Source organism: Pseudomonas sp. P105 (genome assembly GCF_032614175.1).
GTDB lineage: Bacteria > Pseudomonadota > Gammaproteobacteria > Pseudomonadales > Pseudomonadaceae > Aquipseudomonas > Aquipseudomonas rhizophila.
Map to the genome: position 1 here is coordinate 2,767,112 of NZ_CP126693.1, position 115,343 is coordinate 2,882,454.

Consider the following 115,343-nt stretch of genomic DNA (forward strand, 5'->3'; position numbering starts at 1 on the left):
TTTATCTTGAGTGTCGTCGTTCGACTCGAACAGGAAGTCGGGCCGCTGATCGGGGTAGTAGATCTGCATCCAGAGACGTAAGTCGGAGTGTCTAACGGTCAACAGAGTGAGTTCTACGGGGGTGCCCAGGGGGACCGAAATACCGAAGGAGCCATACGGTAATTCGCCATTGCGGACGGCGTCATAAATTTTGTCGGTATTGGCCTGTAGGCACGGCCATTGAGGAAACAGGATCCTGAGCTTTTCCGGGCAAGACCAAGCCGCTTGCACGATCTGTGCTTCGTAACGAATGAGGTTGCACCAACGCAAAGCTGCGTCGATGGGCCGATAGAAGGTTTTAGCCTGCGGGTTAAAGTTGTTTGAAGACATGTGCGAACGGACCTCCATTCCTTATAGATCGGCCTCTCGCGAAACATCTCTACATCGCCTGCTGCTGGAAAACTGCTGGCAGTGGCTGTTTTATTCGGATTTTTTACTCGATGAGGTCATTCCATTTACCCAGCACCTGAAGAAGTTGCATTTGCTTTGTTGATGGCTTCGTCCCAGGCAGGTGGGGCGGAATCGCATCGCAGTTGTATGCGGATTTCGGTTCTGAACAATAATTGGATCCAATGTGAAGACCATCATTTTCAGTACGGGTTCCAACCGTCAGTCGCGATTCGCACCCACATGTTTTCTGACTACTTTGAGGTCGAAATGTCCATCATTATGCTTCGCCGGGAAGCACCATTGCGTATGCCCTGTCAAATCGCGAAGCTGCTCAAAATACTGAATCGTCAACGCCGCGTGTCGGTGACAAGCAAGTTGTCGTTTCCAGGCATTCTCCTCATGGTCTCTTCATCGAGTGCCTCAATGTACTCACGCACGGCGCGAGTACTCAGCGATGGGTCTCGCCAGTTGACCTCTTCTTCACCCGGTATGCTACGTTGCCAAAAAACATTTTGACTTGGCTCTAGGACAATGGTTTCAGACAGAAAAAATTGAAATTTGCCCCCATCTTTGCCCCCACCCGCACCGGGTGCGCGATCACGAACGGCGAGTTCTGACAGAATACCAAGAGGGTACAGGGGGGCTATCAGTGTAACTCCACATTGGATCTGGAGGGAGGGTGCAGGGTGTTGGCGTCGGTGCCGAATTGACTCAGGTGCCGAGATATCACTGACCCGGTCAGACTCCTCGCGAGCCACTACCTTTGCTGGATTTGTGTTGATTTAAAGGTGGGCTAGCCTCATGTCGGCAAGGGGGGTCAATTCAGCATTGGCATTAACACATGAGCGAATGTCGTTGCTGGTCTCGGTGTGGCCGCTTTTCCACGATATTAAAAGCGCCCATCTGTCTGTCGTACTGGCGGGGCAGCAGAGCTTTTACGTATCGTCAGTTCAAAAGGCAGGATCACATGCTGCTGAGGATTCGTTTTTTTCTCGATCAAGTTGATCAGCATCTCCACGGCCCTGTGCCCAAATACTTCGGCGGGCTGTGCGATGGTGGTCAGCGGCGGATCACAGTAATGCGCCAACGGAATATCATCGAATCCCACCAAAGAGATATCTTCGGGCACGCTCAGGCCTGCTTCTTTGATGCGCTTGAGGGCGCCAATGGCCATCTCATCGTTCTCACAAAATAGCGCCGTGGGGCGATCGGGCATAGCTAGCATGGTCGCGGCGCCGTCATAGCCAGCGCGCAAGCTGAAGTCACCGTGGCAAATAATCGCCGGGTCGCTTGTGATGCCTGCTTGATCCAATGCAGCCAGGTAACCTGCCACCCGATCTTGGGTCAGCGGGCTGATTTGAGGGCCCTTGATCAGGCCAATTCGTCGATGGCCCAGACTGATCAGGTGCTCGGTCATCGCCTTGGCGGCCGCGTGGTTGTCGAGGCTGATGGTGGGGTGGCGTCCGTCCTTGATCACTTCGCAGGCATTGACGATGGGCGGGGTGTCATCGCGATCTGCCGGGAAAGGATCGTAGGCGCGCAACTGGATCACCCCATCAGCCTGATGGGCATAGACCAGCTCGGCAAACTCACGCTCGATGTCTTCGCGCCCTTGGGTATCGCACAACAACAGTCGGTAACCGGCGGCTTGGGCAGCCAGTTGTGCGCCGCTGATCACGCGAGCAAAAAACGTATTGGCAATTTTCGGAACCAGGATCACCAGGTTGGCGGTGCGCCGTAAGCGGAACTGCACCGCCATTAGGTTGGGGCGATAACCTGCCTGCTCGACGGCGGCATTGACCTTGTCCCGAGTGGCCTGGCGCACGCAGTCGGGTGATTTCAGGGTGCGCGATACAGTGGCCACCGAGACCCCAGCAAGCCGGGCGACTTCACGAATATTGGACAAAACCACCTCATCTTTAAACTATGCGTCGGGCGAGCTTACAGCAGGTCCGTCTGCGCCGAAATCCTCGCGACCGCGGGTTATCGATTTGACAGCCCAGTCTCTAGCGCATAAATTCTTGCTGAAATGTAACCGGTTACATTTTCGTTTGAAACAACTTTCAGCCGGGCCGGACAGAGAGGGTCAGCGATGAACACAGCGATACCTAAAATAAGAATGGGCTTTGTCGGTGGGGGCGAGGGCTCTTTTATCGCCCAGGCTCATCGTCAGGCAGCCGGCCTCGATGGGCGCTTTGAGCTGGTCTGCGGTGCGTTCAGTCGCGACGCACAGAATAACCTGCGTACGGGCAGCCACCTGGGCCTGGCGCAATCACGCGGCTACAGCACGTGGCAATTGATGCTGGAGGCCGAGCGCGCGCTGCCGGCCGAGCAGCGAATGGAACTGCTGGTGATTGTCACCCCCAATCATCTTCACGCACCAGTGGCCAGCGAGGCGCTGACCGCCGGTTTTCATGTGTTCAGCGAGAAGCCCGCGGCGTTGAACCTGGCTGAACTGCAGGCCCTGAAAACCCGCTTGCACAGCAGCGTCGGGCTCTATGGCCTGGCCCACACCTACCTCGGCTACCCCATGGTCTGGCAAGCGCGGGAGATGGTGCGCAGCGGGGTGATCGGCGCGGTGCGCAAGGTGCTGGTGGAGTATCCCCAGGGCTGGCTCAGCCAGGATGTGGCCGGGCAGGGCAACAAGCAGGCCGAGTGGCGGGGGCAGCCGGCGTTGTCCGGGTTGGGCGGCTGCATCGGCGATATCGGCACCCATGCCTTTTCCCTGGCGGAGTTCGTGACCGATCAAGCCGTTACTCACCTGTGCGCCAGCCTGGGCGTGCACATCGAGGGCCGTCAGCTGGATGACGACGCCGCCATGTTGTTGAAGATGGAGCAGGGCGCCAGTGGCGTGCTGATCGCCAGCCAGGTCTGCGCGGGGGAAGAGAACCCGCTGAGCATTCGTGTCTACGGCGACAAGGGCGGCCTCGAATGGCGCCAGGAACAACCCGCCAGCCTGATTCATCGGTCATTGGACCAACCGATGCGCGTCTTGCGTTCTGGCACCGGGCAGCCGTGGTTGTGCGAGGCCGCGACCCAGCGTATGCGCTTGCCCGCCGGCCATCCCGAAGGCTACTTGGAAGCCATGGCCAATCTGTATGGCGATTTTGCCCAGGCCATTCGCGGGGAGGTTAAAGGCCATACCGCACCAGGTGTGCCAGGGATCGAGGTGGGTTTGCGTGGCATGGCATTTATCGAAGCGGCCATCGCCAGTCATAACAGCGACGCCAAGTGGACCCCACTGGAGAGCAACCTATGAAACCGCAGACGCCTGCCGTGACCCCGAGCACCCTGGTCCCTCAAGGCCTGCGTGGTCCCGGGATATTCCTGGCGCAGTTCATCGCCGATGAAGCGCCTTTCGACACACTGGCTAATATCGCCCAATGGGCGGCATCCCAGGGCTACAGCGCCATTCAACTCCCCACCCTTGGCACGCGCTATATCGACCTTGAGCGCGCTGCCGAAAGTCAGAGTTATTGCGATGAGTTGAAGGCCGTGTGCGCCAGCGCCGGCGTTGAAATCAGCGAGCTGTCCACCCACCTGCAAGGGCAGTTGGTGGCCGTTCACCCGGCATTCGATGCGCTGTTCGATGATTTCGCCCCGGCTCATTTGCGTGGCCAACCCCAGGCGCGCACCGAGTGGGCGATCGAGCAATTGAAGCTGGCGGCGCGGGCCAGCCAGCGTCTAGGCCTCACGGCGCACGCGACCTTTTCCGGGGCCTTGCTGTGGCCCTATATGTACCCCTGGCCGCAGCGCCCTGCAGGTTTGGTGGAGCAAGGTTTTGCCGAACTGGCCAAGCGCTGGTTGCCGATCCTCGACTGCTTCGATGAGGCCGGTGTCGACCTGTGCTACGAAATTCACCCAGGTGAAGACCTGCACGACGGGGCCTCGTTCGAGCGTTTCCTCGAGGCGGTCAATCGCCATCCGCGCGCGGCAATCCTCTATGACCCCAGCCATCTAATGCTGCAGCAAATGGACTACCTGGGGTTTATCGATCGTTATCACTCGCGTATCCGCATGTTCCACGTCAAGGACGCGGAGTTCCGTCCCGACGCGCGCTCCGGTGTCTATGGCGGTTACCAGGGCTGGGTCGAGCGACCCGGACGCTTCCGTTCGCTGGGTGATGGCCAGATCGATTTCAAGTCGATCTTCAGCAAGCTGACCCAGTACGGCTTCACCGGCTGGGCCGTGCTGGAGTGGGAGTGCTGCCTAAAAGACTCCGCCCAAGGCGCCGCCGAAGGCGCGGGGTTCATCCGCGAACACATGATTACCCGAAGCCAAAAGGCCTTTGACGATTTTGTCAGCGTGGCAAGTGATGCGGCTTCCAACAGGCGTTTGTTGGGCTTGCCTGACGCCTGAGTTTCACCTGTTTCCTTCAATAACAATAAGACGGTGACTGTTATGACGTGGATGACTGCGCGCTTGAGCGCCATGATGTTTCTGCAGTTCTTTATCTGGGGTGGCTGGTTCGTCACCCTCGGCACTTTCCTGTCCAGCCAGTTGGGCGCCAGCGGCGGCCAGATTGGCATGGCGTTCTCGACCCAGTCCTGGGGCGCGATCATCGCCCCGTTCGTGATCGGGCTGATCGCTGACCGTTTCTTCAATGCCGAACGCATTCTTGCGGTGCTGCACCTGGTGGGGGCGGTGTTGCTCTATCAGCTCCACCGCGCGCCGGACTTCGGCGCGTTCTATCCCTACGTGCTGGCCTACATGATGATCTATATGCCGACCCTGGCACTGGTCAACTCCGTGGCCTTTCGGCAGATGCGCGACCCGGCGCTGGAGTTCTCGCGCATTCGGGTGTGGGGCACCGTGGGCTGGATCGTCGCCGGTGTGGTGATCAGTTTTGTCTTCGCCTGGGACTCGAAAGCCGCGATTGCTTCCGGTGGCCTGCGCAACACTTTCCTGATGGCGGCGCTGGCGTCCCTGGTGCTGGGTCTGTACAGCTTTACCCTGCCGAGTACCGCGCCGCTGAAGTCCGAGACCCGCAGCAGCGGCCTCAAGCAGATGCTCGGTCTGGATGCGCTGGGCCTGCTCAAAGACCGCAGCTACTTGGTGTTTTTCATTGCTTCGATCCTGATCTGTATTCCGCTGGCGTTCTATTACCAGAATGCCAATCCGTTTCTCGCGGAAATCGGCATGACCAATCCCACGGCGAAGATGGCTATCGGTCAGGTATCCGAAGTTCTGTTCATGCTCCTGCTCCCCCTGTTCATTCACCGCTTCGGTATCAAGATCGCATTATTGATGGGCATGTTGGCGTGGGCCTTGCGCTACGTACTGTTTGCCTACGGTAATAACGCCGACCTGGCTTTCATGCTGTTTACCGGCATTGCCTTGCACGGTATCTGCTACGACTTTTTCTTTGTGTCCGGGCAGATCTACACCGACGCGAAAACCCCCGAACGCTTCAGAAGCTCGGCCCAAGGCCTGATCACCCTGGCCACCTACGGCTTTGGCATGCTGATCGGTTTCTGGGTCGCGGGCCATGTCTCCGACTACTACGCCACCCCGGCGGGCCATCAATGGCAGAGCATCTGGTTGTTCCCGGCCTGTTTTTCCCTGGGCGTGGTGCTGGTGTTCCTGTTTGCCTTCCGCGATGCGCGACGGGTGGAGCTGGCGTCTGCCAAGGCTTGAGCTGCTACGACTCCATAACAACCAATAAGGAAATTGCGATGCGTCTACTGCAAAAATGGCATTGTCCACCGTTGCCAGCTGTGCACTGAGTGCTACAAACCTGCTGGCGACCCCCGCCGCCGATCGGAAAATCGCCTTGCAGATGTACACCTTGCGCAATGTTGGAAGCCTGGAGGCGCAACTGTTCCTGGCACAAAACTCCGGGTTTTCGGCAGTTGAGTTGGTCGGTGACCAGGGTGTTAGTCGTGATGAACTCAACCGGCTGCTGAAAAAGTACAACCTTACCGTGACCTCTGCCCATGTGCAGATGGATGCATTGCGGCGCCAACTGGCTGAAACCATTGCCTTCAATCGTGCGGTGGGCAACAGGTCCTGGTGGTACCTTATCTGCAGCCACAAGAGCGGCCGACCGATGCGCGGGGCTGGCAAAAACTGGGTGACGAACTGAATGCCCTGGGTGCCCGATTGCGCAAGGACGGCATGCGGTTGGCCTATCACAACCATGATTTCGAGATGAAAAAATACCAGGGCAAGACGGGGTATGAATGGCTGGTGGATGCCACGCGGCCAGACAATTTGGCGCTTGAAATAGACGCGGCCTGGGTATCGCGCGGTGGTCAAGATCCGGTCCGATTGATCAAACGCTATTCGGACCGGCTCTTCGCCCTGCACGCCAAAGACAACGCGGGTATTGGCGTGCGCGACGATGAGCTTAATTTCGCACCTGTCGGCGAGGGCCTGATGGCCTGGGATGAAATTGTCGCGACTGCGCAGGAGGAGGCGAGACCTCTTTACATTGTTGAGCATGACCTGCCCAAGGATCCTGCTTCGATCATTAAGGCATCTAAGCTGAATCTGCAACGTGAGCTGCAGAATGAGAGGCGTGAACGAAAACTGGAGTAGTCCAGAGTCTGCTTGGATCAGCGAGAAGAGTCGCTTGAAGTGCGCCTCGGTCGACGCGGCGCCTTTGGGGGCGCCGCGCGTTAGACATTGCGATGTCACTCGTGAGCGAGTGAAACCGAGAGCTCACGCCACGCCGCCAGCTCGTCATGACGCTTCTTGAGTTCGCCTTCAAAATATCCAACAGCGTCACTGCCTGCGGTGAAGCGCAGTGGAGGCTTTTCAGCATTGGCCAGGACAATCAACGCCTGCGCCAGTTTCTTTGGATCATTGGCTTGCTTGCCATGTACCGCCAGGACCGCTTCACGCGAGCCGGCCGGATTCTTTGCGTAATCTTCAATGACCTGCTTCGCGAATCGTACTGAGTTCGTGCTGAGGAACTCAGTTCTGAAGTACCCCGGCTCAACGACAGTCACGTGTAAACCAAGCGGTGCAACTTCAAGTGCCAGGCATTCAGTGATGCCCTCGACCGCATATTTAGTCGCACAATATGCCGAGGCGCCCGCACCGCCGTGATAGCCAGCTACGGAGGAAATGTTGATCACGTGGCCTCGTCCCTGTGCGCGAAGAACTGGCAATGCCGCTCGGGTCACGTTCAGAAGTCCGAACACGTTCGTGTCGAACTGCTCACGAACCTCGGAGTCCTCGAGTTCCTCGAGGGCACCCAGTACCGCGTAGCCGGCATTATTGACAATAACGTCGACCCGGCCGAACCATTCAACGGCAGTCCTGATCGCTGCCGCAGCCTGTCTTTCATCAGTCACGTCAAGCGCGACGGGAAGCAACTCGTCATGGCGCCCCACAGCCTGAATCACGGCTTGCGCATCTCTGCCAGTAGCGACGACCTTATCGCCTGCAGCGAGCGCCGCTTTAGCGATTTCGGTGCCTAAGCCGCGTGTTGTACCTGTGATAAACCATACTTTGCTCATCAGTGGTGCCTTTTGAAAGTGAGGTAAGGAGCAACGCCCCGTCAATGTTGTGGAGCAAGCTCGTTCATGCTGCTATTGACAGTGTCGAGCAATTCACCGCGACTCATCTGCCAGTAGACGCGCCCGCGACGGATGAACTCTTGATGAATGAGATGACCGCCGCGCGAGTTAATCAGGTGTGAAAATTTATCGATCTCCTCCTGCTTGAACCGACTGTTGCCGGTCATGATCAGCACCACGTCTTTTCCGGACAGGTCGCTTTGCCGGACAAATGTCCACAACGGTGGAGCAGGCCGGAACATCCAGGTGGGCGAAACCAGATACACGCGTTTCGCGGGCCGAAGATCAAGCGATTCGACGTTGATCAATGGAAAAGCCTTCGCCTCTGCATCGGCAATTGCCTTGGTCTGTCCTCCAAAACTGAGCGGGTAATCGGCATCAATCCTGGAGATTGGCGCTTTGAGCCGCTTTGCTACCTCGCGTGCGACCGCCTCCGAGTGGCCTGATCGGGAATAGTACACAACCACATTTTCACTGGATGCCTCAGCATTGGCAGAAAACTCTGGGCTTGCCACGTAAGTTTGATCCTTCACCCCGACGGCGGTGAAGGCGCTCAGACCAGCGACAGCGGCGATTGCGATCAGGGCGATCACGAGATTTCTCCTGCTTGCTTTTTTCGTCGTAGGACGTTGATCTTGCCCAGTCACTACGCGTCGTGCGCCAATGAGCAGGACAATGTGCGATGTGCATCGGCTTGTTCCAGGAGAAGCTTCGCTTTGCTCTCAAAAGCCTGAACCGCGTCAGCGCCCGCTACGAAGCGAGCGGGTGGTGTGTCAATCGCCGCAAGCTGGACAATCGCTGTTGCAAGCTTGGCCGGATCACCGCCTTGCTTACCACTCATGCCGCTCCAGGCTTTGACGGTTTCGCGTGTTTTCTGCGCATAATCCTCAATTGAAGGCTCAGCGAATGTTGTCGAATCTTTAGTCAGCAGGTCTGTGCGGAAAAAGCCAGGCTCAACCAGCATTGTTTTGATCCCAAATTGATCCACCTCAGATGCTAGGGATTCCATCCATCCTTCCACGCCGAATTTACCCGCGGCATATGCGCTGCAGAAGGTGCCGCCGACGATCCCGGCTGTAGACGAAACCGTCACGACCAAGCCAGACCTTTGTTTGCGCAAAACGGGGAGTACCGCCCGTGTAACATTCATTGGCCCAAACAGCAGTGTTTCAATCTGACGGCGAACGTGTTCTTGGGTCAGCTCTTCGAAGAACCCGGCGTAGAAGTCACCTGCGTTGTTAATCAGTACATCGACTTTGCCGAATTGGCTGACAGCCGATGCGACCACTGCTTTTGCGTCCTCGGGTTTGGTGATGTCGAGCGTCAACGTCAGTAAATCTGCGTGGGCGCCAATAGCGACTTCAACCTTCTTCGGATCGCGTCCAGTGGCCACCACGGTATGTCCGGCTGTCAATGCAGCCTGAGCCAAATGGACGCCAAGGCCTCGACTTGCACCGGTGATGATCCAAACCTGTTTCTGACTCATGCGATGTTCCTCGTCTGCAACAAGAATGGACGCTCAGACGTGCGCCTGCTCGCGTCCTTTATGAGCCGTCATTCTCTCGCTATGGCCGTCTGAGGGGTTGCAGACTTCGTTTGAAATACTGCCTAAAACGACGAATCGGAATCGCGGGTCGACAAATTCCAGAGTTGCCGAGGTGGACCTCAGGCGTCCTGTCGTTCAATGATGATCTTGCCAATTGCGCGGCCTGATTCAAGACGTGCATGGGCGGCACTGACTCCGAAAACCGTAAACTCATACTGCTCATCAATCAGCGGTTTGATCAGGCCACGATCAACCAAAGCAGCCAATCGCTCCAGAATCTCACCGTGGTGTTTTCGATCCTGGTTGTGGATGATCGAGATGGCCATGAATACAAAGTCGAGCCTCAGCGCTTTGAAATGCATGTCGGTAAGGTCGTAAGTGTCGTAACCAATGAGCGAGACCACGTGACCTTTACGCTTCGCGGCCTTGAGCGAATTCTGTAAAACCTCACCACCTACGGTATCGAACACGGTATCGAACCCTTTGCCCTCAGTGAGTCGCTGAACATAGTCAGGCGGTGTCTCACTGCGATATAAAATCACTTCATCTGCGCCTAGTCGGCGGGCTGTTTCCGCTTTTTCAGGCGTAGAAACTGTTGTCGAAACACGCGCGCCCAATACCTTTGCCAACTGAATGCCGATGTGGCCGACACCACCGGTACCCCCGTGTACAAGGACATTATCGTTGGGCTTGATGACAGCTCTGTCGACTAACGCTTCCCAAGCCGTTATACCCACGAGCGGCAGACTTGCGGACTCACCGAAGGACAGTGATCGGGGCTTGAGTGCAAGCATATCCGCGTCGGCTTCCATCTGATCTGCCAAAGCCCCCGGGATGCCTACAATGCCGCCGAAACAACCATAGACTTCATCCCCAATTTTAAAGCGCGTCACCCCCTCACCAATCGAGCTGATGACACCGGCTACGTCAATGTGAAGGATCGCGGGGAAACTCAGCCCGGCAGTACCCTCGCTGCCCATCCGAATTTTCACATCAACGGGGTTCACGCTCGTTGCCTTCACACGAACAATGACATGACCAGGCCGAGCGATTGGATCGGCTGTATCAATTTCTGTGAATACGCTGGATGCTCCATGTTGATTGATCGCGATTGCTTTCAAGGCAGACTCCAAAAACTTAAAGATCCGAGGAACTTATCATTAACGGAAAGGATGCAATACGCTAAATTGGTTGAATTATTCGGTCCGGTTGGTTGGTAATCCAATGTTGAATTCTATTGAAGATCTGCGCCTGTTCATTGCCGTTTTTGAGGAGGGATCCATCCGCGCTGCGTCTGAGCGACTCGGGATGACTGCAGCGGGCGGGAGTAAGCGTCTTATGGCGCTGGAAGACAGTGTCGGAAGGCGACTTTTCAACCGTACTACCCGGCAGCTAAGTCCAACGTCAGACGGTGAGGAGTTGTATCACCATGCGTTGGGTATTCTGGAAAACGTGGGCGCCGCCGAGCGCGTTTTTTTTCGCGAAGGCGAAGTCACTGGGCGCCTGCGGATTACAGCCTCAGCGACATTCGCACAGGGTTATTTGTCTGGGGTCGTCAGCAGCTATCTCTCGCTTTACCCCAAGGTGATCGTCGATATTCACCCCACGGACCAACTGGTTGATTTGGCTGCACACGGGACCGACTTGGCCATCCGCCACGGTCTGATGCCAGATTCATCTTTGATTGCACAGAAAATTTGCACCTCTCGGCGCCTTATTTGTGCCGCCCCCAGTTACTGGCAGAAACAGGGTATGCCCACGAACCCAAATGACTTGGCGGACCTGGACGGCATAATAGTCGGGAAGGACACGAGTTGGACGCTCACTAAAGGGAGCGTGCAAAGGACCAGCAAAATACCAGTCCGCTTTTCATCAAGTCTTGGGGAGGTCGTTCGTCAGATGGCACTCGATGGGCATGGCATCGCGCTTCTGATGGATTGGCATGTACGCGATGATTTGAAGTCCGGAAATTTAGTGGAGGCATTTCCTGACTGGACTATCGAACCACCCATTGGCCTCTACGCTGTATTCCCCTCCAGAGTAAACGTCGCTCCGACGGTGCGAAGTTTTGTCTCACACTTGAAAAACTGGGTCGCGACCCACCCTCTGTAATCGAGCACACAGTCGGGGCGGCACGTTCCCAAGCGCCGCGGATAGACACCGGTAGCGCAAATCGATATCGACCAGTTGCACCGCATCGGCGTAGACAGCAAGGAACTCCGGTTGTGGCATAGAGACCGCAGTGTCTGTTTCGCTGACGCTGAGTCGGGGTACGAAAAAGCGTTGAATGTTGCATTGATATGCTCGGAATGGGGCAAGGTGTTGAGTGTGCTTGGCGGTACAGTCAGCGGTTGAAGGGAAGATGCATGCGTGCGGTCATGATGGCCATACAGCGATGCTCCTTGGCGCCGCCCGCTGTTCCGCAGAGCATCGAGATTTCCCTGGTACTCTCCATTTCATTTTCCAACCCGCCGAGGAGAGCCTGGGAGGCGGTCGGGTAATGGTGGCCGAGGGCTTGTTTGAGCTCTTCCCATGCGACTCTGTTTACGGAATGCACAACATGCCGGGTATCCCCGCAGGAGACTTTGCTATTCGCGAGGGGGCTATGATGGCGGCCAATGACACCTGGACTGTAGCGTTCTCGGGTACGGGTGGACATGGATCAATGCCAAGCGTTGCCACCGATCCAACATCCAAGGTGGGCATCTGGACGCGGCTAATGTCATTCCTTCGCACGTTGTTGTGCGAGGGACTGCACGCAGTTTTTTGCCAGCTACCCGTGATTTGCTTGAGCAACGGTTGGCAGAGATCGCACACGCAATCGCCAGCGCACACAATTGCGTAGCTGCACCTGAAGTACGGATGACCGGCCTTTATGGCTTCCTCAGGCAGTCGTGGTGTGTCTAAACCCCAAGCGGACACTACCGCGCCCTCCGTTGACTGCCTGAAGTGCTCAGAAGAATCCTTGGAATAGGCAGTGAAAGCGACAAAACGGGCAACTGGTCTCAGCAAGTGCATCGCATACTCAAACCTGAAGGTTAGTGGACGGCTGGCTGTTTAGCCGTTGGACAGCGCTCCGCTTGTTCGTATCGGGCAGAGGATCGCAACGCGTCTGCCAGCGTGACGTTCGCAACGTGACAGTCGCTCAGTTCGGCTCGGTTGGATAAACCCGGAGTTTCGACGGCGTTAACCAACGTTTATCCCATGGCAGCAATTTACAGATAGGGCGCGATAATGCAGAAGGATAAGAGAGGCACACCAGGATCCAAATTCCAAGATCGCTTAGGCTTCAGCCGCCGAGACGTTTTGATTGGCGGGGCCATCGTTGGGGCCGGTTTGAGTGTTGCACCGCTGTCGTGGGCAGCATCATCAGATAGCGCTAAAGGCGTCGGCGGCTCAGCGAGCAGAGCGCAGGTCACAAACAAGCGCAAGCTAGGTACGCTGGAAGTCTCAGAACTCGGTGTCGGGTGCATGAACATCAGTGCCAATTACGGGGCACCTGCTGGCAAAGAGCAGGGCATTAAGGTCATCCGTACCGCGCATGAACAAGGCGTCACTTTTTTTGATACGGCCGAAGTGTATGGGCCGTATACAAATGAAGAATTGGTCGGTGAAGCGCTTGCCCCCTTTCGCAACAATGTTGTCGTCGCGTCAAAATTCGGTTTCGACATGGATGCCGGCGGTGCACTCAATAGCCGCCCGGCACACATCAGGAAGGTGCTTGAGGGGTCGCTGAAGCGTCTGCGCACCGACCGTATCGATCTCTACTATCAACACCGGGTCGATCCAAGCGTACCTATCGAAGATGTAGCGGGTACGGTCCGGGATCTTATCAATGAAGGCAAGGTGCTGCACTTTGGTCTCTCGGAGGCAAGTGCAAGCACCATCCGGCGGGCGCACGCAGTTCAGCCCGTGACAGCGGTTCAAACCGAATACTCCATCATGGAGAGAAGCGTCGAACACAACGGAGTGCTTGATACCTGTGAACAGTTGGGAATCGGTTTCGTGTGTTGGGGCCCGCTGGGCATGGGGTTTTTACCCGGCACGCTGAATAGCAGCACACGGTTCGATGCCAAGACCGATTTGCGCTCCGGGTTTGAGCGCTTCACGCCTGAGAACCTGGCAGCAAACGAGCCGATCATTGCTTTGCTCAGGAAGTTCGCACTGGAAAAGCGTGCCACTCCCGCGCAGATATCGCTGGCGTGGTTGCTCGCGCAGAAGCCCTGGATCGTCCCGATTCCAGGTACACGCAAGCTCGATCACCTCCAGGAAAACCTGGCGTCAGTCAACGTGAAGTTGACGTCCGCCGAACTGTTGGAGATGGGTACAGCGCTGGCAAAGCTAAAGGTGCACGGTGGTCGAATGAGTCCAATGCATATGCGTGCCGTCGACGACACGAAGTGACCTTCACAATGCAGAAGCGAAGCAGCGATCCCTCGAACACGCTGTCTCGCTTCTCGGACCTTACCTGCTAACACGGCCACACCCGGCGGCACGTACGCATTGGCGTGCTTGAGCCGGGTGCAGTAGATCGTCGAATCAGGCTAAGCCATGGTTGTTTTCAACCTGCACCTGGGCTTTTAAAAGATGGAGCTCGGTTGCTCAAAAACTGCAGTTTGCATCAGTCTTCCATCGGTATGAGCTACTGTCGCTGAAACGAAGCTTTTACTGTCTGAGGCAGCAGTAAGCCGCTGTTATGGGCTTTATCAGCCTTAGCAGGTGTTTTTGAACGCCTTGTAAAAAATGGTGGATTACGGTCTTTTCATCGAATCAGGCAACCAATGCGGTAGTTTCGGCAACCGGTTCCATTGCGGGTCGGTAATACTGAGTGACTGGAGAATATCCTCCTCCACAAGGCGAGTTTTGACTCAGGGTGGAGAGGAACGTCAGTAAAGGTCTTGACCGCAGTGATTCGATATTCAGCAGTCATACGTGGCTACTTCGGACGCTGCGACTGGGCAGTGATCAACTAGTTTGTATTAGGTACTCAAATGAATCAGGTTACTCGTAAGGTGTTCGAACCGTTTGTCTTTGACAACGGAATCGAGCTGCGCAATCGCGTGGCGATGGCACCCATGACAACTTGGGCCGGTAACGCGGATGGTACCGTCTCCGACGAGGAAGTTGCTTATTACCAGCGTCGAGTGAACGGTGTAGGTCTCGTGATCACCGGTTGCACACACGTTCTCGAAAACGGAATTGGGTTCACCGACGAATTTGCAGCGTTCGACGATAAATTCGTTCCGAGTCTACAGCGATTGGCTCAGGCGGCGAAGAGCGGTGGTGCAACGGCAGTGCTGCAATTGTTTCATGCGGGCAACAAGGCCGTTTTGGAGTTGGTACCCGAAGGCGAAGTTGTCAGTGCCAGTGCAGTGAGCATTGAGGCAGGACCTTTCAGCGTTCCCGCTACACCGCGCGCAATGACCAAGGGAGAAATCCACGACGTTATCCAGGCGTTTGGTGATTCAACACGTCGTGCCATCGAGGCAGGATTTGATGGTATAGAGCTGCATGGCGCCCATGGATTTCTTATCCAGAACTTCTTCTCTCCAAAGTTCAACCAGCGCGATGACGAGTGGGGCGGCTCACTCGAGAATCGTCTTCGTTTTCCATTAGCGGTTGTTCAGGAAGTCCATCGGACCATCAAGGCACACGCTGACCGACCGTTCCTGTTTGGCTATCGTATTTCGCCAGATGAATCTGGCGAAAATGGATTGCGGATCGACGATACCTGTGTGCTCGTCGATGGGCTTATCGAAAGCGGTATCGACTATCTCCACGTTTCCCTGGGGAGCGTTCTTGAAACGGTGCCTGTCGGTGAGAAGGGGGATAAGACTACGGCGAAGGTGATCCTGGATCATGTGGACGGACGAACACCGGTGATTGCCGCCGGGCAGATTAAGACGCCCCGCCAAGCAGAGGAAGCGCTTGAACTCGGGCTGTCGCTTGTTGCGGTTGGACAGGGCCTTGTCATAAATCCTGACTGGGTGGAGCTGGCAGAAAAAGGCCACGACGATCAGATTCAAACCGCTTTGAACCCAGCACAAGTCTCGCAGATCGCGATCCCCACGAAACTGTGGGGCGTAATCGAGGCCGCCACGGGTTGGTTTAAACTCCAGAGTGCACCGTAACGACTCTAGCGAGCAAGAAGTGGGAGGAGTGACCGCAGGAGTGACCGCAGGAGTGACCGCAGGAATGTTCGTATGCGGTCGCTCCGCTCAAGCGGGTCTCCAACCTAGGCTTGCTCTTCCGCTGCACTGGCGATGACAAGATTGCGTTCATTAATCCAGCTGATCGCTCCGAAGATCTGTCCCCACTAGCATGATGACCAGCGCAAGTACTTACGCAAAAATTGGTCTATCGATGAAAAACTTCGACATGGCCTACGCCGATTGTGTACTGACGCTCGCCGATGTAGATGCGCCGGTAAAGTCGACTTCTTTCGTTAGTTATCAATAGACAGTGGATCGATACACGATTGGCAGTGAGCAACGTGCATCGTTGATCAGATAAGCGCTGACGAAGTCACTGCAAAATTAAATGGGGTAGCTGCACAACCACAGTATATTTGTCAGGCTGATCAATCCCGCCCCCACTATCCCCTTAGTCGTGTAGGCCGAAGATATAACGTATATGCAAGTTGAGGTGCATATGAAAATCAGCGGCATAATCAAAAGAAAGCTATCGCCAGTCTCTAGAAAAGAATAAGCAGCTATTGAAAGCCACATCAGTAAGGAGACCAATATACTTATGCCGTCTATCCGCTGAAATACCGCCAAGCATTGTCGCGCCTTTGCTTCGCTGTCGTTAGGTGAGTCGGTCATTAGAGCGCCTTAGGTCGCTGTTAGTGTTAGTCATGCCCACTCACTTACTTCATTTATTCAGCGACTCCGTCAATCAGATAGACATCTGCATTGGCCGAGTTGAGGCGGATTTTTCTCAGATTTGTGTATTCGTACGAGTTGTACCAAGCCTTGGCTTTTTCGATATTTTCAAACTTAATAATGACCATTCGACGCACAGGCGCATTTCCTTCCAATGAGAGAGTATTTCCTCCTCGAACAATGAAGTGCCCACCGTAGGGTTTGAGCGTGGACTCGACATTTTCTCTGTAAGGTTTGATTGCAACCGGATCCGTCACTTCGAATTCGGCTACATAGTAGGCGGGAGCAGGGGGGGCGGTGCTCGCTTGCGCAATGCTCAGACCTGCGCTACCCGTGGTAAAAAACGCTACGCTTGCCATTACTCCAGCTAATGTTTTTACTGGTTTCATCATCTGACTCCTTTAGTTAAGTTTCAACTGTTTTATAAGTTCGAGTAGGCTATTAAGATTTGAGACGTTTGATATCTCTCTGCGGAGGCTCTCCGAACAGACGACTATACTCACGACTGAATTGCGAAGAGCTTTCGTAACCTACGAGTCCACCTGCGCTGCTGGCGTCGATGTGTTCGATCAACATCAATTGCCTTGCAGCTTGCAGGCGTAGTTGTTTTTGGTATTGCAGCGGGCTCATACCTGTCACGGCACGAAAGTGCTGACGAAATGTCGAGGGGCTCATATGTGCCGCTTCTGCAAGATCGTCCATGCGCAGTGCTTGGCGGAAATTGAGTTTAAGCGAAGCAACTGCTTCGGTAATGTGCTGTCTGGGTGTTCCGGCACTTATAACGTGGCGTAACTGTGCGCCTGAGGGGCCATTTAGCAAGCGAACGATGATTTCCTGCTTAATCAGCGGAGCGAGTGTGTGCATCAAGTCGGGCTCTTCAAGTAGTCGAACGAGTCGCTCAAAAGCTTGAAGTACACCTACATCCAATGGCTGTACGGTAACGGGGCGAAAGCGTTCAGGTTTCGTGTGTCTTTGCAGCTGCATCCGCTCCATAACCTGCATCACCAGATCGTTCTCAAACGTTAGTGTCATGCCCAGGAAAGGTTCTGCTGTAGTCGCCCTGCTAACATTAGCGATTACCGGCAGGTCTACGCTGGTAACGACGCATTGCCCCGGCCCATGAGTCATCACTTCATCGCCCACCATGACTTGCTTTCGGCCCTGCAATGTCACTCCGATTCCCAAGCCATAGACACAGTGCATCGGCTCGGTGACTTTGTGCCTGCGATGAAGGTTAAAGCCAGGAACGACGGTGAGATCCCCGTCGCTGCGCAGAATTTGGCCCACCGCTTTGGCCAGACCGGAGGTATCACCTCTCTCGAAACTTTCCGTGCTAAAAGCCGGTTGCTCTTCAAAAAACTCATGCTCAGCGTGCATCGCGAATTACTCCCTTTCTGCCGTAGGCAGAATCTTGAAAGCATCCATCGCTGTGTGCTTTCGAGTTTCAAGTCGAGACCAACAGACGCGCCTGTTCGGTCAGGTTGTAGAGGCATTGGTGGGGAGGCGGCAGGAAATGCTCACTTACATCCATCAACCTACGTCATAGGAGTATGTCTATTGGCCAGTCCAATAAAATGCCTAAACGAAGTCTTTATTTGCCTATTGCGAGGGATGGCGTCAGAGGTGGAATTTTTATGCAACAGGCGATTAAGAGAATGGCGAACGGAACGTTAAACACATTTAAATGTGGTTACCTGGCTCAGGCCGCCCGCATCACAAAAAAGGTGAGTGTCTTCCCAGCCTTTTTTGCGGTGATGCGTGGTAGGTGTTGTCCTGATCAGGACGCTGGGAAACCCATGTCGCTTGACAGCGTGCGATGAGCATTGGCTTGTTCAAGTAGTAATTTCGCTTTGGCTTCGAAACCTTGGACCGCGTCGGCACCGCCCGCGAAGCGCATAGGTGGTGTTGCGTTCCCTGCAAGTTGTATGACGGCTGCCGCTAGCTTTGCTGGGTCTCCAGGTTGCTTTCCGTTCAGGTTAGTTAGTGCCTGAACAGTCTCTTTGCTTTGTATGGCGTAGTCTTCAATTCCCGACTCGGCGAATGTTGTCGAATCCGCTCCTAAAAATTCGGTGCGGAAGAATCCCGGCTCGACCAGCATGGTGTTTATTCCGAAAGGAGCGATTTCGGGCGCGAGCGATTCCATCCAGCCTTCGACCCCGAATTTTGCCGCTGCATAGGCTGTGCAGAAAGAGCTGCCCACGATGCCCGCGGTTGAGGACACCGTCACTATAAGCCCGGAACGTTGTTTGCGCATGACCGGGAGCACAGCACGCGTGACGTTCATCGGGCCAAACAACACGGTCTCCAACTGCTGGCGAACTTGCTCAGGTGTCAACTCCTCAAAAAAACCTGAGTACAGGTTGCCCGAGTTGTTAACGAGTACGTCGATGTGTCCGAACTTATCGAGTGCAGCATTAATGGCGTTGCTGGCATCTTCGGGGTAAGTCACATCCAATTTGAGGACCAGCAACTCATTGTTCGTTCCGACGGCAGAAGCCACCTTTTGCGGGTCACGCCCAGTTGCGACGACGGCGTGTCCAGCAGCGAGTGCTGCCTTGGTCAAACTCAAACCTAATCCTCTACCGGCGCCTGTTATGAGCCATACCTTTTTCTTAGTCATTTACTAAACCTCATTGATTGTGTCGTGAGCGCAGCTTTGGGCGGCTATGACCAGTTGGCTATGTAAGCGCCGGAGGGGCTTGCACTAAGAGCTTTATTCTCATCACTTTGCTCTCAAATTGTTTGTCAAATTCGATCAGACAGTTGCCCGAAACGACCGCGGCTTAAATCAAGCCAAAGTTTGCTCTGCGCCATGAGACCCGTTGCATTAGGCAAAAAAGTGCTCCCGTCAGGCAATTCATTCAGGTGATACATTCAACGTGGAGGCTACAGAAGCTGATCACGACGCGCCTGCCTAAGGTTTCAGCCAGATGCTTGCAGCTACAAATGGCGGTGTATCGGCGCACAGCAGGGGCGTGCACTCCGTCGAAGGGAGGGTGGATGAACTTCGGTACGCTCCCGGTTCAAACGCACGGTAGTCGCATTCGACAGCGTAAGGATCTACAACCCAAAGCTTGCTGCAAGCCAGTTGATGGGCGGCATGATTATGGGCATTGGCCAAGCGTCGTTGGAGGAGGGGAGCATTGACTCCTCGGAATCGGCGGATCGTGAATGCTAACTTTGCGGATTATGTAGCCCCCTGTGAATATGGATATACCCCAGCTCATCACACCCGACGTGGGTGTTCCAGACATGCACGCCAATGCTCCGGGAGGTAAAGCGGTCGGCGAGTCGGGGATAGTCCGCGTCGCGACGGCTATCGGCAACGCGGTGTACCATGCAACGGGTAAAACGCATTCGTGACCTGCCCATCACGGTGGATGAGTTGATCTCAGGTGTTTAAACGAGCGATAACTATCAGGCGCAGGGGCCAGGCAGTGCTATACCTGAGAGGGCTTGAGCAGTCCATGGGCGCTCCCTGTGGTGATTGAGAAAGAGGTATTCCAAGCGCTGCTCATGAAACACTAGGCCGGAGAAATTTCGGGCAAATCCGATCTGACCCCTTTTCTCGGTGCGGCGCAACACTTGGTGCCGTGTGCTAGGCAGTACCTCCAGTCATCTGCCAATCAGTGGTGCGTGATCCAGTGGCACGCCCTGTTCGAAAGCTGCCGCCTCTTGTATGCGCAATGCTTTCAAGTACGACGGGTGCGTTTGTAGCATGCGCCAGTAGAGGTTCACGTGTGTTGAGAATTTATCACTCAGACCAATAAAGTCTGCCAGCATCAGAGCGTAACCCACCGAAATGTCCGCAACCGTAAAACGGTTTTGACAGAGATATGTTCGCCCTTGCAATGCAATCTCAATGGCCCGGAGTCTACCTAGGAACCATTTCGAGTAATCGTCCACGGCTTGCGGGAGGCGCCTCGATATATCCTCAAACTGCCCATATCGCAAAATAATTGTTTGCGGGAATGTTAGCGTTGCTTCCCCGTAATGTAGCCAGTTTAGATAGTGCGGATAATCTGGCTCGTTGGGCATTACCGCTAGCTGAGTGGGGCCGTATCTTTGGGTGAGATATTCACAAATTCCCGCTGACTCGGTCATTAAGACATCGTCAACGATAATGGCCGGAACAGTGCCGATCGGATTGATATCAAGAAAGTGGCGTGCATGAACGCGTGGAGGAAAAGGCAAAATCTTCAGCGTGTATGGTAGTCCTAATGCTTCTAATGCCCACAGTGGCCGGAAGGATCGCGCGCTGAGGCAGTGATACAGGGTGATCATACGGTAGCCACCTATCTATATTTCGGATGCTTGGGTGTTCGATGCGGCTATACCCTACCAATGACTGGCAAACTGCAAATTCGGCTTATAGGCAGTGTCGATCAATCAAAATCGAGAGGGTATCGACTTTATATAAGCGTAACCGTGCAATTCCGCTTTTAAAGGACCGGAGCGCGAGACAGTTAGTGCGCAATCATCGACTGAACGTTGTCACCTAAGGAGCGCTCACTCTTTGTCGAGGTTGTAGCTTGCAGTGCGCTTATGGTGTGCCTTTGGCTGGGTAATCGTTTTAAGCCTAAGCCAGCATGGCCCGCGCTACCCGAGAGCCGTTGTGTTTGCCCAGAACCTGACAAATGCGCTGGCCTGCGGCAATCAGCTTGTCCAGGTCGACGCCAGTGTTGATGCCGAGGCCGTTGAGCAGGTAAAGCACATCCTCGCTGGCGACGTTACCAGTGGCGCCCTTGGCGTAGGGGCAGCCTCCCAGGCCAGCCACTGAACTGTCGAACACGGCCAGGCCTTCTTGAAGACTGGCGTAGATATTGGCCAGGGCTTGACCAAACGTATCGTGGAAATGCCCGGCCAGCAGGTGCCGTGGAATGTCACGGCTGACCACGTTGAGCAATTGTCCAGTCTTGCCCGGCGTGCCGACGCCGATCGTATCTCCCAGCGATATCTCGTAGCAGCCCATGGCGTATAGCTCTCTGGCGACACTGGCCACTTGAGCTGCCACCACTTCACCCTCGTAAGGGCAGCCTAGTACGCAGGATACATAACCGCGCACGCGAACGCCTCTGGCTTTGGCCGCGTCCATCAGCGGCACGAAGCGCTGCAAACTTTCAGCGATCGAACAGTTGATATTCTTCTGAGAAAAACTTTCAGACGCAGCAGCAAATACCGCTACTTCCGCTACACCAGCCACCATTGCGGCCTCGAAACCCCGGAGATTCGGCGCCAGGGCCGCGTATGTGACGCCGGATTTTTGTTGAATTTTCGCGAAGACTTCATCGGAGCCGGCCATTTGCGGCACCCATTTTGGCGATACAAAACTGCCTACTTCCACATAGCTCATGCCGGCAGCGGACAGATCATCCACCAAGCGTACCTTGTCGGATACGCTGATGGGTTGCTTCTCGTTCTGCAGACCGTCGCGTGGGCCGACTTCAACCAGGCGTACCTGTTTGGGTAAGTTCATTCTTGCCTCTTCGTTGGTTGGTCGATTCAACGGGAAGAGCTGCGATCTGATGACCCGATGCTCAACCCGTTCTACAAGTTATGGTGCGCGGGGAGGAGCACCCTACGGGAAGAACGCTTCCAGCGTAGGGGCATCATCAGGCGCCGAGTGTGGCTATCAGGCTTCTTCCAGTTCGACCAGGACGGTACCATCGCTGACCATCTCGCCTTCCTGGCAAAACAGCGCCTTGATCACTCCAGCGTGGGGCGCGCGAATGCTGTGCTCCATCTTCATCGCTTCCAGCACCACCAGTTGCGCCCCGGCTTCGACCGTTTGCCCGGCCTCCACCAGCACTCGCACGATGCTGCCGTTCATGGGCGCGGTGAGCCCGCCCTGATGGCTGTGACTGGCTTCGACGGCACTGATCGGGTCATACGACTCGATGCGTCGCAGTTCACCGTCCCATTGCAGATACAGCGCATCGCCACGGCGGATTGCCCGATGCTGGCGGCGCAAGCCGTTGTGTTCGGTCAGCAGGTGTTCACCCTTGAGCTGTGCGGTATGAGCGTCGGTATCGCCCAGGGTCAGCGCCCGGTCTTGCCCCTCGCAACTCAAATGCAGGGTGATTTCTGTCGGCAGTCCGGCACGGAATCCGTTGCCGATACCCCAAGGCGAAACCGGGTCATCGGCACGTGGAGAACCCGGCTGGCTTTGGGCAAACGCCTGGGCGGCGGCTTGCCAGAATTCGTCACTGAGGTCTGAGGCGACTGGCAGCAGTTGTTCCTGATAACGCGGAATGAACCCGGTATCCAGTTCGGCCGCGGCAAACGCCGGGTGGCCGACGATCCGGCGCAGGAAGTTGATGTTGGTCTTCAGTCCGCCGATGGCAAACTCATCAAGCATGCTCAGCAACCGTAGCCGTGCCTGTTCACGATCTTCGCCCCAGGCAATCAGTTTGCCGAGCATCGGGTCGTAGAATGGCGAGATCTCGTCGCCTTCTTCGACGCCACTGTCCACCCGCCGTCCCGGACCTTGCGCGGATTCGCGATACAGCTCCAGTCGACCGGTAGCCGGCAGGAAATCATTGCCCGGGTCTTCGGCATACAACCGCACTTCGATGGCATGGCCGATCAGCGGAACCTCGGCTTGAGTCATCGGCAGCGCTTCGCCGCGGGCCACACGAATCTGCCAGGCCACCAGATCGAGGCCGGTGATGGCTTCGGTGACCGGGTGTTCGACTTGAAGGCGTGTGTTCATCTCCATGAAGAAGAACTCACCGCGAGAATCCAGCAGAAACTCCACAGTGCCGGCGCCGACATAGCCGATGGCTTGTGCCGAACGCACGGCGGCTTCGCCCATGGCGCGACGCAGTTCCGGGCTCAAGCCTGGAGCGGGTGCTTCTTCAACGACTTTTTGGTGCCGACGCTGAATCGAACAGTCACGTTCGTTGAGGTACAGGCAGTTGCCGTGCTGATCGGCAAAGACCTGGATTTCCACGTGACGCGGTTTGAGCAGGTACTTCTCCACCAGCATCCGCGAATCGCCGAACGAGGATTTCGCTTCACGCTGGGCCGAGGCCAGGGCTTCGGCCAGCTGGCTGACGTCCTCGACCACTTTCATGCCTTTACCGCCACCGCCCGCGGTGGCCTTGAGCAGCACTGGATAACCGATGCGTTCGCAGGCGTCGCGGAAAGTGTCGAGGTCCTGAGCTTCACCGTGATAGCCAGGCACCAGCGGCACGCCGGCGGTTTCCATCAAGGCTTTGGCGGCGGATTTGCTGCCCATCGCATCGATGGCTGAGGCGGGAGGGCCGAGGAAAATCAGGCCAGCTTCTTCAATCGCGCGGGCGAACCCGGCGTTCTCGGAAAGAAAGCCATAACCCGGATGAATCGCCTGAGCGCCGCTGGCTTTCGCGGCAGCGATCAGTTTGTCGATTTGCAGGTAACTGTCGGCGGCTTTGCTGCCGCCCAGGTCGACGCGGATATCGGCTTCGCGGCTGTGCCGGGCGTCACGGTCGGTGGCGCTGTGCACGGCCACGGTGGTCAGGCCTAAAGCTTTGGCGGTGCGCATCACTCGGCAAGCGATTTCACCGCGGTTAGCCACCAGCAGGGTATCGATATGCGTGAGGCTCATGCTTGCGGCTCCTGCCAAGCGGGTTGGCGTTTATCGAGGAAGGCACGCAGACCTTCTTGGCCCTCGGCGCTTACGCGCAAATGGGCGATGGTTTTTTCGGTGTAACGGCGCAGGTCAGGGGTTAACTCGCCGCTGCCTACCTCGTGTAGGAGGTCTTTGCTAGCTCGCATGGCCTGCGGGCTGTTCTGTAGCAGATTGGCGACCCAAGCTTCGACCTGTGTGTCCAGCTCGGTGGTCGGATGGCACTCGGCGAGCAGGCCTACTTCGCGGGCACGGTTGCCGTCAAAGCGTTCAGCGGTCAAGGCATAGCGGCGTGCGGTGCGTTCGCCTAAGGCCTGAACTACGAACGGGCTGATGACCGCCGGCGCCAAGCCGATACGCACCTCGGATAGTGAGAACAGCGCATCCTCGCTACCGATAGCCATGTCGCAGCAGCTGACCAGGCCCACGGCACCGCCGAAGGCTGCACCTTGCACCACCGCCAGGGTGGGAATCTCCAAGTAATGGAGGTTGTACATCAGCTTCGCGAGCTCGCGCGCGTCGCTGAGGTTAGCGTTGTAGTCCAGTTCGGCGGTCTGCTGCATCCAAAATAGGTCAGCACCGGCAGAGAAATGCCGGCCGCGGCCGCGCAACAACAAAAAGCGCAGGCTAGCGTCACTCTTCACTATATCCAGGGCGATGATCAGCTCGCGAATCATCTCGGCGTTGAAGGCGTTATTCTTCTCCGGACGGTTCAGCCAAAGGGTGGCGAAACCACGCGGGTCTTTTTCCAGTTCGATGCTGCTGAAGTCAGTCATGGTGATCACTGTCTCTGATGGGCTTCCTCTTCCATTTATGGGAAAGGAAGTTACATACGGAACACGCCGAAGCGGGTTGGCTCGATCGGGGCATTGAGGCTGGCGGACAGCGCCAGGGCCAGTACCTCGCGGGTCTGTGCCGGGTCGATGACGCCGTCGTCCCACAGTCGAGCGCTGGAATAATAGGGATGCCCCTGTTCTTCGTACTGATCGAGGATCGGTTGCTTGATCTCGGCTTCCTGCTCGGCACTGAAACTGTGGCCACTGCGCTCGGCCTGCTCGCGCTTAACCTGCACCAAAACACCCGCGGCTTGCTCGGCGCCCATCACGCCGATGCGTGCGTTCGGCCACATCCACAGGAAGCGTGGATCGTAAGCCCGGCCGCACATGCCGTAGTTACCGGCTCCGAAACTGCCACCGATGATCACAGTGAATTTCGGTACCTTGGCGCACGCCACGGCGGTCACCAGTTTCGCGCCGTGCTTGGCGATGCCGCCGGCCTCGTATTTCTGGCCGACCATGAAGCCGGTGATGTTTTGCAGGAACAGCAGCGGAATACCACGCTGGCAGGCCAGCTCGATGAAGTGCGCGCCTTTCTGCGCCGCTTCGGCGAACAGAATGCCGTTGTTGGCGAGGATCGCGATCGGGTAACCGTGCAAGTGGGCAAAGCCGCACACCAGGGTCGTCCCGAACAGTGCTTTGAATTCGTCGAACACCGAACCGTCCACCAACCGCGCGATCACTTCGCGCACGTCGAACGGCTGCTTGGCATCCGCCGACACCACGCCGTACAACTCGTCGCTGTTGTAGAGCGGGGCGATGGGCGTGCGCTGTTGCACTTCGCCGAGTTTGCGCCAGTTAAGGTTGGCGATGCTGCGCCGTGCAATGGCCAAGGCGTGTTCGTCGCTCTCGGCATAGTGGTCGGCCACCCCGGAAATCTTGCAGTGCACATCGGCTCCGCCGAGGTCTTCGGCGCTGACCACTTCACCGGTCGCGGCTTTTACCAGCGGCGGACCGGCGAGGAAAATCGTCGCTTGTTCACGCACCATGATTGCTTCGTCGGCCATGGCCGGCACGTACGCGCCACCGGCAGTGCAGGAACCCATGACCACCGCGATTTGCGGGATGCCCATGGCGCTCATGTTGGCCTGGTTGAAGAAGATCCGTCCGAAGTGTTCGCGGTCCGGAAACACTTCATCCTGACGCGGCAAGTTGGCGCCGCCAGAGTCCACCAGGTAGATGCACGGCAAACGGTTCTGCTGGGCAATGGTTTGCGCGCGCAGGTGTTTTTTCACGGTCAGCGGGTAATACGAGCCACCTTTTACGGTGGCGTCGTTGGCGACGATCATGCATTCGACGCCTTCCACACGGCCGATCCCGGCAATCACGCCTGCGGCCGGAACGTCTTCGCCATACACCGCGTAGGCCGCCAATTGGCTGATCTCGAGAAACGGCGAACCCGGATCGAGCAAGCGATTAATCCGTTCACGGGGCAGCAGTTTGCCCCGCGAGGTGTGGCGCTCTTGCGCCTTCGGGCCGCCACCTTGCTGCACTTGCGCGAGCAGGGTGTGCAGGGCGTCGACCTGTTTGAGCATTGCCGCGCTGTTGGCCGCGAACTCCGCCGAACGAGGGTTGAGCTGGGTATGCAGGATAGCCATGGACAGCTCCGTTTAGCGGGTTTCGTTGAACAGTTCGCGACCGATCAGCATGCGACGGATCTCACTGGTACCAGCGCCGATTTCGTACAGCTTGGCGTCACGCAGCAGACGACCGGCCGGGAACTCGTTGATGTAGCCGTTGCCACCGAGAATCTGGATCGCGTCGAGGGCCATTCGGGTCGCGCATTCGGCGCTGTAGAGGATGACTCCGGCGGCGTCCTTGCGGGCGGTTTCGCCACGCTCGCACGCTTGCGCTACCGCATACAGGTAGGCACGGCTGGCGTTGAGTTGGGTGTACATGTCGGCGACCTTGCCCTGGATCAGCTGGAATTCACCGATGCTTTGGCCGAACTGCTTGCGGTCGTGGATGTACGGCACGATCAAGTCCATGCAGGCCTGCATGATCCCGGTCGGGCCACCGGACAGGACAACGCGCTCGTAGTCGAGGCCGCTCATCAGCACTTTCACGCCGCCGTTGAGCACGCCGAGGATGTTTTCTTCCGGCACTTCGACGTCATCGAAAAACAGCTCGCAAGTGTTCGAGCCGCGCATGCCGAGCTTGTCGAACTTGTTGCTGCGGCTGAAGCCTTTCCAGTCGCGCTCGACGATGAACGCGGTGATGCCGTGGGGGCCTTTTTCAAGGTCGGTCTTGGCGTAGATCACGTAGGTGTTGGCGTCGGGGCCGTTGGTGATCCAGGTCTTGCTGCCGTTGAGTACGTAGTGGTCGCCGCGTTTTTCGGCGCGCAGCTTCATCGACACCACGTCGGAACCGGCATTCGGTTCGCTCATGGCCAAGGCACCGATGTGCTCGCCGCTGATCAGTTTGGGCAGGTATTTGGTTTTCTGTTCGTGATTGCCGTTGCGGTTGATCTGGTTGACGCAGAGGTTGGAGTGGGCGCCGTAGGACAAAGCGACCGAGGCTGAACCGCGACTGATTTCTTCCATGGCGACGACGTGGGCCAGGTAACCCAGGCCAGCACCGCCGTACTCTTCCGGTACGGTGATACCCAGCAGACCCATGTCGCCGAACTTGCGCCACAGGTCGGCCGGGAACAGGTTGTCGATGTCGATCTGAGCGGCGCGCGGGGCGATCTCTTTGGCGACGAAGGATTGAACCTGATCGCGCAGCATGTCGATGGTTTCGCCGAGGGCGAAGTTCAGGGAGGGATAGCTCATGGTTCCACCTGTGATTGTTTTTATGATGTTCAGAGAAGTTACGCGTTATTTTTTATCGATTTCGGCCATGGCCGAGAGGCAACGTTCCTCGGCAGTGTCCAGCTCTAGCTGCATCTGTTGGATATCCAGCATCTGCTGTTCGAGCTGGAAGCGGCGGGCGGCGATCTTGCTCATGAAGGTGTCCAACTGCTTACGATTGCCATGACTGGGGTCGTACAGCTCTATCAATTCCTTGCACTCAGTCAGAGAGAAGCCAATACGCTTGCCACGCAGGATAAGCTTCAGTGCCACCAAGTCCTTGGGGCTATAGATGCGTTCCTGGCCACGTCGCTCAGGGACGAGCATGTCTTGCTCCTCGTAGAAGCGAATTGCACGAGGAGTGACATCCAGTTCTCGGGCCAGATCGGAGATGGAGTAGGTGGTGGGCATGGGCATTCGCCTTGTTGTTTTCCTTTACGTTAACGTAAAGCTGGAGCTGTAATAAGTCAACTGACTTTTCGGTAGCTGGGAACATCGCTACGTTGTTCCCCAGAGGCGTCCTACTATCTTTATCAGCGATCAGCCAACTCAGACCCGGAACTGACCCAAGGCTCGATCCAGTTGCGCAGCAAGCGTGCCGAGGTCTTGGCTGGCCTGAAGCGAGCGATCGGCGGCATGCGCGCCCTGCTGCGCCAGAGAAGCTGCGAGGGTGACGTTTTGATTGATTTCCTCGACCGCCTGCGACTGCTCCAGAGTGGCGCTGGCAATCGACGTGTTGAGGTCGGTCAGATTGCGCAGTGAGGCGGTAATCTGGGCCAGGCTGTTGCCGGCTTGGCGAGCCTGTATCACGGTCAATTGCGAGGCCTGGCTGCTGGCGTCGATAACCTTGACCGCCGCCTCCGAATTGCTCTGCAAACGCTCGATCATCGATTGAATTTCAGCTGTGGATTTCTGTGTACGCTGGGCCAACAGTCGGACTTCATCGGCCACCACTGCAAACCCTCGGCCCTGTTCACCAGCGCGAGCAGCTTCGATCGCGGCGTTGAGGGCCAGTAAGTTCGTCTGTTCTGCGATGGAGCGGATCACTTCCAGAACACTGCCGATTTGCGTGCTTTCGGCCGCCAGGGTGCGAATCACTTCCACAGCTTGGTCGATAGTGCTCGAGAGCCGGTCGATCTGCTGCAGGCTCCCGTCGATGTTTTGCTGACCCTGACGCGCCTGTTCTTCGGCCTGGCAGACCTCATTGGAGGCATGTTCGGCATTGCGTGCCACTTCCTGCACGGCATAGGACACCTCGTTGATCGCCGTGGCGACCATTTCCATCTGCTGTGACTGTTGTTGACCAAGGTGCTGGGCATCGTCAGCAATCTCGCCGAGCGACTTCGAGGCCATGTTGAGACTGTTGGCAGCTTGTAGCGACTGAACAATCACGCCGCGCAGTTTGCCGGTAAATGCGTTGAAGTGGCCACTCAACGTACCCAGCTCATCACTTCCACGATGATCCAGGCTGCGGGTCAAGTCAGCGTCGCCGCTGGCGATATTCTGCATAGCGTCAACGGCCTGCACCAAAGGAAAGGCTATGCTTCGGGCAATCAGCAGGATCAGGGCTCCGAGCAGTAGCGCCACGGGCACCAGGATGGCGAAGGCTTGTAATGCCTGGCGGCGAAACTCAGCTGTCACGTCGTCGATGTAGATGCCCGAGCCGACCGTCCAGCCCCAGGGCTCGAACAATTCGACATAAGAAACTTTCTCCACGGGTTCATCTGAGCCTGGTTTGGGCCAGCGGTAGTACACCAGGCCACCACCGTCACGCTTGGCCACGGCCACCATCTCGTCGAAGAATGGCTTGCCGTCTGGGTCGCGAGTTCCCGACATAACCTTGCCTATCAACTGGGCGTTGGGGTGCATGACCATGCGGGTGTCCAGGTCTTCCAACCAGAAGTAGTCGTCCTGGTTATAACGTAGATCGCGCAGGATCTCGCTGGCTTGGCGTTGCGCCTGCTCGCGGCTCATGCCGGTGGCCTCCAGACTATGGTAGTAACGCAAAATACCTGCGACGGTCTCTACTACGTGGCGAGTCTTGAGCTCCTTTGCGGCGTAGAGATCATCGTAATTCTGCTTGAGCATCAATCCAGTGAGAACCAGTAGCATCAGGACCGACGTCAGCAGGATCAGCCACAGGCGACGGCTAATGGGAATATTTCTCAGGCCGATCATGGACAACTCCGGGAGGATTCGATGGGAAGATCAGGCGGGCAAGGCGCATTGCGCACTAGGTCGCGAGCGATCAGCAGGTGTAGATATCATTGGGGGGTTTGTGGATTTGTGACGTGCAAGTAAGGGGATTAGCGCTCCATAGGGAAATTTTCCAAGTGAAAATCCTGATGCAGATCATCGGGGTGTTTGCGTCCTACAAGCCGCTGGTGATCCAGGCCTTGCTGTCGTTGAAAGTGGAGTGGTCGCAGCACCTTTATGCAGCCAACGTTCGGCTCGTTCATTGTCAAGGCAATGAAGGCCTGCACCCGCTCGCACAGCAGGTTGGGGGTCTTGCGGAGGGCGAAGTTAAGACTGGAGTAGCTCATGGGGCCACCTTGATTATTATTATCGGGATAGGCGATTGATATCTGTTGTCATGCGCGCCATCTTTACGTTAACGTAAAGGTGACTCTGCTGACTGTCAACATCTGCGTCGGAGTCGATGGATCAGCGCCATGCCTCACAAAAATACAAGATCGAGGATTCTCATGACTTCAAACAGCTATACCCGCGGATTGCAGAACAACCCGCTATTGGCCATGACCATAGGGGCGGCGTTCGATCAAACTGTGGAGCGTTTCGCCGAACGCGATGCGCTCGTGGTGCGCCATCAGAATCTACGTTATAGCTGGGCGCAGCTGGGCGAACAGGTCGACCGTTGCGCCCGTGGGCTACTGGCTTTGGGTGTACAGCCCGGCGACCGAGTTGGCATCTGGGCGCCAAACTGCGCCGAGTGGTGTATCACTCAGTTCGCGAGCGCCAAGGTCGGTGCCATTCTGGTCAACATCAATCCGGCTTACCGGCTCAGCGAGCTGGAGTACTCCCTGCGCCAATCCGGCTGTAGCTGGCTGATCTGTGCTGGAGCCTTTAAGAGTAGTGATTATCACGCCATGCTCATGGAGTTGCTGCCGGAGCTTGCTACTACCACCCCGAGTCAACTGGCTAGCGCCAAGCTCACTGAGCTGCGCGGGGTGATCAGCCTGGCCGATGTGCCGCCGGTAGGTCTGCTGTCCTGGGTGAACTTCCTCGCTGGTGGCGCCACGGTATCGCCTGAATTGTTGGCCGAGCGCCAGGCCGGATTGCAGTTCGATGACCCGATTAACATTCAGTACACCTCGGGTACCACTGGCTTTCCAAAGGGGGCGACGCTGAGCCACCACAATATCCTCAACAACGGCTACATGGTCGGTGAGAGCTTGGGCCTCAGTGAGCTTGATCGTCTGGTGATTCCGGTGCCCTTGTATCACTGCTTCGGCATGGTGATGGGCAATCTTGGCTGCCTGACCCACGGTAGCACCATGATCTATCCGGGAGCATCCTTCGACCCACTGGCCACTCTGCAGGCGGTAGCGGAGGAGAAGGCCACCGCGCTTTATGGCGTGCCCACCATGTTTATCGCCGAACTCGATCTTCCAGAGCGTGCTGACCTGGATCTGTCCAGCCTCCGCACGGGGATCATGGCCGGCGCTACCTGCCCGATCGAGGTAATGAAGCGGGTGATCAGCGAGATGCACATGTCTGAGGTGCAGATCGCTTACGGCATGACCGAGACTAGCCCCGTGTCCACCCAGACCGCCGCGGACGACAATCTGGAACGGCGCGTCAGCAGTGTGGGACGTACCCAGCCGCACCTGGAGAGCAAGGTTGTTGATGAGCAAGGCCGCATTGTTCCTCGTGGGAAAATCGGCGAACTGTGTACTCGGGGCTACAGCGTGATGCTCGGCTATTGGAACAACCCCGAGGCGACAAGCGAGGCTCTGGATATCGCGCGCTGGATGCACACCGGCGACCTGGCAGTAATGGACGAGGAGGGCTACCTGACCATCGTCGGGCGTAACAAGGACATGATCATCCGAGGCGGCGAGAACGTGTACCCCCGTGAGATCGAAGAGTTCCTCTTTACCCACCCAGCAGTGGCCGATGTGCAGGTGGTTGGGATACCAGATGTCAAGTATGGCGAGGAGATCGCTGCCTGGATCAAGTGCCATCCGGGTCACGAAGTCAGTGACGAACAGTTGCGCGAGTACTGCAAGGGGCGCATTGCACACTTTAAGGTGCCTCGGTATTTCTTCTTTGTCGAAGAGTTTCCCATGACCGTGACCGGAAAAGTTCAGAAGTTCCGTATGCGCGAGCTTACCGTCGAGCGTCTGGGTCTCGGCCAGGCGAGTTGAGTGCCCAGTAGCAGGCTGTGACGCTTATCTGCGTCACTGCCTGCTGCTCATTCATGCCCTGCTGGGCAGGGATATTGCTCCCATTCTCAGAGTCCGGTTCCCATTCCCATTCCCGTCTTGCCCTGACCCATCCTTTTGGCTCGCGTCCTTTTGCGCTGTATCGATTTCTCTTGGTGCCGTTTTGTTGGAGGCGCGTGCTAGTACGGAAAAAGGGGAGAGTCGGTACACTGCGGTGCGAATTTTCTCGAGGCTAAATTAAGTTCCATCGTTCATGCATAGTGAGTCAACTGGGACCGCTTGCTTTAGTCGCTGTTCCAAACTGAGTACATACTCCAATGCGCTTCTGGCGTGACCTCTGGTGCGAAAGGTCACATGCCTGCCTGCCGAGCAAGCAGAACTAGGAGTCAATGTAACCCTCTGTCGCAACTCTCCCTCAATACCGTGTAGGCGCATAAAAAAGTAGCGGCTATCTAGGCGATGTACTCTTCAAAGGCATAGCTTCGTGAGCCGAACGGGCAGGATGTTGTTAGGCCTTCGCGCTGTAACCGAGAGTGATGTCCGGTCCAGTACACCAGCTCGTGAGGAGCATTGGCGTGCTGCCCCACCTTCGTCGTGAAGTTACGCTTTTTGTCGGTATGCGTCCGGCCATCACGCCTTGCGTAACTAAACCGGCTGCCACCTATGCGGCAGTAACTGATCGATTTCACTCGCCCGCTGCGTCGGCAGGCGCGTGAGAACATCCTTCAGATAGGCATACGGATCATGACCATTCAGCCGCGCAGACTGGATCAAACTCATGATAGCCGCCGCCCGTTTTCCGCTGCGTAGCGATCCTGCGAAGAGCCAGTTCTTGCGTCCCAACGCCCAGGGCCGGATCTGGTTCTCGCACCAATTATTGTCAATGGGGACGACCCCGTCATCCAGGTAGCGTGACAGCGCTGCCCAGCGTTTCAGGCTGTAATCCAGTGCTTTGCTGATAGCCGAACCTTCGGGCACCAGCTCACGCTGGGCGAGCATCCAGGCATGCAGCGTATCCATCACCGCTACGGCTTTTTCTTGCCGTATTTGGCGGCGTATATCCGGCTCCAGGTCGCGAATTTCACTTTCGATTTCGTATAGCAGTTGGATATAGCGCAGGGCCTGCTCGGCGAGCGTGCTCTTGTTGGTGGTGTGCAGTTCGAAGAACTTGCGCCGCGCGTGGGCCATGCAGCCGATCTCGGTGACGCCGAGTTCGAAGCTGGCCTTGTAACCGCCAAAATCATCACAGACCAGCTTGCCCTTCCAGTCTTGCAGGAAGTTACGAGCATGCTCACCGGCGCGGCTGGGGCTGAAGTCATAAACGACAGCCGCTGTTTCGCAAAATTGGCTGGTGGCGTAGGCCCAGACATAAGAGCGGTGGGTTTTCTTCGAACCCGGAGCGAGCATCTGCACCGGCGTTTCATCAGCGTGGATGATTGGCTGTCCGAGCACTACGTCGCGCAGCGCATCGACCAGAGGCTGCAACTGCACGCCAGTCACGCCAACCCATTGAGCCAACGTTGAACGTGGGATTGCCAAGCCTGCTCGACCGAAAATTGATTCCTGGCGGTAAAGCGGCAGATGGTCGGCAAACTTCGCGATCATGACGTGGGCCAGCAAGCCAGCGGTCGGGATGCCTTTGTCGATGACTTGCGCCGGAACCGGCGCCTGGATCAGCGTTTCGCAGTCGTCACAGACCCACTTGCCACGAACATGGCGTTCGACGCTGAATACGCCGGGCGTGTAGTCCAGCTTCTCGCTGACGTCCTCACCGATGCGTTTGAGTGCACAGCCACATGGGCAGTGAGTGTTGTCCGGTTCGTGATGGATCTACGTGCGTGGAAACTCTGGCGGCAACGCCGTGCGCTTGGGCTTTTGCTTTTTCTCGGCCTGCGCTGGAGCTGTTTGCAAGGCTTGAAGCTCAGCTTCAATTGCCGCGATATCGGTATCGATCAGGTCATCGAGCAAGCTGGCCTGCTGCGGATTCAACTGCTCGCTGCGCTTGGCAAACTTCAAGCGCTTGAGCTGCGCAATCTCGTGAGTCAGCTTTTCGATCACCGTTTGGTCGCGGTGGATCTTCTTGCCCATAGTATCGACCTACGACAACAACTGCGCTGCCAAGGCGCGCAGTTGGTGGGGGGACATTTGGTCGAGATTGGGCGAAGAAGTCATGCCGCGGATTTTGCCAGAGCAGGCCGTTCGCGGCGATAGACCGATAGGCTAATGGCAGCCGTTAAAGCAGTGTGATCGCGCCGCCAGCCCCCGCGCGCTGCCAAGGCAAGCCCAGCACTAAAGCCTGAAGTTGCTCGGTATCCAACTCAAGTTCAGAGCCTTGGCGAATACCTGGCCAGTGAAACTTACCTTGATTCAATCGGCGAGCAGCCAGCCAGATGCCAAACCCGTCATGCACCAGGACTTTCATGCGAGTGGCGCGGCGGTTGGCGAATAGATAAGCGCAGTGCGGCTTCGCCGCACCGAACACCGCGATCACCTTGGCCAACGCGGTCTCGGTGCCTGCGCGCATGTCCATGGGCTCGGTGGCGAGCCAGATGGCATCAATGCGGATCATTGGGTGAGCCCACGAATGAATCGGGCGCACCCTTCTGGATCGGAAATTGGCCACTTCACCGTGAGCGTTTGCTGGCCAATCGGTAATTCAATGATCGCCGGCGCTTCAGCCACTCGTTTTGATTCGACTTTCAAAGGAATGAAAGCTGGCAAGGTGGCGACCTGCTGATCACGGTAAAGCGGTAGCCAGCGGCGCACGACATTAGCGTTGATACCATGACTCATCGCGATGGCTGCCACGGAAACGCCGGGCTGCTCGCATTCATGGACGACTTGGGCCTTGAAGGATTTTGTGTAGGACTTACGTTCACGCATGGCGATCCTGGCGTTAAGGGTAATTGCGTCCGCATAAAATTACGCGGACACAATCGCCCTTATCGGCCAGGTTCGGAAGGTGTGTTCGCCGGCCCCTTACTTTTGTCGGCAGTCGGATGACATCAGGGCGATCCTTGCGATTTGCCAATGGCCGTCGGTCACGAATCACCGGAAGGCCCGAAGCAGCCGGTTAAGATCGGCACAAAAGCCCCCGGCAGCTTTTCGAAATCCTCTATTCATGCGGAATCTGGAAACAGTGTTTGTCCAGTGGGCCTCTATATGGCGGATGGATAAACACCTAACATTGCCTCTACCCAGTGAGTAAATGGTGCAAGTATCAACTAGCTTGCGGGGTAAAAACTCGAAAACCCGATATAAGCCTAACGATCATTTTGGTCGCAAAGTCAATCTCAAATGATACGGTGAACATCACATCATGAACATTCTAAAAGTTGCGATTTTTCTTGTTATTGGCGGTGTTGGCGCACTGACATTTGCTGATGAAAGCCACCCAGCTGCTGCACCTAATAAGACGCCTGTTGAAGATTACACTTACGGAACGAAGCTTGATATCAAAAAAGTCATAACATTTACAGGCGCTGCGGATCAGTGCGGGCCAGTTCCTGCGCAAGTGACGTATGAAGATTCTGACGGGAAACAACATGTAATGCAGTATCAAGTCATGGGCGCTGGATGCTCAGGCAGTTGAATGCTGTGCGGAGGAGGCGGGCAAACTCTATGCCTGCACTACCAATGAGCTCACAAGCTCTCGTCCATTTTTGGTGAGTCTACGATTTTTTCATCAGATGCCAACAATTCCGGAATTAAATCTTTAAGAAACTCTAACCAAGTCTTTATTTTTGCATCCACAAATTTTCGTGAGGGATATATGGCAAATAAACTCAGCTCCTCAAAATGATATTCTGGCAATACGCGGACTAACGTGCCCGCTTTGAGACCGTCGACTGCAGAGGCAATAGGTTGAATGCCGATACCCATCCCATTCGTTATGGCAATGGTCATGGCGTCGGCGGTGTTAACGTGAAAGGGAGACAATGGAACGGCGACCGTTTCCACGCCTGCCGATCCTTCAAATTCCCAATTTTCAACCGGCATTAGTGTATTAACAATTCTCAAGCAATCATGTGAGCAAAGTGAACTGGGAGAGTCGGGAATCCCACGCTTCTTCAGGTATGCTGGCGAGGCGCAGAGAATACTGTAAGTGATACCAAGTCGCTGAGCGACAAATCCTGAATCGGGTAAATTCCGCGCTAAAACAATCGACATGTCATACCCTTCCTCCAATAGGTCAGGTAGCCGATTGGTCAGTGTCAAATCAAACATGACCGAGGGATGAGTCTTTCTATATCTGGCAATGGCTTCGATCACATAATGATTGCCAATGGCTGACATGGCGTGAATTTTGAGCCTGCCAACAGGCATGACTTGAGCGGTACCCGCTTCCTCATCTGCTTCACGAACCTCATCAAGAATTTTCTCGCATCGTTGCAAATAACGCGCACCTGCTTCGGTCAATGCCAAGCGTCGGGTCGTCCGGTTAATCAGGCGCGTTTGAACTCTAGCCTCAAGACTGGAGACTGCTTTGGAAACGTTCGTTGTGGTGGTGTCTAGTATCTCGGCAGCCGCCGTAAAGCTACCACTCTGAGCGACGGCAATGAAAAAACGCATGGTTTGGAAAACATCCATCGTTTTCACCTCAGGAAATTAGTAAAAATAAAAGCCGAGCCTAAAGAATTATTGGCAGCACTGGATGATTCCCTGTAATCACAGGTTCTTCCAGTACTTTCGGCGTCATGTCCTAGTGGCGAAAACGCAATGACAATAACTGCATGCTGCTTGCCAAGCTGAAGCGGTTCCAAGTCCGGTAGATAAAGGTGGCAATTTAATACTAATCAGTCTGAGCCTGTCAGCGAAGGCGTAGATCGTTAACATGTTTCCCTCTGCTGGGCGTCTTTTGCGTCCTCCCTATCCATGGGGGCGCCTTGGATGGGGGAGGGCCTAGGGGCTGTGTTGAGCTAAGACCTTACGCTGTTCCTTCGTCCGCCTTTGCTCTTATTTAAATGCTAAAGCCGCTGAGCGTCTTAGGCATTTCTCGTCAACGATAATCATCGAATAGTGCAACAAAATCGTCGGTATAGGCATACGGCGCGAGCGGCTATTCATCAAGCTGGCTCTGATCGATCCTTGATTTTCTAACGCGCTAGAGGATAGCCGCTCTCAAATTCCTTGCAGAGTGACTTTTGGCAGAGGCCGTCAGAGACCAGCGGCGCCTACGTTCATCAGAGGGGCTTGCATTCGATAGGGATCGCTTTGTATGATGTTGTCGTTTACGTAAACGTCATTCTGTCTGCTGCGCCATAACCGAATAAAAATAACAAGGTTAGAGGGCTTCACATGTCACCAGAGATCGTGTTGGAAACGCGTGGCTTGACCAAAGAATTTCGCGGTTTTACCGCAGTGGATTCGGTCGATCTACGTGTACAGAAGGGCCATATTCACGCGCTGATCGGGCCCAACGGGGCTGGCAAAACGACTGTCTTCAACCTCCTCACCAAGTTCCTCCCGCCCACTCGCGGCGAGATCCTCTACCTTGGCAAGCCGATCACCCATTTGAAACCCAATGAAATCGCGCGTCTGGGTCTGGTGCGTTCATTCCAGATATCCGCGGTGTTCGGTCACATGAGTGTGGTGGATAACGTACGCGTGGCGCTGCAGCGCAAGCTGGGCAACTCCTTCCACTTCTGGAAGTCCGAACGCAGCCTCGACGCACTCAATGAGCGGGCTCTGCAATTGCTGGAGGAGGTCGGTCTACTCGACTACGCCGACACCCTGACCATCGAGCTGCCCTACGGCCGCAAGCGCGCCCTGGAACTGGCCACCACCCTGGCACTGGATCCCACGGTGCTGCTGCTCGACGAACCGACCCAGGGCATGGGGCGCGAGGACGTGAACATGGTCATAGGCCTGGTACGCCGGGCCGCTGTAGGGCGCACGGTACTGATGGTCGAGCACAACCTCGGGGTGGTCAGCGAGCTGTGCGACCGTATTACCGTGTTGGCCCGTGGGGCTATTCTCGCCGAAGGCGACTATGCCAGCGTTTCCGCCAATGCGCAGGTGCGCGAGGCCTACTTGGGCAGCGAAGCGGTCAGCCTAGAGGGAGCTCACGCATGAACAGTTCACACACTTCGGATTTCGAGCAACTGCGAGTCGGCGACTTGCATGCCTTCTATGGCGAATCGCACATCCTGCATGGAATTGACCTGCAGGTGCGACGCGGCGAATTGATCACCCTGCTTGGACGTAACGGCTCGGGGCGCTCCACAACCCTGCGCGCGATCATGAATATGGTAGGCCGTCGCACCGGGTCGATCGTAGTCAATGGCAACGAAACCATTGGTCTTGCCGCGCACTTGATCCCGCGGTTGGGCGTTGGCTACTGTCCGGAGGAGCGCGGTATTTTCGCCAGTCTCAATGTCGAGGAAAACCTTCTGCTGCCACCGATGGTGCGCAGCGACGGCATGAGCCTCGACGAAATCTACGAAATGTTCCCCAATCTTTACGAGCGGCGCTTTAGCCAGGGCACTCGACTATCTGGCGGTGAGCAGCAAATGCTGGCGATGGCGAGGATCCTGCGCACGGGCGCCAATTTGCTGCTGCTGGATGAGATCACCGAAGGTCTGGCCCCGGTGATCGTGCAGAAGTTGGCAGAGGTGCTGATCAAACTCAAGAATAAAGGGCTGACCATTGTGTTGGTGGAGCAGAATTTTCGCTTCGCAGCACCTCTGGCTGATCGGCATTACTTGATGGACCACGGTCAGATCGTCGAAGAAATCAGCGCCGCTGAACTGGAGTCGAAACAAGAACTCCTGCAGCACTGTCTCGGCGTCTGAGAACCGTTTAACCCCTGGCTACTTTTATGTCGGTGAGGCTTCAGGCCGGCCGGTAAGGGAGGGGGTGCTTTGCCCGAAACAACAACAATAACTGTGAAAAGTGGGTGAACTAGATGAAGGTTTTTCAGAAGACTGCACGTGCCATTCTCGTATCCAGCCTGCTCGTCAGCGCCGCCCAGGCTCAGATCAGCAACGACGAGATCCGAATTGGTTACCTAGCCGATATGTCTGGAACTTACCGAGACCTTTCCGGCCCCGGTGGTCTCGAAGCGCTGAACATGGCCGTTGAGGACTTTGGCGGTCAGGTCAACGGCAAAAAAATCGTGGTCTTCAGCGCCGATGACCTGAATAAGCCAGATGTCGGCGCTAACACCGTGCGTCAGTGGGTGGATGAGCGCAATGTCGACATGGTCACTGGAATGGTGGCTTCCTCGGTAGTGCTGGCGGCGAGTAAGGTAGTTGAACAGGCCGGCAAACTTGCGTTGATTTCCGGCGCTGCGGCCTCCAGCCTGACCAATGAGTTTTGCTCACCCAATCACATCCATTGGACCTATGACTCCTACGCGTTGGCCAATGGTACCGCCAAGGCCGTGCTCGCTTCTGGCGGTAAGAGTTGGTTCATTCTGACAGCGGACTATGCCTTCGGCCATTCGATGGAAGCGGACATTACAAAGGTTGTCGAAACTGGTGGCGGCAAGGTGGTTGGCAAGGTTCGTCATCCGTTCCCGTCCAACGATTTTTCTTCATATATCTTGCAGGCTCAGGGATCTGGCGCTGATGTGATTGCATTCGCCAATGCCGGATCCGACACCGTCAATTCTCTGATGACCGCGAGCCAGTTTGGCGTTGCTCAGTCCGGACAGAAGCTGGCTGGTATGGTGGTGTTTCTCAACGACATCCATGCCATGGGCCTGAATGTGACTCAGGGACTGATGCTAACCACTGGCTGGTACTGGGACATGAACGACGAGAGCCGTGCCTGGGCTCAGCGCTACTTCAAGCGGACTGGCAAGATGCCGGACATGGTACAGGCAGGCATCTACTCGGCGACCACTAATTATCTCAACGCCATTAAGGCCACTGGCAGCGATGATGCGCAGACGGTACGCGCACAGATGGTGGCGACTCCGGTCAATGACATGTTCGCCAAGAACGGGAAAATCCGCGTCGATGGTCGAATGGTTCACGACATGTACCTTGCTCAGGTCAAAACTCCAGCGGAGTCAAAAGGGGAGTGGGATCTGTACAAAATCGTTCGCACCATTCCAGGCGAGGAAGCCTACCGTCCGCTCTCTGAAAGCAAATGCAAGCTGGTGACGAAAAACTGAATGGCTGTGTGATTTTAGCTCTTTCCCGGCTGCTGCCAGCCGGGTGTCACAGACTTCCAGCGGGTGGTAAATCATGACAGTCGTATTCGGTATTCCCCTGAGCGTAATGTTCGGCCAATTGCTCCTTGGACTGATCAACGGTGCCTTCTATGCTTTGCTCAGCTTGGGCCTGGCGATCATCTTCGGGCTCCTGCGTATCATCAACTTCGCCCACGGCGCCCAGTACATGCTAGGTGCCTTCGTCGCCGTGCTTGGCCTCAACTACCTGGGCGTGAACTACTGGGTTGCATTGGTGTTGGCGCCACTGCTGGTCGGTATCCTTGGCATGCTCATCGAGCGCGGTCTGTTGCGACGAATCGCCGGAGAGGACCACCTCTACGGTTTGCTGCTGACCTTTGGTCTGGCGCTGATCGTCGAGGGCTCATTCGTCAAGTTGTTCGGAGTGTCCGGTTCTTCATACCCAATGCCGGAGCAGCTCAAGGGCGGCTACAACCTCGGCTTCATGTTCCTGCCTACCTACCGCGCCTGGGTGATAGTCGTTGCGTTAGTCGTATGTCTGGCCACCTGGTTCATGATCGAGCGCACTCGTCTGGGCTCCTACCTGCGTGCTGGTACCGAGAATCCAAAGCTGATGCAGGCGTTCGGCATTAACGTCCCGTTACTGATCACCCTCACCTATGGCTACGGAGCAGCCCTGGCGGCGTTCGCTGGCGTGCTGGCCGCGCCGATCTACTCAGTGACACCGACCATGGGCGCTAACCTCCTGATCGTGGTGTTTGCCGTGGTGGTGATCGGGGGCATGGGATCGATCATGGGCGCCATTGTTACCGGTCTGGCCATGGGGCTGATCGAGGGCCTGACCAAGGTCTTTTATCCTGAGGCGGCCAACACCGTGGTGTTCCTGGTCATGGTGCTCGTGTTGCTGGTTCGTCCTGCGGGACTGTTCGGAAAAGAGGCGTAAACATGATGAGTTTGGAAATCAAGCAAGGCGTTCAGGTCCTGCAACCGAAAGCCGACCACGAGCGGCGTCAGGCCGTCGTACGGCGCAAGCGTTGGTTCTATCTGGCACTGTTTATCGTAGCGCTGGCCGCGCCGCTGGCAGTGTACCCAGTGTTCCTGATGAAGCTACTGTGCTTCGCACTATTCGCCTGCGCCTTCAACCTGTTGCTCGGCTACGCCGGTTTACTGTCCTTCGGTCATGCGGCCTTCCTCGCCAGCGGGGGCTATGTCACGGGCTATCTGCTCAGCCACTATAGCGGCCTGGGAACCGAGTTGGGCATTCTCGCCGGTACCCTTACCTCCGCCGCGCTCGGCCTGTTGTTCGGTCTACTGGCGATCCGGCGCCAGGGTATCTACTTCGCCATGATTACCTTGGCGTTGGCGCAGTTGGTGTTCTTCATCTTTGTGCAGGCGCCATTTACCGGTGGCGAAAACGGACTGCATGGTGTACCGCGTGGTCAGCTTTTTGGCCTATTCGACCTGAACAATAACCTGACGATGTACTACTTCGTTCTCGCGGTGTTCGTATTCGGTTACGCCGTCATCCAACGCACCATCCACTCACCTTACGGTCAGGTGCTCAAGGCGATTCGCGAGAACGAACCTCGAGCGATTTCACTGGGCTACAACGTCGACGCGCACAAGTTGCTGGCCTTCGTCATCTCCGCCGCTCTGACCGGCCTGGCAGGTTCAACCAAGACTGTGGTGTTCCAGTTGGCATCGTTGACAGATGCCCATTGGCACATGTCCGGTGAGGTGATCTTGATGACGCTGCTCGGGGGAGTGGGAACCGTCCTTGGCCCTTTCGTAGGCGCCGCGGTAGTGGTCACCCTGCAAAGCTATCTGTCCAACGGACCATTGGGGGAATGGGTGCACGTAATCCTCGGTGTGATCTTCGTCATCTGTGTACTGCTGTTCCGCGTCGGGATCGTGGGCTGGGTACTCAAGTTGACGCGACGTAACTTCTAAAGCCCGTAATCAGTTTTCCCTCCAGGTGCGGTTCAAGATCCGTACCGCGGGAAACTGTTGGCCTGATTCAGCCGTTCGAGTTGTTAGTTGGATGTTTGTAACGCGTGGAAAAACAAAACAAAAACAGGCCGGTTCCACCGGCCGCCACTAAGGGTATTGCGTTGCAGCGGCCTGTCTCAGGAGCGCACTACCCACCTAAGAGAAGAGGGCTCTATGTACCTACATCGTTCTGCTCCATTCTGCACATTGTCGAGTCTTGCTGCTGCCATGTGCGTCTCGACGCCGGCCTTGGCGGACTTTATCAGCGACAGCAAGGCCAATTTGGATACGCGTAATTTCTACATGAATCGCGACTTCCGTCAGAGCGGTGCTGCTCAGTCCAAGGCCGAGGAGTGGGCTCAGGGCTTTATGTTGCGCTTCGAGTCCGGTTACACCGACGGCCCCATTGGCGTGGGTTTCGATGCTATTGGCCTGCTAGGAGTCAAGCTCGACTCCAGCCCCGACCGGGTCGGTACCGCCATCCTAAAGAGCGATCGCGAAGCCCCAAGGCGGGCCCAGGACGAGTACGGCGAAGCCGGGTTCACCGCCAAGCTGCGCGCCTCCAAGAGCACCCTCAAGCTCGGCACCCTGCAGCCGGTTTTGCCGATGCTGATGCGCAACGACTCTCGGCTGCTGCCGCAGACCTTTCGCGGTGCCTGGCTTAATAGCAACGAGATCAAGGACCTGAGCCTGGACCTAGGCCGCCTCGACCGGGTGAACCAGCGCGACTCCTCGGATAACGAGGAGATGACCGTGTTCAACGGCGGCAGGCGCAATATCGTGCTGGGCAGTGCCAAGACCAGCGACGAGTTCCTGTTCGGCGGTGGTCGTTACCAGTGGACGCCCGAACTCTCCTCCAGCTACTACTACGGGGGGCTCGACGGTATCTATAAACAGCACCTGGTCAACCTGGTACACCAACTGCCGCTGGGCGAGGGCCAGAGTTTCAAATCTGACATCCGTTTCGCTCGCTCCATCGATGACGGCGGCAGCAATGTTGACAATGACGCCTTCGGCGCGCTGTTCACCTACCGCCTCGGCGCCAACGGTTTCAGCGCCGGCTACCAAAGTATGAGTGGTGATACCGGCTTCGCTTACATCACCGGCTCCGATAACGCGCTGATAAATCTTCTTCAGATCAACGATTTCGGCAACCAGAACGAGCGCTCCTGGCAATTGCGGTACGACTTCGATTTTGCCACGCTCGGTGTGCCGGGGCTGACTTTCTTTACCCGCTACGTTAACGGCGATAACGTCGATCGTGGGCCAGGGCTTAGCGAGGGCAAAACCTGGGAACGCAATACCGACATCGCTTACCTGGTGCAAAGCGGCCCGCTGAAGAATGTCGGCATCAAGTGGCGCAACGCTAGCACTCGCAGCAACATCGGCAGCGACCTGGACGAGAACCGCTTTATCGTCAGCTACACTCTGCCGATCTGGTAAGGAAGTCCCTGGCAAGCCTCGCGGCCGCCTCCCTGACGACTGCGAGGCTGAGTCGTTCCCTTGACGTTAACGTAATGAATTGTTAGCGTGCCTAGGTTTAAAGCCTTATAAAGAGGCCGTGCGGACGCCCTCACGGCCTTTCGATTAGGTTTAGACAAAGGACCGAGCATGACCGTTAAAACCTACAGTATTTCTGAGCTGGCGCGCGAGTTGGACGTGACCACTCGTACCATCCGTTTTTATGAAGAGCAGGGAATGCTGGCTCCGACGCGTCGTGGCCTAGAGCGCATTTACACCCCGAAGGATCTGGTGGCACTGAAACTGATCCTTCGCGGCAAACGTATCGGTTTCTCTCTGGCCGAGTGCAAGAGCCTGATCGAGCTGTACGATCCGCAAGGTGACAACCACTATCAGCTCAACATCATGCTGAAGAAGATCTACGAGCGACGCCTGCAGCTGGAGCAGCAGCTACTTGACATTCAGCAGATGCAGTTGGAACTGGACACTGCCGAGGAGCGCTGTCACTCCGCTCTACTGGAGATTTCCGAGTCGACAAACGTTGCGGGCTGATAGGTGACCCCTGAGCCAGTCGAAACGATATTTTTCACCCCCCGCGCCCTGATACCAAGTTTGCTCAGGCTCGTCGTGGTAAGCATTACATCGATGATAGCTGGTAACGCGCTAATGGTTGACGGGGCACCATCGAGCTGGCGACTATCCTGGTGGACACAATCAGTGCGTCAGCCCCGGCCGCGGGACGTGCATCATCCGGGTCGAGAATGCCCTTTAAGATGAGTATTCCTGGCCAGTGGCGCCCCCGTGCAACATCGGCCCAACTCCGTGCGTTGCTTGCCAAGTACGGCTTCAGCTTGAAAGTCCTCATCAGCTTACTTGACCCACAAGCTGCTCGTCACGCACCAGCCACCCAATCCCAACCTGTCACTCGTAAGCCTCGTCAATTGAAGGTCTACAAAAATCCAGACAGTGGTCGTGGAAACCAAAAGCGGCAACCATCGGACGCTGAAGGAGGGGAAGGCGAAATACGGCACCAACACTGTCGAGTCCTGGCTAACCAAGTGAGTTTGGATTGAGTGCTAAAGGTCTAATCTAGAGCACTTATATATTTAGCCGCAGCTCATTAACAGCTTTTGTCGCTCTGGCGGCGAGGATGGAGCCGCATGCGGGTCAGCGAGTTTGCCCTGGTTGATTGGAGTCGATCTAACGTTTATGAGCGACGGCAGCTAGTTGCACTGTATCTACTCGAACAAAAATGGAGTCTCCAATAGCAGTGAGCACGTCCCCCGCGTAGACCTCACAGACGACACGAGTTTTACGTCCAACATCACCTTCCACTCTCGCACGCAGGGTCAGCGGCACACCCATCGGTGTCGGTTTGATGAACTTGATGCCAAGGTTGCCAGTGACACAATTGATGCGGGGGAGGCTTGCGACTTCGCGGTGTTCCCCACGGTAGTGATAAGCCATCGCCGTCCAGTTTGAATGGCAATCAACCAGCATCGCTACCAGCCCGCCGTATACCAGGTCTGGCCAGCCACAATACTTAGGGTCAGGTAAGTGCTCGGCCAAGACATGCACGCCGTCTTCATGCCAGAAGCTCTTGATGTGAAGCCCATGCGTATTACTGCTGCCGCAGCCGTAACAAATGCCTTCAGGTGCGGCGGTGTCTTGCAGAGAAGCGTTGAGTTTGGGCATGCCTTGGTCCCTGAATAATGTGAATCAAACCGGGTCGGATTTTACCTGAAGCGAAGCGCAGCGAGCGCTCGAACATTATTGGTCGACGGCCACATCATCGAAACGGGAAATGAGCCCTGCAGAGAAGGGAAAATGATTTTGAGCGTTATCGCACGTATTGACGTTAACGTCAACGTTAATGTAGCTTTAAAAACACGAAGGCACCTGACCGTGTCTTTGGAACTGTGAGGGGAAACAAGAGCAACTACCTTCAGCGAGATCTCGCGATGACGTTTTTAACTAGCCAGGCTTCGCCGTTATACCGACAAGCCATTGCGCGAATCCTTATTAGCCCTCAAGGGCAGTTGAGAAACGAAACCGGACTGGGAGGTTATATCGTGAACCCCTCTACGGTTGCCATTTCAACACTGGATCACCGCTCTTCGATGTCGCTGTTCCCTGAGTATCGCTCGTCGCAACCCGAAATAGTTACTCAGGTAGCCCTGGAGCAACGCCCATGATTAACACTATTCTGGTCGCCAATCGCGGAGAAATTGCCTGTCGCATTATGCGTACGGCCAAAGCAATGGGTATCAAGACGGTGGCGGTACATAGCACCATCGACAATGATGCCCGTCATGTCCGTGAAGCTGACATTGCGGTCCATCTCGGAGGCGCCAAACCGGTAGACAGTTACCTGCGCATTGATACTCTGATTGCAGCCGCTAAGGCCTGTGGTGCCCAAGCGATACACCCCGGCTATGGTTTTCTGTCGGAAAACGCCCATTTCGCCCGCGCTATTGAAGCCGCCGGCCTGATCTTTCTTGGCCCGCCGGTCACTGCTATTGATGCCATGGGCAGCAAATCCGCGGCAAAGAAACTGATGGAAGCAGCAGGTGTACCACTTGTACCTGGCTTCCATGGCGACGCTCAGGATATCGCGACTTTTCGTACGGTGTCGGACCGCATAGGCTACCCCGTATTACTCAAGGCCGTTGCCGGTGGTGGGGGCAAGGGCATGAAAATAGTGACGCGCGACAGTGAGCTGGAGCAGGCGCTCAGTTCGGCACAACGTGAAGCGCTGTCATCGTTCGGCGACTCGCGGATGCTGGTGGAGAAGTACCTGCTCAAACCCCGTCACGTGGAAATTCAGGTATTCGCCGACCAACACGGCAATTGTCTGTACTTGAACGAGCGCGACTGCTCGATCCAGCGCCGCTACCAGACGGTCGTTGAAGAGGCTCCTGCACCAGGGCTGGCGCCTGAGTTGCGTCAAGCGATGGGCGAAACCGCCGTCAAGGCCGCTAAAGCCATAGGCTATGTGGGCGCCGGCACGGTTAAGTTCCTGCTTGATAATCGCGGCGAGTTTTTTTTCATGGCAATGAACGCCCGCTTACAGGAAGAACATCCTGCGACTGAAGCCATTACCGGGCTCGACCTGGTGGCCCTGCAAATCCGCGTGGCCTGTGGAGCTCCCCTTTTGATGACCCAGGTGCAAGTACCGCTGATTGGGCATGCCATCGGAGTACGCCTGTATGCAGAAGATCCGGACAATGATTTTCTTCCTTCCACCGGCGCCCTTGATTTGTACCGCGAGTCAGCCCCCGGCCCGGGCCGCCGGGTCGATAGCGGTATCAGCGAAGGCGATGTCGTTTCTCCGTTCTATGACCCGATGCTGGGTAAGCTGATCGCTTGGGGTGGCAATCGGGAAGAAGCGCGCCTGCGTCTGTTGGCCATGCTCAACGAGACCCAGATCGGCGGCGTCAAAACTAACTTGACCTTCCTTCGCCGAGTGCTCGCCCATCCGGAGTTCGCCGCTGGGGAGTTGGATACTGGTTTCATCCTCCGTCATCAAGAACAATTGCTCCCGCCCGTTGGCGCCCTGACGCCGCAGTTCTGGCAAGTCGCGGGGGAAGCTTTCGCACAGAGCGAACCGAGCCGCCGCGCAGTTAATGATCTGTCTTCTCCTTGGGCGGGGCTGGACGGCTGGCACGCTGGTGCTGCCCCGGAAACAACACAGGTGCTGACTTGTCAGGGCCAAACACAAAAGGTGAGTGTCAATGTCTGGCCTCGCTGGCATGGCGAATGGATTTTCTGCACAGATGGGCAGATGGACGCAGACCGCCCGCTGAGCGCGAAAGCCCTGTGTCGCCATCACGTCATTCGGCGAGGCAGTAATCTTTATCTGGAATGGCAAGGCGAGCTCCGGACCGTCACAGCGCTCGATCACATCACAGAGGCTGATGCCAGCCACAGTCAATCAGGAGGGCTGACGGCACCGATCATCGAGCCCACAGCCTAATGTATCTAGCGCTTGCCCTCCGACGGACTGATGTCCGTCAAAGCAGCGATTCAATCTCGAGGCTTCATTGCATGAACGAATTACAAGATCTGATTGATAAAAACGAGCGCTGGGCTGACGCGATCACTAAAGAAGATCCTGGTTTTTTCGCCAAACTGGCCCGTCAGCAAACGCCGGAATTCCTATGGATCGGGTGCTCCGACGCCCGCGTGCCGGCGAACGAGATTGTTGGCATGCTGCCCGGTGACCTGTTCGTCCACCGAAACGTGGCCAACGTGGTACTGCACACTGACCTTAACTGCCTGTCGGTAATTCAGTACGCGGTGGATGTACTCAAGGTCAAACACATCCTCGTCACCGGCCACTATGGCTGCGGTGGCGTGCGTGCCTCAATGCAGAACAGTCAGTTGGGTCTGATCGACGGCTGGCTGCGCTCGATTCGCGACCTCTATTATGAAAAACGCGGAGAGCTGGCCAGGCTGCCGACCGAAGAGGAGCGCGTCGACCGTCTCTGCGAACTCAACGTGATTCAACAAGTGGCCAACGTCGGCCACACCAACATTGTGCAAAATGCCTGGCACCGTGGACAGAAACTATCGATTCACGGCTGCATCTACGGTATCAAGGACGGACGCTGGAAAAGCCTGGACGCCACCATCAGCGGTTTTGAGCAGTTGCCGCCGCAGTACCGCATGCGTCCGGTCGAGGCGTTGTAAACGCCTTCAGCCAACCTTTGTCGGCGCCAGTTAGCTATTCCTCGTGCAACCACAGCAATCAGGACGCAAGCTGAAACGGGTGCAGCTTGCGTTCCGTTGCGGCGAAAATCATCGTCAGCCGATTTCCTATTTGAGGTCTTTCAGCGTCCGTTTTCGGGAGTATGAAGAATGGAGCGTGGGTCTGACGGGAATTCCCGACCAAGGATACAAATCCAGATTGTTGAGCACGCAGTGCTGGCCCTTTGCTCCCATTTTCTCCTGGCGGTAGGTTCGGGTGCTGAGGAGGTAACCTCATCTTTTGGTTGACGCTTACGTTAGCGTCAATGTATTGTTAAAAAAAAGCGGTGAGTCCCGTCTTAAATACCTTTCGTGGGAAATAGAAATGACCATTTGCCAAGTTCTTGCGATGATGGCTCTGACTAGCCTAGGGTCAATAAATATTGCAAGGAGTTCTTTGGCAGTTAGACGAGGATGCTGACCTCAGCTGCTTACTCATCCTAGTCATAGTCGGCCCAATGGCGCATTACACCCTCGGTCTGCGTCATGTCCGTTAGACTCAACACATTTAGGTCAACACATGATTACCCTCTTTCACTGCATGAGTGCTCGCTCGTTCAGGCCATTATGGACTCTGGAAGAGTTAGGGTTGAGCTACAAGCTGAATACGCTGTCATTACCGCCTAGGTTTCACCCTCGGCAGTATCTGAATATCAATCGGATCGGCATGGTCCCAGCACTTATCATCGACAAAATACTGATGACGAAGTCTGCCGCCATTTGCGAGTATCTTGCAAAACTGTTCGGCCCTACCCCTTTGGGTGTCTTACCTGAAGACCCAGATTACGCCAAATATCTGAATTGGCTTCATTACGGTGAGGCGCCCCTGACATTTCTTCAAACGATCGTCCTGCGGTACGGACAATTTGAAGAACCACCAGGGCGTTTGCCGCAAGCAGTTCAGGACTACTCACGTTGGTTCCTGGGAAGGCTGCGAGCTGTTGGTTCAGCACTGGGTGACCGAGAGTACCTCTGTCAGAACCGATTTTCACGGTTGCTGATACCTCAGAGAACTACGCTCTAATGCTTGCAGACTTCATCGGGTCCAGAGACCGCCGCACTAGAACAAGGTGTTTCTACTTTGCATAGGCCGATGATTGGGAAAGTCGTTAGACAATTTCGCATGCCAGGCGAATCATATCTGGAGACCGACGACGTCTTTATTCTGCGTCAGCGCGCAGCAGGAACAAGAGTTTAGTGCGCCGCCAATCCAGCGGTAAGCTGATCGTACGGGATACCATCCGACTAGGACATTCTGAGCACCACCCCGTCTTTCAGGATGTCACCACGCATGATGTCTTGAAGGGCGGTTCTTTATTTATCAATTTAAACAGATTGAGCACATTCGCAGAGCGATAACCATCACGGCCCATAGGGAGTGCATCATGCAAAAACTCATTGTCATCGCTGCTCTCCGTACTGCTCTCATTAATTATCAGTATTCTCTAGTCGTATCCACCGGCGGCCTATTTAAGAAGACTGGGCTCGACTGTGTTGAGATGAATAAGGTAAAGGTTGGCCGGATTCTTTTTGATGGTTCTTGCCTGAATGTGGCGCCTCAGGCTGCGATAGATAGCTGTATGCCGCATGCGATTCAATACTGCGACGCTGAAGTGATTATCGCTGGTATTAAGAATAAGAGCTCATGCCAAACCTTCAAACAGACGTACGCATGGACTGCGCGAGCCAGACTGACACCTTGACCCGGTATGGGCTTGTTAGAGGCCTTAACCAATGTACCATTGGCGCTGGAGTACTAAAGCGATGCGTGCTCATCTGAACCCTGTCTCAACTTCTGAAAGTATCTCTTTACATACAAATAGCATAGATCATGTGCGATTAGTGGCTTTGGAATTGTTCGTTGCTAAAGGTTTTAAAGGGGTGAGTTTACGACATTTGGCATCTGCTGTTGGTTTGCAGGTAGGTTCGCTTTATAGCCATATAGACAGTAAAGAAGCACTGCTTTTCGAGTTGATTGACGACTATGAGCGTGAGTTATTATACGTTCTGTTTCAACGAGTCGGTAGCGAGGGAGACCCTCTAGAAAGGTTGCGCTCCTATGTGGATGCATATATCCGTTTTCTCATGGATAATTTTGTTGGTTCATTATTGGCTCGATATGAGTTTAGGAGCCTACGACTTAATGACCAAGACAGCGTTGTTCTTATTCGTAAAAAATATCAAGAACTGCTGTGCGGCATCTTGCAAGATGGAGTTGCCGAGAAAATATTTCATGTTGATAGTCTATCGATTACTGCCCGGGGATTAATTGCATTGCTGGATGAGATGTCTGGCAATGTAAATGCCGGTACGACAAGTCCCGAGTGGCTGGCCACTTTATCACAAAACATTGTAGCCAGGACCGTGGGCGTCGTGGCTTCTAGTTCAGTTCCCCGTTAAGGATAATATGCGAACTTGATAATTGTCTGATGGCTTGTATTTTCATAGGCACAAAATTTGTCGGCCAATTCTCAATAACAAGCTTCTTTGAATCGGTCAGTCGCAGCTTTATCTCGAGTAGCCGTTCTGCTGGCACGGAGAGGAGAATCGGACGTCGGAAGTGATTCGTGCAGTACTGCGCTGTTGTTATCTCCTGTCTTGCAGAGTATCCACGCTAATCCTATTAGTAACGTTCATACAAACGGCTCACCAAAACAAAATCCTCAAGTATTGAGGCGATATTTCCGAATTCCGAAGCGCTTTTCCTCCTAGGAAAGGGGCCGGCGAACTAATCGAAACAGGCAACAAAAAAAACGGTTTCGGCATTTAATTCCAAGCAAGTCATCCCATACTCAAACACCGCTCTCGACGCTGCCGCTACCTGAGCATGGGCCGCGTTTAGCGCGTTTAGCGCGTTCTGCCATTCAAACTATGGGAATAAAACTGATGAAAAGATTCGTTAAAGGCACTCTCGCTGCATTTGCTTTGGCGTTCGCGGGTGTCAGCCAGGCACAAGATGCACAAGCGCATGGTTACTTGATTGCCAACTATGACATCAAGGATCAGGCGACTTTCCAGGCTTACATGGATGCAGCAGGGCCGCTTGCAACTGAGTTTGGCGGCAGGGTAATTGTTTTCAACCCCAAGGCTCAAGCAGTCGAAGGCAAGCCTCGCTCGGTGATGGCAATTGTTGAGTTCCCAAGCCTTGCCGATGCTCAACGCTTCTATAACTCGCCGGAATACTCGGCGGCTAAAAGGCTACGTGTGCAGGCAACTGAAGGCACTGTCATCATGACCGAAGGGTATGTACCCGCTCCGCAATAATCAGGAGAAGGCCGGCCTTCAATCTCCAGTCGTACGACACCCATCAGCAGCCTTTAGGAGTCCGATATGACTGGTATGGATCGGCGGAAGCGCCTCGGATGCCTCATCAGACAGCGCTTTACCTTGGCCATGAAAGTTCAGAGCGTAATCTGCGTCAACTCTTGCAATCGGAGAGGGCGTTGACTTGATCGAGAGCAGGTTGTCGCTGTTGCCGATGGCCGCCACGATCTTCTGCTGAGCGCGACAGGTGGCGACCACCGCATGCCCGGCGGCCAACGCTGATTTGGCCAGGTAAGCACCGAGGCCGCGACCGCCCGTGGTGATAAGCCAAACTTTTTGTCTGTCATCAGATGTTTCTCGGAAGGTGGAGTGATTGTGCCGCTCAAAGATAAGGCCCCTGCAACCAATGCCGAGCTCGTGCCAGCGTTGATTCCTTCTCGGGGCTCTGCTGAGTAACGGTTTGCAGGGTTTGAGGCAAAGGCTGCCTAAAGCACCAGACTTTCAAATATTCGACCGCCGCTGAGGCGGATAATTGAAATGACCTCGAATCGGGCAAGCATGCCGCCAGATCTGGCAAACAGATCTGCTCCTTGTTTCACATACTCCCGCGGTGCCCTCAGGTCCTTCCACAGCTGTATCTGGGTGGCAAGTAAATCTGTGGTCGGTCGAAAACATGTGCGAGTGCTGATATGGAAAACAACGCTATCCGGTTTGCCTGCAACGGCTGCGGGATCTGCTGCAAAGGTCGTCTGGTTCCGCTGACGTTGGGCGAGACAAGGCAGTGGCTACAAAGAGGGCATGAGGTCGCGATCATACTGGAGGCGTTTGATGAGTCCACCTGGGCTTTGCAACCTCAGCAATTTGCCCATGCTGCCGGAAGAGCTGTGGAAGTGACTTGTGGTGACGCCCATGTCCGGGTCGTTGCGGTGTTCGCGGGCAATGCGCTGGTGCAATGTCAGAACCTCGGCGATGACGGTCGTTGCGGTATCTACGAGGAGCGGCCACTGGTATGTCGAATCTACCCGATGGAAATCAATCCGTTCATTGCCCTGACTCCAGAGAGCAAAATTTGCCCTCCTGAAGTATGGGAAGAAGGTGAAATCCTGTTTACAGACCGCATCGTCGATCCGGTTCTTGCCGATCAGGTCGAGCGTTCCCGTCAGGCGGACAGGGACGATGCTCAGGCCAAAATCGCGCTATGCGAGGCTCTGGGGCTAAACGTTGCGGCGTGGAAGGGGAACGCGTTCGCGGTGTACCTGCCCGATCGAGCGAAACTGGTGGAGGCTATCGGTCGCTACGACACTGGGACAAATGCAGCGATACGTCCAGATTGGAAAGTCCGAGTTGACACGCCGGCATTACGCCAGCAACTGCATCAGGGGGGCGTAGCATTGGATGATCAGCTGGCAACTGACTACATCTTTCACACGCTATAACCCCAAACTAATATCATCATATTAGGCATTCGTTGTAAGTGACATATCTTGTAATATTTGGGCCTGATGGGGTGTTGGTTGTTAATATTCGTTGAATCAAGCAATCAATAGCGTCGATCAGGCAAGCGGCTCAAGCCGCGGGCGCAGCATACTGCGGCCATGCTGATCAACGATGAAGGACCTCAGATGGCCTCTCTTTTGGCTCCGTACATCTTGAAAGACGTCACGTTACGTAACCGTATCGTGGCTTCGCCGATGTGCCAGTACCAGGCCCGCGACGGTCTACTGAACGAATGGCATCAGACTCACTACGAAACCTTGGCCAAGGGTGGTGTCGGCCTGGTGGTGGTTGAGGCCACAGCAGTGTCGCCCAGGGGGCGCATCACCCCTGGTGACGCAGGCCTTTGGTGTGATTCGCAAGTTTCGGGTTTTGCTTCGGTGGCGTACGCCATAAAGACAGCGGGAGCGGTGCCGGGTATTCAGATTGGGCACGCCGGACGCAAGGCCGGCTGCTCTGTACCCTGGCAGGGCGGCGCGCCACTACCTGAATCCGATCCACTGGCTTGGCAACCCATCGCACCCAGTGCTCTACCTTACATGGCTGGTACGCCGCACCTGCCCAGCGAAATGACACTCACAGAAATTGAACGCACTCAGAATGACTTCGCTCAAGCCGCAGTTCGTGCACTGGAGGCTGGGTTCGAATGGTTGGAACTGCATTTTGCCCATGGCTTTCTCGGCCAGAGCTTTCTATCGCAGCAGGCCAATATCCGCACCGATCAGTACGGCGGTAGTCTGGAGAATCGTGCACGCTTCCTGATAGATATCGTGGTTGCGGTCAAGCGAGTCTGGCCAGACCACTTGCCGTTGACCCTACGCATCGGCGTGGTGGAGTTCGGTCAGGAGACCGAGGCGTCCTTTTTCGAGTCCATCCAGATGCTCAAATGGCTCAAGGACGCTGGGGTCGACTTTGTCGATATCTCCTTGGCGCTCTCCAGCGCCGATGAGCCTGTGCCATGGGCGGCTAATTTCATGGTTCCTTACGCTGAACGTGTTCGAGCAGCAACAGGCTTGCCTGTAGGGGCGAGTTGGATGATCACCGACGCTCAGCAAGCTGATGCTTTTGTGCGCGCGGGTCAGCTGGACTTGGTGTTCTTCGCGCGGACGTTGCTGGCGAACCCCCACTGGCCATTCCAGGCGGCACGAGACCTGAACATCCCTGATCCTTCAGCGGTGCTGCCAACCCCTTACGCATTTTGGCTGAAAAACTGGCCGGGTTGAGCTCATAGCCTCCCGATGCTTTGCATGAATACCTATGCGCTGGCCGGTAGCCATTGGGAAGTACTGAGCGTGGCGCCAACCTGAAAACTTTTTGGAGAACACTCATGAGTTCGTCAATCCGGGACGGTAGGTTCAGTCATTTTGTTGAGTTTACTGTCGATCCGCTTCATGTGGAGGACCTGGTTACAACGTTGATCACGCGTATAGAGCGCTTTACCTGCTTCTGCCCCGGGTTTATCAAAGCTGACGTGCAAGTCAGTGACGAAGGAGATCGGGCGCTCATGCACATTCTGTGGTCCTCCAGGGCACACGGTGAGCAGGCCCTAAAGAGCGCCCAACGGTTGGATTCGGACCTGTTTCAACTGGCGCGACAACATCATGCCAAAGCGTTGTTGTTCAGTACCTACAACGTTGTTGCTGAAGTGTATGCATAGCGTTTATTGACTTGAGCCCCCTTGATGAACTTATGGAAACTTCTTTGATGCCCATCGCCGGACACTTGCCCATCTCAACCGGGTTTAGTCACCAATGATGTCCGCGGGGACGCTCAAATGGGCGAACGTATTGCCATCCGAGCGAGCGACGCTGCTGCTCGGTTTTGCGTTTCATTTCTGCGTGCTGGCCAGCTATTACCTGGTGCGTCCGCTACGCGACGCGTTGGGCCTGGAAGGCGGTGCAGACAAATTGCAGTGGCTGTTTACCGCAACTTTTATGGTGATGTTGCTGATAGTTCCGATTTTTGGTGCGTTGGTGTCGCGCTTGCCTGCCAAGCGATTCATACCGTTGATCTATCGCTTTGTCGCTTTAACGATGATGGTGTTTGGGGTGTTGATCGCCAACAAGATTGCACCCGTCCAGGTCGGCCAGGTGTTTTTTGTCTGGATCAGTATCTACAACCTGTTCATCGTGTCCATTTTCTGGAGCGTACTGGTTGACCGGTTTTCCAGCGAACAAGGCCTGCGATTGTTCGGCTTTATTGCGGCGGGCGGAACCTTGGGCACGTTCGTCGGCCCTCTACTGGCAGCGACCATGGCATCGAAGCTTGGCCCCATGGCATTGACCCTGGCGGCGGCGGTGCTGCTGGAGTTGGCAGTGCGTTGTTACCAGGCGCTGTTGTCTCGGACTGATACGCGGTCTGCGAGCCCTGCTTCCGGTGATCGAAGCTTGGGTGGCGGCATGCTCGCCGGCATCACGCTGATTACGCGCTCGCCGTATCTGTTGGGGCTGGTGTTGTTCATGCTGCTGCACACGACTGCCGCCACTTTTTTGTATTTCGAGCAGGGACGGATTGTAGCTGGCAGTTACTCAGACGTAGCCAGCAGAACCCAATTTTTTGCCGTGGTCGACCTCATCGTGTCGGCGCTGACCTTGACCTTTCAACTGTTGCTGACGGGGCCGTTGATTCGCCTCGTTGGCGTTGGCGGGGCGCTGGTCGCACTGCCCGTGGCGACCATTGTCGCGTTCACCGCCATGGCACTGGCACCTGTGCCCGCCATGGTCGCTTTGGCGCAGGGCCTGCGCCGAGCGATTGAGTTCGCCGTTGTGCGTCCGGCGCGAGAAGTGCTCTGGACCGTAGTCAGCCGAGAGGAAAAGTACAAGGCCAAGAATGTCATTGAAACCCTAGTGTATCGGGGGGGGGATGCCGCCAGCGGGTGGCTGTCTGCGGGATTGGCAACCGTGGGCGCGGGCTTCGGGTTTGTGGCAATAGTCATTGTGCCCGTCGCCGGTATTTGGAGCGGGCTGTGCCTCTGGCTGGCCAATCGGCAGAGGCATAAGGCTTCGTTGATGACCGATGGCGAGGGCGGCTGTGGCTCTGTCGCTTCAGAAAGTGATAGTGCTATCCACCGATAAAATCTACTGTGTATGGAGAGATAGAGTGATGATTCTGAATGCTTCGAGTTTCAAGTTGGCAGCGGTGCTGTTTGTAGCGGTAGTGTCAGCGTCTTCGTTGCTTTGGGCGGCAAATTCAGATGCGGGCGCAAAGGAGCAGCGCGCTTCCAATCCCCAGATACAAGTCGGCGCGTGGTCAGAGCAGGAATTGCAGCGCATCGTCAAAGCCGACGATCTGAAGGTTTCTCCCTTTCGTGAGGATGGCATCACTTACGGCACCCCTACATGGGTCTGGTGTGTTGAAGTCGATGGCGCCCTGTACGTCCGGGCCTACAACGGCAAAGCTTCACGTTGGTACCAAGCCGCCGTTCGAGAAAAAGCAGGACAGGTGATCGCTGCCGGAATGACACGCAAGGTCATCTTCGAGGCAGTGGAAGGCGAAATCAATCGTCGTATCGACGACGCTTACCGTGCCAAGTACAGCGCCAGCCCTTATTTGGAACCCATGATCGGTGAGCGGGCGCGTGCTGCAACCGTCAGGATCACTCCTTTGGCTGGCGGTGCTTGAAACCGCTATATGGGGCGTTTACCGCGTGGCTTTTCGTTATGTTGAAGCGGATGTGGCAATGCCCTTCGTCAGTTTAAAACGTCTGCATCTTTGCTCCTAAGGCGTCGTTGACATGCCAGAAGCATAAGTTTGGCAGATGGAAATGCATGTCGAGCCTTGATGGTAACGATTGAGAACTTCACCGGATGAATCGATGTGGTAGCCGCACCATGGAAAATCTTGACCTACAGGTAATTCAGCAAGCCTTGAGATGGCTTGAACAAGGACATCGGGTTTGGTTGTGTACGGTCCTTGCTACCTTTGGCTCTGCACCACGTGGCCCGGGGTCAATGTTGGTAGCCTTACCGACAGGTGCATTCTGCGGCTCGTTGTCTGGAGGCTGCGTCGAAGACGATTTTCTGGAACGGCTTGGTCGAGATGAGTTTGCCGAGTGCAACCAGATTGTTCGTTATGGTGAAAGTGGACTTGCACCGTCACGGGAGTTGCCTTGCGGTGGGGTGCTTGATGTTCTAGTAGAAAAGTTCGAGCCGGACTGTGCAGCGCAGGAACACTTCGCGATGTTACTAAGCGCGCTGCAGGGGCGGCATCTGGTTGTGCGCCATATTACCCTCGGAACGAGCGTTCGACAGATCGAGGTCGACGCGAGCGTGTCCGCTACAGTCGCTGTGGATACTGATCAGGTGCGAATTCGCGTTGGGGCGGCCCGGCGGTTGCTGGTAGCAGGCCTGTCACCGGTGGCGGAGTTTTGTGCCGGTTTCGCGGTCGCCTTGGGTTATGAAGTGATCGTGTGTGACCCGCGTGATGAGCTAACCTCGACGTTTACCATGGCGCAGGTACAACTGCTGAAGGTCCTGCCAGCCACCTACATATCACAGGGTGGTTGCCACGCAGCAACTGCTATTGTGGCCTTGACTCATGATCCTAGACTTGACGATCTGACCTTGCTGGAAGCAGTCAGAACTCCCGCGTTTTACATCGGGGCCATGGGTTCCAGGCGCACCAGCGAAAGGCGTCTGGAAAGAGTCAAACGCATCGGTGGACTGGAAGACCATGCCCTCGAACGGATTCATGCGCCAATTGGACTGAAACTGGGAAGCAAGACCCCGGCAGAGATCGCGCTTGCGGTCATGGCGGACATTGTTCGGGTGAGTAACGGCGTCGGCCGTGACCATCTCTGAGTCTGTTATTTTTAGGGAGTTGAATGTGCATACCGATTTGTCAAATGACCAAATTACAATTGATATCACTCGCCTCGCCAGATCGGTCAGTCAACTGGTACCTGGCGATGGTGACCTCGTCACCGACATTCCCGGTTTGAGCCTGCATCGACGTAAAGCCGTTACTGCTCCCATGCATTGTATCTACGGCCTGGGGATTGGCGTGACCTTGCAAGGTGGTAAGCAGGTGATAGTGGGCCATGAAGTACTCCCGTATAAGCCCGGCGAGTCGATGGTTACCAGCGTCGATCTTCCGGTAACTTCTCATGTCACTCATGCAAGCGTTCTCAAGCCATTCCTGGGCATGATGCTGGCACTCGACAGCATCACAGTGATGCAGGTCGCTGAGCGCATGCGGCTATCACAGCGCATGAGAGATGACGAGTTTCGTCCAGTGACCGTACAGGCTTTGGATGCAGGGGTGCTTGATGCACTGAGGCGCTTGGTGGACCTGCTGAAAGAGCCCCAATGGATTGAGACCATTGCCCCGTTGATCAAGGAGGAGATCATCGTCCGGCTGTTAAGTGGAACCCACGGTCCGCAGTTACTGCATGTCATTGCCGCCGGTTCACCCAGCCAACAAATTGCGAAGACATTAGGCTGGCTGAAAATGAATTTTCGCCAGACGTTGCGCATGGATGATCTGGCAGCGCAGGCGCATATGAGTCCGTCTACGTTTCGCCAACACTTTCGTGCCGTGACAGGCATGAGCCCTTTGCAATATCAGAAACAGTTACGACTACAAGCTGCTCGACAGTTGATGCTCAGCCAGAATATCGACGCGAGCAGCGCGGGAGGACTGGTGGGGTACGAAAGTTCCTCGCAGTTCAGCCGCGAATATAGTCGCCTATTTGGAGAGCCACCTCAGCGCGATATCAAACGGATTCGCATGTGAAGTATGAGTTGTGCGGTGATTTTCTAGAAGCCGCTTGTAGAATGAAACTGCAATCAAAACTTTATTTTTGTCCCATTAGGCTCACCCAGCAGTGAGCCTTTCCATGGTGCGCCCAGCAAGGGCGCACTTACGTGGCGGTGAAAAGTCCACTTCAAGGGAAATGCTAGCTAGAGGTAAAGGGTTTCGCGGGTGACTCCTAGACTGAAGGAGGCCCAAGGCAAAACCCTGGCTTGACAAACAGGTCGCGGATACGAGGTGTTTTTCAGGAATTCTTCGGCCAATCTTCAGCTTGAGCTTTCGCGTGGGTACTCTGGAGGGAATTGACGGACGCATGCTCGGGATCAAGCGCTCGCTCGCCCGGTTTGTTTTCTTCCTCGTTCATGGCTTTGCGGAAGCCTTTGATTGTCTCACCCATATCTGAGCCCAGAGTTTTCAGTTTTTTAGTGCCAAAGACCAGGATCACAACAATCAGAATGACTGCCCAGTGTTTCCAATCAAAAATACCCATATTTGTTTTCCTGGCAAGTTCTGCGGTCGATTGATTGACGTTAACCGTGAGTTGCATGTGACCTAAGCTTCGGCCAAGCGGAAATTAAATCCCCCTTCACGTCAACTTGAATGGCAACTGACGTACAGGCTTTCCTGTCAGGCTCGCTATCGCGTTCGCAAAGGCCGGGGCCAACGCCGGTAGGCCGGGTTCACCCATGCCGGTAGGGGGCTCGGCGCTGGGCACTGTGTGGATCGAGAACTCAGGCATGTCAGTAATGCGCGGCACGCTGAAATCAGCAAAGTTGCTCTGTTGCACCACGCCATCTTTCAAGGTAATAGCTCCGCCCGGCAGGCACATCGACAGCCCCATCAGGGCCGCACCTTGCACCTGCGCCTCCACGCTGCGCGGGTTGACCACCAGGTTACAGTGCACACCGGCGGTCACGTGGTGCAACACCGCACGGCCGTCTTGCACCGAAGCCTGCACCACATAGGCCACCACCGAACTGAACGACTCGTGTACCGCTACGCCCCAGGCCCGGCCGGCGGGCAGTTCGCGTTGGCCATAGCCGCTCTGGTCCACGGCCAATTGCAGCGCGGCGCGATGCCGCGGGTGTTGATCGGCAAACAGCTTCATCCTGTAAGCCACTGGATCCTGCTTGGTTGTTCGGGCGATCTCGTCGATCAGCGTCTCCATCACAAAGGCCGTATGGGTGGAGCCCACGCTCCGCCACCACAACACGGGTACGTTCAGTTCTGGGTGATGAACCGTCAGGCGCATCGGCAGCGGGTATGGATCGCGCATCCCCTCTGTCGCGGTGGGGTCGATGCCGTTCTTCACTTGCCCGGCGAACACGGTACCGATGAGGATGGATTGCCCGACCAAGGCGTGATCCCATGCCAATACCTTGCCGCTATCGTCAAAACCGATGCGCGCCTGGTGCAGATACACGGGACGGTAGTAGCCACCCTTGATGTCGTCTTCACGGCTCCAAAGTGTGCGAATAGGTACGTTCAGTCCGACGGCGCGCGCAGCCTTGGCCACCTCACAAGCCTGCACAATGAAATCACTGCTCGGCACACCGCGCCGGCCAAAGCCGCCGCCTGCCGTTTGCACGTTGATCTGGATTTGCTCAGGCTTAAGATTCAGCACCTTTGCGGCGGCTGCACTGTCGCCGCCAGGGAACTGGGTGCCAACCCACAGCTGAGCGCGCCCCTCAGAAATCTGGACGGTGCAGTTCAACGGCTCCATGGGGGCGTGGGCGAGATAGGGGAATACGAACTCGGCCTCCAATTGATGCGGTGCTGTAGCGAGTGGCGTCATGTCGGCATCGAATTGGCGCGGGCCGGGCTGGCCGACCAGTTCCCGGTAGTGAGCCAATTGTTTTTCGCTGTCCACTTTTTCTACGTTGGCTGAGTTCCATTCCACCTTCAGCGCATCACGGGCCAGCTTTGCCTGCCAGTAACTGTCGGCGACCACCGCAACACCTTCGGCGCCGCCGTCCAGCGGTACGCGCAGCACAGCTTTTACGCCTTTCGTGGCCCGCGCCGCGCTGTCATCCAGGGACGCGATCCTGGCGCCGAACACGGGCGGCCGGGCGACGACAGCCGTGAGCTGCCCCGGCAGATGCATGTCGATGCCGAAATCCTGCTGGCCGCTGCTCTTGGCCTTGGCATCGATGCGTGTGGTGGCCTGGCCGATGATGCGGAAATCCTTGGGATCCTTGAGCGTGATCTTTTCGGGCACAGGCATCGCCATCGCGGCTTCAGCCAGCTCGCCGTAGCTCGCTTTACGGCCTGCCGGGCCGAGCACCGTGCCGGCCTGGGTGCTCAGGCTCGCCACATCCACGTTCCAGCGCGCGGCTGCCGCACTCAGCAACATGGCGCGAGCGCGGGCGCCAAGTTCGCGGTACTGGGTGAAGCTGTTCTTGATCGAATTTGAGCCACCGGTGAGGTGCATGCCGAAGATCGGGTCTTGGTAGGCGTTGTCGTTGCTGCCGTTGCGGCTGCGCACCAGGCTCCAGTCGGCATCCAGTTCTTCGGCGAGGATCATGGGCAGGCCGGTCTGTACGCCCTGGCCGAATTCCAGGCGGTTGATGGTCACCGTGACCTCTCCGTTGGGCGCGATCTGCACGAATGCGGAGGGTTGTTGAGTCGGTTTGAGCGGCGCTACGCCGGCACCATCGGCCTGTTGCGCCAAGGCCAGGTGAGGAAATGCGCCCAGAGCCAGACCGCCGATACCGACGATCTTGAGGAAGCTGCGGCGGGGGAGTGTGATGGGGCCGTCGGCATGTTCGCGTTCAAGCATGTGTTGCAAGGCGCGGGGGAGCTCGTTTGGGAAAATCTCGTTCAACATGGTGAGCTCCGATCAGGCAAGGGCTTTGGCGGCATCAGCCACCGCGGCGCGAATACGGGCGTAGGTGCCGCAACGGCAGATGTTGCCGGCCATGGCCGAGTCAATCTCGGCCGCAGTAGGCTGCTTGCCCTTGGGCTGGGCCTTAAGGAAAGCGGTCGCACTCATGATCTGGCCGCTTTGGCAGTAGCCGCATTGCGCCACATCGTGTTTGACCCAAGCCTCGTGCACCGCGGTGCCGATCGGGTCACTGCCATTGGTTGCCGCTTCAATCGTCGTGATCTTCTTGCCTTCGGCGGCGGCAATAGGAGTCACACAGGAACGAATGGCTTGGCCGTCCAGGTGAACAGTGCAAGCGCCACACAGGGCCGCGCCGCAGCCGAACTTGGTGCCGGTCATGCCCAGCGTGTCGCGCAGGGTCCAGAGAATCGGGGTGCCAGGGTCTAGGTCAACCGTGTACTCACGGCCATTGATGTTGAGTGCGCTCATGGTGGGACAGCTCTCCGAAATGAATTGGATCAACACTTCGAAACGACTTGTTTCGAAGAAAAAATCACCGTCGCAGGTGATTGCAGGATGAGTTCTCGTTGATCGAGCACTCGGGGGGAGCCTTTCAGTCCGCCCAAGAGCAGGTGCTTAATTATTGCAGTAGATCAAATATACGGCTTCGAGATGCGCGGATACGTCATTGAAGAGAACGCCCACCTAGATATGGCGATGGTTAACTATAGAACCGAACCCTCTGAAGTGATTGCTCGATTTGCGCGAATAATTGCCCAATTTGTCGAGTTGGCCAGTGCCCAAATAATTGGCCTCCACACCTCTGTGCCAAGAGTCAGCAGAGCAGAAAACGTAATAAATTGTTGCTGGCGCTCACCTTACTAGATATCGATAAGTTGACGTGTCACACCGAAAGATATGGCTGTGAACTGGCCAATTAATTATTGAAATCTATTACGGTTTTCACGGTTTCAGCTTCTCCACTGCAGCTATCTCCTCTGTTTCGGTTTGCTACTAAGTGGTCACCAGCAGGCTATCTCTACAAGAGATGGACCTATCTGAAATCAGCACTATAAGTGTTGATCAAACCCTGCTTAAGATGGCCAATCACTCTCTACAAAAGCCACAATCCTAGCGCGGCGAACACAAAACTGGAGATGGATCGATGGCCCTTCCTGCTGCCTGTGAATACCCGCTGTTTCCCGATTCATTATGTAATGAACTGAGCCAATTGCTCGGCTCGCGATTTTCCACCTCGGCCAGCGTGCGCGAGCACCATGGCAGCGACATTTCCGCCCTCGATCCGATGCCGCCAGATGCCGTCGCGTACGCTAACTGTCTCGACGAGATCGTCAGCATCAGCGCCGCATGCTATCGCTACGATGTGCCGATGATTGTTTATGGCAGCGGTACTTCCTTGGAAGGTTGGTTGCAGGCGACGCATGGTGGCGTGAGCATTGACGTCTCTGGCATGAACCGGATCCTCGAAATTCGCGTCGATGACATGGACGCCACCGTACAACCAGGCGTGACCCGCAAGCAGTTAAACGCAGCGCTGCATGGCACAGGGTTGTTCTTCCCGATCGATCCCGGCGCGGACGCGTCGCTGGGCGGCATGGCGGCTACCCGCGCCTCGGGAACCAACGCTGTGCGCTACGGCACCATGCGTGAAAACGTGCTGGGCATGACCGCCGTGCTGGCCGATGGGCGGGTGATCAATACCGGTGGGCGGGCACGTAAGTCCTCCGCCGGTTACGATTTGACGCATTTACTGGTGGGATCGGGCGGTACGCTGGCGACCATCGCTGAGCTGACCGTCAAGCTGCATCCGATTCCCGAAGCCATGTCGGCTGCCGTCTGCCGTTTTCCCAGTGTTGATCACGCGGTACGCGCCGTGATACAGACGATTCAGCTCGGGGTACCGATCGCCCGTATTGAACTGCTCGACGCATTGACCATGCGTGCACTTAACGCCTACAGCAAAACCCAACTGCGCGAAGCGCCGTCATTGTTCTTCGAATTGCATGGCTCCGAAGCAAGTGTCAAGGAACAGGTGGACACCGTGCGCATGGTCGCCGACGAACATGGAGGGCTGGACTTTGAGTGGGCAGTCCATCCGGAGGATCGCAGTCGTCTGTGGCAAGCGCGGCACGACGCTTATTTCGCCGCCCTCGCGCTACGTCCAGGTTGCCGCTCCCTGACCACCGATGCGGTGGTGCCGATTTCGCGGCTGGCTGAATGCATTGAAGCAACCACTGCGGACCTTGAGGAAAACAGCTTGCTCGCGCCAATTTTCGGTCATGTCGGTGACGGTAATTTCCATGCCCTGATTCTGGTCGACCCCGAAGATCCGGCCGAAGTCGAGCGCGCCGAAGCGGTGGCTTATCGGCTGGCCAAGCGTGCGATTGCTATGCACGGAAGCTGTACCGGTGAGCACGGTATCGGTTTGACCAAGCAACATTTCATGGAGATTGAACATGGAGAAAACGCTGTAGATGCCATGAAAGCGATCAAGGCGGCACTCGACCCGAAACAATTGATGAACCCCGGAAAGATCTTTCCTCGCGGGAAATCGGCAAGCTGACGCGCTGTACCATCGTCGCCTAAGTAAGTCCGAGCCCTGCTGGGAGCCGTTCATGGAAATCCGCCAGATCAAATATTTTGTCACCGTCATTGATTGCGGCAGTCTGTCTCAGGCAGCCCGCCAGGTGCACGTAGCACAATCGGCATTGAGCAAACAGATGTCCGCGCTGGAAGAGGAACTAGGGGTGCAATTGTTCCATCGCAGCCACAACGGCGTGGTCGCTAGTGAGGCCGGCAAAGTCTTTTATGAGTATGCCCAAGGCATGCTCAAACACCTGGCCGATGCCCGTGCAGCCGTTAGCAGCAGCTCGGGCTCAGTCAGTGGTTCCATTGTCGTAGCGTTGCCGCAGAGTGTCGCGACCATCCTGGCCATGCCGTTGATGCGAGCAGTGGCCGCGCGCTACCCGCAAGTATCCTTCCATCTCAACGAAGAACTGGCCGGTAACGTCATGGACCAACTGATCCATGGCCGTGTTGACCTCGCACTATTCACCTCCCCCGACTTACCCCCGCAGGTGCTATTCAGTCCGCTGATCGAAGAAGATTTTTACCTGATTCACCGGGCCAACGCGCCCGATGCGCCGGATCCTGGTCAGGTGTCGTTGGAGCAAGCGCTGGCCCGGCCGCTCGTCTTCCCTGGCCAGGCCCATGGTCACTGCACGCGGACCCTCGTCGAACAAGCAGTGAAGGAACATCACCTGGCAACTGGCGAGATCGCCATGGAGGTCAACTCCGTGCACATCCTCAAAAGTGCGGTCGAGGCAGGCATTGGTCACACCATCATGCCATTGAATCTGGCCATGCGCGAAATCGAAGACGGTCGTCTGGTTGCCCACCGGATTACCGCTGACGGGCTGTCCCGAACCCTGGGCATCTGTAGCTGCGCCTCGATGCCTGCCAGTCACCTTAAAACGCTGATTAGTGAGTTGATCCGCGAAGTCGTCCGTGGCATGTGCGAGTGCGGCGACTGGCCAGGAGGTCGTGCGCTCTGATCCGTTTGTCACACCATTTCATGATTGCCCCTACAACAACAAGAACGAGGTACGAGATGGACACGTTAACGCCGATTACCGGTGATTTGCCGGATCATGCTCTGCATTCAGCCTACCGAAGAACCGCGTGGCGGATCATTCCGCTGCTGATTGTCTGCTACTTGGTCGCCTATCTCGATCGGGTAAATGTCGGCTTCGCCAAATTGCAGATGCTTGACGATTTGAAGTTTAGCGAAGCGGTTTACGGGCTGGGCGCTGGCATGTTTTTTGTCGGTTACCTGATGTTCGAAATCCCTAGCAATATTGCACTGCATCGTTTTGGGGCGCGTCGCTGGATCGCCCGAATCATGGTGACCTGGGGCCTGCTGTCAGCAGCCATGATGTTCATCGAAACCCCCGCGACTTTCTACCTGCTGCGCTTTCTGATCGGCATTGCTGAAGCCGGATTTTTCCCTGGGATCATTTTTTACCTCACCACCTGGTTCCCGAGTCATCGCCGAGGCGTGATAATTTCTCTGTTCATCGCTGGCCTGCCGATCTCGAGCATGCTCGGGTCACTGATTTCCGGTTTGATTATGCACAAGCTCGATGGCGTGGCCGGGTACGCCGGTTGGCAATGGCTGTTCGTGATTGAAGGTTTGCCCGCAGTAGCACTGGGAGCTGCGGTGTTCTATCTGCTGTGCGACCGTATTGACGATGCGCACTGGCTTAGTATCGAAGAAAAACTCGGCATGCGGGCCGCGCTGGACCGCGAGGCTTTGGAAAAACCGCGTCATTCGGTACGAGATGGTTTGTCGGACCCGAAAATTTGGTTGCTCGGCGCGGTTTATTTCTGCCTGGTACTGGGGCTTTACGTGATTAGCTTCTGGATGCCGACCATCATCCGCAACAGCGGCGTTGCCGAACCGTGGGCCATCGGCGTACTGACCGCGATCCCTTACTCCATTGCGACCGTCAGCATGGTGATCGTCGGCCGTAGTTCGGACCTTCATCGTGAGTATCGTTGGCACCTTTTGATCTGCGCCTGCATCGGTGCCGCTGGGGTGGTTTTTGGTACGTTGTTCGGCGATAGCTTGTTGCTGTCGATGGTCGGTCTGATCATTGGCACCGCTGCGATAATTAGCGGTTTGCCGGTATTCTGGGGCATGCCCACCATGGTGGTTGGCGGCGCCGCGGCGGCAGCGGGAATTGCGTTAATCAACTCCTTAGGGAACGTCGCTGGTTTTTTCAGTACGATTGTGGTCGGTTGGCTGACGCAGCAAACCGGCAATACTCATGCCGCAATGTATTTCATGGCGGGGGCTCTCATGGTCGGTGGACTGCTGGGGTTGAGCGTGTCGCACACGCGGCGTGTTCTGGTCGTGGACATGAAAGCGGTGCCTTGAGTCGCAGTGGATCGGGGCTGCCCGAGAGCTTTTCTGCGAGGCAGTTGAGTATTGCGCTCATTTGATGAAATGTCAGGCAGCGGTCAGTTTGGGGACAGCTTTCTCCGGTTAAGCTAGCTGGCCCCGAATGCTTGATAGAAGATGTGAAACGGCTGCTCATATAGGATTAAGTGAATGCGTCTACTTATGATCGAGGACGAAGAAAAGACTTCGTCATATGTGCACCGTGGATTAACAGGACTCGGATACACCGTGGATCTGGCGAGCAACGGCATAGATGGTCTGCATTGTGCGCTTGAATTCGACTACGAGGTCATCATTCTGGACGTCATGTTGCCTGGCAAGGATGGCTATGGCGTATTGGAAGGGTTGCGGCAAAGGAAAAAAACTCCCGTCATCATGCTGTCAGCCAGGGGGACGGTCGACGATAGGGTTCGGGGGTTGAGGGACGGTGCTGACGACTATTTAGGCAAGCCATTTTCGTTTGTGGAACTTGTCGCACGTATCCAGGCGATCATTCGTAGGCAATCCAGCGGCCCCGAAGACCCAACCTGCATCTGCATTGATGATCTTGAGGTGGATTTGCAGGCCCGAAAAGTTAGTCGCGCAGGCATGAGACTGGATCTGACCGCTAAAGAGTTCGCTTTACTAAGCCTTCTGGCACGCCATCAGGGGGAAATCCTGTCAAAGCTGATGATCGCGGAGCAGGTGTGGGATATGAACTTCGACAGCGACGCCAATGTCGTTGAGGTTGCGATCAAACGGGTGCGCAGCAAAGTCGACGTCCCTTACTCGACGAAGTTGTTGCACACCGTGCGTGGCATGGGGTATGTCTTGGAGAGCAGGGACGAGCCTAGCCAGAGCCGGCCACGTCCGATATGAAACGTTCAATTGCCACCAGGCTGTCGTGGATGTTCGCGTTGGCGGTGGTGTTGATCATGTCACTGAGTGCGATCTTGCTTCGCAATTCGTTACAGGAATCCCTCAAGGAGCAAATGAGCACTGAGCTCAACTTGCGTCACGTTGTGCTGGACCCGATTCTTCTCAAGTATCAGACCGCCGAAGAATGGGCTTATATACGGCATAAACTGGATGATCTGACGCCGTCCGACAAACGCGTGCGTTACTGGATTTTAGGTTCTGACGAGCGTTACATCTACGGTGGCGCCATGCCCGATGGGCAGGACTGGTCGAAAAGGCACGATGGTCCGGCAGTCATGGACCTGACCGACAAGCCCCCCCTATTCCTCATGATCAAAACCATTCCGGCATCGACCATTCGCCCAGAACTGCGATTTATCATTGGCCTCGACTACAGTCCCTTTGGAATAACACTTGGAAAGTTCACCAAGACACTGGTCCTGAGTTCCTTGCTGGGGCTGCTGTTGGCGGCCCTGGTCGGGTATTGGGTTGCGCGCTTCGGCCTGGGGCCAGTGCGAATGCTCAGCCATCAGGCCAATAATCTGCCACCGGGCCATTCGAAGCAACGTCTTGACGCCAGTGCCTTGCCCAGTGAGTTGTATGAGCTGGCAATCTCTTTCAATGGTGCCCTGAGCCGGCAGGAGGCCGCCTGGCGCCAGCTTGAAGGCTTCAATGCCAATGTGGCGCACGAGTTGCGCACGCCGTTGACTAATTTAATCGTGCAGACCCAGGTTGCACTGGCTCATGAGCAGGACTTGGTGGAACTGCAGGATTTGCTGCAGTCGAACCTGGAGGAGCTGCAACGCATGGGCGGCATCGTCAACGACATGTTATTCCTCGCCGGTGCCGAAAGTGGCCAGCGGGCAACCGACTTAAGCAACGTCTCATTGCATGAAGAGTCTCTGAAGACAGTCGACTACCTGGAGCCAGCATTGCTCGGGAAAGGTATTGAGGTTTCGATCCAGGGAGATATGGACATTCTGATAGATAGACGCTTGTTCCACCGAGCGCTGGCTAACCTTCTTCAAAATGCTGCGCGTTACGCCAATCCTCAAAGCACAATCACCATTTCCCTGATTCAAGAGGTCAACCAAGTCGCAGTGAGTGTTTCCAATCAGGGAGATTCGATTGATGAGACGCACCTTCAACGCTTGTTCGAACGTTTCTATCGCGCCGACGCTGCCCGAGCCCGAAGTGATACGCATCATGGCCTTGGGCTTTCGATTGTGCGTGCGGTGGCATCGATGCACGGAGGCCAGGTTTTTGCCCGCAGTGAATGCGGGGTGAATACCTTTGGCTTCACCCTGATCAGTGAACCCTCTTCCAGCCCATTTCCGCTGGCCCCACGGTCGTCACCTGCACGTTAGGTGCATTCCACGGATATTTGACAGCTTCCCGTCAGTTGTCAGTCACCTTGACGTCAGCTATCTCGCACTAAATTGCATCCTCAGTAGCAGTCTTGAATGCTCTGCCGATTATCCAATTGCGTTCAGATGCATTCCGAAACTTACCCATTGCCCATAGGTTCAAGCCATCAGCCTGACGCCTGGGGATCAGTACATGAATTTTTCTCGGAGCTACCCTTATGAGCATTCGACTGACAAGCGCGGCCAAGCCCTTGCTGCTGCTCACCTTTGCCGGGATGGGTGCTGCCGCAGTCTGGTTCGGGTATGCAGCTAATTCTTCGAAAACAGTTACCCCAGGTCCTGTCGCTTCTTCACCGGTGTCCGTTGTCATCGCTCAGGCGGCAAAACGCGAGGTTCGTACCTGGGACGAATTCTCAGGGCGTATGGAAGCGGTTGAGCGGGTGGCGATCCGTTCGCAGGTTGCTGGACAAATAAAGGACATCCGATTCAAAGAGGGGCAGCTCGTCAAGCAGGGGGATGTACTACTGACGATCGATCCTGCCATTTACGCAGCGGCTGTCGCTCAAGCGGAGGCCCAAACGGCCTCAGCCAAGGCTCGCGCTGCATACACGAAGGCTGAAGCAGAGCGGGCCCGCAAGCTTTGGCCTGCCCGTGCCATTGCGCTGAATCTGCTGGAGCAGCGCGAGAATGATTATCTTGAGGCCGAGGCAGGGTTGAAAGCCGCGCAAGCCAGTTTGCAGGTTTCGCGCGTGAATCTGGGGTTCACCGAGATTCGTGCACCGGTGTCTGGCCGTATCGGCCGACGTGAGGTGACCACTGGAAACCTTGTTGTTGCCGGGCCAGAAGGACCGGTACTGACAACGCTCGTCTCTGTAGATCCCATCTATGTGAGTTTTGATGCGGACGAACAAGCGGTACTACGGGCACTTGGAACGTTGTCGAAACGCGATGAACTTTCCGACGTTCCAATACGGATAGAAGAAAAAGGATCTGACGTCGTGCAAGGCCATCTGCAAATGCTCGACAACCAAATCAACGCCCAAAGTGGGACGATTCGGATGCGGGCAGTCTTCGCTAATGCTGATGGTAGGCTCACTCCAGGTCAGTTTGCCCGTTTACAGATGGGCCAGGTCCAGCCTCAGGAGGTGATACTGGTTGATGAGCGCGCGATTGGCACGGATCAGGATCGACGCTATGTACAGGTGGTCGGTTCTGACAACAAAGTCCGCTACCAACAGGTCTCCCTTGGCTCGCTGGTCGACAACCAGAGAATTGTTACAGAAGGTCTATCCGGAGGAGAAAGTATTGTCGTAGGTGGCCTTCAGCGGGTTCGTCCTGGAACGCTGGTCGTCACGCAGCCAGTTACAAAAGACGACGCCTCCGTCGCATCGACGACGCACTGAGCATTTCTATGAACATCTCGAATTTCTTTATCGATCGTCCGATTTTCGCCGGCGTGCTCTCCCTGCTCATCGTCATCGCAGGGTTGGTTGCCATTCCGTTGTTGCCAGTGTCCGAATATCCTGAGGTCGTTCCACCAACCGTTGTGGTCAGCGCCCGTTTCCCGGGTGCAAGTCCGGAGGTTATTGCTCAAACGGTGGCTATGCCGCTGGAGGAGTCCATCAATGGCGTAGAAGACATGCTCTATATGAGTAGTCAGGCGACCACTGATGGCCTGCTTACGCTGACAGTGACGTTCAAGTTGGGCATGGAGCCTAATCTGGCGCAGCAGTTAGTACAGAATCGCGTTACACAGGCCGAGTCTCGACTTCCGGAAGAAGTTCAGCGCCTAGGGGTGACCACCATCAAGAGCACACCCGACCTGACACTTGTGGTGCATCTGTATTCGCCCAATGAACGTTATGACATGGCCTACCTGAATAACTACGCAATACTTAGCGTGCGGGATCGGCTTGCCCGTATCGAGGGCGTCGGCAGCGTTCAGGTTCGCGGGGCAGGGGAGTACGCGATGAGGGTCTGGCTGGATCCTCAAAAGTTGAGCGAACGGGGGCTTACTGCAAATGATGCGGTTGCCGCTATCCGTCAGGAGAACATTCAGGCAGCGGCAGGGATTATCGGCGCCAGCCCGAACTCAGCGGATGTCTCTGTACAGATGTCCATCAGCGTACAGGGTCGTCTCAGGGATACAACAGAGTTCGGCAACATCGTTGTCAGCACCGGTGTTGATGGTGCAGTCACCTATTTGCGCGACGTCGCTCGCATTGAGCTCGGCAGTGCTGAATATGCTACGAGGGCGCTGCTCAACAACCAACCCGCTGCGGCGCTGCTTGTGACCCAGGCGCCAGGCTCCAACACCGTGGCAATTGGTAACGAAGTCCGGCGCATCATGGCCGAGCTGGAACAACGGATGCCGGAAGGGGTGGCCTACCGAATTGTGTTTGATCCGACCCAGTTCGTCACGGCATCCATCGAAGCTGTAACCACAACCTTGCTGGAGGCGATCGCACTGGTGGTGCTGGTGGTCATACTGTTTTTGCAGACCTGGCGCGCGTCAATCATTCCTTTGTTGGCGGTACCTGTTTCAGTAGTAGGCACCTTTGCTGTCCTGCTGGCTTGCGGTTTCTCTATTAACACCCTTACCTTGTTCGGACTGGTGCTGGCCATAGGGATAGTGGTTGACGATGCGATCGTCGTGGTGGAAAACGTGGAACGCAACATCGAAGCCGGGCTGACACCCAGAGAGGCCAGTTATAAGGCGATGAGGGAGGTTTCGGGGCCAATCATAGCCATTGCTCTCGTGTTGTGCGCGGTATTCGTTCCACTGGCATTCAGTAGCGGTTTGACTGGGCAGTTTTACCGACAGTTTGCGCTCACCATCGCCATTTCGACGGTGATATCAGCATTCAATTCGCTGACACTGTCCCCGGCATTGGCCGCTCTATTGCTAAAAAAACACGATGCTCCAAAGGATCGTCTTACCCGGATCATGGACCGGGTTCTGGGGCGCTTCTTCCGAGCGTTCAACCGCGTGTTCAAGCGTGGCGCACAAGTCTACGGCTCAAACGTACGAACGGCGTTGTCACGCAAAGGACTGCTTCTGGCCGTTTACCTGTTGCTGGTCGGGGCTACCGTGTTGCTATTTCGAGAGGTGCCTGGGGGATTTGTACCTGCTCAAGACCGAACCTATCTGTTGGCTGTTATACAGCTACCCGATGGGGCTACCCTGGACCGTACCGAAAAGGTGGTGCGACAGGTCAGCGATATAGCCCTGCAAAACCCGGATGTTCGTGCGTCCCTGGCATTCCCTGGCATGTCGGTGAATGGCTTCACCAATAGCTCGAATGCTGGGGTCGCGTTCATCAATCTCAAACCGTTCGCAGAGCGAAAAGGAGCAACACACAGCGCCGGGGCCATTTCGGCAGCGCTGAGCCGCGAGTTTGCGAAGATTCCTGAGGCTCGGATCCTTATTTTCAATCCTCCTCCGGTAAGGGGGTTGGGCACTACCGGAGGGTTCCGGCTTCAGCTTGAGGACATGGCTGCGTTGGGCTACCCGGCACTCGACGACGCGGCAAAACGTTTCATCGCGGCAAGTTCTCAAGCACCAGAGCTGACCGGTATGTACTCCAGTTTCCAGGTCAATGTTCCTCAGCTTCATGCGGAAGTTGACCGGATCAAGGCACGGCAATTGGGCGTATCAGTCAGTGATATTTTCAGCACGCTGCAAATCTACCTTGGCAGCTTGTACGTCAATGATTTTACTCAATTAGGGCGCACGTACACCGTTCGAGCTCAAGCCGATGCCGAGTTTCGCGCTCAGGCGGAGGACATCGCTGCGTTACGAGTACGCTCGGCAAGCGGTGCCATGGTTCCGCTTGAGACTCTTCTGAAGATCAGTCCAGGGTATGGTCCGGAACGTGCCATGCGCTACAACGGTTTCCCCAGTGCCGATATCAGTGGTGCTGCCGCGGCTGGATACTCCAGTGGTCAAGCGCGGGAGGCAGTCGAGCGCATAGCCTCCCAGACACTGCCTGCGGGCATCGCGTTTGAATGGACAGACCTGACCTACCAGGAAATTCTCGCCGGCAGCTCCGGTTGGTGGTTGTTCGCATTGGCCGTGCTATTAGTATTCCTGGTACTCGCGGCGCTTTATGAGAGCCTGGCATTGCCTTTTTCAATAATCCTTATTGTTCCCATGGCGATGTTCTCTGCCCTTGTTGGTGTCTGGCTGACTGGGGCAGACAACAACATTTTTACCCAAATTGGCTTGATGGTACTGGTTGGGTTGTCAGCGAAGAACGCCATCTTGATTGTCGAATTTGCTCGCGAGCTGGAGTTCGAAGGGCGCACTCCAATTCAGGCAGCGATTGAATCATGCCGCCTTCGCCTGCGCCCCATCCTCATGACCTCGGTGGCCTTCATCATGGGCGTACTGCCATTACTTTATTCAAGCGGTGCAGGTTCAGAGGTGCGTCATGTCATGGGGGTCACGGTATTTGCCGGAATGCTGGGCGTCACCTTCTTCGGTCTGTTCCTGACCCCCGTATTTTATGTGGGACTGAGGGCGATGAGCGGGAATCGACCTCTTCACCGGCATGGTGGTACTGAGCTTACAAGCGCTCACGGCATTGTTGATCAGCAATAGTTAAGTCGACGTTTCGGTAGCCCACGTCGTTACCTGAGGCGCGTCTCGGGTATTCAGCGAGAAGGTGTAGCGGGGTGTCGATCGATCGTTATTAGGCAGGACTACATCATTTCCGGGCGGCGTATGCTTGATCCGTCACTGAATCGGCTTAGACGATACGGGGCTGGGTCAACGAAAGGCTTTTCCCCCGTCACGATCTCGCTGGCTAATCGAGCCGCGCCCGGGCCTACCCCGAATCCATGACCACTGAATCCTGATGCGATGGTCAGTCCCTCAAGATCCGGAGTGTTTGAAATGATGGGCACGATGTCAGGTGTGGTATCTATCACACCAGCCCAAGCGTTAGTGACTTTTACGTCAGCAAAGGCCGGAAACTCGGCAAGCAGATTGCTGATCGCCAATTTGATCATTTCTTTATCAGGTGCGGGATTAAGCGTTCTTATCTTCTCGAATGGAGAAACTTCATCTACCTCCCATCTGCCCCAAGCCTCTGGTCCATTGAAAAAGCTTTTACCTACGCGGATTTTGAGTTTCTTAGCCACTTTGGCTCGATACATCTCGTAGAACTTAGTCGCATAGCGCAGGCCTTGAGGCGCGAGCTCCATTCGGCCATGTCCAGGGACTGCCAGAGTGTAGGCACCATCGTTGCGGCGGCGCAGTGCGAATGTCGGCGTATTCAAGCAGCCGCTGACAATCTCTGGTGCAATCGAGGTGCTCATTGCGGTGCCAACGATGTTCGCAACTGGCAGTTCGACGCCATGATGACGGCAGAATCGGGAGCTCCAGGCTCCACCTGCACAGACCACCGCCGAAGTCTTGATCAATCCTCGTTCTGTCCAGACACCTGCGATTTTCCTGTTGACGATATCCAGGCCTCGGGCTGCGCAGTTCTGATGTATTTCTACGCCGATTGCCTGGGCGCCACCTGCGATAGCCGGAGCCGCTTGGGCAGGTTCTGCCCGGCCATCATCGGGCGACCATACCCCGCCCAGCCAGCGACTTTTACTGCCTGGGAGTCTATCCGCAACTTGAGATCCTGAAATCATGTGGCTGACGAAGCCATGCTCCCTGGCCCTCTGCCCCCAGTTTTCCCAGCGCTCCAGGTCTGCTGGATTCACAGTCCCATAAGTAATCCCTTGGCGCCGAAATCCCACATCGGCAGCTATCTCCAGGCCTATCTCCGCCCACCGCTGAACGCTGTACATCGCCAGTGGAAGCTCGCATAAATCGCGATTTTGCTGCCGAACCCAGCCCCAGTTTCGCCCCGACTGCTCGCCCCCAATGCAGCCTTTCTCTATGAGTGACACAGATAAACCTTTACGTGCCAATTCATAAGCTGTGCAGACACCAATGATGCCTCCGCCTATGACTACAACGTCCACTTGCGATGCAAAGGAGCGGCTGTCTGCCACTCGATCCAATTGAATGGGCATGCGAACCTCAATTAAAGTCAGGTAATGATCAGTAACCACGTTTCTTATCGATAAGCCCCGGCATCGGTTGACCGCTATTGAGACGCCCCAGATTTTCAATGACTGTCCGTGCCCCTCATAGGGGTCTGTCATGCTGGCTATCTGCGACTGTGGAAGGAGGCGGTTGCCAAAGGGCAGGCTCGTGAGACAACAACCTCACGGGCTTACAGTTGGATTATTTGTGAGCTGCAATATTGGCTGCGAGGAGTTGCCTCAATGGCCCGATCAAGCGTGTCTACGTGCGCGAAGGGGTACCTGACACTCCACCAAATCCGATGATTGCCTTGGTTTCCAGGTACTCTTCGAAACCGTAGACACCATACTCACGACCATTACCAGATCGCTTGTAGCCGCCGAATGGAGCCATTGGATCCCAGGCAGGGTAATTCAGGTGCACTTGTCCGGCGCGAATACGAGAGGCAACGGCACGTGCAAGATCCAGGTTCTGAGCCTGAACATGGGCGCCCAGCCCATAGACCGTGTCGTTTGCGATAGCGATCGCCTCATCGACTGTCTCATAGGGAATGATGCACAGCACTGGACCAAAAATTTCTTCTTGGGCGATCCGCATGGCGGAATCTACCTCGGAGAAAACAGTCGGTCGGGTGTAGAAGCCCTTTTCATAACTCTGTACGCGTCCGGGTCCGCCGCACACGAGTTTTGCGCCCTCATTCTGGCCAGCCTCAATCATTAATTGCACGCGATTGAACTGGGCCTCGTTGGCAATGGGACCGAGTACCGTCTCTTCCAAACGCGGGTCACCCACGATGATTGCATTGGCGGTTGCTGCGGCCAGCGATTCGACCTCTGCCAGTCTGTCTTTTGGAACGATCATTCTTGTCGGGGCGCTGCAGGATTGTCCGACGTTGCGAAACGCAGACATCACGCCCAGTGGGACGGCTTTGGTGAAATCGGCGTCGGGCAGCATTAGATTCGGCGACTTGCCGCCCAACTCTTGCGTGACGCGCTTCACCGTATGGGCGGCCGCCTGTGCGACCAGTGCGCCTGCGCGGTTTGAGCCGGTGATCGAAATCATATCGATATCAGGGTGCGCCGCCATGGCTGCGCCGACCTCGGAACCACTTCCATTCACAAGGTTGAACACGCCCGGTGGAAGGCCTGCGTCATGTACCAATTGTGCAAAGAGGAGGGCGCTCAGAGGTGACAGTTCGCTGGGTTTCAGGACCACTGTGCAGCCGGCAGCAATAGCCGGGGCGACTTTTGCGGTGATTTGATAAAGCGGCCAGTTCCACGGCGTGATGAGACCGCAAACGCCTATCGGTTCGCGTTCAATCGCGGTGCTGCCTTCAACGGTTTGGAAACGATAGGTGGACAGCAGATCACGTGCGACCCGTACATGTTCGGCTGCAAGAGGCACTTGCATGGCCCGTGCGGAACCGATGGCAGCGCCCATTTCCAGAGAGATCGCCTGCGCAAGCTGTTCTTTTCGTTCAAGGATGAGGTCGTAGATTTTTCCCAGGAAAAGCGCGCGCGATGCTGTCGAGGTGGCAGACCAACCAGCCAATGCTGCACGAGCCGCGGCGACTGCCCGATCAACATCCTCGGCGGACCCTTGCGCGACGTGCGCAACAACCTCTTCAGTTGCCGGATTGACCACCGGCAAACTGGCCGGGATTGCTGGGGAAGACCAACAACCGTTGATATAAAACTTGTGAGACGTTTGTGGATCAACGCTGTAGCTATTCGAAGATTGTGTGGTCATACAACGAGCTCCTTAGAGCGCTAATAGGCATTGCGAGCAGCAGAGGGTGGTCTGGGGGGAATCACCAGGACATCGCCGTGGCGACCAGCACATCGCTATGCCGTGTCATGGCAATAAAACTAACAAAGCGACCCAGGCAAAATGTGCCGTTCTTCAAGTTTGAAAGGAATAATCTGCTGTATTTGCCGGGCTAACCTTGCATTAACGTAACCGGACCCGTTTACTTCAGTAATGCGTCTGGCCAAGCCACTTTTTGGCGGCGGTGATCGTTAGCCCAAGGCCTGAGTCACCGGAGCAAACTGCTTGATTGAGCCGCGCGATTGCGGAGAGATGCCACTCCAGACCCGGATGATGCCCAGCTTCTCGGCTACCGGCAGCAGGCGCTGTATTTGGTTGCGCAGGCTTTCCGGCGGAAGTAGGTCCGCCGGTTGAGCATGTCCCGTTTGCTGCGGTAGCCGTCACCGATGACAATGTTGTTCCCGACCCTATCACCTCCCGTTAGTGCAATATCTGTCTGCACTTCACACCGACCAGCGCTTCTTGGCTGAATGCCATGGAAGGCTGGTTTGCACAACTAGAAAGAGAGCGCTGTATTGGAGCGCTTTCATCAGCGTCGCCGACCTGAAGGCGACCATCCTCCAATTTATCGAGGTTCACAACGAGCATTCAGCCAAGCCGTTCAAGTGGAATAAAACGGCTGAGGCCATCATTAGCACGGTGAGCGCTAATTTGAGTATCCGGCGCCTGGAACCCGGAACGATGTGGGTCAATGTTACAGCCACAGGCCGACAGGTAGTTGGCCCTAGCTCCTCTTCGCAACACAATCAGCGGGCGCGTCCAGAGGATGCGCCCGTTCTCGTTCCGCCAGGCTTAGACTCTGCTGCACGTTCCGTTGTGCGTGGCTCGTCGGCGCACCATAACTGACCATAAAGACGCAAACATGGGTGGGGAGCGCCCGAGTCTGGAGCTTCCCGCAAAGTCTGCTGAGGCCGATCTGTAAAACAGTGGTTTATGCCAGCTAGGCCATATTTTTAACGATATATGGATGGCCTAGTGGTGTTGTAATAAATCCGTGATGCAGCGTTGCACTGATGCTTTCCAAGCGGTGTAACTGCTTGGCCCCTCATGCCCTTAACAATAAAAGAGGACTATCCAAAATGAGCTTTCTGCGCCCCAAGTACATTACGTTCGACTGCTACGGCACGCTGACTAACTTCCAGATGGGACCGTTGACGCGCGAACTGTTCGCCGATCGTATTGCCCCTGAGCAGATGGATCAGTTCGTCAAGGATTTCACTGCTTATCGCCTGGATCAAGTGATGGGTGACTGGCGACCGTATGATGAAATCCTCAAGACTGCCATGTCGCGGCTGTGCAAACGCTGGGGCATCGAATATCGCGGTGAGGGTCAACTTTACTACGATGCCGTGCCGACCTGGGGTCCGCATGCCGACGTGACGGCGGGTCTGTCGAAGATCGCCGACAAGATCCCCCTGGTGATCTTCTCCAACGCAATGGACGAGCAGATCATGTCCAACGTCGACAAGCTGGGTGTACCCTTCCACAAGGTGTTCACAGCTCAGCAAGCTCAGTCCTACAAGCCGCGCCTGGCGGCCTTCGAATACATGATCGACAACCTCGGTTGCGGTCCTGAAGATATCCTCCATGTCTCTTCGAGCTTCCGTTACGACCTGATGCCGGCCGAGGACATGAAGATCAAGAACAAGGCCTTCGTCGCCCGTGGACACGAACAGCCGGGCAATGCCTGCTACAGCTACCGCCAAATCTCCGATATCGGTGGGTTGGCTGGCTTGGTCGGCCTCTGATCCATTTCAAGGCGCAAGGGGTTGCACATGCACAGTGAATCTTACTGGCTCGATACCGCACCGGTGTTCACCGGTACGCAAACAGAGCCGCTGCCAGCGCGGGTCGACGTGGTGGTCGTTGGCGGAGGCTTCACGGGCCTGTCGGCAGCCCGTGCGCTGGCCCTGAAGGGGGCCAGCGTGGCAGTGCTGGAGGCCGGGCGGGTGGTCGGTGAAGCCTCCGGGCGCAACGGTGGGCATTGTAATACCGGGGTCGCCCAGGACTACGCCGCGCTTAGCGCAAGCCTGGGTGCCGACAGGGCGCGTTCCTATTATCGGGCCTACGAAAGCGCAGTGCAGACCGTGGTCACGCTGGTCGAGCAGGAGAGCATCGCCTGCGACCTCAGGCGCAGCGGCAAGCTCAAATTGGCAGCCAAGCCCCTGCACTATGAAGGGCTGGCGCGGACCTGCGAGCTGATCCGCCGGGAAGTCGATGCTGACGTCGAGTTGCTGTCCGCCGCCCAGATTCGCGCCGAAGTAGATTCAGCCGAGTTTCACGGCGGCCTTTTGCAGCGCAACGGAGTGCAGATGCATGTCGGCCGTTTTGGCGTCGGCCTGGCCGAGGCCGCGGCGCGGCATGGAGCGCTTATCTACCAGCAGACCACCGTTCAGGGCTGGAAGGCCAGCGCCGGCGGTTACCGGGTTGATACCAACCGAGGCAGCCTGCAGGCCGGACAAGTCCTGATGGCGACCGGTGCCTGTCAGCATGGCGGCCTGAGCTGGTACCGGCGGCGGATCGTGCCGGTGGGCAGCTTTATCATTGCCACCGAAGTGCTCTCTGAGGCACTGCTTGACCGACTGCTGCCGGAGCGGCGCTCCTATGTCACCAGCCGCATGATCGGAAACTACTTCCGGGTCACCCCAGACAATCGCCTGCTGTTCGGTGGTCGGGCGCGCTTCGCCATGTCCGGCGGAAATTCCGACGCCAAGAGCGGCAAGGTGCTGCAGGCGGCGATGGTTCAGATGTTCCCGCAGTTGGCCCAGGTTAAGGTCGATTACTGCTGGGGTGGACTGGTGGACATGACCTCCGACCGGCTGCCGCGTGCCGGCCAGCATGGCGGTGTGTACCACTCCATGGGCTACAGCGGCCATGGCGTGCAGATGTCGGTGCACATGGGGCAGGTCATGGCTGAAGTCATGGACGGTAAAGTCGAAGCCAACCCATGGCGGGAGTTGGATTGGCCGGCCATTCCTGGGCATTTCGGCAAGCCTTGGTTCCTGCCCGTGGTAGGCGCGTATTACCGCCTGCAGGACTACCTGCACTGAGTTCATGGAGTTGCTTTACGTTTCAACCACGCTGCGCTTAATCGCCAGCACTTGAGCCTTATCATTGACGAAAGGTAGAACTGACATGACTGACAATAAAAACAATATCGACGCCCAGTTGATCACCGGTGAAGAAAGTCTGCGCGTTTTCGAAGGACTCAATCGCGGCATGTCACGCCGCAATGCATTGCAGATGCTGGGGTTGGCCGGGGTGGCTGTCGCGGGCGCCAGTAGTCTGTTCGGCGCTGCAGGCAAGCTGTTTGCCGATGAAGCCGCAACCCCTGGCAAAGGCAAACCGGGCGGACGGATTCGCGTCGCCGGTCAGACCTCCTCCACCTCCGATACCCTGGATCCGGCCAAAGGCTCATCGTCCACCGATTACGTTCGCCAGTTCATGTTCTACAACGGCCTGACACGTTTCGACAGCCATATGGTGCCGCAACTGGAGTTGGCCGAGCGTCTCGACACCAGTGACGCAACGCTCTGGGTGATCACCCTGCGCAAGGAAGTGACCTTCCACAACGGCAAGGCGCTGACAGCCGCCGACGTGGTGTTTTCTCTATTGCGCCACAAGGATCCGCTGACCGGTTCCAAGGTCCTGACGCTGGCGTCGCAGTTCGCCGAAGTCAAGGCCAACGGCACCCACGAAGTGCATATCCGCCTGAGCGGTCCAAACGCCGAGTTGCCGTCGATTCTCGCGGTTTCACATTTGTTGATCGTTCCCGAAGGTACCACCGACTTCAACCAGGGCGTTGGTACCGGGCCATTCAAGGTCAAGGAGTTCAAACCGGGTGTTCGGTCGCTTGCCGTGCGCAACACCGATTACTGGAAACCCGGTTTGCCCTACCTCGACGAAATCGAATTCATCGGCATTGCCGATGAACCCTCACGGGTCAACGCGTTGTTATCGGGCGACGTACACATCATCAACGAGGTGAACCCGCGCTCGACAATTCGCATCAAGGCCGCCACCACTCATCGGGTCGTGGACTCTCCATCGGGTAACTACACTGACCTGATCATCCGTCAGGACCAACTGCCGGGCAAAAGCCCGGAGTTCACCGAGGCCATGAAACACTTGCTGGACCGGGAACAGATCAAGTCGGCGATATTCCGTGGCTACGCCAGGATCGGTAACGATCACCCGATCGCACCCGGTGCGCGCTACTTGAATGCCGACCTGCCGCAGCGAGCCTATGATCCGGAAAAAGCCAAATTCCTGCTGAAGAAGGCTGGCATGGAAAGCATCAGCATGCCGTTGGTGGCATCGCCGGCCGCCACTGGTTCGGTGGACATCGCCGTGTTGTTGCAGCAGTCAGCCAAACAGGCCGGGCTCAAGCTTGACGTCAATCGCGTGCCGAGCGATGGCTATTGGTCCAATCACTGGGCGAAGCATCCGCTGAGCTTTGGCAACATCAACCCGCGACCCAATGCCGACGTGATGTTCTCGCAGTTCTTCCAGTCAAAAGCGCCCTTGAACGAGTCGGGCTGGCAGAACGAGCAGTTCGACCAGTTACTGGTGCTAGCTCGCGGTGAAACCGATGAGGCCAAGCGCGGCAAGATGTACGCCGACATGCAGACCCTGGTGCATAACCACTGCGGTATCGGCATCCCGGTGTTCATCAGCAACATCGATGGCGTCGACCAGCGGGTCAAAGGCTATGGTACCAATCCCCTGGGAGGGTTCATGGGCTACATGTTCGCCGAGCAGGTCTGGCTGGACGCTTGATGAAGTCGGTTTTTTGCTGCATCGATATTGCATGAGGATTGGGTAATGAATAGCAACACACTGTGGTTGATCGGCCGGCGCCTGGGCGCGGCGACCGTGACCTTGTTGATTGTGTCCATGGTGGTTTTTGCCATCACGGCGGTGCTGCCGGGGGACGCGGCGCAACAGTCTCTGGGGCAGTTCTCCACGCCGGAACAAGTGGCAGCCTTGCGCTTGAAAATGGGGCTGGATCAGCCCGGTGTGTTGCGTTACCTGCACTGGTTGATGAGCCTGCTTAGCGGTGACATGGGGCAGTCGGTGTCCAATGCCGTGCCGGTCAGTGACTTGATGGCCGGGCGTCTGCCCAACACCCTGATGCTGGCGGCCGCCACGGCGCTGGTGTCAGTGCCGGTGGCGTTGATCCTGGGCATCGGTTCGGCGATGGGACGGGGCGGGCGCATCGACAGCTTCCTGAGCTTTTTCACCTTGACCATGGTGGCGGTACCGGAGTTTCTGGTCGCGACCCTGGCGGTGCTGATATTCGCGGTAAACCTGGGTTGGTTGTCGGCGCTGTCCTACGCCAGTGACATCACTTCACCCTGGCAATTCATGCGCACTTACGCGTTGCCGGTGATGACGCTGTGCTGCGTGATTGTCGCGCAAATGGCGCGCATGACCCGGGCGGCGGTGATCGATCAGCTCGATAGCCCTTATGTGGAAATGGCCCGGCTCAAAGGTGTAAGCAAGATGCGGATCGTCCTGCACCATGCCTTGCCCAATGCCATCGGGCCGATCGCCAATGCCATTGCCTTAAGCCTTTCCTATCTGTTGGGCGGGGTGGTGATCGTTGAAACGATCTTCAACTACCCCGGCATCGCCAGCCTGATGGTCGATGCCGTGACCAACCGCGACATGGCACTGGTTCAAGCCTGCACCATGTTGTTTTGTACGGCGTATCTGACGTTGGTGCTGATTGCCGACCTGTGCGCGATTCTTTCCAATCCGAGGCTGAGAAACCAATGAACAATCTCATTGTGAAATCCGCACCTGCGGCGTCCGCACTGGCGTTGGGCAAAGACTCCCACGGATCGTCCTGGCTCGGCCTGGTCGGCGCAGCGATGTGTGTGATCTGGTTGCTGGTGGCCTTCTTCGGCCCGTGGCTGGCACCGCATCCGGTGGGGGAAGTGGTCTCCGATAATGTCTTCGACAACCTGAGCGCTGCTTACCCGTTCGGCACCGATTACCTGGGCCGCGATATGCTCAGCCGCATCCTCGTTGGTGCACGATTCACCGTCGGCCTCGCGTTGGTGGCCGCGGTGTTGGCCAGCAGTCTGGGGACCAGCTGTGCGTTGCTGTCGGTAGTGTCACCAAAGTGGCTGGATGAGTTGATCAGTCGCCTGATGGACGCCTTCATTTCGATCCCGAGCAAGATGCTGGCGCTGATCATGGTCTCGGCCTTCGGCTCCTCGGTCACCTTGCTGATCTGCACGGCGGTGTTGAGCTACACCCCCGGCGCATTCCGTATCGCCCGCAGCATGGCAGTAAATATCGAAGCCCTGGAGTACGTGCAAGTGGCCCGTACTCGCGGCGAGCGTCGGTTGTACATCGCCTGCGTGGAAATCCTGCCGAACATGCTCAATCCGGTGCTGACGGACCTGGGCTTGCGCTTCGGCTTCATCGTGCTGCTGCTCAGTGGCATGAGCTTCCTGGGCCTGGGTGTGCAGCCGCCGGATGCCGACCTCGGTTCGCTGGTGCGGGAAAACATCGGCGGCCTCAATCAGGGCGCGCCAGCCATCGTGATTCCGGCGTTGGCCATCGGCACCCTGACCATCGGTGTGAATTTGTTTATCGACCGGCTGTCGTTGCGACGTAGTCGACGTTCGGGAGGCCATTGAAATGAGCGAATTGATTCGAGTCCAGGACCTGCGTGTGGTCGCCTGTGGCGAGCTCGGTGAGGTGGAAATCGTCAAGGGCGTGAGCTTCTCCCTGCAGAAAGGCGAAGTGCTGGCGTTGATCGGTGAGTCCGGCTCCGGCAAGACCACCATTGCCCTGGCTCTGCTCGGTTATGCCCGCCGTGGTTGTCGGTTGTCAGGCGGGGTGGTGCAAATCGGTGAACACGACATGCTTGCGTTGAGCGAAAGCGAGCTGCAAGGCTTGCGCGGCAACCGTGTGTCGTATATCGCTCAGAGCGCCGCGGCGGCGTTCAACCCGGCGAAAAAGCTTATCGACCAAGTGGTGGAGGGCGCATTGATTCATGGCCTGGGCAGCCGGGCTGTGCTTGAGGCCAAGGCCATCGAGTTGTTCCGCGACCTGGCCCTGCCAGACCCCGATCGCATCGGCCAGCGCTACCCCCATCAAGTCTCCGGCGGACAACTGCAACGGGTGATGGCGGCCATGGCGCTGATCAGCGATCCGCTGCTGGTGGTGCTCGACGAACCGACGACGGCACTCGATGTGACGACCCAGATCGACGTGCTGCGGGCTTTCAAACGGGTGGTCCACGAACGTGGCGCGACGGCGGTCTATGTCTCCCACGACCTGGCCGTGGTCGCGCAGATGGCCGATCAGATCGTGGTGCTCAATGGTGGCGAGATCTTCGAACAGAGCGCCACGGCACCCTTGCTCAAAGGCCCGGCCCACGAATACACCCGCAGTTTATTGGCGGCGGCGCGGCCGGACACGACGATTCGTCCGCCTTGCGGCATCGCTGAAGACACTCCTTTATTGACCATCCAGGGCCTGACCGCCGGTTACGGCAACAAGAACGCGCAAGGCATGCCGGCCATTCGCGTGCTGGAAGATATCGACCTGACGGTTCGCAGAGGCCAGGCCATCGGCGTGATCGGTGAGTCGGGTTCTGGCAAGTCGACCTTGGCACGGGTGGTGGCCGGATTGTTGGAACCCGCTCTCGGCGGTCTGACTTTCGATGGAAAACCCTTGGGTGGCAGCCTGTCGTCGCGCACCGACGAGCAGTTCCGACGCATTCAAATGGTCTTCCAGAATGCCGACACCGCACTCAACCCGATGCACAGTGTCGGCACTATTCTCAGTCGCCCGCTGAAGATGTATTTCGGTCTCAAGGGGGCGGCTTTGCGCGAGCGTATCGGCGAGTTGCTAGATCTCGTTCGTTTGCCGCGCACGATGGTTGAGCGTCGTCCAAACGAACTGTCCGGCGGGCAGAAGCAACGGGTCAATCTGGCTCGGGCCTTGGCGGCCAAACCGGATCTGATTCTGTGCGATGAGGTGACCTCGGCGCTCGACACCGTGGTTGGCGCGGCGATTCTCGAACTGCTGCGAGACCTGCGTCAGGAGCTGGGAGTTTCGTACCTGTTCATCAGTCACGACATCTCCACCGTCCGCGCGCTGTGCGATGACATTGTGGTGATGTACAGCGGCTACAAGGTTCAGGCTGGTACTCGACAATCGTACGCCGAAGCGCCCTTCCATCCCTACACCGACCTGCTGATCCATTCGGTGCCGGAGTTGCGCCAAGGCTGGCTCGAAAGCTGCGGAACAACGGCCTGCGGCACGCTGCCGCCCATCGGTGCAAAGGCCAATGTGCCAGGGCTGTGCACCTTCCTCAATCGCTGCCCGGTGCGGGTTGACGGTCTGTGCAATTGCGTTGCGCCGCAACGTCGGATGATTGTTGGCGGTAGTGAAATCCTTTGCCATCACGACAGTACCGAGTTGCTGAAAACTCAGCAGGATTCAAACAGTATGATCGTGGGAGCCTATGCATGAACGGGCGCTTCGTCAGGCTGGCCGAACAGGGCCGGCCCACTGTCAAACTGAAGGTAGACGGCATGCCCATCGAGGCGCTGCAGGGCGACACGCTGATGGTCGCGTTGCTGACTCAGGGCTCGGCGTTGCGCCAATCGGAATTCGATCCGGGTCGGCGCGCCGGTTTCTGCCTGATGGGAGCCTGCCAGGACTGTTGGGTCTGGACTCGCAGCGGCGAGCGTCTACGCGCCTGTTCCAATGAGGTCCGTGAAGGCCTGGACATTGTCACCACACAACCGGAGGCGATATGGCCATTGCGCGGCTGAGCACTCATCGAGTCGTTATCGTCGGTGCCGGGCCGGCCGGTACACGTTGTGCCGAAACCCTGGTCTCCGCTGGATTCAAGCCCATCCTGATCGATGAAAATCGCCGGGATGGTGGGCAGATCTACCGTCGCCAGCCCGAAGGTTTTACCCGGGATTACGCCACGCTGTACGGCACCGAAGCCGCCAAGGCCCGGGACCTGCACGAAAGTTTTGATCGCCTGCGTGAACGGATTGACTACCGCCCGGACACGCTGGTGTGGAACCTGACACCGGGGCAACTGTACTGCGTCAGCCAGGGCCACCACTCGACAGTGGAGTACGACGCACTGATCCTATGCACTGGTGCTACCGACCGCTTGATGCCGATTGAAGGCTGGCAACTGGCGGGCACCTACAGCCTCGGCGGGGCGCAGATCGCGCTCAAGTCCCAGGCGGTGTCCATCGGTCACCGCGTGGTGTTCATGGGCAGCGGGCCGTTGCTGTACCTGGTTGCCAGTCAGTATGTGAAGGCGGGCGCTAAGGTCGCGGCAGTGCTCGACACTTCGCCGCTGAGCAAACGCATCCTTGCCATGCCCAAACTACTGGCGCGTCCCGGATTGCTCTTCACCGGGATGAAACTGTTGGCGCAGCTGTATCAGGCGAAAATCCCGGTGCACCTGGGGATCAAACCGCTGCGAGTGCTCGGTGATGCGGCCAGCGGTGTCAGTGGCGTACGGGTCAGCACGGCGCGCGGGGAAACCCTGACGGTCAACTGCGACGCCGTGGCTCTGGGTTATCACTTGCGCCCGGAAACGCAACTGGCCGATCTGGCCGGTTGCCGCCTGCGCTTCGACGAGGCCTCCAGCCAATGGTGGCTGGCCACCGATGAAGAAGGCCGGACCTCGGTCAACGGTGTATACGCGGCCGGAGACGGTTCGAAGATTCGCGGTGCCGATGCCGCCGAGCATGCGGGGCGATTGGTGGCCATAGCGCTGCTGGAAGATCTGCAGCAACCAGTAAACGCTGGATTACGCGACGAGCAACGCCACGCCCTGGCGGTGATGGATCAGTTTCGCCTCGGTTTGGCCCAGGCGTTTCCCTGGCCGGCGGCGCAAGCCAAAGCTTTGCCGGATGCCGCCATCATCTGTCGTTGCGAAATGATCAGCGCCGGTGAATTGCGTGCGGTTGTCAGCGAGAAGGGCGCCTGTGAAGTCAACCGGGCCAAGGCCTTCAGTCGGGTCGGCATGGGCCGTTGCCAGGGCCGTTATTGCTCCCAGGCCGGGGCCGAAGTGATTGCCGCGGCCGCCGGCGTCAGTGTGCAACAAGTAGGCCGGCAACGCGGCCAGGCCCCGGTAAAACCCCTTTCGATGCTCACCGAGGAGGTGTCGCCATGACCATAGAGAAAGCCGATGTAGTGATTGTCGGTGGCGGCCTGATGGGCTCGGCGGCGGCGTTTTTCCTGCGTCAACGCGGGCAGTCGGTGATCCTGCTGGAACGTGACCAGATTGGTCAATACGCCAGTGGTGTGAATTTCGGCAACGTGCGGCGTCAGGGCCGCTATTTAGGTCAGCTGGAATTGGCCAACCGTTCCTGGGCGTTGTGGAAACGACTGCCGGAGTTGATCGACGACGACCTCGAGTTCATCGCCAGCGGCCATATGCGCGTGTGTTACCGCGAGGACGAGATCGCCGAACTGCAAGCCTACGCCGCGGCCCCCGAGGCGGCGCAGTTGGACCTGAAAATCTTTCGTGGCGCCGAGCTGCACGAACGTTTTCCGTTCCTCGGCCCGGAGGTCAAGGGCGGCTCCTATGCGCCCCACGACGGCCACGCCAACCCACGTCTGGCAGCGCCGGCCTTTGCCCGGGCGGCCCGTCGTCTCGGGGCCCGGATCGAAGAAAAAACGGAAGTTGCCGAAGTGCAGAAGGTCAGTGGCGAGTTCAACATCACCACTACCGACGGCCGCCAGTTCAGCGCCGCCCAGCTGTTGATCACCGCAGGCGCCTGGGGCCAGAAACTGTCGGCCCAGTTCGGCGAACCGGTACCGCTGGACACCCACGGCCCGCAAATGGCCGTGACCGAACCGGTGCCCTACGCCTTGCCGACAGTGATCGGTGTATACACCAAAATTCCCGAGGAAGTGATCTATTTTCGCCAGATCCCTCGCGGCAACATTGTCATCGGTGGCGGCTACCGCAGCAAACCGGACATGCTCAACCGGCGGGCCTACTTCAAGCCGGAGAGCCTGCTCAACCAGATGCGGCAAATGCAGCGCCTGCTGCCAGGAGCAGAGAAGCTGAACATCATCCGGGTCTGGAGTGGTATCGAAGGTTACCTGCCTGATTCCCTGCCGGTGATGGGCCCCAGCGGCACCGTCGATGGATTGTTTTATGCCTTCGGTTTCTGCGGTCACGGCTTCCAGCTCGGCCCGGGCGTCGGCGACGTGATGGCCGAGCTGATCAGCACCGGCAGCACCAGCACGTCGATTTTGCCGTTTTCCATCAACCGGTTCGCCTCTTCAGTCGAGCATCGGAGTAAGGCCTCATGAAGCCGCGTGTACTGGACATTCTTAAACGCCTGATGGCCTTTGAAACCGTTTCTTCGGAATCGAACATGGCCTTGATTGAGTACGTGCGCGATCTGCTGCTGACCAAGGGCATCGAGTCGCTGATCGTCAAGGACTCCAGCGGCAAAAAGGCCAACCTGTTCGCCAGCACTGGTCCGCGGGAAGTGCCGGGGATTTTGCTGTCCGGGCACACCGACGTGGTGCCGGCAGCGGGGCAGGCCTGGACCTTTCCAGCGTTTCAGGCGACCGTGCAGGACGGACGGATTTATGGCCGCGGCAGTTGCGATATGAAGGGCTTTGTCGCGCTGGCTATCGACGCCATGCTCGACGGCGCCGATCAACCGTTGAGTCGGCCGTTGCAACTGGCGCTGTCCCATGACGAAGAAATCGGCTGCGTGGGTGTTCGACGCTTACTGGATGTGTTGCATCTGGCGCCGGTGCGGCCGTTTTTGTGCGTCATTGGTGAGCCGACCAATATGCAGTTTGTGCTTGGGCACAAGGGCAAGGGTTCTTACCGCTCTTTCTGTCGCGGCCTGGAAGCCCATTCCTCCCTGGCACCGCGCTCGGTCAATGCGATACACGTGGCTTGCGATTTCATCGCCGCGCTGCGTCAGGGCCAGCAACAACTGCAAGAGCAGGGTGCTCAGGATGCCGAATACGACGTGCCCTACAGCACCGTGCATGTCGGGCAGATTGTCGGCGGCAAGGCGCTGAACATTGTGCCGAACCTGTGCACTTTGGATTTCGAAGTGCGCAACTTGCCGGCAGACGACCTGGATCAGTTCCTGGAGCAGATGCGCGAGCGGGCGGAAGTGATCGTGCGCGAAGCCAAAAAGCTATCCAGCGTGGCAGATATCGAAATTGAGACCCTGAATGTCTATCCGGGCCTAGATACTCATCCGAGCGTCGAAGCGGTGCGTTTTCTGAAAAACTTCGCTGCCCCGGACACCGGTACTGCCAAAGTCTCGTTTGGCACCGAGGGCGGGTTGTTCAAACAACGCCTAGATGTGCCGGTGGTGGTCTGTGGCCCTGGCTCGATAGAACAGGCACACAAGCCTGACGAGTTCATCGAGATCAGCCAGATGGAAGCCGGCGAGCACTTTCTGCAAGGGTTGTTGGGGTCGATGCGGCTTTAGTGCTCCGTTTGCCTGCTCCGAACGCTCGCTCACCGCGCATATGGCCCCGTTATGGCATGGCGTCCAGGAACGCGTGACGTCCCGAGCTTGAGTTCACCACCCACCGTACTGAGTGTGGGAAGTGCTGAGAAAGACTTCCCAGGCTTGACTGCGCCTATTCAGAACAACCGCCAGCCACTCGCAACCCTTCCGGAGTTCCCCCATGAAAGTGCTTGAGCGCCTGTCATTCTCTGGCAAGTTTGTCTTGCTCGGGTTACTCGCCGTGACCCTGATTGCCATTCCAACCAGCCTCTACGTACTGGGCGCGTACCAGAATAGCCGCCAGACAAATCTGGAGCTGCACGGCATACGGCCGGTGCAGGCGTTGCTCCAGTTAATCCACTTGACGCAGCAGCATCGCGATTTGGCATCCGTTGTACTAACCGGCAATCGGGACTTCAACAAAGCCCGTCAGGATAAGCAGGCCGAAGTGGATCGCGCCGTCGAGGCAACCGAGCACGTTTTACAGGAAGCCCAAGTCGCCCCCACCATTTTTGCTGCCTGGCGACAGGCGCAGCATCAATGGCAAGAATTGGCCGGCCAGGTTGGCCAGTCCACAGTCAAGGGCACGCAGAGTCTGGCCCAGCACAGCCAGTTGATCGCAGCCTATCTGCTGATCGAGGACGCAATGCTCGATCACTTCAAACTGTCCCTGGATCCAGTTTTAGGGACTTACTCGCTGATGGCGGGTGCCTTGATCGAATTGCCGCAAGCCAGCGAGTTGTTAGGTCAGTTACGGGGCGCCGGCGGCATGTATCTGGCGCAGGGCCGGATCCTGCCCGAGCAACAGGGTGCGCTGCGTGGCTTGGCCACCCAGGCGCTGAGCAGCGTTGACAAGACGGCACGTGCCTTGACCAAGGCGAGTGCCGCCGAGCCCGAACTCAAGAATCTGTTGGAAGCGCCACTAACGGCACTAGGTCCGCACATCTTGCAGGCGCTTGAACTCAGCAATGCGCGATTGGTATCGGCCGTCGAAATGGACCTGAGTTTCGCGCCCAGTGCAAACACCGCCGGGAACAACGAGTCTACCGACGCCCTGTACGCGCTTAAGCTGAATTACCCGGTTGGCGACTATCTCACGGCTTACAACAAACCTGTTGACGCCTTGTATGCCATTGGCCGTTCAGCGTTGACGGCACTCGATGAGGCGCTGGTGAAACGCCGCGACAGTGCCCGGCAGAGCCTCTTCCTGATGTCCGCAGGTTTGCTGGCGCTGCTGTTAACTGGCGGCACCTTGGCCACCTTGATCGTGTTGCGACTGCTTAAACAGTTGGCGATTGCGATGGCGGCAGCCGAGCGTATCGCCGAGGGTGACCTGACCCGACCACTGGATACCGTTGGTAGGGATGAAGCGTCGCGCCTTTTGCAAGCGCTTGAGCGTATGCAAATTAACCTGCGCAGTACGGTCAGGCAAATTTTGAGTTCTTCCGAACGACTGGCCACGACGTCTGCTCAGTTAAGTGCAGTAACCGATGACACCACCCGTGGTGTGCAACGCCAGAGTGCTGAACTCGATCACGCCGCCACTGCGGTCACCGAAATGACGGGGGCGATCGAAGACGTCGCGCGTAACGCCGCCTGGGCCTCGGAGGTTTCCCAATCAGCAGACCAGCGTTCGCGCCAGGGCCAGGAGAGTGTCAGCCGTACTGTCGGTGCGATTGAATCATTGACCGGGGAGATCGAGGATACCGCAAGCGCCCTGCAAACCTTGGCAGGCCAGATAGCTGATATCGGCTCGGTGTTGGATGTGATTCGCGGTATAGCCGAGCAAACGAATCTGCTCGCCTTGAATGCGGCGATCGAGGCGGCGCGCGCGGGCGAAAGTGGACGGGGTTTCGCCGTGGTGGCCGACGAGGTCCGGGCCTTGGCACAACGAACCCAGGACTCGACCAAACAGATCGAGAGCATCATCGGCTCGGTGCAAAAAAGCAGCCACGGCACTCTGCGAGCCATGCACAGCAGCAATGGTAAAACCCGGGAGACCCTGGAGGTTGCCCGTGCGGCAGGCGCAGTACTCAACGCCATCGTAGCCGACATTGCCCAGATCAATGAACGCAATCTGTGTATTGCAAGTGCCACCGAAGAGCAATCCCAGGTTGCTCGTGAAGTGGACCGTAACCTGCTCAATATCCGTGATGTTTCCCAGCAGGCCTCGGCCGGGGCCAATCAGAGCCAGGCCTCTAGCCGGGAACTTGCGGGCTTGGCCAGCGAGCTGAATAGCATGGTCAAGCATTTTATAGTGTGATCGAGACTCGTTGCGCCTCATTCATGGCGATGACCGCTGCATCTTGGCACAGGGGAGCGTGACGATAGCCATCACAAATCAACAGTAGAGGTTGCTGTCGAATGCTGATTTTCAGCATTGAAGGCTGCCGGGGCGGTGCTTTCAGCATCCTCGCCTGTGGTGACGCAATAGACTGAAGGCTGTCTCGGAACAGGACTCGACCATGCTCAAGAATCGCCTGAAAGACCCCAGCCTGCTGGCAGAACTCGCCTATATCGACGGTCAGTGGATCAGCGCTGACAACGCCGCCACCCTGGACGTCATCGACCCGGCCAACGGCCAGCTAATTGGCCGCGTACCGGCGATGCAAGGCGCGGAAACCCGTCGCGCCATTGAAGCCGCCGAAAAAGCCTGGCCGGCCTGGCGCGCCCGCCCGGCGGCGGAACGTGCGGCGCTGCTTGAGCGCTGGTATCAGGCCATGATCGACAACCTCGACGACCTGGCGCTGATCATGACCTGCGAACAGGGCAAACCGTTGAACGAAGCCAAAGGCGAAATTCGCTACGGCGCCGGTTTCGTCAAATGGTTCGCCGAGGAGGCCCGACGGGTCTACGGCGAAACCATGCCGGCCCCCAGCGGTGACCGCCGACTGCTGACCCTCAAGCAACCAGTGGGTGTGTGCGCCGCGATCACCCCGTGGAATTTCCCCAACGCGATGATCACCCGCAAATGCGCGCCGGCGTTGGCGGCCGGGTGCCCGATCATCGTCAAACCCTCGGACCTGACGCCGTTGTCTGCGTTGGCGTTGGCGGTGTTGGCCGAACGCGTCGGCATCCCGGCCGGGGTGTTCAACGTGTTGACCGGCATGCCCGCCGGCATCGGCGAAGAGCTGACCGGCAACCCGAGCGTGCGCAAGATTTCCTTCACCGGCTCGACCGCCGTCGGCCGCTTGTTGATGCGCCAGAGCGCCGAACACATCAAGCGCTTGAGCCTAGAACTGGGCGGCAACGCGCCGTTCATTGTGTTCGACGACGCTGACCTTGAGCAGGCCGTCGCCGGCATAATGCTCAGCAAGTTCCGCAACGCTGGCCAGACCTGCGTTTGCGCTAATCGGATTCTGGTGCAGGATGGGATTTACGAGCGCTTCGCCCAGCGCTTGGTGGAGGAGGTGGGCAAACTCAAGGTCGGCAATGGCCTGGACGCGGATTCCACCATCGGCCCTCTGATCAATGCAGCGGCGGTGAGCAAGGTTGCCCGGCATATCGAAAATGCTTTGAGTCAGGGCGCTCTTCTGCTTTGTGGCGGTATCCCTGAGGGCGACAGCCAGTTCGTCCAGCCAACGGTTCTCGGTGAGACCCACGCCGGGATGTTGCTGGCCAACGAAGAAACCTTCGGCCCAGTTGCACCGCTGATGCGCTTTACCAGTGAAGAAGAAGCGCTGGCCCTGGCCAATGCCACGCCTTATGGCTTGGGCGCATATTTCTTCACCCAGGATTTGCGCCGTTCATGGCGATTCGGCGAGGCGCTGGAATTCGGCATGGTCGGCCTCAACACTGGGATCATTTCCATGGAAGTCGCCCCATTCGGCGGTATCAAACAATCGGGTCTGGGCCGTGAAGGCAGCAAGTACGGCCTGGATGAATACCTTGAAGTCAAAGCCTTCCACATCGGTGGGCTGTGATCCGGTCACCGTTTGAACAGGACATTGAGGAGCCACGATTGATGAGCAAACCATTCAGAATCGCCGCGATTGCCGGCGATGGCATCGGCAAGGAAGTCTTGCCGGAAGGGCTGCGGGTACTGGAGCAGGCCGCGAAAAAATGGCAACTGGATTTGAGCATCGAAGTGCTCGACTGGGCTCACTGCGATTACTACCTGGAACACGGGCAGATGATGCCCGCCGACTGGTTCGAACAGCTCAAGGGCTTCGACGCGATTTACTTTGGCGCCGTGGGCTGGCCGGACAAGGTGCCGGACCATATTTCCCTGTGGGGTTCATTGCTGAAGTTTCGCCGTGACTTCGACCAATACGTGAACATCCGTCCGGTGCGGCTGTTTCCCGGTGTGCCGTGCCCACTCGCCGGACGTGAAGCCGGGGACATCGATTTCGTCGTGATTCGCGAGAACACGGAAGGCGAGTATTCGTCGGTCGGCGGCAAGATGTTCGAAGGCACCGCGCATGAGTTCGTGCTGCAAGAGTCGGTGTTCACCCGGCGCGGCGTGGACCGGATTCTCAAGTTCGCCTTCGACCTGGCCCAAACCCGGCCGCGCAAACGTCTGACGGCGGCGACCAAGTCCAACGGCATTTCCATCAGCATGCCCTACTGGGACGAGCGCACGGCGCTAATGGCCGAGCAGTACCCGGACGTCAGCTGGGACAAGCAACACATCGACATTCTCTGTGCGCGCTTCGTGCTGCAGCCGGATCGTTTCGATGTGGTGGTGGCGTCGAATTTGTTCGGTGACATTCTGTCCGACCTGGGACCCGCTTGTGCCGGTACCATCGGCATCGCTCCATCGGCCAACCTCGATCCGGAGCGGCGCTTTCCCTCGCTGTTCGAACCGGTCCATGGCTCGGCGCCCGATATCTATGGGCAGAACATTGCCAATCCGATTGCGATGATCTGGTCCGGTGCCTTGATGCTGGACTTCCTGGGCAATGGCGATGAGCGCTACCGTGCGGCCCATGACGGTATTCTCAAGGCCATCGAGCAGGTTATCTCCGAGGGACCGATCACCCCTGATTTGGGTGGACAGGGCTCGACCCAGGATGTCGGATCGGCAATCGCCGCGGCGCTTTGAACTGAGGAAACACCAGGTCGGCTGACTGCTCTATTCATTCTTGTTGTCACCCTTTTAGCCCGTCTCACTGCGGGCTTTTTTTATCGCGCGCAAATACCCCTCTGACAGTTTCTTCTCAAGGTGGCCTGCTGGGCGCCTGTGTAGTGGACCCGCTTCTAACTGCTCTTTCCTTCAGTGTTGCGAAGGATCTGCGAGGAGGGATGAAAGAAATGTGAAGGAAGTTGAGTATGCGGTTGTTATTGATGGTTTTGGTGGGCTGCGCCATGCACACCAAGAGTTGGGCGAGCGCCCCCATAGACGTGGTCATTCTCTGTGACGCCGGCTATCCACCATACAGCTATGCCGAAGGGGATGAGGCCAAAGGGCTTTACACCGATATTCTGCGCACCGCCTTTACCCGCATGCCGGAATACAACGTGCACATTCGTCCCGTGCCCTGGGCGCGCGGTCTGGCGGAAGTGGCCAGCGGCCGCGCCTTCGCTCTCTATCCACCCTACTATCGACCCATCGCACGGCCGTGGATGGATTACTCGCGACCTATATTGAGGGAGAGGGTCGTCGTCTTTGTGCGCGCAGAATTGGCGCGTATACGACCAGTCGAACACTTCCCGTTCGGCTATAGCGGTCTACATATTGGCGTGAACAGAGGGTTCATGAGCATTGCCGATGAGGACTACCAAAGCATGCTCGCTAAAGGGGTTCTGAAACAGAGTTATGCCAACGACAATCGTACCAACCTGGCCAGGCTCTACCATGGGCGAATAGATGTCTATATCAATGACCGCCTGTCGGTCCAATGGGAACTTGAGCAGATGCAGCGCGAGGGCGTCTTTGCCCAGAGTGACCTCAACTGGCTGGTTGAAGGACCTTGGCTCTCCGGTGAGGCGGGGTACCTTGGATATACCCGGCTCAATGCTACGGCTTACCCTTACAAGCCCAAATTCATGCAGCGTCTCGATAAGATCCTGGTGGAGTTGGAACGTGATGGCAGCATCGAACGCCTGGCAAAAAGTTACGATTTAGTTAACCCCTTGTACTCCCCGGGTGATGGCATCTAGCAGCGGTGGGGGGAACACACCAAAGCTACCTTCAGGGAGCCACTGCCTCTGCGGGTCTCAAGTGTATCCCCTGGGCCGCCGGGCTACCTGCTTGCAATCACCTGCTTTAGCGCTTCGACAAAGCGGCACAGATCGCTCCTCTGCGTGTAGATGCTCGGCGAAACCCGAAGTCCGCTTATATGTCTGATTTCGCGAAACTTGACATGAACGTTGTGGGTTTTTCGAAGCTCTTGCTCCACCCATCGAGCATCGCATTGATCGATAGAGAACAGGCTTACTGCGCCCAGCTCGACGGTATCAAGTGGCGTGTGAAGACTAAAACCGGGAATGTCTTTGGCGAGGTCAACCCAGTAGCGGGTCAGCTCCTGTAGACGCGCGTGAATGGCTTGCGTGCCGATTTGCGTATGGAAACGGATAGCAGGGGCAATGCCCGCCTGTATCGCCGAGTTATAGGTGCCGAGATTCCAGTGGTCGAACTTGTCGATCTGTAACGGCGGAGGGTCGAAAGGCCCCAGCAACGGCCAGGTACTGTCGATTCGGTCGCGCCTGACAATGAGCATGCCATTGCCGACCGGCGTACCCAGCCATTTGTGGAGGCTAGTGACGAAGTAGTCGCAATCAAGTTCGCGGAAGCTGAGCGGTATCTGCGCAAACGTCTGGGCACCATCCACCACCGTGATAATCGAACGCGCCCGGGCTAGCGCACAGATGCGCTTGACCGGCAGGACCCGCCCGGTCCAGTGCAGCATGTGGGTCAGCTGGATCACCCGGGTACGCGGGGTAATTGCCTGCGCATACGCTTGCACGATGACATTCTCATCGTCCATCAGGTCGAAGTCGACGGTCACCACTTCGATGCCTTCGCGCTGCTGACGCTGCAACCATCCGGCTATTACGCTCGGGTAGTCCCACAGTGAGACTAGCACCTGGTCGCCGGCCTTCAATGGAATGCCGAAGATGGCTGTCGACAAGCCTTCGGATGAGTTGCGGTTCAGGGCGATCTCATCGGGATCGCAACCGGCCATGTCAGCCAGTTGTTGCTTGATCGCAGGGAGCTCGGCGTCGAGCTTGCTCCACATATTGACGTCCGGGTTTTGGCTGATCAGCCGATAGGCATCGATCATGGCCTGCTCTACCACCAGCGGCGGCGGACTCACGGCCGCGTTGTTCAGGTTCAATAGGGGTCGCTGCTCAGGATAGGCTGCGCCCACGTGCTCCCAGAATACTTCCCCAGTGACAGACTTGTCTGACATCAGCTGCACTTCCATTCCCGCTTCTCACCTCTTTTTGAATTGTCGACTAGAGCTTGGGCGCTTGTCGCGCCCAAAGGCTTCAATGCCGCGATTAGTGATCTCTTCAGAACTGTCTGTACCATCAATAGCCGTTCGCTAAAGCCGATACAGTTAGGGTTCAGTATTTTTTTACCGAGTCCTCGAGCGTACGCACCTGAGCGTCAATGGGCGGGTTGCTGGACTCCTCAGTGACTGGCTTATCGTCGCCCATGGATTTGCGGAATCCTCTGATCGTGTCGCCGAGATCCGACCCCAAGCCTTTCAGGCGCCTGGTTCCGAACAGCATGACCACGATCAACAGGATGATCAGGAGTTTTCCGGTACTGAAGCCACCTAATCCCATTGTCTGAACTCCGCAAGTGATTGATCAATTGGGTGGGGGGGGGCCGGCGGAGGAGAAATCCATCTGCCGGCGCTAACGCCGTCCGAGTTACTTGCAGACGTAGAACTTGCGCACGTAGACGCTGCTCTTCCAGGCGCAAGGGGTGCCTCGGGGTACGAACACCGTATCGCCAGTGTTGACCGTCAGATGGGTGCCGTCCGCCACCTGGAGGGTGACGCTGCCTTCGATCAGGTGCATCAGTTCATGCAGCATGTGCGGCCTCGCCCTGCGGGTATAGGGTGTCGAGTCCCAGACGCCGATGCGCAGGTTGGTGGCGTCTTCGACAAACAACGTGTGCGAGCGACATTGCGGTGCCGGGCTTAGCAGAATTTCTGTACCTGGTGCTGCCGAGGGAGAGAGCAGGGTTTGCGGAGGGAGAGTCGTTAACCCGGGATTGCACGCCTCGACAGGTTGGGTATCGGCGCAGAATGCCCAGAGAGAGTCGGGTTGCGCCTCGACTTGAACCGAAGTGCCGCGGGCGATTACGGCGCTGTCACCAGGATTGAGTTGCAGCGTGCCATCCTGGCTCTGCAGAGTGACTTGCCCCGCGTGTATCACGATCGTTTCGCTGTAGGGATACTCATCGACGCTGAATTGTCCGCTCGCCTGGACCACGCCGGCAGCAATGTCATCCGGCCCGAAATAAGCAATATGCCTTTCGAAAGGATCGTTGGTCCCCAACGAACCGGGGGTGAATTTTGTTAGAACGGGACTGCCGTCGGCGTTTGCCAACAGCACTGCAGTGGGCTCGAGCATGAAGGTCTTCCTCCAGGAAAATGCATTGTGTAGCGTTGGATGTAACGGTGGGGGTGTCAGCCGATGGCCTGAGTCACAAGAGCAAACTGGCGCACTGTGCCGATAGCCTGCGGTGGGGTACCACGAGCCATTTGCGCAACGGTGTCGACCTGTTTCAGCCCTGCTTCTTCGAGCCAAGGGGCCAGTCCGCTGTCGGACGGAATGTCTATGCGCACGAATGCGTCCGGCACTTGGGCCAACAACACCGCGATCAAGTGTTTGGCCTGCTCTGGACTTTCCGCGATGACCGGGCCGATGCAGCGACCACGGCCGAATGGACGCAGCATGGCGAAGGCGCGCAGCTGACCCTCGCGCTCGATACCGACCGAGTGTTCGACAATATCGAACAGATCATTGAGCACCGCGTGTCTGTTCAGCCCGCTGCCAGCGTTGGCCAGGCGGATCTGGTCGGTCCGATCGGCAGCGGTTAGGGGACGGCAGCGCTCGTCGGTCCGCAGGTCATTGGGTACAGGAGGCAGCGCATGTCCCTGATGTTGTTGAATATGCCCAAAGTCCACGAATCCCTGGCTGGCATAAAGTGGGGCACCGGCCAGCGTTGCATTGAGTATGGCGGTGCGTGATCCGCAAGCCTCAAGTGCCAGTTCCATCAGCTTGCGACCAATGCCCTGGCCTTGGTACTCATTACTGACGATCACCAGACCGATGGTGGCGTAATCTCCCTGCGGACAGGTGAACGCGGTACCGATCAAGCGGCCTGCGTCTTCTACGACAAAACCCTGCGCGACACGTTGTAACATGGCCCATTCCTCCAGACGGTGGGGCCATTTCAACTGCACGGACAAGGCGTGAGCCAACGGCACATCGGCCGGGGTCATGGGACGATAGCTATACGCTGGGCGTTGCGAGTTGGACATGACAGATCTCCATAGATTGGGAGTGTGACTGCTCGGATTTCTCCGCTGAAAGTATGGGTATCTCACCTGCTGCGAGGCCTGGCAAGAGGCGGCCATTGATTCGGCAGATTCCTTCAGCGATGGTTGTGCAGGCCACATTTACTGCTCAAATGAGAAACATTATCGGCAGCAAATACCGGGTCGGATTTCAGGATGCAGGTCAAAGCAAAAGACACTCCTGATGGCTACATTACAAAAAAAAAGGCGCCCGAATGGGCGCCTCAAGGCTAAGGGAGCAAGGAGCCGGCCTTCAAGAAAGCCGGCCGGTCCACAGGCAAAACCGGCCGGGATCGACCCGTTACAGAATGCTCAACGGATACTCGATGATCAGGCGGACTTCGTTGATATCGCTCTCGAACGAGGTCGCACGATGGGTGGCCTGGCGCAGGCGGAAGGACAAGTCCTTGGCGGTCCCTTCTTGGATAACGTATTTTGCTTCCAAGTCACGCTCCCACTCCTTCTGGTCGTCACCCACCTTGTTGGCATAGGCACCGTTCGGATCGGCCTTGGTGCCATCGATTTGATCGCCTTTGACATAGCGGGCCATGAAGGTCAGCCCCGGTATGCCGAACGTCGCCATATTCAGGTCATAACGAGCCTGGATGGAACGCTCGTTGGGGGCGTTGAAGTCAGAGTACTGAATCGAGTTGGCCAGCCAGATCGAGTCCACACCGATGTAGTCGAAATACTCGTCGCCATCGATCTTCTGATAAGCCAGGGTGACCTTGTGGGCACCGATGGAATAGGCCGCCTTCGCCGACCAGCTTGTGGTGTCCAGCTTACCGGCACGGGCATCGCCTTGGTCCTTGGTCTTATAGGCCGTTAAACCAAAATTCAGAGATTGCTGGTTCGCCAGCGGGATCGTATAGGAGGCACTGCCGAAATGCTGACGCCAGACATTGACGGCCTCACTGGTGTACGCCATCAAGCTGAGGTTGTTGTTGACTTTATAGGTGCCGCCAAAGAAGTCGACACTGTCAGCTTCGGTTCCCCCGTATGTGGTGAATAGCCCATCATCGGAGTTGGTCGAGGCTCGATTGTTGAACGCAGTGAAGTGGCCAGCCTCGAAAGAAAACGCGTCGAACTCTTTGCTCGACAGTTGGAAGCCGGTAGCTGTTTCCGGTAGCAAGCGGTTGTCGCCGGTTGCGAATACCGGAGCGGTCGGGCGTTGTTCGCCGTACTTCAGCACGGTAGAGGAAATGCGCATCTTCACTGCGCCGCCGATCTCACCGTAGCTATCCGGTACTTCAGCTTCGGCGGTGCGGTTGTTGCTGATCGGCAGCAGGCCGTTACCGGCCCGGCCGCCGCCAGTATCCAGCTTGACCCCACCGTACGCGAAGGCATCGGTGCCGAAACCGATGGTGCCCTGGGTGAAGCCGGAGGCGAAGTTGAGCATGGCCCCTTGTGCCCACTCCTCCCGATAGCCGTTGCGCTCGCTGGCCGGCTTGGAGCCGTTGATGCCCTGGCTGTTGCTGCCGCCATTGCGGAAGTCGCGATTCATATAGAAATTACGGTTGAGCAACCCGAGGCTGCTGTCTTCAATGAAGCCATCGGCTTCCTGTTGCTGGCCCGCTATTGCCAATTGCGTGGTGGCGGCAATGACAGCCAAGGAGAGAGAGCTTAGTTTTGCGATGTTCATCGCTTACCCCATTTGATTTTATTAGTGTTGGTAATCTGCGCGGCAGGCGATGCCCTTGCGACAGCTCAGGTAAACCACTGCGAAGGAACCCCGGGAGAATCCTAACGATCACCCCACCCGCAGCGATGGGTGTATCGCAGCTACGGCGAGACCTGACAATGGGCTGCATTAAATTCGGTAGATTGCATAAGTTACGGCTTCACGAGCCGCAGTTATTGCTCAATCGGGGGGGTAAGCTCAGCAGCAAATATCGGCTGGTTTTTCCGCTGAGGAGTAACAGCAATATGGGATTAAAAATCAGGAGCGCTTTGTATGGCGCCAAATTTGCCTGTCTGTGAAGTAGCAAATCTGGCGCAGGGCGGTTGCCACTGTCGAGTTGACAACCGGTGGTCAATAACTTCTCTTGCGGTCAACCTGGCCACGCATTGACTCACCACGTTGATGCAGGCGGATGTTCTCCAGCAACACGCTGAACGCACTTTCCGGTTGGGTCATCGCAGCGATATGCGGTGTCAGCAATATCTTCGGATGTTTCCAGAAGGGATGATCCGGCGCTGCCGGCTCGTGTTCCAGTACGTCGAGCACAGCAGCACTGAGCTGGCCGCTGGCAAGAGCCTCAAGCAGATCTTCTTCTATGAGGTGTCCACCCCGGCCCATGTTGACCAAGGCAGCGCCTTTGGGCAGGCGCTGGAACAACTGACGGTTGAGAATCCCTTTAGTCTGCTCGGTCAATGGCAGGACACAAAGTACGATGTCGCACTGGCTGAGGAAGGCCGGAAGTTGCTCGGCACCCGCAAAGCAGTCCACCCCGGCGATGCGATGCTCGCTGCGTGCCCAGCCTGATAAGGCGAATCCAAAGGTCTGCAAGGTGGCAAGAATCTGTTGCGCCTGCGTGCCGAGCCCCATGACACCTACACGACGTTTGGCTGCAGGTTGCAGCAGGTGAGCCTGCCAGCACCGAGCCATTTGTTGCTGGCGATAACGGAGCATATCCCGGTGCAGGCTGAGTACCGCAAAACCGGCGTACTCGCACATGCCTCGGGTGATACTCGGGTCGAGTAAGCGCACCACCGGCAGGGTCGTTGGCAGACGGTCAAGGTCAAGTTGGTCGACCCCGGCCGACAAAGCGAACAGTACCTGCAGATTTGGCAACAATGTTTCGAGATCATCCGGCGCCTGCCAGGCCGCGAGGTATCGAATATCTTTCGGATTGCCGATGTCCGGCCAGGCACGCCATTCGATATCCGGAGCGTGCTCAGCGAATAGACGCTTCCATTGTTCGCCGCGTACCGGGTCGGCTTTATAGAGCAGGGCCATGGGTAACTTCTCGCATTAGATAGGGAGTAGCCAGCATGCCCGACTGGAAGAGCAGGATATTTCGAAAGAGTCTGCTTAAACGCGTAACGTTGCGTTGTATGGGGCGCATGTCGGCAGATTCCATGGAGCTGGAGCCGGCTGAAGGATTCTGCTGTTTATCGGGGTGAAAACAGTCGATCCGAATTTCTCATAGGCCAAGTTCGGCTTAGACAATTGCGTCGAAAGCTTAACCTGTGGGACACATCGCAGCCGTTTCCCGGTTGCGAGGTTCATTATGGGAGATGCCATGAACAGTAAAGTCGAAGAAACCCCGAATTTGCTCCGTCAGCGCGATCAATTCGTGCCACGGGGTTTGGTCACGGCACATCCGCTGGTCATCGACCGGGCCAAGGGTTCCGAGATGTGGGACGTCGATGGGACGCGCTACCTGGACTTCGTCGGTGGCATTGGCGTTTTGAACATCGGCCACAATCATCCGAAGGTGGTCGCAGCGGTGCAAGCCCAGTTGCAGAAGGTTAGCCATGCCTGCTTCCAGGTGGTGACATACAAACCTTATCTCGATCTGGTAAAGCGTTTGTGCGAGTTGGTCGGTGGTCGCGAAGCCTACAAGGCGGCGCTGTTTACCTCCGGTGCAGAGGCTGTGGAGAACGCGGTGAAAATCGCCCGCGCGCATACCAATCGTCCAGCGGTCATCTCTTTTCGTGGCGGTTTCCATGGGCGCACTTTGCTCGGTACCACCTTGACCGGCATGAGCCAACCCTACAAGCAGAATTTCGGGCCCTTCGCTCCCGAAGTCTTCCATACCCCATACCCTAACGCCTATCGCGGTTTCAGTAGCGAGATGGCGCTGCAAGCCCTGAATGAGTTGCTGGCGACCCAAGTCGCTCCGGATCGGGTAGCTGCGATCATCATCGAGCCGGTGCAGGGTGACGGAGGCTTCCTTTCGGCACCGCCGGAGTTTCTCCAGGCGCTGCGGGCTCTGACCGACCAACATGGCATCGTGCTCATTCTCGATGAAATTCAGACAGGTTTCGGTCGTACCGGCAAATGGTTCGGTTTTCAGCACGCCGGGATTCAGCCCGATCTGGTCACTGTCGCCAAGAGCCTCGCCGGTGGTTTGCCCATATCGGGCGTGGTGGGCCGTGCGCACATCATGGACGCGCCGTTACCCGGTGGTCTCGGAGGTACCTATGGCGGTAACGCGCTGGCTTGTGCCGCCGCGTTGGCGGTGATCGAAACTTACGAACAAGATCAGTTGCTCGAGCGTGGTAGGGTATTGGGCGAGCGGCTGCGTCAGGGCCTGCTGCGCTTGCAGGCACGTCACCCTCGCATTGGTGATGTGCGCGGCACTGGCTTCATGCTGGCAATCGAATTGATCAAAGACGATAAGGCCCGCAGCCCCGATGCCGAACTCACCCAACAACTGATCGATCAGGCCAGGGTGGGTGGACTGTTGGTGATCAAATGCGGGGTGTACCGCAATGTGCTGCGCTTCCTGGCTCCTCTGGTAACCGAAGAACATCAGATCGACGAAGCGCTGACAATTCTTGAGGCGGCATTGTTACGCGTGTTGGATTAATCTCAGCTCTCGGTTGGCGCAATGCAGCAATGCGCCGACCGAGGGCATTAGAGCACATGGATTGATGAATGCATCATGGGAGGCTACACACCATGCACCTGACTGATTATCGTGCATTGCTGATCGATTGCGACGAAGTCTTGGTCGATCGGGATTCCGGTATCTGGACGGCCCTGCAACCGTTGCTCGAAAACCATCTGGGGATGCCGCGCAGGGATGAGGTATTGGCTCAGTTTGAGGAGGTGGTGCGCACGCTCTATCCGCGTTTTTCCGAGCTGGGCTTCAGTGGCTTATTGTGCTTTGCCCATCGTCAGCTGGCAGAGCGTTTTGGGCTCAAGGCCAGTTGGGAAGAGGGCATGAGTTTCGCCCGTTCGGCATGCAACTGGTCGCTGTTCGAGGACGCGCCCGGCGCCATGTTGTATCTGCGCAAGTTCTATCGGTTGCTGGTGTACTGCGATCGTGATGCTGAAGATCGCGAGCAGCTCTGTGAGCGTTTGGGAATTTTACCCGAAGACCTGCATTCCCGAGCCAGTAATCCATTGGAGGACGGCGCATGGTTGCTGGCCAACAACCTGGAGCCAAGTAATATTCTGCAGGTTTCCAGACCTCCTGCGCAGCCGCCAAAATCGGCTGGTTTGTGCCTGATCCGCCGTGGCCATGAGGATTATATTCAGGAATATTCCGCAGATTTTTACATCACTAGCATGGCCGACTTGGTCGCTCAGCATCAGCAATCTTTGCATCGCTGATTTTGCTATAACCTCTGTACATCTGAACGGCAATCAAGAGGTACGCGATGGAAGGTGTGATCAAACTAGACCGAATTGATATCAGTATCCTGGTTGAGCTACAAAAAGACGGTCGAATGACCAACGTCAGTCTGGCCGACGCGGTGGGTCTATCTTCCAGTCCTTGCTTGCAGCGGGTCAAGCGGCTTGAATCAGCCGGCTATATTTCCGGGTATAGGGCCCATCTCAATCTCGCCAAGATCACCGACTCGGTGACGGTATTCACTGAGATCACGCTCAGCGACCACAAGCGTGAAGACTTCGCCAAGTTCGAGTCCAATATCCGTTTGGTCGATGAGGTACTTGAGTGCCACTTGATCAGCGGTGGTTACGATTACCTGGTGCGTTTCATGACTTGCAGCATCCAGCATTATCAGGAAGTGATTGAAGGCCTGCTGGACAAGAACATCGGTATATCCAAGTACTTCAGTTACATCGTCATCAAATCGCCGGTCCTCAAGGATGGGGTTCCGCTGCGTAGGCTATTGCGTCACTGATGCCACTCCGGTCACTTCATTTTTGCTGTTTTTTATGGCCACCTAAACTCGTCAATAAGACGGTTACGGGTGCGGTTAATTATGCATTTAGCAATATTGTTTGAAAGTAAAAGCTATTAAATGAGAATGAGAATTGATACTGTTAAGTTCAATTCCTGCCAGCTCCTAATGCGCCTGGTATCTTCTCAAAGGTTGTATGTTTATGCGTCGAACTCTCGTTTCTCTATGTGTGATCCAAGCCATCTCTCAGTCCGCCTGGGCTGAACAATCATCAACTGAAACTGCGTCGTTAGAGTTACAAGCGACCGACATCATTGGCATCTCATCCTTTGAAAGCCCGCAGGGGCCAGTGGACGGCTATCGGGCGACCCGTTCGGCCAGTGCCACCCGTACCGACACTTCGATCCATGAAACGCCACAGTCCATCAGTGTGGTGACCAAGAGTGTCGTCGAAGACATCAGTGCCACCCGATTGCGGGACGCGCTGGATTACGCTGGCGGGGTTGGACGGGCCAACAATTTCGGGGGCCAGGGGCTGACCACGTTCACCGTGCGTGGCTTTACCACCGGGGAATTTTATCGCAACGGGTTCCCGATAAATCGCGGTTATCCGAGCATGCCGGATGCAAACATCATTGAGCGGCTCGAAGTGCTGCGAGGGCCCGCGACCATGCTTTATGGCCGAGGCGATCCCGGTGGCACGTTCAACGTCGTCTCCAAGCAACCGCTGGCCGTGCCTACTGTGACCCTGGGTAGTCAACTCGATGATCAGGGAATGAAGCGCGGCACGCTGGACGCCTCCGGCCCGCTGGATGAAGAAGGCCGCCTGGCCTATCGCCTGAACGTGGTGGGCGAGGGCGGTGATACCTTCCGCGATGATGTCGAGACTGAACGTTACGGCGTAACGCCGGTGCTTTCCTGGCAGGCCACCGACGATACTAAGGTGGTTTTCGAAGGCGATTTCATGCGCAATAACCACCCGCTGGATCGTGGTGTTACGCGCTATTCGAATCAGATCGGCACCGCGTCTCGCGATACCTTCTTTGGCGAAAAAGACGTTGGCAAGTTGCACAACGACAACAACATGGCGCAACTGCGATTCGAACACCTGCTGAGTGATAACTGGACGTTGGGCGGTGGCTTCCAATGGCTCGATGGCACCCTGCAGGGCAATGCCGTTGAGGCCAATGGTGTCGCGGCCGATGGACGCACTCTGGGCCGCAACTTCAACTACCGCAAGCTGGAGTGGACGGATAAGGACACCCAGCTCAACCTCACTGGGCATTTCACCGCAGGCGGTTTCGATCACACCTTGTTGACCGGTGTCGAGTACGAGGATTACGACTACCAGTCGATCATTCAACGCTCCAGCGGGGCGGTGAGTGCCTACCCAATTGATATCTTCGACCCGATGTATGGTCAACCTCGCCCAGCTCTGACCCGAACCCCAACCAACGACAAAGAAAACCTCAAGACCTACGCCGCGTTCATCCAGGATCAGGTGGCCTTGACCGAGCGCTTGCGCGTCCTGGCCGGGGCCCGCTTCGAGCGCTTCGAACATGACTACGAAACCTTTGTACCGGGCGGCAAAAGCTGGGAGGCCAGCGACAATGCCGTGACACCGCGCGTGGGGGTGACCTATGACCTCACCGACACCGTAGCCATCTATGCCGACACGGCTCGCTCGTTTAAACCCAATAGCGGTGCCAGTCGCCAGGGCGGTGGTTTTGAACCGGAAAAGGGCAAGTCCTATGAAATGGGTATCAAGTGGGAAGCCCTGGACCGTCAGTTGAGTGTCGATGCGGCTATCTACCAGATCGAAAAGCGCAACGTGCTCACCACTGACTCTGTGGACTCGGCTTTCAGCGTGGCGGCTGGCGACGTGCGTAGCCGTGGTTTTGACCTGAATGTCGCCGGTAACTTGACCCCGCAATGGCGAGTGATTGGCGGTTACGCTTACGTCGATGCCGAGGTAACCAAGGACAACGTCATCCAGTCCGGCACTCGGCTGATGAACATTCCGCAGAACAGCTTCAGCCTGCTCAATGTCTACGAGCTTCAGGAAGGCGCGCTTAAAGGGCTGGGGCTTGGGACAGGTCTCAAGTACGTCGATGAGCGCGCAGGGCAGACCGCCAATACAGCGTTTTCAATGGGCAGCTACACGGTTGTCGATCTGCTGAGCTACTACAAGATCAACGACAAAATCAGGCTCAATCTGGATGTGAAAAACCTGACTGACGAAGACTATGAGGAAGGGGCATTCGGCAACGTTTACGCTTACCCAGGAGCGTCCAGAACCTTACAGGTCGGTGCTTCCTACACTTTTTAGATTTACGCATGATGTGGGTCAACCACTATGGATGCAGCGTCAACGATGTGCTGCCGACCGGGCCTTTCAGCGCTCGGGCATCGATTAGGATATTGGGTTGCGAAACCTTCGAGGCAAACCTGCGCCACAAGAGTGTGTTGATTGATATTGGCAGCTGATCGATTTGTCAGAACGTCGCAAATTATGGCAACCGGTGCTTCCCTCGGAAGCACTTACTTGCGTTTTTTTCGGACAGAATTCTCTGCGGATCTGGTGGCCTGCATGTGCTTTAGGAGTAGGGTGGCAATGATCCGAAAGGTGCCTGTGGCCTGGAAATTAGCCGCTCTGCGGTGCTTCCGCAAAGTCTGCTGATCACCCTCGGAAAAACGGTGGAATATGTCAGCCCGCTCGTGCTTTTAACGCCATCTGCTGGTTTCGCAGTGTTGTAATGAGTTCGTGGAGCTGCGACGTGTTATCACCCCTTAAGGGGGGTGACGGCGTCATGTTTATTAACAAACTTTCAGGACTATCCTAATGAGCTTTCTGCGCCCCAAGTACATTACGTTCGACTGCTACGGCACGCTGACCAACTTCCAGATGGGACCGTTGACGCGCGAACTGTTCGCCGATCGTATTGCCCCTGAGCAGATGGATCAGTTCGTCAAGGATTTCACTGCTTATCGCCTGGATCAAGTGATGGGTGACTGGCGACCGTATGATGAAATCCTCAAGACTGCCATGTCGCGGCTGTGCAAACGCTGGGGCATCGAATATCGCGGTGAGGGTCAACTTTACTACGATGCCGTGCCGACCTGGGGTCCGCATGCCGACGTGACGGCCGGTCTGTCGAAGATCGCCGACAAGATCCCCCTGGTGATCTTCTCCAACGCAATGGACGAGCAGATCATGTCCAACGTCGACAAGCTGGGTGTACCCTTCCACAAGGTGTTCACAGCTCAGCAAGCTCAGTCCTACAAGCCGCGCCTGGCGGCCTTCGAATACATGATCGACAACCTCGGTTGCGGTCCTGAAGATATCCTCCATGTCTCTTCGAGCTTCCGTTACGACCTGATGCCGGCCGAGGACATGAAGATCAAGAACAAGGCCTTCGTCGCCCGTGGACACGAACAGCCGGGCAATGCCTGCTACAGCTACCGCCAAATCTCCGATATCGGTGGGTTGGCTGGCTTGGTCGGCCTCTGATCCATTTCAAGGCGCAAGGGGTTGCACATGCACAGTGAATCTTACTGGCTCGATACCGCACCGGTGTTCACCAGTACGCAGGCTGGTGCACTACTAATTAGAATTATTCCGAGCATATGACGGCAAGGTGATCTCATGAGCGATAACAAAACCAAACAAGGCCGACCCCTACGTAGCGCGCGCTGGTTCCGCAAGGATGACCTGCCTGGCTTCGTGCATCGCTCGACCTTGGCGGCAGTCGGGTGGAGTCGTGAAGATCTGATGGAGCGTCCCGTAGTAGGCATCCTGAACACCTGGTCCGACATCAACCCATGCAATCTCAATCTTCGCGCTCTTGCGGAGGAGGTGAGGATCGGGGTTCTCGAAGCGGGCGGCATCCCGTTCGAGGCGCCGCTGATGTCGCTCAGCGAGAACATCATCAAACCGAGCTCGTTCCCATTTCGAAACCTGCTCTCGATGGAGGCCGAGGAGTCCATTCGCGCCTACCCGTTCGATGCGGTGGTGCTACTCGGAGGGTGCGACAAGACGCAGCCGGCGCTGCTGATGGGCGCTGCAAGCGCCGGGGTTCCGTTCATTTTCCTGGCCAGTGGTCCGGCTACGCCACGTTCATCGACTGGCGGGAATCTAGCGAACGCTACCGGCGTCTGGCGCCTGGTCGACCAGTTGCGCGCCGGTGAGCTCTCCGAAGGCGACTTCGGGACGTTCGAACGCAGCGTCATGGGCACCGCGGGCCACTGCGCCGAGATGGGTACCGCCTCTTCCATGGCGACCATTTGCGAGGCGTTAGGTGTATCCCTGCCCGGCAGCAGCCTGGTACCAGCGGTCGATCGACGCCGCAATCAGATCGCCCGCGAGGTGGGTCGTCGTAGCGTTCGCATGGCCGCCGAAGGCGCTCCCCTCCCTAGTGAGATCCTCGACGAACGGGCCTTCGATAACGCCATTACGCTCCTATGTGCGGTAGGCGGTTCGACCAACGTCATCATCCACCTGCTGGCGCTCGCCGGCCGTGTCGGCGTACCGCTGACCCTGGATCGCTTCGACGAGATTGCCCGTCGTGTGCCGTTGATCGCCAACGTCCAGCCCGCCGGTGAACATTTGACCGAACGGCTAATGACCGCGGGTGGAGTGCCGGCCCTGCTCAAGACTCTCAAGCCGCTCTTGCATTTGGACGCGCGGACTGTCGACGGGCGCACTATCGGCGAAATCATCGAGACCGCCGAGGTCATCGATACGGAAATTATTCGCCCCTTGGACAATCCGGTAAAGCCAGGCGAGACACTGGTTGTGGTGAGGGGCAACTTGGCGCCGGATGGGGCGGTAATGAAGACCTGCGCCGCGGATCCGAAACTGTTCCGTCATCGCGGCCCTGCAGTGATTTTCGAGGATGTCCAGACGGTCGCCGACCGGATCGACGATCCCGCGCTCGGCATCGACGAGAACAGCGTGCTCATTCTGCGCAACGTCGGTCCCGTGGGTGCGGCAATGCCGGAGTGGGGAATGTTGCCTCTGCCGCGCCACCTGATGGCGCGGGGCGTGCGCGACATGCTCCGCATCTCGGACGCACGAATGAGCGGCACAGCCTACGGCGCCGCGGTGTTGCATGTATCCCCCGAGGCCGCTATCGGCGGTCCGCTCGCCCTGGTGCGCAACGGCGACATCATCGAGCTGGACGTTGCCGCTCGCCGGCTGGAACTCTGCGTCGACCCAGAAGAGCTAGAGCGTCGCCGCAAGGAATGGCAGCCTCCGCTTTCTAAGCATATACGCGGCTATCGCAATCTCTACAACCAACACATCGAGCAGGCTCATCTCGGCTGCGACTTTGACTTTCTCCGCGGCGCCGATGAAGAGACCCTTCCCGAAGGGCTCTTCGACGGCTGGGTAGGCGGCTGGTAGGATTTCCATATGAGCATTCTCTATCGATCAGATTTACCGCGTGCAGCCGCCTGGGCGAGCTACTTCGCCGAGTATGCCCCCGACCTTGACTTCCGGATCTGGCCCGATGTCGGCGATCTTAATGAGGTTGAATACTTGATCGCCTGGCAAGCGCCGGCGGAGTTTTTGGCCACGCTACCCCGGCTGAAGGTACTGTTCTCCTCGGGGGCCGGCGTCGATCATGTCGACTTTTCCGCCGTACCGGCGCACATTCCCCTCGTCAGGATGGTCGAGCCAGGCATCATCAACGGCATGGTGGAGTATGTAAGCCTCGCAGTACTGGCCCTTCACCGCGACTTCTTCGACTATGTGGTGGCGAATGATGCGCGCGTTTGGCATCCTCTCGAGGTGCCACCTGCTTCGGCCCGCACGATCGGCGTCATGGGCATGGGCTCCCTCGGCTGCGCCGTTCTGGAGCGGCTGGCGACCTACGGCTTCCGACTGCGCGGTTGGAATCGCTCTCCGCGCGATCTGGACGGTGTGGAGAGTTTCGCCGGCGCCGATCAGTTGCAGCCCTTCCTCGATGGTTGCGATGTCCTGATCTGCTTGTTGCCGCTCACCCCTTCTACCAAGGGTATTCTGAATCGCGAGCTGTTTTCGGCGCTGCCCGCCGGAGCGGCGCTGATCAACGTCGGCCGCGGCCCACACCTTGTGGATGCGGATCTCCTTGAAGCACTGGATTCGGGCCAGTTGTCCCGCGCGATCCTCGATGTGACAGAGCCCGAGCCCCTGCCGATGGAGCACCCCTTCTGGACGCATTCACGGGTGTTCCTGACGCCGCACGTGGCGAGCATGACCCAGCCCGAATCGGCTGCGCCAATTCTGCTGGAGAACGTTCGCCGGCATCAACGGGGAGAGCCACTCACTGACGTCATCGACCGATCCCGCGGTTATTGAGTAAACAGTCAAATGCACCAGCAAAAAAACTGCAGGTAAGAGTACGCCCTACTGGTGGGGGTAGCACCGCTAGAGCCGCTACGGCGGCAGCTGAATTCCTGGAAAACTCGCAGGCTCTTTGCTGCGAGTGGTGCTGCTCAGCCGGCTTGGTGAGTTGTCGATAAGCGCGTCGACCTCTGCTGGCGGAGTATTCCCGATGGGTTCCAGCAGCAGTTGTTAGCTGAACCAGTTTCGCCAATCCAGTGTAGTCAGCCTCAGGTCTTCGGGTTTTCCTCGACCACCGAGTTTCCGCCAGCCCATTGTCATAAGAGTCGCCCACGCTAGCCGTGGACGACTCGACTTTCGTTCTCGGCCAAGTGGTTCTGCAATCGCTTTGGTTGATCAGCTTACCGTTGTTGGCGGGCGGTTCCATCGCCTCGAGTATCTCAGTGCGAGTTGAGCTGGAAACCCTCAAACACATAATGTGAGCACTCCATGCTAACGGACATAACTTGGGGCGGCGCCTTTACCGGTCGCACCCGCGGCTTGAACTGGACGGCTGCAACACGGTCGTGCTCGAGAAGGCTTTATTCCGGAGGTGACGGTGCTGATCTTCGAGAAGCAGCGCAGGCTCTGCGCCTGATTCGCGGCCTGGAAGCCGAGATGATGTGGGTCAGCTACTTTGGATGCAGCGTCAACGATGTGCTGCCGACCGGGCCTTTCAGCGCTCGGGCATCGATTAGGATATTGGGTTGCGAAACCTTCGAGGCAAACCTGCGCCACAAGAGTGTGTTGATTGATATTGGCAGCTGATCGATTTGTCAGAACGTCGCAAATTATGGCAACCGGTGCTTCCCTCGGAAGCACTTACTTGCGTTTTTTTCGGACAGAATTCTCTGCGGATCTGGTGGCCTGCATGTGCTTTAGGAGTAGGGTGGCAATGATCCGAAAGGTGCCTGTGGCCTGGAAATTAGCCGCTCTGCGATGCTTCCGCAAAGTCTGCTGATCACCCTCGGAAAAACGGTGGAATATGTCAGCCCGCTCGTGCTTTTAACGCCATCTGCTGGTTTCGCAGTGTTGTAATGAGTTCGTGGAGCTGCGACGTGTTATCACCCCTTAAGGGGGGTGGCGGCGTCATGTTTATTAACAAACTTTCAGGACTATCCTAATGAGCTTTCTGCGCCCCAAGTACATTACGTTCGACTGCTACGGCACGCTGACTAACTTCCAGATGGGACCGTTGACGCGCGAGCTGTTCGCCGATCGTATTGCCCCTGAGCAGATGGATCAGTTCGTCAAGGATTTCACTGCTTATCGCCTGGATCAAGTGATGGGTGACTGGCGACCGTATGATGAAATCCTCAAGACTGCCATGTCGCGGCTGTGCAAACGCTGGGGCATCGAATATCGCGGTGAGGGTCAACTTTACTACGATGCCGTGCCGACCTGGGGTCCGCATGCCGACGTGACGGCCGGTTTGTCGAAGATCGCCGACAAGATTCCCCTGGTGATCTTCTCCAATGCAATGGACGAGCAGATCATGTCCAACGTCGACAAGCTGGGTGTGCCCTTCCACAAGGTGTTCACTGCTCAGCAAGCTCAGTCCTACAAGCCGCGCCTGGCGGCCTTCGAATACATGATCGACAACCTCGGTTGCGGTCCTGAAGACATCCTCCATGTCTCTTCGAGCTTCCGTTACGACCTGATGCCGGCCGAGGACATGAAGATCAAGAACAAGGCCTTCGTCGCCCGTGGCCACGAACAGCCGGGCAATGACTACTACAGCTACCGCCAAATCTCCGATATCGGTGGGCTGGCTGGCTTGGTCGGCCTCTGATCCACTCCAAGGCGCAAGGGGTTGCACATGCGCAGTGAATCTGACTGGCTCGATACCGCACCGGTGTTCACCAGTACGCAAACAGAGGCGCTGCCAGTGCGGGTCGACGTGGTGGTCGTTGGCGGAGGCTTCACGGGCCTTTCGGCAGCCCGGGCGCTGGACCCTGAAGGGGGCCAGCGTGGCAGTGCTAGAAGCGCCGGGCGGGTGGTCGTTGAAGCCTCCGGGCGCAACGGCCCAGGACTATAGCGGCCTTATCGCAGCCTCGGCGCTGAGCGGGCGCGCGCTTACTAACGCGCCTATGAAAGCGCAGTGCAGAGCGTGGTCACGCTGGTCGAGCAAGATCGTATAGCCCGTGAGCTACTGTCCGCCGCCCGGATCCGCGCCGAAGTAAGAGAGCCAGAAGAATTCGGAAAAATTGTACGCTAAGACTTTTGGAGGCGAGCGGCGGACGCGATTCTTAAAGCGGCGTTGTTACGCGTGTTGGATTAATCTCAGCTCTCGGTTGGCGCAATGCAGCAATGCGCCGACCGAGGGCATTAGAGCACATGGATTGATGAATGCATCATGGGAGGCTACACACCATGCACCTGACTGATTATCGTGCATTGCTGATCGATTGCGACGAAGTCTTGGTCGATCGGGATTCCGGTATCTGGACGGCCCTGCAACCGTTGCTCGAAAACCATCTGGGGATGCCGCGCAGGGATGAGGTATTGGCTCAGTTTGAGGAGGTGGTGCGCACGCTCTATCCGCGTTTTTCCGAGCTGGGCTTCAGTGGCTTATTGTGCTTTGCCCATCGTCAGCTGGCAGAGCGTTTTGGGCTCAAGGCCAGTTGGGAAGAGGGCATGAGTTTCGCCCGTTCGGCATGCAACTGGTCGCTGTTCGAGGACGCGCCCGGCGCCATGTTGTATCTGCGCAAGTTCTATCGGTTGCTGGTGTACTGCGATCGTGATGCTGAAGATCGCGAGCAGCTCTGTGAGCGTTTGGGAATTTTACCCGAAGACCTGCATTCCCGAGCCAGTAATCCATTGGAGGACGGCGCATGGTTGCTGGCCAACAACCTGGAGCCAAGTAATATTCTGCAGGTTTCCAGACCTCCTGCGCAGCCGCCAAAATCGGCTGGTTTGTGCCTGATCCGCCGTGGCCATGAGGATTATATTCAGGAATATTCCGCAGATTTTTACATCACTAGCATGGCCGACTTGGTCGCTCAGCATCAGCAATCTTTGCATCGCTGATTTTGCTATAACCTCTGTACATCTGAACGGCAATCAAGAGGTACGCGATGGAAGGTGTGATCAAACTAGACCGAATTGATATCAGTATCCTGGTTGAGCTACAAAAAGACGGTCGAATGACCAACGTCAGTCTGGCCGACGCGGTGGGTCTATCTTCCAGTCCTTGCTTGCAGCGGGTCAAGCGGCTTGAATCAGCCGGCTATATTTCCGGGTATAGGGCCCATCTCAATCTCGCCAAGATCACCGACTCGGTGACGGTATTCACTGAGATCACGCTCAGCGACCACAAGCGTGAAGACTTCGCCAAGTTCGAGTCCAATATCCGTTTGGTCGATGAGGTACTTGAGTGCCACTTGATCAGCGGTGGTTACGATTACCTGGTGCGTTTCATGACTTGCAGCATCCAGCATTATCAGGAAGTGATTGAAGGCCTGCTGGACAAGAACATCGGTATATCCAAGTACTTCAGTTACATCGTCATCAAATCGCCGGTCCTCAAGGATGGGGTTCCGCTGCGTAGGCTATTGCGTCACTGACGCCACGTAAGTCAATTGGATCAGATGGAGTAAGAACCAGTACGAAGTCCAAATCCATATTGCTCAGGTGCGTCGGGCTATGACCGTCGTTAAACGAGCACATCACCATCATGGGCGGGCTTGAGACGTCGGCTATAGCGCTTGCGAGCTGAGGTCGTTTAATCAGTGCTAAACAATTAACAAATACAATTATTCCACCGAGGTAAGAAAGATGAGTGCGGCTTCTCTGTATCCCGTTCGTCCCGAGGTTCTGGCCAATACGCTGACTGACGAGGCAACCTACAAAGCCATGTACCAGCAGTCCGTCGTCAACCCGGACGGATTCTGGCGCGAGCAAGCCAAGTGCCTCGACTGGATCAAGCCTTTCACCACGGTGAAGCAAACCTCCTTCGACGATCACCATGTCGACATCAAATGGTTCGCCGACGGCACCCTGAACGTTTCCTACAACTGCCTCGACCGTCATCTGGCCGAGCGCGGCGATCAAGTCGCGATCATTTGGGAAGGGGATGACCCTGCCGAAAGCCGCAACATCACCTACCGCGAGCTGCACGAACAAGTCTGCAAGTTCGCCAACGCCCTGCGCGGCCAGGATGTGCACCGCGGCGACGTGGTGACTATCTATATGCCGATGATCCCCGAAGCCGTGGTCGCCATGCTGGCGTGTACCCGGATCGGCGCGATTCACTCGGTGGTGTTCGGTGGTTTCTCGCCGGAAGCCCTGGCGGGCCGGATCATCGACTGCAAATCCAAAGTGGTGATCACCGCCGACGAAGGCGTT

Annotated in this window: 98 protein-coding genes and 7 pseudogenes (2 of these 105 running past the window's edge); 69 read left to right on the forward strand and 36 right to left on the reverse strand. The window is 56.8% G+C overall.

Annotated features, from left to right (window positions below; genetic code table 11):
• Positions 1 to 369: the start of a hypothetical protein gene (locus QOM08_RS12565; RefSeq protein ID WP_316913057.1), read on the reverse strand. It extends 381 nt beyond the left edge of the window; 369 of the gene's 750 nt are visible here — the first part of the coding sequence; its start codon is at positions 367 to 369; its stop codon lies off the left edge, out of view.
• A 949-nt stretch (positions 370 to 1,318) separates the two neighbouring features.
• Positions 1,319 to 2,335, reverse strand: a complete 1,017-nt coding sequence (locus tag QOM08_RS12570) for a LacI family DNA-binding transcriptional regulator (RefSeq protein WP_316913058.1) — start codon at positions 2,333 to 2,335, stop codon at positions 1,319 to 1,321.
• 186 nt (positions 2,336 to 2,521) lie between these two features.
• Between QOM08_RS12570 and QOM08_RS12575 the strand changes: the two genes are divergently transcribed.
• From QOM08_RS12575 to QOM08_RS12595, 5 genes are read left to right on the forward strand one after another with little or no spacing between them, the layout of a single operon-like run.
• The gene (locus tag QOM08_RS12575; protein WP_316913059.1) at positions 2,522 to 3,688 is read left to right on the forward strand and encodes a Gfo/Idh/MocA family oxidoreductase; all 1,167 of its coding nucleotides are present in this window, start codon (positions 2,522 to 2,524) and stop codon (positions 3,686 to 3,688) included.
• On the forward strand, positions 3,685 to 4,788 hold the full coding sequence (locus tag QOM08_RS12580) for a sugar phosphate isomerase/epimerase family protein (RefSeq protein WP_316913060.1): 1,104 nt from the start codon (positions 3,685 to 3,687) through the stop codon (positions 4,786 to 4,788). The genes QOM08_RS12575 and QOM08_RS12580 overlap by 4 nt, the downstream gene beginning before the upstream one ends.
• A gap of 42 nt (positions 4,789 to 4,830) precedes the next feature.
• Complete coding sequence (locus QOM08_RS12585) at positions 4,831 to 6,066, forward strand: nucleoside permease (RefSeq protein WP_316913061.1); 1,236 nt, start codon at positions 4,831 to 4,833, stop codon at positions 6,064 to 6,066.
• Between the two features lie 55 nt (positions 6,067 to 6,121).
• On the forward strand, positions 6,122 to 6,514 hold the full coding sequence (locus QOM08_RS12590) for a hypothetical protein (RefSeq protein ID WP_316913062.1): 393 nt from the start codon (positions 6,122 to 6,124) through the stop codon (positions 6,512 to 6,514).
• A complete protein-coding gene (locus QOM08_RS12595) occupies positions 6,442 to 6,969 on the forward strand; it encodes a sugar phosphate isomerase/epimerase (protein ID WP_316913063.1) in 528 nt (175 codons plus the stop codon). The genes QOM08_RS12590 and QOM08_RS12595 overlap by 73 nt, the downstream gene beginning before the upstream one ends.
• Before the next feature lie 95 nt (positions 6,970 to 7,064).
• Here the strand turns inward: QOM08_RS12595 and QOM08_RS12600 are convergent, their stop codons facing one another.
• The 4 genes from QOM08_RS12600 to QOM08_RS12615 form a co-directional block, all read right to left on the reverse strand.
• Positions 7,065 to 7,895 carry an oxidoreductase gene (locus tag QOM08_RS12600; protein WP_316913064.1) on the reverse strand — a complete coding sequence of 277 codons (831 nt, stop codon included), beginning with the start codon at positions 7,893 to 7,895 and terminating at the stop codon, positions 7,065 to 7,067.
• A 41-nt stretch (positions 7,896 to 7,936) separates the two neighbouring features.
• Complete coding sequence (locus tag QOM08_RS12605; RefSeq protein ID WP_316913065.1) at positions 7,937 to 8,548, reverse strand: hypothetical protein; 612 nt, start codon at positions 8,546 to 8,548, stop codon at positions 7,937 to 7,939.
• Between the two features lie 53 nt (positions 8,549 to 8,601).
• Positions 8,602 to 9,441, reverse strand: coding sequence for an SDR family oxidoreductase (locus tag QOM08_RS12610; RefSeq protein ID WP_316913066.1), 840 nt, complete (start codon positions 9,439 to 9,441; stop codon positions 8,602 to 8,604).
• Positions 9,442 to 9,620: 179 nt separating this feature from the next.
• On the reverse strand, positions 9,621 to 10,622 hold the full coding sequence (locus QOM08_RS12615) for a zinc-dependent alcohol dehydrogenase family protein (protein WP_316913067.1): 1,002 nt from the start codon (positions 10,620 to 10,622) through the stop codon (positions 9,621 to 9,623).
• Positions 10,623 to 10,725: 103 nt separating this feature from the next.
• Here QOM08_RS12615 and QOM08_RS12620 point away from each other — a divergent pair, with 103 nt between their 5' ends.
• From QOM08_RS12620 to QOM08_RS12635, 4 genes are all read left to right on the forward strand, one after another.
• Complete coding sequence (locus tag QOM08_RS12620; RefSeq protein ID WP_316913068.1) at positions 10,726 to 11,613, forward strand: LysR family transcriptional regulator; 888 nt, start codon at positions 10,726 to 10,728, stop codon at positions 11,611 to 11,613.
• Positions 11,614 to 11,896: 283 nt separating this feature from the next.
• A complete protein-coding gene (locus QOM08_RS12625) occupies positions 11,897 to 12,346 on the forward strand; it encodes a M20/M25/M40 family metallo-hydrolase (protein WP_410479142.1) in 450 nt (149 codons plus the stop codon).
• A gap of 389 nt (positions 12,347 to 12,735) precedes the next feature.
• Positions 12,736 to 13,905 carry an aldo/keto reductase gene (locus tag QOM08_RS12630; protein WP_316913069.1) on the forward strand — a complete coding sequence of 390 codons (1,170 nt, stop codon included), beginning with the start codon at positions 12,736 to 12,738 and terminating at the stop codon, positions 13,903 to 13,905.
• Between the two features lie 587 nt (positions 13,906 to 14,492).
• Positions 14,493 to 15,632 (forward strand): NADH-dependent flavin oxidoreductase, encoded by a 1,140-nt coding sequence (locus QOM08_RS12635; protein ID WP_316913070.1) that lies wholly within the window; start codon positions 14,493 to 14,495, stop codon positions 15,630 to 15,632.
• A gap of 746 nt (positions 15,633 to 16,378) precedes the next feature.
• Here QOM08_RS12635 and QOM08_RS12640 read toward each other — a convergent pair.
• The 3 genes from QOM08_RS12640 to QOM08_RS12650 all read right to left on the reverse strand — a co-directional run bounded on the left by QOM08_RS12640 (position 16,379) and on the right by QOM08_RS12650 (position 19,005).
• Positions 16,379 to 16,774, reverse strand: a complete 396-nt coding sequence (locus tag QOM08_RS12640) for a DUF1330 domain-containing protein (protein WP_316913071.1) — start codon at positions 16,772 to 16,774, stop codon at positions 16,379 to 16,381.
• A gap of 52 nt (positions 16,775 to 16,826) precedes the next feature.
• A complete protein-coding gene (locus QOM08_RS12645; RefSeq protein WP_316913072.1) occupies positions 16,827 to 17,762 on the reverse strand; it encodes an AraC family transcriptional regulator in 936 nt (311 codons plus the stop codon).
• Positions 17,763 to 18,162: 400 nt separating this feature from the next.
• Entirely contained in the window at positions 18,163 to 19,005 is an 843-nt protein-coding gene (locus tag QOM08_RS12650; protein ID WP_316913073.1) for an SDR family oxidoreductase, read from the reverse strand.
• Between the two features lie 438 nt (positions 19,006 to 19,443).
• Here QOM08_RS12650 and QOM08_RS12655 point away from each other — a divergent pair, with 438 nt between their 5' ends.
• Positions 19,444 to 19,563: a molybdopterin cofactor-binding domain-containing protein gene (locus QOM08_RS12655; RefSeq protein ID WP_316913224.1), complete on the forward strand. Its 120-nt coding sequence runs from the start codon at positions 19,444 to 19,446 to the stop codon at positions 19,561 to 19,563.
• Between the two features lie 437 nt (positions 19,564 to 20,000).
• Here QOM08_RS12655 and QOM08_RS12660 read toward each other — a convergent pair whose 3' ends face one another.
• The 8 genes from QOM08_RS12660 to QOM08_RS12695 form a co-directional block, all read right to left on the reverse strand.
• Positions 20,001 to 20,669 (reverse strand): glutathione S-transferase family protein, encoded by a 669-nt coding sequence (locus tag QOM08_RS12660; RefSeq protein WP_316913074.1) that lies wholly within the window; start codon positions 20,667 to 20,669, stop codon positions 20,001 to 20,003.
• Between the two features lie 295 nt (positions 20,670 to 20,964).
• Positions 20,965 to 21,861 (reverse strand): hydroxymethylglutaryl-CoA lyase, encoded by an 897-nt coding sequence (locus QOM08_RS12665; protein ID WP_316913075.1) that lies wholly within the window; start codon positions 21,859 to 21,861, stop codon positions 20,965 to 20,967.
• Positions 21,862 to 22,017: 156 nt separating this feature from the next.
• Positions 22,018 to 23,973: an acetyl/propionyl/methylcrotonyl-CoA carboxylase subunit alpha gene (locus QOM08_RS12670; RefSeq protein WP_316913076.1), complete on the reverse strand. Its 1,956-nt coding sequence runs from the start codon at positions 23,971 to 23,973 to the stop codon at positions 22,018 to 22,020.
• Complete coding sequence (locus QOM08_RS12675) at positions 23,970 to 24,770, reverse strand: gamma-carboxygeranoyl-CoA hydratase (protein ID WP_316913077.1); 801 nt, start codon at positions 24,768 to 24,770, stop codon at positions 23,970 to 23,972. Before QOM08_RS12675 ends, QOM08_RS12670 begins: the two co-directional genes overlap by 4 nt.
• A gap of 50 nt (positions 24,771 to 24,820) precedes the next feature.
• Positions 24,821 to 26,428: a carboxyl transferase domain-containing protein gene (locus tag QOM08_RS12680; RefSeq protein ID WP_316913078.1), complete on the reverse strand. Its 1,608-nt coding sequence runs from the start codon at positions 26,426 to 26,428 to the stop codon at positions 24,821 to 24,823.
• Between the two features lie 12 nt (positions 26,429 to 26,440).
• Positions 26,441 to 27,604, reverse strand: coding sequence for an isovaleryl-CoA dehydrogenase (locus tag QOM08_RS12685; protein WP_316913079.1), 1,164 nt, complete (start codon positions 27,602 to 27,604; stop codon positions 26,441 to 26,443).
• A gap of 45 nt (positions 27,605 to 27,649) precedes the next feature.
• Positions 27,650 to 28,033, reverse strand: a complete 384-nt coding sequence (locus QOM08_RS12690; protein ID WP_316913080.1) for a MerR family DNA-binding transcriptional regulator — start codon at positions 28,031 to 28,033, stop codon at positions 27,650 to 27,652.
• Positions 28,034 to 28,171: 138 nt separating this feature from the next.
• Positions 28,172 to 29,800, reverse strand: coding sequence for a methyl-accepting chemotaxis protein (locus QOM08_RS12695; RefSeq protein ID WP_316913081.1), 1,629 nt, complete (start codon positions 29,798 to 29,800; stop codon positions 28,172 to 28,174).
• Between the two features lie 155 nt (positions 29,801 to 29,955).
• On the opposite strand from QOM08_RS12695, the gene QOM08_RS12700 reads away from it, so the two are divergent.
• Both QOM08_RS12700 and QOM08_RS12705 read left to right on the forward strand, forming a co-directional pair.
• A complete protein-coding gene (locus QOM08_RS12700) occupies positions 29,956 to 30,204 on the forward strand; it encodes a hypothetical protein (RefSeq protein ID WP_316913082.1) in 249 nt (82 codons plus the stop codon).
• A gap of 123 nt (positions 30,205 to 30,327) precedes the next feature.
• Entirely contained in the window at positions 30,328 to 32,010 is a 1,683-nt protein-coding gene (locus QOM08_RS12705) for an AMP-binding protein (protein WP_316913083.1), read from the forward strand.
• Positions 32,011 to 32,265: 255 nt separating this feature from the next.
• On the opposite strand, the pseudogene QOM08_RS29090 reads toward QOM08_RS12705, so the two are convergent.
• From QOM08_RS29090 to tnpA, 4 genes and pseudogenes are all read right to left on the reverse strand, one after another.
• Positions 32,266 to 32,750, reverse strand: a pseudogene (locus QOM08_RS29090) (zincin-like metallopeptidase domain-containing protein).
• Positions 32,674 to 34,200, reverse strand: a pseudogene (gene tnpC, locus QOM08_RS12715) (IS66 family transposase). Before tnpC ends, QOM08_RS29090 begins: the two co-directional pseudogenes overlap by 77 nt.
• A 61-nt stretch (positions 34,201 to 34,261) precedes the next feature.
• Entirely contained in the window at positions 34,262 to 34,597 is a 336-nt protein-coding gene (gene tnpB, locus QOM08_RS12720) for an IS66 family insertion sequence element accessory protein TnpB (RefSeq protein WP_316913085.1), read from the reverse strand.
• Entirely contained in the window at positions 34,594 to 34,911 is a 318-nt protein-coding gene (gene tnpA / locus QOM08_RS12725) for an IS66-like element accessory protein TnpA (protein WP_316913086.1), read from the reverse strand. The genes tnpB and tnpA overlap by 4 nt, the downstream gene beginning before the upstream one ends.
• A 436-nt stretch (positions 34,912 to 35,347) precedes the next feature.
• Between tnpA and QOM08_RS12730 the strand changes: the two genes are divergently transcribed.
• Positions 35,348 to 35,620, forward strand: a complete 273-nt coding sequence (locus QOM08_RS12730; RefSeq protein ID WP_316913087.1) for a DUF2790 domain-containing protein — start codon at positions 35,348 to 35,350, stop codon at positions 35,618 to 35,620.
• A 50-nt stretch (positions 35,621 to 35,670) separates the two neighbouring features.
• Here QOM08_RS12730 and QOM08_RS12735 read toward each other — a convergent pair whose 3' ends face one another.
• Positions 35,671 to 36,618, reverse strand: a complete 948-nt coding sequence (locus tag QOM08_RS12735) for a LysR family transcriptional regulator (protein WP_316913088.1) — start codon at positions 36,616 to 36,618, stop codon at positions 35,671 to 35,673.
• Between the two features lie 708 nt (positions 36,619 to 37,326).
• Here QOM08_RS12735 and QOM08_RS12740 point away from each other — a divergent pair.
• The 7 genes from QOM08_RS12740 (at position 37,327) to QOM08_RS12770 (ending at position 44,170) form a co-directional block, all read left to right on the forward strand.
• Positions 37,327 to 38,103, forward strand: a complete 777-nt coding sequence (locus tag QOM08_RS12740; RefSeq protein WP_316913089.1) for an ABC transporter ATP-binding protein — start codon at positions 37,327 to 37,329, stop codon at positions 38,101 to 38,103.
• The gene (locus QOM08_RS12745; RefSeq protein WP_316913090.1) at positions 38,100 to 38,822 is read left to right on the forward strand and encodes an ABC transporter ATP-binding protein; all 723 of its coding nucleotides are present in this window, start codon (positions 38,100 to 38,102) and stop codon (positions 38,820 to 38,822) included. Before QOM08_RS12740 ends, QOM08_RS12745 begins: the two co-directional genes overlap by 4 nt.
• 113 nt (positions 38,823 to 38,935) lie before the next feature.
• The gene (locus tag QOM08_RS12750) at positions 38,936 to 40,150 is read left to right on the forward strand and encodes an ABC transporter substrate-binding protein (protein WP_316913091.1); all 1,215 of its coding nucleotides are present in this window, start codon (positions 38,936 to 38,938) and stop codon (positions 40,148 to 40,150) included.
• 73 nt (positions 40,151 to 40,223) lie between these two features.
• On the forward strand, positions 40,224 to 41,111 hold the full coding sequence (locus QOM08_RS12755) for a branched-chain amino acid ABC transporter permease (protein WP_316913092.1): 888 nt from the start codon (positions 40,224 to 40,226) through the stop codon (positions 41,109 to 41,111).
• Between the two features lie 2 nt (positions 41,112 to 41,113).
• Positions 41,114 to 42,118 carry a branched-chain amino acid ABC transporter permease gene (locus tag QOM08_RS12760; protein WP_410479129.1) on the forward strand — a complete coding sequence of 335 codons (1,005 nt, stop codon included), beginning with the start codon at positions 41,114 to 41,116 and terminating at the stop codon, positions 42,116 to 42,118.
• 267 nt (positions 42,119 to 42,385) lie between these two features.
• Positions 42,386 to 43,600 (forward strand): OprD family porin, encoded by a 1,215-nt coding sequence (locus QOM08_RS12765; RefSeq protein ID WP_410479143.1) that lies wholly within the window; start codon positions 42,386 to 42,388, stop codon positions 43,598 to 43,600.
• A gap of 168 nt (positions 43,601 to 43,768) precedes the next feature.
• Positions 43,769 to 44,170, forward strand: a complete 402-nt coding sequence (locus QOM08_RS12770) for a MerR family DNA-binding transcriptional regulator (protein WP_316913094.1) — start codon at positions 43,769 to 43,771, stop codon at positions 44,168 to 44,170.
• Between the two features lie 85 nt (positions 44,171 to 44,255).
• On the opposite strand, the gene QOM08_RS29095 is transcribed toward QOM08_RS12770, so the two are convergent.
• Positions 44,256 to 44,483: an alpha-hydroxy-acid oxidizing protein gene (locus QOM08_RS29095; protein WP_410479130.1), complete on the reverse strand. Its 228-nt coding sequence runs from the start codon at positions 44,481 to 44,483 to the stop codon at positions 44,256 to 44,258.
• Between QOM08_RS29095 and QOM08_RS12775 the strand changes: the two are divergent.
• Positions 44,431 to 44,680: pseudogene (locus tag QOM08_RS12775) on the forward strand (histone-like nucleoid-structuring protein, MvaT/MvaU family); the annotation flags it as partial. The gene QOM08_RS29095 and the pseudogene QOM08_RS12775 overlap by 53 nt on opposite strands.
• 138 nt (positions 44,681 to 44,818) lie before the next feature.
• Here QOM08_RS12775 and QOM08_RS12780 read toward each other — a convergent pair.
• A complete protein-coding gene (locus QOM08_RS12780; protein WP_316913095.1) occupies positions 44,819 to 45,313 on the reverse strand; it encodes a PaaI family thioesterase in 495 nt (164 codons plus the stop codon).
• Positions 45,314 to 45,809: 496 nt separating this feature from the next.
• On the opposite strand from QOM08_RS12780, the pseudogene QOM08_RS12785 reads away from it, so the two are divergent.
• From QOM08_RS12785 to QOM08_RS12840, 13 genes and pseudogenes are all read left to right on the forward strand, one after another.
• Positions 45,810 to 47,576 (forward strand): annotated as a pseudogene (locus tag QOM08_RS12785) (acetyl/propionyl/methylcrotonyl-CoA carboxylase subunit alpha); the annotation flags it as partial.
• 89 nt (positions 47,577 to 47,665) lie between these two features.
• Positions 47,666 to 48,310: a carbonate dehydratase gene (gene can, locus QOM08_RS12790; RefSeq protein ID WP_316913097.1), complete on the forward strand. Its 645-nt coding sequence runs from the start codon at positions 47,666 to 47,668 to the stop codon at positions 48,308 to 48,310.
• A 577-nt stretch (positions 48,311 to 48,887) separates the two neighbouring features.
• Entirely contained in the window at positions 48,888 to 49,391 is a 504-nt protein-coding gene (locus QOM08_RS29100; RefSeq protein WP_410479131.1) for a glutathione S-transferase family protein, read from the forward strand.
• A 361-nt stretch (positions 49,392 to 49,752) separates the two neighbouring features.
• Complete coding sequence (locus tag QOM08_RS12795; protein WP_316913098.1) at positions 49,753 to 50,070, forward strand: hypothetical protein; 318 nt, start codon at positions 49,753 to 49,755, stop codon at positions 50,068 to 50,070.
• A 61-nt stretch (positions 50,071 to 50,131) separates the two neighbouring features.
• Positions 50,132 to 50,767, forward strand: a complete 636-nt coding sequence (locus tag QOM08_RS12800; RefSeq protein WP_316913099.1) for a TetR/AcrR family transcriptional regulator — start codon at positions 50,132 to 50,134, stop codon at positions 50,765 to 50,767.
• Between the two features lie 486 nt (positions 50,768 to 51,253).
• A complete protein-coding gene (locus QOM08_RS12805) occupies positions 51,254 to 51,631 on the forward strand; it encodes a DUF1330 domain-containing protein (RefSeq protein ID WP_316913100.1) in 378 nt (125 codons plus the stop codon).
• 689 nt (positions 51,632 to 52,320) lie between these two features.
• Positions 52,321 to 53,067, forward strand: a complete 747-nt coding sequence (locus QOM08_RS12810) for a YkgJ family cysteine cluster protein (protein ID WP_316913101.1) — start codon at positions 52,321 to 52,323, stop codon at positions 53,065 to 53,067.
• Between the two features lie 186 nt (positions 53,068 to 53,253).
• Positions 53,254 to 54,348, forward strand: a complete 1,095-nt coding sequence (locus QOM08_RS12815) for an NADH:flavin oxidoreductase/NADH oxidase (RefSeq protein WP_316913226.1) — start codon at positions 53,254 to 53,256, stop codon at positions 54,346 to 54,348.
• 104 nt (positions 54,349 to 54,452) lie between these two features.
• Positions 54,453 to 54,782 carry an antibiotic biosynthesis monooxygenase gene (locus tag QOM08_RS12820; protein ID WP_316913102.1) on the forward strand — a complete coding sequence of 110 codons (330 nt, stop codon included), beginning with the start codon at positions 54,453 to 54,455 and terminating at the stop codon, positions 54,780 to 54,782.
• Between the two features lie 94 nt (positions 54,783 to 54,876).
• Positions 54,877 to 56,199: an MFS transporter gene (locus QOM08_RS12825; protein ID WP_316913103.1), complete on the forward strand. Its 1,323-nt coding sequence runs from the start codon at positions 54,877 to 54,879 to the stop codon at positions 56,197 to 56,199.
• Between the two features lie 28 nt (positions 56,200 to 56,227).
• Entirely contained in the window at positions 56,228 to 56,746 is a 519-nt protein-coding gene (locus QOM08_RS12830; protein WP_316913227.1) for a DUF2255 family protein, read from the forward strand.
• Positions 56,747 to 56,955: 209 nt separating this feature from the next.
• Positions 56,956 to 57,924, forward strand: coding sequence for an XdhC family protein (locus QOM08_RS12835; RefSeq protein ID WP_316913104.1), 969 nt, complete (start codon positions 56,956 to 56,958; stop codon positions 57,922 to 57,924).
• A gap of 25 nt (positions 57,925 to 57,949) precedes the next feature.
• Complete coding sequence (locus tag QOM08_RS12840) at positions 57,950 to 58,858, forward strand: AraC family transcriptional regulator (RefSeq protein WP_316913228.1); 909 nt, start codon at positions 57,950 to 57,952, stop codon at positions 58,856 to 58,858.
• Between the two features lie 262 nt (positions 58,859 to 59,120).
• Here the strand turns inward: QOM08_RS12840 and QOM08_RS12845 are convergent, their stop codons facing one another.
• From QOM08_RS12845 to QOM08_RS12855, 3 genes are all read right to left on the reverse strand, one after another.
• Positions 59,121 to 59,366: a twin-arginine translocase TatA/TatE family subunit gene (locus QOM08_RS12845; protein WP_316913229.1), complete on the reverse strand. Its 246-nt coding sequence runs from the start codon at positions 59,364 to 59,366 to the stop codon at positions 59,121 to 59,123.
• Positions 59,367 to 59,462: 96 nt separating this feature from the next.
• Positions 59,463 to 61,703: a xanthine dehydrogenase family protein molybdopterin-binding subunit gene (locus QOM08_RS12850; protein WP_316913105.1), complete on the reverse strand. Its 2,241-nt coding sequence runs from the start codon at positions 61,701 to 61,703 to the stop codon at positions 59,463 to 59,465.
• A 12-nt stretch (positions 61,704 to 61,715) separates the two neighbouring features.
• Positions 61,716 to 62,189 carry a (2Fe-2S)-binding protein gene (locus QOM08_RS12855; protein ID WP_316913106.1) on the reverse strand — a complete coding sequence of 158 codons (474 nt, stop codon included), beginning with the start codon at positions 62,187 to 62,189 and terminating at the stop codon, positions 61,716 to 61,718.
• Between the two features lie 676 nt (positions 62,190 to 62,865).
• Between QOM08_RS12855 and QOM08_RS12860 the strand changes: the two genes are divergently transcribed.
• From QOM08_RS12860 to QOM08_RS12890, 7 genes are all read left to right on the forward strand, one after another.
• A complete protein-coding gene (locus QOM08_RS12860; RefSeq protein WP_316913107.1) occupies positions 62,866 to 64,284 on the forward strand; it encodes an FAD-binding oxidoreductase in 1,419 nt (472 codons plus the stop codon).
• A 52-nt stretch (positions 64,285 to 64,336) separates the two neighbouring features.
• The gene (locus tag QOM08_RS12865; protein WP_316913108.1) at positions 64,337 to 65,275 is read left to right on the forward strand and encodes a LysR family transcriptional regulator; all 939 of its coding nucleotides are present in this window, start codon (positions 64,337 to 64,339) and stop codon (positions 65,273 to 65,275) included.
• A 56-nt stretch (positions 65,276 to 65,331) separates the two neighbouring features.
• Complete coding sequence (locus tag QOM08_RS12870; RefSeq protein WP_316913109.1) at positions 65,332 to 66,660, forward strand: MFS transporter; 1,329 nt, start codon at positions 65,332 to 65,334, stop codon at positions 66,658 to 66,660.
• Positions 66,661 to 66,834: 174 nt separating this feature from the next.
• Positions 66,835 to 67,542 carry a heavy metal response regulator transcription factor gene (locus QOM08_RS12875; protein ID WP_316913110.1) on the forward strand — a complete coding sequence of 236 codons (708 nt, stop codon included), beginning with the start codon at positions 66,835 to 66,837 and terminating at the stop codon, positions 67,540 to 67,542.
• A complete protein-coding gene (locus QOM08_RS12880; protein WP_316913111.1) occupies positions 67,539 to 68,948 on the forward strand; it encodes a heavy metal sensor histidine kinase in 1,410 nt (469 codons plus the stop codon). The genes QOM08_RS12875 and QOM08_RS12880 overlap by 4 nt, the downstream gene beginning before the upstream one ends.
• Before the next feature lie 218 nt (positions 68,949 to 69,166).
• Positions 69,167 to 70,351 carry an efflux RND transporter periplasmic adaptor subunit gene (locus QOM08_RS12885; protein ID WP_316913112.1) on the forward strand — a complete coding sequence of 395 codons (1,185 nt, stop codon included), beginning with the start codon at positions 69,167 to 69,169 and terminating at the stop codon, positions 70,349 to 70,351.
• Positions 70,352 to 70,359: 8 nt separating this feature from the next.
• Entirely contained in the window at positions 70,360 to 73,551 is a 3,192-nt protein-coding gene (locus tag QOM08_RS12890) for a multidrug efflux RND transporter permease subunit (RefSeq protein ID WP_316913113.1), read from the forward strand.
• Positions 73,552 to 73,652: 101 nt separating this feature from the next.
• Here the strand turns inward: QOM08_RS12890 and QOM08_RS12895 are convergent, their stop codons facing one another.
• From QOM08_RS12895 to QOM08_RS12905, 3 genes and pseudogenes are all read right to left on the reverse strand, one after another.
• Positions 73,653 to 74,984, reverse strand: coding sequence for an FAD-binding oxidoreductase (locus QOM08_RS12895; RefSeq protein WP_316913114.1), 1,332 nt, complete (start codon positions 74,982 to 74,984; stop codon positions 73,653 to 73,655).
• Between the two features lie 274 nt (positions 74,985 to 75,258).
• Positions 75,259 to 76,746, reverse strand: coding sequence for an aldehyde dehydrogenase family protein (locus tag QOM08_RS12900; protein WP_316913115.1), 1,488 nt, complete (start codon positions 76,744 to 76,746; stop codon positions 75,259 to 75,261).
• Positions 76,747 to 77,051: 305 nt separating this feature from the next.
• Positions 77,052 to 77,221 (reverse strand): annotated as a pseudogene (locus tag QOM08_RS12905) (sarcosine oxidase subunit beta); the annotation flags it as partial.
• A gap of 39 nt (positions 77,222 to 77,260) precedes the next feature.
• Between QOM08_RS12905 and QOM08_RS12910 the strand changes: the two are divergent.
• The 15 genes and pseudogenes from QOM08_RS12910 to QOM08_RS12980 form a co-directional block, all read left to right on the forward strand.
• Positions 77,261 to 77,484: pseudogene (locus QOM08_RS12910) on the forward strand (IS630 family transposase); the annotation flags it as partial.
• A 419-nt stretch (positions 77,485 to 77,903) separates the two neighbouring features.
• The gene (locus QOM08_RS12915; RefSeq protein ID WP_316913116.1) at positions 77,904 to 78,572 is read left to right on the forward strand and encodes a haloacid dehalogenase type II; all 669 of its coding nucleotides are present in this window, start codon (positions 77,904 to 77,906) and stop codon (positions 78,570 to 78,572) included.
• 27 nt (positions 78,573 to 78,599) lie between these two features.
• Positions 78,600 to 79,874, forward strand: a complete 1,275-nt coding sequence (locus QOM08_RS12920; RefSeq protein ID WP_316913117.1) for an FAD-binding oxidoreductase — start codon at positions 78,600 to 78,602, stop codon at positions 79,872 to 79,874.
• Between the two features lie 85 nt (positions 79,875 to 79,959).
• Positions 79,960 to 81,603, forward strand: coding sequence for an ABC transporter substrate-binding protein (locus tag QOM08_RS12925; protein ID WP_316913118.1), 1,644 nt, complete (start codon positions 79,960 to 79,962; stop codon positions 81,601 to 81,603).
• A gap of 45 nt (positions 81,604 to 81,648) precedes the next feature.
• Complete coding sequence (locus tag QOM08_RS12930; RefSeq protein WP_316913119.1) at positions 81,649 to 82,605, forward strand: ABC transporter permease; 957 nt, start codon at positions 81,649 to 81,651, stop codon at positions 82,603 to 82,605.
• Entirely contained in the window at positions 82,602 to 83,477 is an 876-nt protein-coding gene (locus QOM08_RS12935; protein ID WP_316913120.1) for an ABC transporter permease, read from the forward strand. The genes QOM08_RS12930 and QOM08_RS12935 overlap by 4 nt, the downstream gene beginning before the upstream one ends.
• A 1-nt stretch (position 83,478) precedes the next feature.
• The gene (locus QOM08_RS12940; protein WP_316913121.1) at positions 83,479 to 85,323 is read left to right on the forward strand and encodes an ABC transporter ATP-binding protein; all 1,845 of its coding nucleotides are present in this window, start codon (positions 83,479 to 83,481) and stop codon (positions 85,321 to 85,323) included.
• A complete protein-coding gene (locus QOM08_RS12945; RefSeq protein ID WP_150762746.1) occupies positions 85,320 to 85,628 on the forward strand; it encodes a (2Fe-2S)-binding protein in 309 nt (102 codons plus the stop codon). Before QOM08_RS12940 ends, QOM08_RS12945 begins: the two co-directional genes overlap by 4 nt.
• Positions 85,610 to 87,001, forward strand: coding sequence for an FAD/NAD(P)-binding oxidoreductase (locus QOM08_RS12950; protein ID WP_316913122.1), 1,392 nt, complete (start codon positions 85,610 to 85,612; stop codon positions 86,999 to 87,001). The genes QOM08_RS12945 and QOM08_RS12950 overlap by 19 nt, the downstream gene beginning before the upstream one ends.
• The gene (locus QOM08_RS12955; RefSeq protein WP_316913123.1) at positions 86,998 to 88,152 is read left to right on the forward strand and encodes an FAD-binding oxidoreductase; all 1,155 of its coding nucleotides are present in this window, start codon (positions 86,998 to 87,000) and stop codon (positions 88,150 to 88,152) included. The genes QOM08_RS12950 and QOM08_RS12955 overlap by 4 nt, the downstream gene beginning before the upstream one ends.
• Positions 88,149 to 89,306 carry an acetylornithine deacetylase gene (argE, locus tag QOM08_RS12960; RefSeq protein ID WP_316913124.1) on the forward strand — a complete coding sequence of 386 codons (1,158 nt, stop codon included), beginning with the start codon at positions 88,149 to 88,151 and terminating at the stop codon, positions 89,304 to 89,306. The genes QOM08_RS12955 and argE overlap by 4 nt, the downstream gene beginning before the upstream one ends.
• A 202-nt stretch (positions 89,307 to 89,508) precedes the next feature.
• Positions 89,509 to 91,590, forward strand: coding sequence for a methyl-accepting chemotaxis protein (locus tag QOM08_RS12965; protein WP_410479132.1), 2,082 nt, complete (start codon positions 89,509 to 89,511; stop codon positions 91,588 to 91,590).
• Positions 91,591 to 91,792: 202 nt separating this feature from the next.
• The gene (locus QOM08_RS12970; protein ID WP_316913126.1) at positions 91,793 to 93,250 is read left to right on the forward strand and encodes an NAD-dependent succinate-semialdehyde dehydrogenase; all 1,458 of its coding nucleotides are present in this window, start codon (positions 91,793 to 91,795) and stop codon (positions 93,248 to 93,250) included.
• 41 nt (positions 93,251 to 93,291) lie between these two features.
• Complete coding sequence (locus QOM08_RS12975) at positions 93,292 to 94,371, forward strand: tartrate dehydrogenase (protein WP_316913127.1); 1,080 nt, start codon at positions 93,292 to 93,294, stop codon at positions 94,369 to 94,371.
• A gap of 227 nt (positions 94,372 to 94,598) precedes the next feature.
• A complete protein-coding gene (locus QOM08_RS12980) occupies positions 94,599 to 95,429 on the forward strand; it encodes a substrate-binding periplasmic protein (protein WP_316913128.1) in 831 nt (276 codons plus the stop codon).
• A gap of 83 nt (positions 95,430 to 95,512) precedes the next feature.
• On the opposite strand, the gene QOM08_RS12985 is transcribed toward QOM08_RS12980, so the two are convergent.
• From QOM08_RS12985 to QOM08_RS13010, 6 genes are all read right to left on the reverse strand, one after another.
• Positions 95,513 to 96,697, reverse strand: coding sequence for an aminotransferase class V-fold PLP-dependent enzyme (locus QOM08_RS12985; RefSeq protein WP_316913129.1), 1,185 nt, complete (start codon positions 96,695 to 96,697; stop codon positions 95,513 to 95,515).
• Between the two features lie 142 nt (positions 96,698 to 96,839).
• Positions 96,840 to 97,064, reverse strand: a complete 225-nt coding sequence (gene tatA, locus QOM08_RS12990) for a twin-arginine translocase TatA/TatE family subunit (RefSeq protein WP_316913130.1) — start codon at positions 97,062 to 97,064, stop codon at positions 96,840 to 96,842.
• 87 nt (positions 97,065 to 97,151) lie between these two features.
• Entirely contained in the window at positions 97,152 to 97,859 is a 708-nt protein-coding gene (locus tag QOM08_RS12995) for a cupin domain-containing protein (RefSeq protein ID WP_316913131.1), read from the reverse strand.
• Between the two features lie 56 nt (positions 97,860 to 97,915).
• A complete protein-coding gene (locus tag QOM08_RS13000) occupies positions 97,916 to 98,773 on the reverse strand; it encodes a GNAT family N-acetyltransferase (protein ID WP_316913132.1) in 858 nt (285 codons plus the stop codon).
• A gap of 337 nt (positions 98,774 to 99,110) precedes the next feature.
• Positions 99,111 to 100,451: an OprD family porin gene (locus QOM08_RS13005; protein ID WP_316913133.1), complete on the reverse strand. Its 1,341-nt coding sequence runs from the start codon at positions 100,449 to 100,451 to the stop codon at positions 99,111 to 99,113.
• Positions 100,452 to 100,841: 390 nt separating this feature from the next.
• On the reverse strand, positions 100,842 to 101,768 hold the full coding sequence (locus tag QOM08_RS13010) for a glyoxylate/hydroxypyruvate reductase A (RefSeq protein WP_316913134.1): 927 nt from the start codon (positions 101,766 to 101,768) through the stop codon (positions 100,842 to 100,844).
• 286 nt (positions 101,769 to 102,054) lie between these two features.
• Between QOM08_RS13010 and gabT the strand changes: the two genes are divergently transcribed.
• The 13 genes and pseudogenes from gabT to acs all read left to right on the forward strand — a co-directional run.
• A complete protein-coding gene (gene gabT / locus QOM08_RS13015; RefSeq protein WP_316913135.1) occupies positions 102,055 to 103,347 on the forward strand; it encodes a 4-aminobutyrate--2-oxoglutarate transaminase in 1,293 nt (430 codons plus the stop codon).
• Positions 103,348 to 103,439: 92 nt separating this feature from the next.
• Positions 103,440 to 104,096, forward strand: coding sequence for a 2-haloalkanoic acid dehalogenase (locus tag QOM08_RS13020; protein WP_316913136.1), 657 nt, complete (start codon positions 103,440 to 103,442; stop codon positions 104,094 to 104,096).
• Positions 104,097 to 104,143: 47 nt separating this feature from the next.
• Entirely contained in the window at positions 104,144 to 104,632 is a 489-nt protein-coding gene (locus QOM08_RS13025; protein ID WP_316913137.1) for an Lrp/AsnC family transcriptional regulator, read from the forward strand.
• Positions 104,633 to 104,834: 202 nt separating this feature from the next.
• Positions 104,835 to 106,961, forward strand: a complete 2,127-nt coding sequence (locus QOM08_RS13030) for a TonB-dependent siderophore receptor (RefSeq protein WP_316913138.1) — start codon at positions 104,835 to 104,837, stop codon at positions 106,959 to 106,961.
• Between the two features lie 513 nt (positions 106,962 to 107,474).
• On the forward strand, positions 107,475 to 108,143 hold the full coding sequence (locus QOM08_RS13035) for a haloacid dehalogenase type II (protein ID WP_316913116.1): 669 nt from the start codon (positions 107,475 to 107,477) through the stop codon (positions 108,141 to 108,143).
• A 135-nt stretch (positions 108,144 to 108,278) separates the two neighbouring features.
• Complete coding sequence (locus tag QOM08_RS13040; protein ID WP_316913139.1) at positions 108,279 to 110,036, forward strand: dihydroxy-acid dehydratase; 1,758 nt, start codon at positions 108,279 to 108,281, stop codon at positions 110,034 to 110,036.
• Between the two features lie 9 nt (positions 110,037 to 110,045).
• Positions 110,046 to 110,972: a glyoxylate/hydroxypyruvate reductase A gene (locus QOM08_RS13045; protein WP_316913140.1), complete on the forward strand. Its 927-nt coding sequence runs from the start codon at positions 110,046 to 110,048 to the stop codon at positions 110,970 to 110,972.
• A 474-nt stretch (positions 110,973 to 111,446) separates the two neighbouring features.
• Entirely contained in the window at positions 111,447 to 111,764 is a 318-nt protein-coding gene (locus tag QOM08_RS13050; protein ID WP_316913141.1) for a hypothetical protein, read from the forward strand.
• 355 nt (positions 111,765 to 112,119) lie between these two features.
• Entirely contained in the window at positions 112,120 to 112,788 is a 669-nt protein-coding gene (locus QOM08_RS13055) for a haloacid dehalogenase type II (protein WP_316913142.1), read from the forward strand.
• Positions 112,789 to 112,815: 27 nt separating this feature from the next.
• Positions 112,816 to 113,169, forward strand: a pseudogene (locus QOM08_RS13060) (FAD-dependent oxidoreductase); the annotation flags it as partial.
• A 200-nt stretch (positions 113,170 to 113,369) separates the two neighbouring features.
• Positions 113,370 to 114,026: a 2-haloalkanoic acid dehalogenase gene (locus tag QOM08_RS13065; protein WP_316913136.1), complete on the forward strand. Its 657-nt coding sequence runs from the start codon at positions 113,370 to 113,372 to the stop codon at positions 114,024 to 114,026.
• Between the two features lie 47 nt (positions 114,027 to 114,073).
• Positions 114,074 to 114,562, forward strand: coding sequence for an Lrp/AsnC family transcriptional regulator (locus QOM08_RS13070; protein ID WP_316913137.1), 489 nt, complete (start codon positions 114,074 to 114,076; stop codon positions 114,560 to 114,562).
• Positions 114,563 to 114,773: 211 nt separating this feature from the next.
• Positions 114,774 to 115,343, forward strand: partial view of an acetate--CoA ligase gene (gene acs / locus QOM08_RS13075; RefSeq protein WP_316913143.1) — the 5' portion only. It continues 1,386 nt past the right edge of the window; 570 of the gene's 1,956 nt are visible here — the first part of the coding sequence; its start codon is at positions 114,774 to 114,776; its stop codon lies off the right edge, out of view.

Excerpts from the sequence above, each read along its gene's own strand:
- QOM08_RS12575 (WP_316913059.1), top strand. The coding sequence starts at position 2,522 with ATGAACACAGCGATACCTAAAATAAGAATGGGCTTTGTCGGTGGGGGC.
- QOM08_RS12580 (WP_316913060.1), top strand. The coding sequence starts at position 3,685 with ATGAAACCGCAGACGCCTGCCGTGACCCCGAGCACCCTGGTCCCTCAA.
- QOM08_RS12585 (WP_316913061.1), top strand. The coding sequence starts at position 4,831 with ATGACGTGGATGACTGCGCGCTTGAGCGCCATGATGTTTCTGCAGTTC.
- QOM08_RS12590 (WP_316913062.1), top strand. The coding sequence starts at position 6,122 with ATGGCATTGTCCACCGTTGCCAGCTGTGCACTGAGTGCTACAAACCTG.
- QOM08_RS12600 (WP_316913064.1), bottom strand. The coding sequence starts at position 7,895 with ATGAGCAAAGTATGGTTTATCACAGGTACAACACGCGGCTTAGGCACC.
- QOM08_RS12610 (WP_316913066.1), bottom strand. The coding sequence starts at position 9,441 with ATGAGTCAGAAACAGGTTTGGATCATCACCGGTGCAAGTCGAGGCCTT.
- QOM08_RS12620 (WP_316913068.1), top strand. The coding sequence starts at position 10,726 with ATGTTGAATTCTATTGAAGATCTGCGCCTGTTCATTGCCGTTTTTGAG.
- QOM08_RS12625 (WP_410479142.1), top strand. The coding sequence starts at position 11,897 with ATGCTCCTTGGCGCCGCCCGCTGTTCCGCAGAGCATCGAGATTTCCCT.
- QOM08_RS12630 (WP_316913069.1), top strand. The coding sequence starts at position 12,736 with ATGCAGAAGGATAAGAGAGGCACACCAGGATCCAAATTCCAAGATCGC.
- QOM08_RS12635 (WP_316913070.1), top strand. The coding sequence starts at position 14,493 with ATGAATCAGGTTACTCGTAAGGTGTTCGAACCGTTTGTCTTTGACAAC.
- QOM08_RS12640 (WP_316913071.1), bottom strand. The coding sequence starts at position 16,774 with ATGAAACCAGTAAAAACATTAGCTGGAGTAATGGCAAGCGTAGCGTTT.
- QOM08_RS12645 (WP_316913072.1), bottom strand. The coding sequence starts at position 17,762 with ATGCACGCTGAGCATGAGTTTTTTGAAGAGCAACCGGCTTTTAGCACG.
- QOM08_RS12650 (WP_316913073.1), bottom strand. The coding sequence starts at position 19,005 with ATGACTAAGAAAAAGGTATGGCTCATAACAGGCGCCGGTAGAGGATTA.
- QOM08_RS12660 (WP_316913074.1), bottom strand. The coding sequence starts at position 20,669 with ATGATCACCCTGTATCACTGCCTCAGCGCGCGATCCTTCCGGCCACTG.
- QOM08_RS12665 (WP_316913075.1), bottom strand. The coding sequence starts at position 21,861 with ATGAACTTACCCAAACAGGTACGCCTGGTTGAAGTCGGCCCACGCGAC.
- QOM08_RS12670 (WP_316913076.1), bottom strand. The coding sequence starts at position 23,973 with ATGAGCCTCACGCATATCGATACCCTGCTGGTGGCTAACCGCGGTGAA.
- QOM08_RS12675 (WP_316913077.1), bottom strand. The coding sequence starts at position 24,770 with ATGACTGACTTCAGCAGCATCGAACTGGAAAAAGACCCGCGTGGTTTC.
- QOM08_RS12680 (WP_316913078.1), bottom strand. The coding sequence starts at position 26,428 with ATGGCTATCCTGCATACCCAGCTCAACCCTCGTTCGGCGGAGTTCGCG.
- QOM08_RS12685 (WP_316913079.1), bottom strand. The coding sequence starts at position 27,604 with ATGAGCTATCCCTCCCTGAACTTCGCCCTCGGCGAAACCATCGACATG.
- QOM08_RS12690 (WP_316913080.1), bottom strand. The coding sequence starts at position 28,033 with ATGCCCACCACCTACTCCATCTCCGATCTGGCCCGAGAACTGGATGTC.
- QOM08_RS12695 (WP_316913081.1), bottom strand. The coding sequence starts at position 29,800 with ATGATCGGCCTGAGAAATATTCCCATTAGCCGTCGCCTGTGGCTGATC.
- QOM08_RS12705 (WP_316913083.1), top strand. The coding sequence starts at position 30,328 with ATGACTTCAAACAGCTATACCCGCGGATTGCAGAACAACCCGCTATTG.
- tnpB (WP_316913085.1), bottom strand. The coding sequence starts at position 34,597 with ATGATCCGCATTGATGCCATCTGGCTCGCCACCGAGCCCATGGACATG.
- tnpA (WP_316913086.1), bottom strand. The coding sequence starts at position 34,911 with ATGCGTGAACGTAAGTCCTACACAAAATCCTTCAAGGCCCAAGTCGTC.
- QOM08_RS12730 (WP_316913087.1), top strand. The coding sequence starts at position 35,348 with ATGAACATTCTAAAAGTTGCGATTTTTCTTGTTATTGGCGGTGTTGGC.
- QOM08_RS12735 (WP_316913088.1), bottom strand. The coding sequence starts at position 36,618 with ATGGATGTTTTCCAAACCATGCGTTTTTTCATTGCCGTCGCTCAGAGT.
- QOM08_RS12740 (WP_316913089.1), top strand. The coding sequence starts at position 37,327 with ATGTCACCAGAGATCGTGTTGGAAACGCGTGGCTTGACCAAAGAATTT.
- QOM08_RS12745 (WP_316913090.1), top strand. The coding sequence starts at position 38,100 with ATGAACAGTTCACACACTTCGGATTTCGAGCAACTGCGAGTCGGCGAC.
- QOM08_RS12750 (WP_316913091.1), top strand. The coding sequence starts at position 38,936 with ATGAAGGTTTTTCAGAAGACTGCACGTGCCATTCTCGTATCCAGCCTG.
- QOM08_RS12755 (WP_316913092.1), top strand. The coding sequence starts at position 40,224 with ATGACAGTCGTATTCGGTATTCCCCTGAGCGTAATGTTCGGCCAATTG.
- QOM08_RS12760 (WP_410479129.1), top strand. The coding sequence starts at position 41,114 with ATGATGAGTTTGGAAATCAAGCAAGGCGTTCAGGTCCTGCAACCGAAA.
- QOM08_RS12765 (WP_410479143.1), top strand. The coding sequence starts at position 42,386 with ATGTGCGTCTCGACGCCGGCCTTGGCGGACTTTATCAGCGACAGCAAG.
- QOM08_RS12770 (WP_316913094.1), top strand. The coding sequence starts at position 43,769 with ATGACCGTTAAAACCTACAGTATTTCTGAGCTGGCGCGCGAGTTGGAC.
- QOM08_RS29095 (WP_410479130.1), bottom strand. The coding sequence starts at position 44,483 with ATGAGGACTTTCAAGCTGAAGCCGTACTTGGCAAGCAACGCACGGAGT.
- QOM08_RS12780 (WP_316913095.1), bottom strand. The coding sequence starts at position 45,313 with ATGCCCAAACTCAACGCTTCTCTGCAAGACACCGCCGCACCTGAAGGC.
- can (WP_316913097.1), top strand. The coding sequence starts at position 47,666 with ATGAACGAATTACAAGATCTGATTGATAAAAACGAGCGCTGGGCTGAC.
- QOM08_RS29100 (WP_410479131.1), top strand. The coding sequence starts at position 48,888 with ATGATTACCCTCTTTCACTGCATGAGTGCTCGCTCGTTCAGGCCATTA.
- QOM08_RS12795 (WP_316913098.1), top strand. The coding sequence starts at position 49,753 with ATGCAAAAACTCATTGTCATCGCTGCTCTCCGTACTGCTCTCATTAAT.
- QOM08_RS12800 (WP_316913099.1), top strand. The coding sequence starts at position 50,132 with ATGCGTGCTCATCTGAACCCTGTCTCAACTTCTGAAAGTATCTCTTTA.
- QOM08_RS12805 (WP_316913100.1), top strand. The coding sequence starts at position 51,254 with ATGAAAAGATTCGTTAAAGGCACTCTCGCTGCATTTGCTTTGGCGTTC.
- QOM08_RS12810 (WP_316913101.1), top strand. The coding sequence starts at position 52,321 with ATGGAAAACAACGCTATCCGGTTTGCCTGCAACGGCTGCGGGATCTGC.
- QOM08_RS12815 (WP_316913226.1), top strand. The coding sequence starts at position 53,254 with ATGGCCTCTCTTTTGGCTCCGTACATCTTGAAAGACGTCACGTTACGT.
- QOM08_RS12820 (WP_316913102.1), top strand. The coding sequence starts at position 54,453 with ATGAGTTCGTCAATCCGGGACGGTAGGTTCAGTCATTTTGTTGAGTTT.
- QOM08_RS12825 (WP_316913103.1), top strand. The coding sequence starts at position 54,877 with ATGATGTCCGCGGGGACGCTCAAATGGGCGAACGTATTGCCATCCGAG.
- QOM08_RS12830 (WP_316913227.1), top strand. The coding sequence starts at position 56,228 with ATGATTCTGAATGCTTCGAGTTTCAAGTTGGCAGCGGTGCTGTTTGTA.
- QOM08_RS12835 (WP_316913104.1), top strand. The coding sequence starts at position 56,956 with ATGGAAAATCTTGACCTACAGGTAATTCAGCAAGCCTTGAGATGGCTT.
- QOM08_RS12845 (WP_316913229.1), bottom strand. The coding sequence starts at position 59,366 with ATGGGTATTTTTGATTGGAAACACTGGGCAGTCATTCTGATTGTTGTG.
- QOM08_RS12850 (WP_316913105.1), bottom strand. The coding sequence starts at position 61,703 with ATGTTGAACGAGATTTTCCCAAACGAGCTCCCCCGCGCCTTGCAACAC.
- QOM08_RS12855 (WP_316913106.1), bottom strand. The coding sequence starts at position 62,189 with ATGAGCGCACTCAACATCAATGGCCGTGAGTACACGGTTGACCTAGAC.
- QOM08_RS12860 (WP_316913107.1), top strand. The coding sequence starts at position 62,866 with ATGGCCCTTCCTGCTGCCTGTGAATACCCGCTGTTTCCCGATTCATTA.
- QOM08_RS12865 (WP_316913108.1), top strand. The coding sequence starts at position 64,337 with ATGGAAATCCGCCAGATCAAATATTTTGTCACCGTCATTGATTGCGGC.
- QOM08_RS12870 (WP_316913109.1), top strand. The coding sequence starts at position 65,332 with ATGGACACGTTAACGCCGATTACCGGTGATTTGCCGGATCATGCTCTG.
- QOM08_RS12875 (WP_316913110.1), top strand. The coding sequence starts at position 66,835 with ATGCGTCTACTTATGATCGAGGACGAAGAAAAGACTTCGTCATATGTG.
- QOM08_RS12880 (WP_316913111.1), top strand. The coding sequence starts at position 67,539 with ATGAAACGTTCAATTGCCACCAGGCTGTCGTGGATGTTCGCGTTGGCG.
- QOM08_RS12885 (WP_316913112.1), top strand. The coding sequence starts at position 69,167 with ATGAGCATTCGACTGACAAGCGCGGCCAAGCCCTTGCTGCTGCTCACC.
- QOM08_RS12890 (WP_316913113.1), top strand. The coding sequence starts at position 70,360 with ATGAACATCTCGAATTTCTTTATCGATCGTCCGATTTTCGCCGGCGTG.
- QOM08_RS12895 (WP_316913114.1), bottom strand. The coding sequence starts at position 74,984 with ATGCCCATTCAATTGGATCGAGTGGCAGACAGCCGCTCCTTTGCATCG.
- QOM08_RS12900 (WP_316913115.1), bottom strand. The coding sequence starts at position 76,746 with ATGACCACACAATCTTCGAATAGCTACAGCGTTGATCCACAAACGTCT.
- QOM08_RS12915 (WP_316913116.1), top strand. The coding sequence starts at position 77,904 with ATGAGCTTTCTGCGCCCCAAGTACATTACGTTCGACTGCTACGGCACG.
- QOM08_RS12920 (WP_316913117.1), top strand. The coding sequence starts at position 78,600 with ATGCACAGTGAATCTTACTGGCTCGATACCGCACCGGTGTTCACCGGT.
- QOM08_RS12925 (WP_316913118.1), top strand. The coding sequence starts at position 79,960 with ATGACTGACAATAAAAACAATATCGACGCCCAGTTGATCACCGGTGAA.
- QOM08_RS12930 (WP_316913119.1), top strand. The coding sequence starts at position 81,649 with ATGAATAGCAACACACTGTGGTTGATCGGCCGGCGCCTGGGCGCGGCG.
- QOM08_RS12935 (WP_316913120.1), top strand. The coding sequence starts at position 82,602 with ATGAACAATCTCATTGTGAAATCCGCACCTGCGGCGTCCGCACTGGCG.
- QOM08_RS12940 (WP_316913121.1), top strand. The coding sequence starts at position 83,479 with ATGAGCGAATTGATTCGAGTCCAGGACCTGCGTGTGGTCGCCTGTGGC.
- QOM08_RS12945 (WP_150762746.1), top strand. The coding sequence starts at position 85,320 with ATGAACGGGCGCTTCGTCAGGCTGGCCGAACAGGGCCGGCCCACTGTC.
- QOM08_RS12950 (WP_316913122.1), top strand. The coding sequence starts at position 85,610 with ATGGCCATTGCGCGGCTGAGCACTCATCGAGTCGTTATCGTCGGTGCC.
- QOM08_RS12955 (WP_316913123.1), top strand. The coding sequence starts at position 86,998 with ATGACCATAGAGAAAGCCGATGTAGTGATTGTCGGTGGCGGCCTGATG.
- argE (WP_316913124.1), top strand. The coding sequence starts at position 88,149 with ATGAAGCCGCGTGTACTGGACATTCTTAAACGCCTGATGGCCTTTGAA.
- QOM08_RS12965 (WP_410479132.1), top strand. The coding sequence starts at position 89,509 with ATGAAAGTGCTTGAGCGCCTGTCATTCTCTGGCAAGTTTGTCTTGCTC.
- QOM08_RS12970 (WP_316913126.1), top strand. The coding sequence starts at position 91,793 with ATGCTCAAGAATCGCCTGAAAGACCCCAGCCTGCTGGCAGAACTCGCC.
- QOM08_RS12975 (WP_316913127.1), top strand. The coding sequence starts at position 93,292 with ATGAGCAAACCATTCAGAATCGCCGCGATTGCCGGCGATGGCATCGGC.
- QOM08_RS12980 (WP_316913128.1), top strand. The coding sequence starts at position 94,599 with ATGCGGTTGTTATTGATGGTTTTGGTGGGCTGCGCCATGCACACCAAG.
- QOM08_RS12985 (WP_316913129.1), bottom strand. The coding sequence starts at position 96,697 with ATGGAAGTGCAGCTGATGTCAGACAAGTCTGTCACTGGGGAAGTATTC.
- tatA (WP_316913130.1), bottom strand. The coding sequence starts at position 97,064 with ATGGGATTAGGTGGCTTCAGTACCGGAAAACTCCTGATCATCCTGTTG.
- QOM08_RS12995 (WP_316913131.1), bottom strand. The coding sequence starts at position 97,859 with ATGCTCGAGCCCACTGCAGTGCTGTTGGCAAACGCCGACGGCAGTCCC.
- QOM08_RS13000 (WP_316913132.1), bottom strand. The coding sequence starts at position 98,773 with ATGTCCAACTCGCAACGCCCAGCGTATAGCTATCGTCCCATGACCCCG.
- QOM08_RS13005 (WP_316913133.1), bottom strand. The coding sequence starts at position 100,451 with ATGAACATCGCAAAACTAAGCTCTCTCTCCTTGGCTGTCATTGCCGCC.
- QOM08_RS13010 (WP_316913134.1), bottom strand. The coding sequence starts at position 101,768 with ATGGCCCTGCTCTATAAAGCCGACCCGGTACGCGGCGAACAATGGAAG.
- gabT (WP_316913135.1), top strand. The coding sequence starts at position 102,055 with ATGAACAGTAAAGTCGAAGAAACCCCGAATTTGCTCCGTCAGCGCGAT.
- QOM08_RS13020 (WP_316913136.1), top strand. The coding sequence starts at position 103,440 with ATGCACCTGACTGATTATCGTGCATTGCTGATCGATTGCGACGAAGTC.
- QOM08_RS13025 (WP_316913137.1), top strand. The coding sequence starts at position 104,144 with ATGGAAGGTGTGATCAAACTAGACCGAATTGATATCAGTATCCTGGTT.
- QOM08_RS13030 (WP_316913138.1), top strand. The coding sequence starts at position 104,835 with ATGCGTCGAACTCTCGTTTCTCTATGTGTGATCCAAGCCATCTCTCAG.
- QOM08_RS13035 (WP_316913116.1), top strand. The coding sequence starts at position 107,475 with ATGAGCTTTCTGCGCCCCAAGTACATTACGTTCGACTGCTACGGCACG.
- QOM08_RS13040 (WP_316913139.1), top strand. The coding sequence starts at position 108,279 with ATGAGCGATAACAAAACCAAACAAGGCCGACCCCTACGTAGCGCGCGC.
- QOM08_RS13045 (WP_316913140.1), top strand. The coding sequence starts at position 110,046 with ATGAGCATTCTCTATCGATCAGATTTACCGCGTGCAGCCGCCTGGGCG.
- QOM08_RS13050 (WP_316913141.1), top strand. The coding sequence starts at position 111,447 with ATGCTAACGGACATAACTTGGGGCGGCGCCTTTACCGGTCGCACCCGC.
- QOM08_RS13055 (WP_316913142.1), top strand. The coding sequence starts at position 112,120 with ATGAGCTTTCTGCGCCCCAAGTACATTACGTTCGACTGCTACGGCACG.
- QOM08_RS13065 (WP_316913136.1), top strand. The coding sequence starts at position 113,370 with ATGCACCTGACTGATTATCGTGCATTGCTGATCGATTGCGACGAAGTC.
- QOM08_RS13070 (WP_316913137.1), top strand. The coding sequence starts at position 114,074 with ATGGAAGGTGTGATCAAACTAGACCGAATTGATATCAGTATCCTGGTT.